Source organism: Uliginosibacterium aquaticum (assembly GCF_012972705.2).
Taxonomy (GTDB): Bacteria; Pseudomonadota; Gammaproteobacteria; order Burkholderiales; family Rhodocyclaceae; genus Uliginosibacterium; species Uliginosibacterium aquaticum.
In genome coordinates, this window is record NZ_JABCSC020000001.1 from 907,443 (window position 1) to 1,019,428 (window position 111,986).

101 protein-coding genes, 1 tRNA gene and 1 pseudogene (1 of these 103 only partly in view) are annotated in these 111,986 nt (G+C 62.7%); 57 read left to right on the plus strand and 46 right to left on the minus strand.

Annotated features, from left to right (window positions below; genetic code table 11):
* On the minus strand, positions 1-232 hold the 5' portion of the coding sequence (locus HJ583_RS04130; protein WP_328824822.1) for a serine/threonine protein kinase. It extends 1,262 nt beyond the left edge of the window; 232 of the gene's 1,494 nt are visible here — the first part of the coding sequence; it begins with the start codon at positions 230-232; the stop codon falls past the left edge of the window.
* A gap of 154 nt (positions 233-386) precedes the next feature.
* Here HJ583_RS04130 and yaaA point away from each other — a divergent pair, with 154 nt between their 5' ends.
* From yaaA to HJ583_RS04145, 3 genes are all read left to right on the plus strand, one after another.
* Entirely contained in the window at positions 387-1,163 is a 777-nt protein-coding gene (gene yaaA, locus HJ583_RS04135) for a peroxide stress protein YaaA (protein ID WP_170020725.1), read from the plus strand.
* Positions 1,164-1,218: 55 nt separating this feature from the next.
* Positions 1,219-2,343, plus strand: coding sequence for a M14 family metallopeptidase (locus HJ583_RS04140; protein ID WP_170020727.1), 1,125 nt, complete (start codon positions 1,219-1,221; stop codon positions 2,341-2,343).
* 142 nt (positions 2,344-2,485) lie between these two features.
* Positions 2,486-3,235 (plus strand): carbonic anhydrase, encoded by a 750-nt coding sequence (locus tag HJ583_RS04145; RefSeq protein WP_235943696.1) that lies wholly within the window; start codon positions 2,486-2,488, stop codon positions 3,233-3,235.
* Positions 3,236-3,298: 63 nt separating this feature from the next.
* Here HJ583_RS04145 and HJ583_RS04150 read toward each other — a convergent pair whose 3' ends face one another.
* The 5 genes from HJ583_RS04150 to radC all read right to left on the minus strand — a co-directional run bounded on the left by HJ583_RS04150 (position 3,299) and on the right by radC (position 6,958).
* The gene (locus tag HJ583_RS04150) at positions 3,299-4,537 is read right to left on the minus strand and encodes a DUF1015 domain-containing protein (RefSeq protein ID WP_170020729.1); all 1,239 of its coding nucleotides are present in this window, start codon (positions 4,535-4,537) and stop codon (positions 3,299-3,301) included.
* Between the two features lie 30 nt (positions 4,538-4,567).
* The gene (locus HJ583_RS04155; protein WP_101941386.1) at positions 4,568-5,641 is read right to left on the minus strand and encodes a 3-deoxy-7-phosphoheptulonate synthase; all 1,074 of its coding nucleotides are present in this window, start codon (positions 5,639-5,641) and stop codon (positions 4,568-4,570) included.
* Between the two features lie 108 nt (positions 5,642-5,749).
* Positions 5,750-5,917 (minus strand): 50S ribosomal protein L33, encoded by a 168-nt coding sequence (gene rpmG / locus HJ583_RS04160; protein ID WP_101941385.1) that lies wholly within the window; start codon positions 5,915-5,917, stop codon positions 5,750-5,752.
* Between the two features lie 37 nt (positions 5,918-5,954).
* Complete coding sequence (rpmB, locus tag HJ583_RS04165) at positions 5,955-6,191, minus strand: 50S ribosomal protein L28 (RefSeq protein ID WP_101941384.1); 237 nt, start codon at positions 6,189-6,191, stop codon at positions 5,955-5,957.
* Positions 6,192-6,280: 89 nt separating this feature from the next.
* Positions 6,281-6,958, minus strand: coding sequence for a RadC family protein (radC, locus tag HJ583_RS04170; protein WP_170020731.1), 678 nt, complete (start codon positions 6,956-6,958; stop codon positions 6,281-6,283).
* Positions 6,959-7,015: 57 nt separating this feature from the next.
* On the opposite strand from radC, the gene coaBC reads away from it, so the two are divergent.
* The 4 genes and pseudogenes from coaBC to HJ583_RS04190 form a co-directional block, all read left to right on the plus strand.
* Positions 7,016-8,203, plus strand: a complete 1,188-nt coding sequence (gene coaBC / locus HJ583_RS04175) for a bifunctional phosphopantothenoylcysteine decarboxylase/phosphopantothenate--cysteine ligase CoaBC (RefSeq protein ID WP_170020733.1) — start codon at positions 7,016-7,018, stop codon at positions 8,201-8,203.
* Position 8,204: 1 nt separating this feature from the next.
* A complete protein-coding gene (locus tag HJ583_RS04180) occupies positions 8,205-8,597 on the plus strand; it encodes a tautomerase family protein (protein ID WP_170020734.1) in 393 nt (130 codons plus the stop codon).
* Between the two features lie 24 nt (positions 8,598-8,621).
* Positions 8,622-9,071 carry a dUTP diphosphatase gene (dut, locus tag HJ583_RS04185; RefSeq protein ID WP_170020735.1) on the plus strand — a complete coding sequence of 150 codons (450 nt, stop codon included), beginning with the start codon at positions 8,622-8,624 and terminating at the stop codon, positions 9,069-9,071.
* A gap of 46 nt (positions 9,072-9,117) precedes the next feature.
* Positions 9,118-9,870, plus strand: a pseudogene (locus tag HJ583_RS04190) (YoaK family protein); the annotation flags it as partial.
* Positions 9,871-9,959: 89 nt separating this feature from the next.
* Here HJ583_RS04190 and HJ583_RS04195 read toward each other — a convergent pair.
* Positions 9,960-12,173 (minus strand): NADP-dependent isocitrate dehydrogenase, encoded by a 2,214-nt coding sequence (locus tag HJ583_RS04195; RefSeq protein ID WP_170020737.1) that lies wholly within the window; start codon positions 12,171-12,173, stop codon positions 9,960-9,962.
* A 250-nt stretch (positions 12,174-12,423) separates the two neighbouring features.
* On the opposite strand from HJ583_RS04195, the gene sthA reads away from it, so the two are divergent.
* Together sthA and HJ583_RS04205 are read left to right on the plus strand one after the other, a co-directional pair.
* On the plus strand, positions 12,424-13,812 hold the full coding sequence (gene sthA, locus HJ583_RS04200) for a Si-specific NAD(P)(+) transhydrogenase (protein ID WP_170020738.1): 1,389 nt from the start codon (positions 12,424-12,426) through the stop codon (positions 13,810-13,812).
* Between the two features lie 106 nt (positions 13,813-13,918).
* On the plus strand, positions 13,919-14,500 hold the full coding sequence (locus HJ583_RS04205; RefSeq protein ID WP_170020739.1) for a tetratricopeptide repeat protein: 582 nt from the start codon (positions 13,919-13,921) through the stop codon (positions 14,498-14,500).
* A 15-nt stretch (positions 14,501-14,515) separates the two neighbouring features.
* Here the strand turns inward: HJ583_RS04205 and folE2 are convergent, their stop codons facing one another.
* From folE2 to HJ583_RS04225, 4 genes are all read right to left on the minus strand, one after another.
* Complete coding sequence (folE2, locus tag HJ583_RS04210) at positions 14,516-15,328, minus strand: GTP cyclohydrolase FolE2 (RefSeq protein ID WP_170020741.1); 813 nt, start codon at positions 15,326-15,328, stop codon at positions 14,516-14,518.
* Positions 15,329-15,406: 78 nt separating this feature from the next.
* Positions 15,407-17,257, minus strand: a complete 1,851-nt coding sequence (gene dxs / locus HJ583_RS04215; RefSeq protein ID WP_170020743.1) for a 1-deoxy-D-xylulose-5-phosphate synthase — start codon at positions 17,255-17,257, stop codon at positions 15,407-15,409.
* A gap of 33 nt (positions 17,258-17,290) precedes the next feature.
* Positions 17,291-18,184: a polyprenyl synthetase family protein gene (locus HJ583_RS04220; protein ID WP_170020745.1), complete on the minus strand. Its 894-nt coding sequence runs from the start codon at positions 18,182-18,184 to the stop codon at positions 17,291-17,293.
* On the minus strand, positions 18,181-18,417 hold the full coding sequence (locus HJ583_RS04225) for an exodeoxyribonuclease VII small subunit (RefSeq protein ID WP_170020747.1): 237 nt from the start codon (positions 18,415-18,417) through the stop codon (positions 18,181-18,183). The genes HJ583_RS04220 and HJ583_RS04225 overlap by 4 nt, the downstream gene beginning before the upstream one ends.
* A 94-nt stretch (positions 18,418-18,511) precedes the next feature.
* Here HJ583_RS04225 and HJ583_RS04230 point away from each other — a divergent pair, with 94 nt between their 5' ends.
* Positions 18,512-19,621 carry an aromatic ring-hydroxylating oxygenase subunit alpha gene (locus HJ583_RS04230; protein WP_170020749.1) on the plus strand — a complete coding sequence of 370 codons (1,110 nt, stop codon included), beginning with the start codon at positions 18,512-18,514 and terminating at the stop codon, positions 19,619-19,621.
* A gap of 11 nt (positions 19,622-19,632) precedes the next feature.
* On the opposite strand, the gene HJ583_RS04235 is transcribed toward HJ583_RS04230, so the two are convergent.
* Positions 19,633-20,082, minus strand: a complete 450-nt coding sequence (locus HJ583_RS04235) for a hypothetical protein (RefSeq protein ID WP_170020751.1) — start codon at positions 20,080-20,082, stop codon at positions 19,633-19,635.
* Between the two features lie 226 nt (positions 20,083-20,308).
* Between HJ583_RS04235 and HJ583_RS04240 the strand changes: the two genes are divergently transcribed.
* From HJ583_RS04240 to HJ583_RS04255, 4 genes are all read left to right on the plus strand, one after another.
* Positions 20,309-21,313, plus strand: coding sequence for a sulfate ABC transporter substrate-binding protein (locus HJ583_RS04240; protein WP_170020753.1), 1,005 nt, complete (start codon positions 20,309-20,311; stop codon positions 21,311-21,313).
* Positions 21,314-21,461: 148 nt separating this feature from the next.
* Positions 21,462-22,319 carry a sulfate ABC transporter permease subunit CysT gene (cysT, locus tag HJ583_RS04245; RefSeq protein WP_170020755.1) on the plus strand — a complete coding sequence of 286 codons (858 nt, stop codon included), beginning with the start codon at positions 21,462-21,464 and terminating at the stop codon, positions 22,317-22,319.
* Positions 22,316-23,194, plus strand: coding sequence for a sulfate ABC transporter permease subunit CysW (cysW, locus tag HJ583_RS04250; protein WP_101941368.1), 879 nt, complete (start codon positions 22,316-22,318; stop codon positions 23,192-23,194). Before cysT ends, cysW begins: the two co-directional genes overlap by 4 nt.
* A 43-nt stretch (positions 23,195-23,237) precedes the next feature.
* Entirely contained in the window at positions 23,238-24,311 is a 1,074-nt protein-coding gene (locus HJ583_RS04255; RefSeq protein ID WP_170020757.1) for a sulfate/molybdate ABC transporter ATP-binding protein, read from the plus strand.
* Positions 24,312-24,495: 184 nt separating this feature from the next.
* On the opposite strand, the gene HJ583_RS04260 is transcribed toward HJ583_RS04255, so the two are convergent.
* The 8 genes from HJ583_RS04260 to eat form a co-directional block, all read right to left on the minus strand.
* Positions 24,496-25,080: a hypothetical protein gene (locus tag HJ583_RS04260; RefSeq protein ID WP_170020759.1), complete on the minus strand. Its 585-nt coding sequence runs from the start codon at positions 25,078-25,080 to the stop codon at positions 24,496-24,498.
* Between the two features lie 23 nt (positions 25,081-25,103).
* Entirely contained in the window at positions 25,104-25,580 is a 477-nt protein-coding gene (cueR, locus tag HJ583_RS04265) for a Cu(I)-responsive transcriptional regulator (RefSeq protein WP_170020761.1), read from the minus strand.
* Between the two features lie 91 nt (positions 25,581-25,671).
* Positions 25,672-27,669 carry a methyl-accepting chemotaxis protein gene (locus HJ583_RS04270; RefSeq protein ID WP_170020763.1) on the minus strand — a complete coding sequence of 666 codons (1,998 nt, stop codon included), beginning with the start codon at positions 27,667-27,669 and terminating at the stop codon, positions 25,672-25,674.
* 105 nt (positions 27,670-27,774) lie between these two features.
* Positions 27,775-30,138: a heavy metal translocating P-type ATPase gene (locus tag HJ583_RS04275; RefSeq protein WP_170020765.1), complete on the minus strand. Its 2,364-nt coding sequence runs from the start codon at positions 30,136-30,138 to the stop codon at positions 27,775-27,777.
* A gap of 121 nt (positions 30,139-30,259) precedes the next feature.
* A complete protein-coding gene (locus tag HJ583_RS04280; protein WP_170020767.1) occupies positions 30,260-31,135 on the minus strand; it encodes a TorF family putative porin in 876 nt (291 codons plus the stop codon).
* A 57-nt stretch (positions 31,136-31,192) separates the two neighbouring features.
* Positions 31,193-31,984, minus strand: coding sequence for an ethanolamine ammonia-lyase subunit EutC (eutC, locus tag HJ583_RS04285; RefSeq protein ID WP_170020769.1), 792 nt, complete (start codon positions 31,982-31,984; stop codon positions 31,193-31,195).
* Positions 31,981-33,375: an ethanolamine ammonia-lyase subunit EutB gene (locus HJ583_RS04290; RefSeq protein ID WP_170020771.1), complete on the minus strand. Its 1,395-nt coding sequence runs from the start codon at positions 33,373-33,375 to the stop codon at positions 31,981-31,983. Before HJ583_RS04290 ends, eutC begins: the two co-directional genes overlap by 4 nt.
* A gap of 16 nt (positions 33,376-33,391) precedes the next feature.
* Positions 33,392-34,780 carry an ethanolamine permease gene (gene eat, locus HJ583_RS04295; RefSeq protein ID WP_170020773.1) on the minus strand — a complete coding sequence of 463 codons (1,389 nt, stop codon included), beginning with the start codon at positions 34,778-34,780 and terminating at the stop codon, positions 33,392-33,394.
* 283 nt (positions 34,781-35,063) lie between these two features.
* Here eat and HJ583_RS04300 point away from each other — a divergent pair, with 283 nt between their 5' ends.
* The 3 genes from HJ583_RS04300 to HJ583_RS04310 all read left to right on the plus strand — a co-directional run bounded on the left by HJ583_RS04300 (position 35,064) and on the right by HJ583_RS04310 (position 37,649).
* On the plus strand, positions 35,064-36,041 hold the full coding sequence (locus HJ583_RS04300) for a helix-turn-helix domain-containing protein (RefSeq protein WP_170020775.1): 978 nt from the start codon (positions 35,064-35,066) through the stop codon (positions 36,039-36,041).
* 65 nt (positions 36,042-36,106) lie between these two features.
* Positions 36,107-36,301, plus strand: a complete 195-nt coding sequence (locus HJ583_RS04305) for a heavy-metal-associated domain-containing protein (RefSeq protein WP_170020777.1) — start codon at positions 36,107-36,109, stop codon at positions 36,299-36,301.
* Positions 36,302-36,377: 76 nt separating this feature from the next.
* A complete protein-coding gene (locus HJ583_RS04310; protein ID WP_170020779.1) occupies positions 36,378-37,649 on the plus strand; it encodes an MORN repeat-containing protein in 1,272 nt (423 codons plus the stop codon).
* Here HJ583_RS04310 and HJ583_RS04315 read toward each other — a convergent pair.
* From HJ583_RS04315 to HJ583_RS04330, 4 genes are all read right to left on the minus strand, one after another.
* Entirely contained in the window at positions 37,646-38,260 is a 615-nt protein-coding gene (locus HJ583_RS04315) for an RBBP9/YdeN family alpha/beta hydrolase (RefSeq protein ID WP_170020781.1), read from the minus strand. The two genes, HJ583_RS04310 and HJ583_RS04315, sit on opposite strands and share 4 nt — an antisense overlap.
* 133 nt (positions 38,261-38,393) lie before the next feature.
* Positions 38,394-38,870, minus strand: coding sequence for a copper chaperone PCu(A)C (locus HJ583_RS04320; RefSeq protein ID WP_170020783.1), 477 nt, complete (start codon positions 38,868-38,870; stop codon positions 38,394-38,396).
* Positions 38,871-38,920: 50 nt separating this feature from the next.
* A complete protein-coding gene (locus tag HJ583_RS04325) occupies positions 38,921-39,445 on the minus strand; it encodes a YcnI family copper-binding membrane protein (protein WP_170020785.1) in 525 nt (174 codons plus the stop codon).
* A gap of 67 nt (positions 39,446-39,512) precedes the next feature.
* Entirely contained in the window at positions 39,513-39,911 is a 399-nt protein-coding gene (locus tag HJ583_RS04330) for a DUF2946 family protein (RefSeq protein WP_170020787.1), read from the minus strand.
* Between the two features lie 87 nt (positions 39,912-39,998).
* Between HJ583_RS04330 and pap the strand changes: the two genes are divergently transcribed.
* Positions 39,999-41,480 carry a polyphosphate:AMP phosphotransferase gene (gene pap, locus HJ583_RS04335; RefSeq protein WP_170020789.1) on the plus strand — a complete coding sequence of 494 codons (1,482 nt, stop codon included), beginning with the start codon at positions 39,999-40,001 and terminating at the stop codon, positions 41,478-41,480.
* Positions 41,481-41,533: 53 nt separating this feature from the next.
* On the opposite strand, the gene HJ583_RS04340 is transcribed toward pap, so the two are convergent.
* The gene (locus tag HJ583_RS04340) at positions 41,534-42,973 is read right to left on the minus strand and encodes a S41 family peptidase (RefSeq protein WP_170020792.1); all 1,440 of its coding nucleotides are present in this window, start codon (positions 42,971-42,973) and stop codon (positions 41,534-41,536) included.
* 204 nt (positions 42,974-43,177) lie between these two features.
* Here HJ583_RS04340 and aroG point away from each other — a divergent pair, with 204 nt between their 5' ends.
* A complete protein-coding gene (gene aroG, locus HJ583_RS04345) occupies positions 43,178-44,260 on the plus strand; it encodes a 3-deoxy-7-phosphoheptulonate synthase AroG (RefSeq protein WP_170020794.1) in 1,083 nt (360 codons plus the stop codon).
* A 58-nt stretch (positions 44,261-44,318) separates the two neighbouring features.
* On the opposite strand, the gene proB is transcribed toward aroG, so the two are convergent.
* From proB to rplU, 4 genes are all read right to left on the minus strand, one after another.
* Positions 44,319-45,434, minus strand: a complete 1,116-nt coding sequence (proB, locus tag HJ583_RS04350) for a glutamate 5-kinase (RefSeq protein ID WP_170020796.1) — start codon at positions 45,432-45,434, stop codon at positions 44,319-44,321.
* Between the two features lie 85 nt (positions 45,435-45,519).
* Entirely contained in the window at positions 45,520-46,665 is a 1,146-nt protein-coding gene (gene cgtA / locus HJ583_RS04355) for an Obg family GTPase CgtA (RefSeq protein ID WP_101941349.1), read from the minus strand.
* A 76-nt stretch (positions 46,666-46,741) separates the two neighbouring features.
* Positions 46,742-47,008 carry a 50S ribosomal protein L27 gene (gene rpmA, locus HJ583_RS04360; protein ID WP_101941348.1) on the minus strand — a complete coding sequence of 89 codons (267 nt, stop codon included), beginning with the start codon at positions 47,006-47,008 and terminating at the stop codon, positions 46,742-46,744.
* 17 nt (positions 47,009-47,025) lie between these two features.
* Entirely contained in the window at positions 47,026-47,337 is a 312-nt protein-coding gene (rplU, locus tag HJ583_RS04365) for a 50S ribosomal protein L21 (protein ID WP_101941347.1), read from the minus strand.
* Between the two features lie 186 nt (positions 47,338-47,523).
* Here rplU and HJ583_RS04370 point away from each other — a divergent pair, with 186 nt between their 5' ends.
* Both HJ583_RS04370 and HJ583_RS04375 read left to right on the plus strand, forming a co-directional pair.
* Positions 47,524-48,453 carry a polyprenyl synthetase family protein gene (locus tag HJ583_RS04370; RefSeq protein ID WP_328824851.1) on the plus strand — a complete coding sequence of 310 codons (930 nt, stop codon included), beginning with the start codon at positions 47,524-47,526 and terminating at the stop codon, positions 48,451-48,453.
* 28 nt (positions 48,454-48,481) lie between these two features.
* Positions 48,482-48,558: transfer RNA gene (locus HJ583_RS04375), tRNA-Pro, on the plus strand.
* A gap of 169 nt (positions 48,559-48,727) precedes the next feature.
* On the opposite strand, the gene HJ583_RS04380 is transcribed toward HJ583_RS04375, so the two are convergent.
* On the minus strand, positions 48,728-49,012 hold the full coding sequence (locus HJ583_RS04380) for a hypothetical protein (RefSeq protein WP_170020799.1): 285 nt from the start codon (positions 49,010-49,012) through the stop codon (positions 48,728-48,730).
* A 211-nt stretch (positions 49,013-49,223) separates the two neighbouring features.
* Here HJ583_RS04380 and HJ583_RS04385 point away from each other — a divergent pair, with 211 nt between their 5' ends.
* From HJ583_RS04385 to HJ583_RS19400, 13 genes are all read left to right on the plus strand, one after another.
* Entirely contained in the window at positions 49,224-50,543 is a 1,320-nt protein-coding gene (locus HJ583_RS04385) for a hemolysin family protein (RefSeq protein WP_170020800.1), read from the plus strand.
* A 408-nt stretch (positions 50,544-50,951) separates the two neighbouring features.
* The gene (locus HJ583_RS04390) at positions 50,952-51,317 is read left to right on the plus strand and encodes a response regulator (RefSeq protein ID WP_101941338.1); all 366 of its coding nucleotides are present in this window, start codon (positions 50,952-50,954) and stop codon (positions 51,315-51,317) included.
* Positions 51,314-52,606, plus strand: coding sequence for a methyl-accepting chemotaxis protein (locus HJ583_RS19300; protein WP_170020801.1), 1,293 nt, complete (start codon positions 51,314-51,316; stop codon positions 52,604-52,606). The genes HJ583_RS04390 and HJ583_RS19300 overlap by 4 nt, the downstream gene beginning before the upstream one ends.
* A 14-nt stretch (positions 52,607-52,620) precedes the next feature.
* Positions 52,621-52,953: an STAS domain-containing protein gene (locus HJ583_RS04400; RefSeq protein ID WP_101941336.1), complete on the plus strand. Its 333-nt coding sequence runs from the start codon at positions 52,621-52,623 to the stop codon at positions 52,951-52,953.
* A gap of 2 nt (positions 52,954-52,955) precedes the next feature.
* The gene (locus HJ583_RS04405) at positions 52,956-55,130 is read left to right on the plus strand and encodes a chemotaxis protein CheA (protein ID WP_170020802.1); all 2,175 of its coding nucleotides are present in this window, start codon (positions 52,956-52,958) and stop codon (positions 55,128-55,130) included.
* A gap of 38 nt (positions 55,131-55,168) precedes the next feature.
* Complete coding sequence (locus tag HJ583_RS04410) at positions 55,169-56,776, plus strand: methyl-accepting chemotaxis protein (protein ID WP_170020803.1); 1,608 nt, start codon at positions 55,169-55,171, stop codon at positions 56,774-56,776.
* Positions 56,777-56,788: 12 nt separating this feature from the next.
* On the plus strand, positions 56,789-57,346 hold the full coding sequence (locus HJ583_RS04415) for a chemotaxis protein CheW (protein WP_170020804.1): 558 nt from the start codon (positions 56,789-56,791) through the stop codon (positions 57,344-57,346).
* Positions 57,347-57,461: 115 nt separating this feature from the next.
* Entirely contained in the window at positions 57,462-58,019 is a 558-nt protein-coding gene (locus tag HJ583_RS04420; RefSeq protein WP_170020805.1) for a chemotaxis protein CheD, read from the plus strand.
* Positions 58,016-59,071, plus strand: a complete 1,056-nt coding sequence (locus HJ583_RS04425; protein ID WP_101941331.1) for a protein-glutamate methylesterase/protein-glutamine glutaminase — start codon at positions 58,016-58,018, stop codon at positions 59,069-59,071. Before HJ583_RS04420 ends, HJ583_RS04425 begins: the two co-directional genes overlap by 4 nt.
* Positions 59,072-59,208: 137 nt before the next feature.
* Positions 59,209-59,661, plus strand: a complete 453-nt coding sequence (locus tag HJ583_RS04430) for a cache domain-containing protein (protein ID WP_170020806.1) — start codon at positions 59,209-59,211, stop codon at positions 59,659-59,661.
* A 62-nt stretch (positions 59,662-59,723) separates the two neighbouring features.
* Complete coding sequence (locus HJ583_RS04435) at positions 59,724-61,340, plus strand: methyl-accepting chemotaxis protein (RefSeq protein WP_170020807.1); 1,617 nt, start codon at positions 59,724-59,726, stop codon at positions 61,338-61,340.
* A gap of 150 nt (positions 61,341-61,490) precedes the next feature.
* Positions 61,491-62,144 (plus strand): DUF2238 domain-containing protein, encoded by a 654-nt coding sequence (locus tag HJ583_RS04440; RefSeq protein WP_170020808.1) that lies wholly within the window; start codon positions 61,491-61,493, stop codon positions 62,142-62,144.
* A gap of 361 nt (positions 62,145-62,505) precedes the next feature.
* Positions 62,506-62,709, plus strand: coding sequence for a GNAT family N-acetyltransferase (locus HJ583_RS19400; RefSeq protein WP_408058178.1), 204 nt, complete (start codon positions 62,506-62,508; stop codon positions 62,707-62,709).
* A gap of 142 nt (positions 62,710-62,851) precedes the next feature.
* Here HJ583_RS19400 and HJ583_RS04450 read toward each other — a convergent pair whose 3' ends face one another.
* On the minus strand, positions 62,852-63,229 hold the full coding sequence (locus tag HJ583_RS04450) for a COG4315 family predicted lipoprotein (protein ID WP_170020809.1): 378 nt from the start codon (positions 63,227-63,229) through the stop codon (positions 62,852-62,854).
* Between the two features lie 278 nt (positions 63,230-63,507).
* Here HJ583_RS04450 and HJ583_RS04455 point away from each other — a divergent pair, with 278 nt between their 5' ends.
* Entirely contained in the window at positions 63,508-64,635 is a 1,128-nt protein-coding gene (locus tag HJ583_RS04455; protein WP_170020810.1) for a pectate lyase, read from the plus strand.
* Positions 64,636-64,748: 113 nt separating this feature from the next.
* On the opposite strand, the gene glnE is transcribed toward HJ583_RS04455, so the two are convergent.
* A complete protein-coding gene (gene glnE, locus HJ583_RS04460; RefSeq protein ID WP_170020811.1) occupies positions 64,749-67,415 on the minus strand; it encodes a bifunctional [glutamate--ammonia ligase]-adenylyl-L-tyrosine phosphorylase/[glutamate--ammonia-ligase] adenylyltransferase in 2,667 nt (888 codons plus the stop codon).
* A 127-nt stretch (positions 67,416-67,542) separates the two neighbouring features.
* Here glnE and HJ583_RS04465 point away from each other — a divergent pair, with 127 nt between their 5' ends.
* From HJ583_RS04465 to tldD, 3 genes are read left to right on the plus strand one after another with little or no spacing between them, the layout of a single operon-like run.
* Positions 67,543-71,517: a YhdP family protein gene (locus HJ583_RS04465; RefSeq protein WP_170020812.1), complete on the plus strand. Its 3,975-nt coding sequence runs from the start codon at positions 67,543-67,545 to the stop codon at positions 71,515-71,517.
* A complete protein-coding gene (locus HJ583_RS04470) occupies positions 71,514-72,362 on the plus strand; it encodes a carbon-nitrogen hydrolase family protein (protein WP_170020813.1) in 849 nt (282 codons plus the stop codon). Before HJ583_RS04465 ends, HJ583_RS04470 begins: the two co-directional genes overlap by 4 nt.
* A complete protein-coding gene (tldD, locus tag HJ583_RS04475; protein ID WP_170020814.1) occupies positions 72,359-73,813 on the plus strand; it encodes a metalloprotease TldD in 1,455 nt (484 codons plus the stop codon). Before HJ583_RS04470 ends, tldD begins: the two co-directional genes overlap by 4 nt.
* A gap of 349 nt (positions 73,814-74,162) precedes the next feature.
* On the opposite strand, the gene HJ583_RS04480 is transcribed toward tldD, so the two are convergent.
* Positions 74,163-75,317, minus strand: a complete 1,155-nt coding sequence (locus HJ583_RS04480) for an NADH-dependent flavin oxidoreductase (RefSeq protein WP_170020815.1) — start codon at positions 75,315-75,317, stop codon at positions 74,163-74,165.
* Positions 75,318-75,538: 221 nt separating this feature from the next.
* Here HJ583_RS04480 and HJ583_RS04485 point away from each other — a divergent pair, with 221 nt between their 5' ends.
* Complete coding sequence (locus tag HJ583_RS04485; protein WP_170020816.1) at positions 75,539-76,462, plus strand: AraC family transcriptional regulator; 924 nt, start codon at positions 75,539-75,541, stop codon at positions 76,460-76,462.
* Positions 76,463-76,547: 85 nt separating this feature from the next.
* Here HJ583_RS04485 and HJ583_RS04490 read toward each other — a convergent pair whose 3' ends face one another.
* Positions 76,548-77,456 (minus strand): LysR family transcriptional regulator, encoded by a 909-nt coding sequence (locus HJ583_RS04490; RefSeq protein WP_328824824.1) that lies wholly within the window; start codon positions 77,454-77,456, stop codon positions 76,548-76,550.
* A gap of 125 nt (positions 77,457-77,581) precedes the next feature.
* On the opposite strand from HJ583_RS04490, the gene HJ583_RS04495 reads away from it, so the two are divergent.
* Both HJ583_RS04495 and HJ583_RS04500 read left to right on the plus strand, forming a co-directional pair.
* Positions 77,582-78,334: an SDR family oxidoreductase gene (locus tag HJ583_RS04495; RefSeq protein WP_170020817.1), complete on the plus strand. Its 753-nt coding sequence runs from the start codon at positions 77,582-77,584 to the stop codon at positions 78,332-78,334.
* 81 nt (positions 78,335-78,415) lie between these two features.
* A complete protein-coding gene (locus tag HJ583_RS04500) occupies positions 78,416-79,147 on the plus strand; it encodes a glutathione S-transferase family protein (RefSeq protein ID WP_217423256.1) in 732 nt (243 codons plus the stop codon).
* 322 nt (positions 79,148-79,469) lie between these two features.
* On the opposite strand, the gene HJ583_RS04505 is transcribed toward HJ583_RS04500, so the two are convergent.
* Both HJ583_RS04505 and HJ583_RS04510 read right to left on the minus strand, forming a co-directional pair.
* The gene (locus HJ583_RS04505) at positions 79,470-81,176 is read right to left on the minus strand and encodes a methyl-accepting chemotaxis protein (protein ID WP_328824852.1); all 1,707 of its coding nucleotides are present in this window, start codon (positions 81,174-81,176) and stop codon (positions 79,470-79,472) included.
* Positions 81,177-81,597: 421 nt separating this feature from the next.
* Positions 81,598-83,385, minus strand: coding sequence for a TolC family outer membrane protein (locus HJ583_RS04510; RefSeq protein WP_170020819.1), 1,788 nt, complete (start codon positions 83,383-83,385; stop codon positions 81,598-81,600).
* A gap of 106 nt (positions 83,386-83,491) precedes the next feature.
* Here HJ583_RS04510 and HJ583_RS04515 point away from each other — a divergent pair, with 106 nt between their 5' ends.
* The 4 genes from HJ583_RS04515 (at position 83,492) to queF (ending at position 88,108) form a co-directional block, all read left to right on the plus strand.
* Positions 83,492-84,193, plus strand: a complete 702-nt coding sequence (locus tag HJ583_RS04515; RefSeq protein ID WP_170020820.1) for a transglutaminase-like cysteine peptidase — start codon at positions 83,492-83,494, stop codon at positions 84,191-84,193.
* A 13-nt stretch (positions 84,194-84,206) separates the two neighbouring features.
* Positions 84,207-86,171, plus strand: coding sequence for an EAL domain-containing protein (locus tag HJ583_RS04520; protein ID WP_170020821.1), 1,965 nt, complete (start codon positions 84,207-84,209; stop codon positions 86,169-86,171).
* Positions 86,172-86,218: 47 nt separating this feature from the next.
* Entirely contained in the window at positions 86,219-87,169 is a 951-nt protein-coding gene (locus tag HJ583_RS04525; RefSeq protein ID WP_235943697.1) for an alpha/beta hydrolase, read from the plus strand.
* A 99-nt stretch (positions 87,170-87,268) separates the two neighbouring features.
* Positions 87,269-88,108 (plus strand): NADPH-dependent 7-cyano-7-deazaguanine reductase QueF, encoded by an 840-nt coding sequence (gene queF, locus HJ583_RS04530; RefSeq protein WP_170020822.1) that lies wholly within the window; start codon positions 87,269-87,271, stop codon positions 88,106-88,108.
* Between the two features lie 57 nt (positions 88,109-88,165).
* Here the strand turns inward: queF and HJ583_RS04535 are convergent, their stop codons facing one another.
* Together HJ583_RS04535 and cobA are read right to left on the minus strand one after the other, a co-directional pair.
* A complete protein-coding gene (locus tag HJ583_RS04535) occupies positions 88,166-90,187 on the minus strand; it encodes a sensor histidine kinase (RefSeq protein WP_170020823.1) in 2,022 nt (673 codons plus the stop codon).
* Positions 90,188-90,316: 129 nt separating this feature from the next.
* Positions 90,317-91,090, minus strand: a complete 774-nt coding sequence (gene cobA, locus HJ583_RS04540) for a uroporphyrinogen-III C-methyltransferase (protein ID WP_101941313.1) — start codon at positions 91,088-91,090, stop codon at positions 90,317-90,319.
* Between the two features lie 174 nt (positions 91,091-91,264).
* Here cobA and HJ583_RS04545 point away from each other — a divergent pair, with 174 nt between their 5' ends.
* The 3 genes from HJ583_RS04545 (at position 91,265) to HJ583_RS04555 (ending at position 95,591) form a co-directional block, all read left to right on the plus strand.
* Positions 91,265-93,163: a potassium transporter Kup gene (locus HJ583_RS04545; RefSeq protein WP_170020824.1), complete on the plus strand. Its 1,899-nt coding sequence runs from the start codon at positions 91,265-91,267 to the stop codon at positions 93,161-93,163.
* A gap of 83 nt (positions 93,164-93,246) precedes the next feature.
* On the plus strand, positions 93,247-94,716 hold the full coding sequence (locus HJ583_RS04550) for an NAD(P)H-hydrate dehydratase (protein WP_170020825.1): 1,470 nt from the start codon (positions 93,247-93,249) through the stop codon (positions 94,714-94,716).
* Positions 94,713-95,591, plus strand: coding sequence for a DMT family transporter (locus HJ583_RS04555; protein WP_170020826.1), 879 nt, complete (start codon positions 94,713-94,715; stop codon positions 95,589-95,591). The genes HJ583_RS04550 and HJ583_RS04555 overlap by 4 nt, the downstream gene beginning before the upstream one ends.
* Here HJ583_RS04555 and HJ583_RS04560 read toward each other — a convergent pair.
* On the minus strand, positions 95,573-97,054 hold the full coding sequence (locus HJ583_RS04560) for an FMN-binding glutamate synthase family protein (protein WP_170020827.1): 1,482 nt from the start codon (positions 97,052-97,054) through the stop codon (positions 95,573-95,575). The two genes, HJ583_RS04555 and HJ583_RS04560, sit on opposite strands and share 19 nt — an antisense overlap.
* Positions 97,055-97,137: 83 nt before the next feature.
* Here HJ583_RS04560 and nadC point away from each other — a divergent pair, with 83 nt between their 5' ends.
* Together nadC and HJ583_RS04570 are read left to right on the plus strand one after the other, a co-directional pair.
* A complete protein-coding gene (gene nadC, locus HJ583_RS04565; RefSeq protein WP_101941309.1) occupies positions 97,138-97,989 on the plus strand; it encodes a carboxylating nicotinate-nucleotide diphosphorylase in 852 nt (283 codons plus the stop codon).
* 36 nt (positions 97,990-98,025) lie between these two features.
* A complete protein-coding gene (locus HJ583_RS04570) occupies positions 98,026-98,163 on the plus strand; it encodes a hypothetical protein (RefSeq protein ID WP_170020828.1) in 138 nt (45 codons plus the stop codon).
* Between the two features lie 64 nt (positions 98,164-98,227).
* Here HJ583_RS04570 and HJ583_RS04575 read toward each other — a convergent pair whose 3' ends face one another.
* Positions 98,228-98,809: a superoxide dismutase gene (locus HJ583_RS04575; protein WP_101941308.1), complete on the minus strand. Its 582-nt coding sequence runs from the start codon at positions 98,807-98,809 to the stop codon at positions 98,228-98,230.
* 118 nt (positions 98,810-98,927) lie between these two features.
* A complete protein-coding gene (gene xseA / locus HJ583_RS04580; protein WP_170020829.1) occupies positions 98,928-100,280 on the minus strand; it encodes an exodeoxyribonuclease VII large subunit in 1,353 nt (450 codons plus the stop codon).
* A 356-nt stretch (positions 100,281-100,636) separates the two neighbouring features.
* Between xseA and HJ583_RS04585 the strand changes: the two genes are divergently transcribed.
* From HJ583_RS04585 to adk, 6 genes are read left to right on the plus strand one after another with little or no spacing between them, the layout of a single operon-like run.
* On the plus strand, positions 100,637-101,269 hold the full coding sequence (locus HJ583_RS04585) for a MotA/TolQ/ExbB proton channel family protein (protein WP_101941306.1): 633 nt from the start codon (positions 100,637-100,639) through the stop codon (positions 101,267-101,269).
* Positions 101,270-101,279: 10 nt separating this feature from the next.
* Positions 101,280-101,702: an ExbD/TolR family protein gene (locus HJ583_RS04590; protein ID WP_101941305.1), complete on the plus strand. Its 423-nt coding sequence runs from the start codon at positions 101,280-101,282 to the stop codon at positions 101,700-101,702.
* 12 nt (positions 101,703-101,714) lie between these two features.
* Positions 101,715-102,728, plus strand: coding sequence for a tetraacyldisaccharide 4'-kinase (gene lpxK / locus HJ583_RS04595; protein ID WP_170020830.1), 1,014 nt, complete (start codon positions 101,715-101,717; stop codon positions 102,726-102,728).
* Complete coding sequence (locus HJ583_RS04600) at positions 102,709-102,894, plus strand: Trm112 family protein (protein ID WP_101941303.1); 186 nt, start codon at positions 102,709-102,711, stop codon at positions 102,892-102,894. Before lpxK ends, HJ583_RS04600 begins: the two co-directional genes overlap by 20 nt.
* Positions 102,894-103,682 (plus strand): 3-deoxy-manno-octulosonate cytidylyltransferase, encoded by a 789-nt coding sequence (gene kdsB / locus HJ583_RS04605; protein WP_170020831.1) that lies wholly within the window; start codon positions 102,894-102,896, stop codon positions 103,680-103,682. The genes HJ583_RS04600 and kdsB overlap by 1 nt, the downstream gene beginning before the upstream one ends.
* Before the next feature lie 16 nt (positions 103,683-103,698).
* Positions 103,699-104,355 carry an adenylate kinase gene (gene adk, locus HJ583_RS04610; RefSeq protein WP_170020832.1) on the plus strand — a complete coding sequence of 219 codons (657 nt, stop codon included), beginning with the start codon at positions 103,699-103,701 and terminating at the stop codon, positions 104,353-104,355.
* 85 nt (positions 104,356-104,440) lie between these two features.
* On the opposite strand, the gene HJ583_RS04615 is transcribed toward adk, so the two are convergent.
* Positions 104,441-105,955 carry a rhamnogalacturonan acetylesterase gene (locus HJ583_RS04615; protein WP_170020833.1) on the minus strand — a complete coding sequence of 505 codons (1,515 nt, stop codon included), beginning with the start codon at positions 105,953-105,955 and terminating at the stop codon, positions 104,441-104,443.
* Positions 105,956-106,064: 109 nt separating this feature from the next.
* Positions 106,065-106,877, minus strand: coding sequence for an AraC family transcriptional regulator (locus tag HJ583_RS04620; protein ID WP_170020834.1), 813 nt, complete (start codon positions 106,875-106,877; stop codon positions 106,065-106,067).
* Between the two features lie 179 nt (positions 106,878-107,056).
* Between HJ583_RS04620 and HJ583_RS04625 the strand changes: the two genes are divergently transcribed.
* Complete coding sequence (locus HJ583_RS04625) at positions 107,057-107,470, plus strand: hypothetical protein (RefSeq protein ID WP_170020835.1); 414 nt, start codon at positions 107,057-107,059, stop codon at positions 107,468-107,470.
* Positions 107,471-107,649: 179 nt separating this feature from the next.
* Here the strand turns inward: HJ583_RS04625 and HJ583_RS04630 are convergent, their stop codons facing one another.
* Genes HJ583_RS04630 through HJ583_RS04640 form a run of 3 tightly spaced genes read right to left on the minus strand, consistent with a single transcriptional unit; the run spans position 107,650 to position 111,337 of the window.
* A complete protein-coding gene (locus HJ583_RS04630) occupies positions 107,650-108,405 on the minus strand; it encodes a spermine/spermidine synthase domain-containing protein (RefSeq protein ID WP_170020836.1) in 756 nt (251 codons plus the stop codon).
* A gap of 56 nt (positions 108,406-108,461) precedes the next feature.
* Positions 108,462-110,483 carry an ATP-binding protein gene (locus tag HJ583_RS04635; protein WP_170020837.1) on the minus strand — a complete coding sequence of 674 codons (2,022 nt, stop codon included), beginning with the start codon at positions 110,481-110,483 and terminating at the stop codon, positions 108,462-108,464.
* 14 nt (positions 110,484-110,497) lie between these two features.
* Positions 110,498-111,337: a phosphate/phosphite/phosphonate ABC transporter substrate-binding protein gene (locus tag HJ583_RS04640; protein WP_170020838.1), complete on the minus strand. Its 840-nt coding sequence runs from the start codon at positions 111,335-111,337 to the stop codon at positions 110,498-110,500.
* Positions 111,338-111,986: the final 649 nt, after the last annotated feature.

Below are 111,986 nucleotides of genomic sequence, written 5' to 3' on the forward strand. Positions count from 1 at the left end.
AAGCCAGCGAGGCTGGCATGTACTCCTTGAGCGCCACCTTGCGTTCCAGCGAGTGATCCTGCGCCAGATAGACGATGCCGAAGCCACCCTCACCGATTAGCCCGATAATTTCGAATTCACCCATGCGGGTGCCGATCGGCAGCGCGTTGTGGGCCGTGTCGCGGTGCTGTGCGCCGGCGTTGACGGTCTGATTGAGGACGATGGTCTCGTTGTCGGGCGGAGTCTCGGCCACGTTTGGTTTTCCGTGCAGGGCGGGTGGGCGGTTTGCCTGCAGTGTATGCCAGCGCAGGGGCGAACACACGACCCGTGGACGGGAGGGCCGGCTTTGCGCCGTCGCCGGATTTGGCCGATCATTGCAGCCTGTACCCCGTTTCCGCCGTGCTCCGATGCTGATCGTCGTCTCCCCTGCCAAGTCCCTTGATTTCCAGAGCCCTCTGCCTGTTGCCGACTTTACCCAGCCAGCCTTTCTCGACCAGAGCGCGCAACTGATTGACCTCCTGCGCGAGAAGAGTCCGGCCGAGATCGCGAAGCTGATGACGCTTTCCGATCCCCTCGCGACCCTGAATTTCACCCGCTACGCCGAATGGACGAGACCCTTCACGGCGCAGAACGCGCGGCAGGCGATGTTCGCCTTCAATGGCGATGTGTATGAGGGGCTGGATGCTTACAGTTTCACGCCCGCGCAGATCGCGTTTGCGCAGAAGCATTTCCGCATGCTCTCCGGTCTGTATGGGCTGCTGCGCCCGCTGGATCTGATGCAGGCCTATCGCCTGGAAATGGGCACCCGGCTCGCCAATCCTGCCGGCAAGGATCTGTATGCGTTCTGGGGAGATACGATCACCACTGCTTTGAATACGGAGCTGGCGCAGCAGGGCGGCAAGCCTGTATTGCTGAACCTGGCTTCCGAGGAGTACTTCAAATCGGTGCGCCCGAAGCAGCTGGCTGCGCGAGTGATCACACCTGTGTTTGAAGAGCGCAAAGGCGCCGGTTACAAAATCGTCAGCTTCTACGCCAAGCGCGCGCGCGGGCTGATGAGCCGCTTTGCCATCGTCAATGCCCTGACGGATCCGGACGCGCTCAAGCAGTTCGATGCCGAAGGCTATGTCTTCACGCCTGCGGCATCAGACGCGGATCGCTGGGTGTTCCGGCGTGAAGCGGCTTGATTTTGGCATCCGTAGCACCTGCTCCCGACTCACCACTTCCGATCTTCCACTTTCCATGATTCACATCAGCAGCCAGTTTGACAGCGGCAACATCGAAGTCCTTGATGCTGCCAATCCCGCCGATATCCGTCTGGCCATTCGCCCCGATGCGGGCGGCCAGTTCCTGCAGTGGTTCCACTTCCGCCTGCACGGTGTGCGTGGAGTGCCGCTGCGATTGGTCATCGAAAATGCCGGTGCATGCAGTTATGCCGATGGCTGGCATGGTTACCAGTGTGCTGCGAGTTATGACCGTGCGGACTGGTTCCGCATTGCCGACACGAGCTATGACGGAGAGCAGCTGGTCATCGAATTCACGCCGCAGCATGACACTGTGTGGCTCGCTTATTTCGAGCCCTATTCACAGGAGCGCCGGCTGGATTTTCTAGGGCGTTGCTCAGCTTCGCCGCTGGTGCTGCTCGAATGTATCGGCACCAGTCTGCAGGGACGCGACCTGGATCTGCTGCACATCGGAACGGGGCCCAGGAGCGTGTGGCTGCAGGCGCGCCAGCATCCAGGCGAGAGCATGGCAGAGTGGTTCATGGAGGGGTTCATCAGCCGCCTGCTTGATCCAGCCGATCCGGTGGCGCGCGAGCTGCGCAGCCGGGCGTGCTTCCATCTGATTCCGAATATCAACCCGGATGGCAGCGCATTAGGGCATTTGCGCAGCAATGCGGCCGGCGTGAACCTGAATCGTGAGTGGCATGCGCCGACGCTTGAGCGCAGCCCGGAGGTATGGCATGCGCAGCGTGCGATGAAGAAGCGTGGAGCGGATCTTTTTCTCGATATTCACGGCGACGAGACCCTGCCTTACGTTTTCATCGATGGCAGTCACATGGTGCCGGGCTATGGGGCACGCAATCTGGAGTTGCAGGCGGCTTTCCTGGCGAATCTAAAGCGCGTGAGCCCGGATTTTCAGACTGAGCATGGTTACTCCGACGACCGCTTTACCGACGAGATGATGACGTTGTGCTCGAAGTGGGCCGCAACCACTTTCGGTTGCGTCGCCCTGACGCTGGAAATGCCATTCAAGGACAATGCCAATGCGCCGGACTCGCGCACCGGCTGGAATGGCGCACGTAGTCAGCGCCTCGGCGCCGCTTTCCTGAACCCGGTGCTGGAGCATCTCCGGGGGCTGGGCTGAACGGCCAATCCGGCAGCCTGAATATCCGCTGCGTTCCGGATTTGATCCTGCGCCTTGATTTTGCGCTGCAGCAAGACCAGCATTCAAGCCCCCGCCGGCAACGGGTGTTGCCGGCACAGGTCGTGTTTTGAAAAGGAAGCTGATGATGAAAAAAGCTTGGATCAAGTCTGCCAGCGCGCTGGCAATGCTGCTGTCTGCCCCGCTCTGCATGGCGGCTGAAGCTGTGCATTGGGCCTATGACGGTGAGGCGGCTCCCGCTCACTGGGGCGAGCTGGCGCCCGAGTTTGCGGCCTGTGGTGCGGGCAAGAACCAGTCGCCGGTGAACGTGAGCGGCGAGCTGAAAGCGGCTTTGCCGAAACTGCGCTTCAGCTATACGACAGCCGTCACCGAGGTGCTCAACAACGGTCATACGATCCAGGCCAATTTTGCGCCGGGCAGCACGCTTCGCCTCGGCGATCACAGCTTCGAGCTCAAGCAGGTACATTTTCATGCCCCCAGCGAAAACACCATTCACGGCAAGCAATTTCCGCTTGAGGGTCACCTCGTCCATCAGGACCAGGACGGCAGGCTTGCCGTAGTAGCCGTGATGTTCAAGCCGGGCAAGGCACAGAGCGGACTGGCGCGGATCTGGCAGCAGATGCCGGAGGCTGCAAATACCAAGCAGGCCTTTGATGGCAAGCTGCTTGCAGGGGAGCTGCTGCCGCGCAAACGCGATTACTACTACTTCAGCGGCTCGCTGACGACGCCACCGTGCAGTGAAGGCGTGTCATGGATCGTGCTGAAGCAGGCGGTGGAAAGCTCGGATGAGCAGGTGAGCCACTTCTCGCATGTCATGCATCACCCAAACAACCGTCCGGTGCAGCCGCTCAACTCACGCATTGTGATCAACTGAGGCGAATGCTGTCCATGAAAAAAGCCGACCTGCGGGTCGGCTTTTTTGCGTCTGTTGCGTGTTTCAGTCGATTGCGTGTGAGGCCATGCCATCGGCCAGCTTCGGTTCGAACCAGGTCGACTTCGGCGGCATCACCTGACCAGCGTCTGCGACTGACATCAGGTCGTTCATGGTGGTGGCACACATCGCGAAGGCTACGGCCATCTCGCCGCTATTGACGCGCTTTTCGAGCTCCGGCAGGCCACGGATGCCGCCGACGAAATCGATGCGCTTGTCACGGCGCAGATCGGCGATACCCAGGATCGGGGTCAGAATGTGGGCGGTGAGCAGGCTCACGTCCAGGCGCTCGACCGGATCGGCAGGGATCAGTTCGGGCTTCACCTTGAGCTGGTACCACTGGCCGGCCAGATACATACCGACTTCCCCGTGTGCTGCCGGCTTCACCGGCGCAGTAGAAGGCGTCACGCTGTAGGCGGCTGCTATCTTCGCCAGCAACTCGTCCTTCGAGAGGCCGTTCAGATCGCAGACGACGCGGTTGTAATCCATGATCTTCAGCGCATGGGCCGGGAAAATCACGGAGAGGAAGTAGTTGTAGGGCTCGTCCCCGGTGTGATGCGGGTTGGCTGAACGACGCGAGGCAGCGACGCGCGAGGCAGCTGCCGAGCGGTGGTGACCATCGGCAATGTAGAGCGCGGGCAGGGCATCGAAGCTCTTGTTCAACTGCGTGATGGTCGCGTCATCACGTACCACCCACAGGGTGTGGCGGATGCCGTCATCGGCGGTGGCGTCAGCATCCGGCGTGCCGGCGATGGTGGCCGTCAGCACGGCGTCAATGGCGGGGGCGTCCGGATAGGCCAGGAAGACCGGGCCAGTCTGGGCGTTGAGGGCCTCGATCTGGCGCACGCGATCGTCTTCCTTGTCCGGACGGGTGAATTCATGGCGCTTGATGCGGCCATTGTCGTACTCGATCACCGAGGCTGCGGCGACGATGCCGGTCTGCACATGGTTGCCCATGATGATGCGATAGACGTAGTAGCAGGCCTTGTCGTCGCGGGTGATGACGCCGGCGTCGAGCATCTTCTGCATGTTTTCGGCAGCCTTGGCATATACCGCGGGCGAGTAGATGTCGGTGCCGGCAGGCAGGTCGATCTCTGGCTTTGAAATGTGCAGGAAGCTCCACGGCTTGCCGGCGGCGCGCTCGATGGCCTCCGACGACGAGAGTACGTCGTAGGGCGGGGCGATGATCTCGGCGGCACGGCCGGCGGCCGGACGAAGGGCCTTGAAGGGGGTGACCAGACTCATGGTTCTGCCTTTTTCAGGAAAGAGAGGGAATCAGGATTGGCGCTGGGCGACCGTGTCACGCAGCGCAGTGCGGGCTTCACGCAGCATCTGTGCGGTGGTATCCCAGGCGACACAGCCATCGGTGACCGAGCAGCCGTAGCGGAGTTCTGCGAGGTTCTTCGGAATCGACTGGTTACCCGCTTCGATGAAACTTTCAATCATCACGCCGACGATGGACTGGTTGCCGGCCCGGATTTGACCAACCACGTCCTTCATCACTAGCGGCTGCAATTCAGGCTTTTTCCATGAGTTGGCGTGCGAACAGTCGATCACGATGTTGGCCGGCAGCTTGGCCTTGGCCATGGCCTGTTCGGCCAGCGACACGGAGACCGTGTCGTAGTTCGGGCGGCCACCGCCACCGCGCAGCACGACGTGGCTGTAGCGGTTGCCGCGGGTGCGTACGATACAGGTTTCGCCCGCATCATTTACGCCGAGGAAGCTGTGCGGCTGCGAGGCCGACAGGCAGCCATTCACGGCGGCGTCGAGCGAGCCATCGGTACCATTCTTGAAGCCTACCGGCGAGGAAAGACCGGAAGCGATCTCGCGGTGCGTCTGCGATTCAGTGGTACGGGCGCCGATGGCGGCCCAGGAGAGCAGGTCGCCGTAGTACTGCGGGGCGATTGGGTCCAGTGTCTCGGAAGCTGCAGGCAGGCCCAGTTCGGCGATGTCGAGCAGGAACTTGCGGCCACGCTCCATGCCTTCCTCTATGTGGAAGGAGTCGTCCATGCGCGGATCGTTGATGAAACCTTTCCAGCCCACGGTGGTGCGCGGCTTTTCGAAATACACCCGCATCACCACGCAGAGCGTGTCGGCCACTTCGTCGGCCAGCGCCTTGAGGCGGCGAGCATAGTCCAGACCGGCGACCGGATCATGGATCGAGCAGGGGCCCACGATTACCATCGGGCGCGGATCTTTGCGATCCAGAATGGCCTTGATGGTGGCACGCCCTGATTCGACCGAAGCCGCTGCGGCATCGGAGAGCGGCACACGGGCCTTGATCTCGCCCGGCGAGGGCATGTGATCGAAGGAGACGACGTTCAGATTTTCAGTAGACGCGTGAGTCATTTCGGAGAGCCTGTATCGAAACGCAAAAGCCCGCAGGAGCGGGCTTTCGGGTACAGCAGGTCGGAACCAGCCAGAGTGCGAGGGTGCGGGCCGCGCCGCACACAGCGCTTACTTGAGCTTGGTTTCCTTGTAAATCACGTGCTTGCGAACCACCGGGTCGTACTTGCTGAATTCCAGCTTGCCCGGGGTGGTGCGCTTGTTCTTGTTGGTGGTGTAGAAGTGGCCGGTACCCGCAGTGGATTCCAGTTTGATCTTTTCGCGACCGCCTTTAGCCATTTTTAATCTCCGCTATTTCTATGAGTCGTGGTGGCGATCAGAACTTCTCGCCGCGAGCACGCAGCTCGGACAGCACGACGTCGATGCCCTTCTTGTCGATGGTGCGCAGACCGGCGTTCGAGACGCGCAGGCTGACCCAGCGATTTTCTGCTTCGACCCAGAAGCGGCGATTCTGCAGGTTCGGCAGGAAACGACGCTTGGTCTTGATGTTGGAGTGGGAAACGTTGTTTCCGACCATCGGGCCCTTGCCCGTAACTTGACAAACTCGAGACATATCTCGCTCCGGTAACTGGTTCCGTAAAGCACGCGAGTATAGCCTGAAAATCAGGCAGAGCTCAAGCCCGCGCGCTGGAAAGACCGCAACTATAACAGGCCACGCTCGGCAAAGGAAAGCGGCGTTGCGTTTCCGGCCACGATGAAGTGGTCCAGTACCCGCACATCTACCAGTGCCAGAGCCTGTTTCAGCGCATTGGTCAGCAACTCGTCGGCACGGCTGGCTTCCATGACACCGGAAGGATGGTTGTGCGCCAGGATGACGGCGGCGGCATTGTGAGCCAGCGCGAGTTTCACGACTTCACGTGGGTATACGGAGGTTTGCGTCAGGGTTCCCCGGAAAAGTTCGCGCGCTTCGATGAGCTGGTTCTGCGCGTCGAGAAGTAGCACCATGAAGACCTCGTGAGGTAGGTGGGCGAGTTTCAAACGCAGCCAGTCACGCACTGCGCCGGGCGAGCCGAGTACATCACGGCTGCGCAAGGTTTCGTCCAGCGCGCGCCGTGCCATTTCCAGAACGGCCTGCAACTGAGCGAATTTTGCTTCACCCATGCCGTGGAAGGCCTTGAACTCGGGCAGCGGGGCATTGAACAGGCGGCTCAGGCTGCCGAAATGGGCAATCAGGTCACGCGCCAGATCCACCGCGCTCTTGCCGCGCACACCTACGCGCAGGAAGATTGCCAGCAGTTCGGCATCGGACAGTACGGCCGCGCCATGGCCCAGCAGGCGTTCGCGCGGGCGTTCTTCTTCGGGCCAGTCAGTGATTGCCATGGTGCTTGCGGGATAGAATTACGGACTGCGGGATTCTTACCTTTTCGGAACTGGGGCATGACTGAACTCTCGGGCAAGACCATCGTGCTGGGCGTTTCCGGCGGTATCGCGGCCTACAAAGCGGCTGAGCTCACGCGCCTGCTGATCAAGGCCGGCGCGCGAGTGCATGTGGTGATGACGGAAAACGGCGCGCGCTTTGTCACGCCGACCACCTTTCAGGCGCTTTCCGGCAATCCGGTGTGGACCGATCCCTGGGACGATCGCCGCGCTAACAACATGAGCCATATTGATCTGACGCGCTCGGCCGATGCCCTGCTGATCGCGCCGGCCACGGCCAATACGCTGGCGAAGATCGCCAACGGGCTGGCGGATGATCTATTGTCGACGCTGGCTCTGGCGCGCGCCTGTCCGCTGCTGGTGGCACCGGCCATGAACAAACAGATGTGGGGCAATCCGGCCACGCAACGCAATGTGAATCAGTTGCGCGCCGATGGCGTTGGCATCATCGGTCCGGATGCCGGCGAGCAGGCTTGCGGTGAGGTGGGTGAAGGGCGCATGACTGAGCCTGAAACCATTGTTGAAGCTCTGATTAGCGCCCTGCAGGCCAAGCCGCTGGCCGGCCATACAGTGCTGATGACGGCCGGGCCGACTTACGAGCCGATCGATCCGGTGCGCGGCATCACCAATATCTCCTCCGGCAAGATGGGCTATGCGCTGGCGCGTGCGCTGGCGCTGGCGGGAGCGAAGGTGCAGTTGATCAGTGGCCCGGTGGCCTTGCCGGTGCCGTATGGGGTGGAGCGCATCGATGTGCAGACCGCGCGTGAAATGCATCAGGCCGTGATGCAGCGCGTCGGGCAGGCGCGGATCTTCATCGGTGTGGCGGCGGTGGCAGATTTTCGCCCCCTGGATGTGGCTGCCGACAAGATTAAGAAGACGGGTGATGGCCTGACCCTCAACCTTACCCGCAATCCGGACATCCTGGCCGAGGTGGCCTCGTTGCCGGCCGCCCCATTCTGTGTCGGCTTTGCGGCTGAGAGCCAGAATCTGGACACCTACGCCAGTGGCAAACTCCAGGCCAAACGCCTGCAACTGGTGGTGGGCAATCTGGTGCAGGATGGCATGGGCGGCGACACCAATCAGGTGGTGCTGTTTGACGCAGCCGGCTCGCACCCCTTGCCGCGTGCCAGCAAGACTGAGGTGGCTACCGGTATCGTGGCGCATCTGGCGAAGATGCTGGAAGTCTGAGATGCCTGTGGTGTTGATAGAGATTCGTCGCGAATGCACTGCGGCTGAAGAAACGGCTCTGATGGATGCGGTACACGCCGCCATCGTTTCGGCGCTGAAAATCCCGGCGGGCGACCGAATCGTGCGTCTGCAGGCACATCCGCCGCATCGCTTTGCCTGCCCGCCCGGCAAAGCCCAGCCCGACTTGTTCACCCTGATCAGCATCGATCTGTTTTCTGGCCGCTCGCTGGAGGCCAAGCGCACTCTGTATGCGACGATAGCCGCCAAGCTGGGCGAGCTGGGCATTTCTGCTGATCACATTCTGGTGCGGCTGCGCGAAATTCCCCGTGAAAACTGGGGAGTGCGCGGCCTGCCGGCTTCTGAAATCGATCTCGGCTTCAAGGTCGAGGTTTAATCCTCTTATTTTCCGGAAATCAACATGCACCAACTCGACATCAAGATTCTCGACGCCCGCCTGCACGACAACATACCGCAGTACGGTACTGCTGGCGCGGCCGGGCTGGATTTGCGTGCCTGCATCAATGAGCCACTGACGATCAATCCCGGTGACACGCATCTGATCCCCACCGGCATGGCCATGCACCTGGAGGATCCGCGGCTGGCTGCGATGATCCTGCCGCGCTCGGGCCTGGGCCACAAGCACGGTATCGTGATGGGCAATCTGGTCGGTTTGATCGATTCGGACTATCAGGGGCAGGTGTTTGTATCGACCTGGAATCGTGGCAAGGAGCCTTTCACGATTCAGCCTATGGACCGCATCGCGCAGCTGGTGGTGGTGCCGGTGGTGCAGGTGAAGCTCAACGTGGTCGAGGCTTTCGAAGCGACCGAACGCGGGGCAGGTGGTTTCGGCAGTACTGGCCGGCAGTAAGTTCGGCGTCGGTGCCTGGCACCGGAGTGGAAGGTGTATCAAGAGCATGCCCATCGATTACGCACGACGTTTGACGGGTCGGGTTCGCAGCGCAGAAAGCAACCGGCATCTGGGATTCACCCTGGCGTTCGTGGCCGGTGCGACCAACGCAGGCGCCTATCTGGCCACCCGTCAATACACCTCGCACATGACCGGCATTGTCTCCTCGATGGCCGACAATTTCGTGCTCGGCAATGTCGGGCTCGCTCTGGCCGGGCTCGGGGCGCTGCTGTCGTTTCTTGGCGGGGCGGCGACAACGGCAATCATGGTCAATTACAGCCGGCGGCGCGCTCGGCACAGCGAGTATGCCTTGCCGCTGCTGCTGGAGGCTGCGCTGCTGCTCTCCTTCGGATTGTTGGGGGCACGCCTGTCGGTGATTGAGGGGCTGTTCGTGCCAGTGACCGTGATGCTGCTGTGTTTCATGATGGGGTTGCAGAACGCCGTCATCTCCAAATCCTCCAATGCCGAGATCCGTACCACCCACATTACGGGTGTGGTGACCGATATCGGCATGGAACTGGGCAAGCTGTTCTACTGGAATCGCTCCAGCGGCCCCCTGCACCCGGATGTGCGGGCAAACCGCGCCCGGCTCAGGGTGCTCGGATCACTGCTTTTGAGTTTTTTTCTGGGAGGGCTGCTAGGGGCCTATGGTTTTAAGTATGTGGGCTATCTGGCGACGTTGCCGCTTGCTTTGCTGCTGGTGCTGATGGCAGTGGTGCCGGTGCTGGACGACCTGCGACTTCACCGGCCCTGGCGTCGGGGCTGAGACGGGCGAAAAAAAGCCCCGCAGTCCGGGGCTTGGGCATCATTCTGGGGGCGTGGTGGATACCACGCCCTTTTTATGCGTGCTTACTTGATACTGGCCAATGCGGCGTTCAGCGTGGCGCTGGGGCGCATGGCTTCCGAGCACTTCTCCGGAGCGGGGTGGTAGTAACCGCCGATGTCCACCGGCTTGCCCTGTGCGCCGATCAGTTCGCCGGCAATCTTGGCTTCGTCGGCGGTCAGTTTTTCGGCGACCGGCTTGAAGATGGCCTGCAGGCCGGCATCCTTGCTTTGAGCCGCCAAAGCCTGCGCCCAGTAAAGGGCGAGGTAGAAGTGGCTGCCACGGTTGTCGATCTGACCAACCTTGCGGGCCGGTGACTTGTTGTTGTCGAGGAACTTGGCATTGGCTTCGTCCAGCGTCTCGGCCAGCACGGCGCCCGCCTTGTTGCCGGTCTTGGCGGCGAGTTCTTCGATCGAAACCTGCAGAGCCAAGAATTCGCCGAGCGAATCCCAGCGCAGGTAGTTCTCTTCGAGGAACTGCTGCACGTGCTTCGGCGCCGAGCCGCCAGCGCCGGTTTCGTACATGCCGCCACCAGCCAGCAGCGGCACGATGGATAGCATCTTGGCGCTGGTGCCGAGTTCCAGGATCGGGAACAGGTCGGTGTTGTAGTCGCGCAGCACGTTGCCGGTGACCGAGATGGTGTCCTGGCCGGCGCGGATACGCTTGAGCGACAGCTTGCAGGCTTCGACCGGGGAGAGCACGTGAATTTCCAGTCCGCTGGTGTCGTGATCCTTGAGGTAGGCGTCAACCTTGGCGATCAGGTTGCGGTCATAGGCGCGGGCGTCATCCAGCCAGAAGATGGCCGGGGTGTTGCTGGCGCGCGAGCGGGTGACGGCGAGCTTCACCCAGTCGCGGATCGCGATGTCCTTGGTCTGGCACATGCGCCAGATGTCGCTGGCTTCGACCTTGTGCTCGGTGAGGATCGTGCCGTCGGCGGCGATCACGCGCACCACGCCGTCGGCCGGGATCTCGAAGGTCTTGTCGTGTGAACCGTACTCTTCTGCCGCCTGGGCCATCAGACCGACGTTGGGCACGGTGCCCATGGTGGTCACGTCGAACTTGCCGAATGCCTTGCAGTCTTCGATCACGGCCTGATACACGCCGGCGTAGCAGCGGTCGGGAATCGCGAACTTGGTGTCCTGCTGCTGGCCGGCTGCGTTCCACATCTGGCCGGAGGCGCGGATGGCGGCGGGCATGGAGGCGTCGACGATCACATCGCTCGGCACATGCAGGTTGGTGATGCCCTTGTCGGAGTCGACCATGGCGACCGGTACGGCCGCTTCGGCGGCGCGCAGGTCGGCTTCGATGGCTTCCTTCTGAGCAGCCGGCAGGGTCTGGATCTTGGCGTAGGCGTCACCGATGCCGTTGCGCGGATTCACGCCCAGCTTGGTGAACACGTCGGCGTACTTGGCGAACACGTCCTTATAGAAGGCCTGTACGGCGTAGCCGAACATGATCGGGTCGGAGACCTTCATCATGGTGGCCTTCAGGTGCAGGGAGAAGAGCACGCCCTTGGCCTTGGCGTCGGCGATCTGCACTTCATAGAACTTGCGCAGACCCTTGGCGCTCATGAAGGTGGCGGCGATCAGCTCGTTCTGTTGAACCTTCACTTCCTTAAGCAGCTTCGTGTTGCCGGCGTAGTCGGAGAATTCGATCTTCACGCTGCCGGCCTCGGCGATCACGGCGGATTGTTCGTTGCCGTAGAAGTCACCGTTCACCATGTTGGCGACATGGGACTTCGACTCAGCCGACCAGGCGCCCATCGAGTGCGGATGTTTCTTGGCGAACTGCTTGACGGCGTTGGCCACGCGGCGATCCGAGTTGCCTTCGCGCAGCACCGGGTTGACGGCGCTGCCGAGCACCTTGGCGTAGCGCGTCTTGATCTTTTGTTCGGTTTCGTTGCCCGGCGCTTCGATGTAATCGGGCACTGCGTAGCCTTGCGCCTGCAGCTCTTTGATGGCGGCCTTGAGCTGGGGCACCGAGGCGCTCACGTTGGGCAGCTTGATGATGTTGGCTTCCGGCGTTTTGGCTAGCTCGCCCAGTTCGGCGAGGGTGTCGGGAACTTTCTGCTCGGGCTTCAGGGCCTCAGGGAAGTTCGCCAGGATGCGCGCAGCGACCGAGATGTCGCGGGTTTCAACGGTGATGCCCGCCGGCTTGGTGAAAGCCTGAACGATGGGCAGGAAAGAGTAGGTGGCCAGCGCCGGGGCTTCGTCGGTCAGGGTGTAGATGATCTTGTTCATAATCTTCTCTCGGGCTCTTGGGGACGGCGGTTGGCACCGCACTTGAATTCGTGAGTATATCAATCCGCCCGAAGGTTCGACTCATTCCTGTCATCTGTCGAGGCGGAAGGGCGTTGCCTGGCGGGGGCGGGAGGAGGCTTCGGGACTCAGGAATACGCCGGGACGGGCTTTCCGCCTTTCGCCGCGGGCCTAAAGCTTGGATAATCCGCCTATAACAGCAAGCCAGCCCCCAGCATATCCGGAGAGACACATGCAGCAATACGACGTGATCGTCATTGGTTCAGGCCCTGGTGGCGAGGGTGCCGCCATGAAGTGCGCCAAGGCCGGCAAGAAAGTCGCCATGGTCGAGGCCTATGGTCAGGTGGGAGGTGGCTGTACCCACTGGGGCACGATCCCGTCTAAGGCTTTGCGGCAGGTCATCTCGGGCTTGCGCGAGATGCGCGACAGCCCGCAGTTTCATGACTCGGCTGATCTGCAGGTGAGCTTCCCGTCACTGCTGCGCACTGCCGAAAGCGTGATCCGCAAACAGGTGGTGATGCGCCAGAACTTTTACGATCGCAACAGTGTGCAGGTGATTCACGGCCGGGCGCGTTTTCGCGATGAGCACACTCTGGAAGTGGCATTGAATAATGGTGGCCATGAGGTCTATAGCGCCAAGCAGTTCGTGCTGGCCACCGGTTCGCGCCCCTATCATCCGGCGGATATCGACTTCAAGCATCCGCGCGTGCATGACAGCGACAGCATTCTGCGCCTGACTGAAACGCCGGAGTCGATCACGATCTATGGTGCCGGCGTGATTGGCTGCGAATACGCTTCGATCTTCCGTAACCTTGGCTGCAAGGTGAATCTGATCAACACGCGGGATCGTCTGCTGTCCTTCCTCGACGATGAAATCGTCGACGCGCTGGCCTATCACCTGCGCGAGCAGGGCGTACTGGTGCGCCACAATGAGGAAGCCGAGCGCGTGGTGGCCGAAGAGGATGGCGTGGTGCTGGAGCTCAAGTCCAACAAGCGCATCAAGACCGATTTCCTGTTGTGGGCCAATGGCCGTCAGGGCAATACCAATGACATGGGCCTGGAGGCCCTCGGTATCACGCCGGATAAGCGTGGCACCGTGGCAGTCAATGAAAACTACCAGACTGCCGTGCCGCATATCTACGCAGTGGGCGATGTGATTGGCTGGCCGAGCCTGGCTTCGGCAGCCTATGACCAGGGGCGCCACGCAGCGGCGCATCTGGTGGACGGTTCATCCGGTGCAGAACTCGCACGTGACATCCCTACCGGCATCTACACCCTGCCGGAGATCAGCTCGCTGGGGCGCACCGAGCGTGAGCTGACCGAGGCCAGGGTGCCCTATGAGGTGGGTCATAGCCTGTTCAGGAGCCTGGCGCGGGCGCAGATCACCGGCCAGACCACCGGCATGCTGAAGATCCTGTTCCACCGTGACACGCTGGAGGTGCTGGGTATCCATTGTTTCGGTGCGCAGGCCTCGGAGATCATCCACATTGGTCAGGCGATCATGCTGCAGCCGGCGCCGCACAACAAGATTACCTATTTCGTGAATACCACCTTCAACTACCCGACCATGGCTGAAGCCTATCGGGTGGCGGCCCTGAACGGTCTGAACCGGCTCTACTGAGCTCCCGCCCGGCACAATTGTTTGCGCTTCAAGGAAAGCCCTCCTCGCGAGGGCTTTTTTTTTGAACCAAGCTGAAGCGTGGATCTGTCTGGGCGGGAGAGCGGACATGAGAGGTGGCTTCATTGCGCTTTGGCTGGAGGCGGTGCTATTCAGGCTGCTGGGCCTGAATGCGCGCGCTGCGGCGATCTTTCGCCATCTGCTGAATCTGCATCAATGCGTCTCCTGTGCCCGGCACTACGCAGCCTTGGCCATGCAGCGCGGGATGCGCGCCGAGGCGGCGCTGGCGCTGGAGCAACTGGTGCAATGGGCGCCACAGGATGTTGATGCCTGGTTTGAACTGGGCTGCGTGCGGGATGATCTGGGGCACAAGCATGATGCGGGCGAAGCCTTTCGTCAGGCTGCACGCCTGCAGCCGGATGAAGAGCGGGGCTGGTATGCGCTGGCGCGCATGCACATGGATCTGGGGGAATTCGCCTATGCCATCACGCCCTTACGGCGGGTGCGCGAACTGATGCCGCTGAGCCCGCTGCCGCTTTACCTGATGGGCTTGTGTCAGCAGCGCTGCGGTAATGAGGCCGCTGTTCGGGAGGCGGTCAGACGCCTGGTGGAAATCGACCCGCTGCGCGCAGCGCAGTTGATCGAGGAGACTGGCAGCGAGCGTTTGCGCTGCCTGTTGCCACCCGCCTGAGCCTGGCGGAGATGCTCAGGCCGGCTGCAGGCGCTTGTCGCGTTCGATCAGCGCGTAGGCCGAGTGGTTGTGGATCGATTCGAAGTTTTCGGATTCAACGATGTAGGCCACGATACGGGAATCAGCATTGAGGCGGCCGGCCACATCACGCACCAGGTCTTCGACGAACTTCGGGTTGTCGTAGGCGCGCTCGGTAACGAATTTTTCGTCGGGTCGTTTGAGCAGGCCATAGACCTCGCAGGAGGCTTCGCTTTCGGCGATGGTGACCAGATCCTCGATCCATACCGGGGTATTGGTGCGGGCGGTGATGGTGACGTGGGAGCGCTGGTTGTGCGCGCCGTAAGCCGAGATCTTCTTGGAGCAGGGGCACAGGCTGGTGACCGGCACCACCACCTGCATGGTCAGCGTGTAACTACCGGTAGTGTCGATTTCACCGGTGAAACACACGTCGTAATCCATCAGGCTTTCCACGCCGGAGACCGGCGCCTTCTTGTTGATGAAGTAGGGAAAGCGCATTTCAATCAGACCGGTATCTGCTTCCAGGCGCTTCACCATTTCGCGCAGCATCGGCTCGAAGGACTCCACCGAGATCTCGCGTTCCTGCGTATTAAGGATCTCGATGAAGCGCGACATGTGGGTGCCCTTGAAATTGTGGGGCAGGCCGACATACATGTTGAAGCTGGCGATGGTGTGTTGTACGCCGCTGGAGGCGCGATCAAGCACGCGCACCGGGTGGCGGATCGACTTGATGCCGACCTTGTTGATGGCCAGCTGACGGCGGTCTTCGAAACCCTGGACGTCAGGGATGGGGGCGTGTTGCGTGCTCATGGGCTGGGGGCTGCGTCTGGCGTCGAGGCCAGACTGTGGTGTGTCATGAAAGCAGTCTAAGAATCCCGACTGAAAAACTCAACTATGGCGGAGATGGTCGAGTCGTTCACGGATGCGCTGCAGGATGGCGGCCTGATCCAGGGCGATCTCGTGCATGAGCTGAGTCTGATCACCGTGGTCGATGAATCTGTCCGGCAGACCCAGGCGCATGATCGGAGTGTTGAGGGCCGCCTCTTCAAGCACGCGGGCGACTTCGCTGCCTGCGCCGCTGATGATGGCGTTCTCTTCCAGGGTGACGAGCAGTTCGTGGCTGGCCGTGAGTTCGCGGACCAGCTGGGCGTCGATCGGCTTGGCAAAACGCATGTTGACCACTGTGGCGCCCAGCTCCTCGCCTACGCGCAATGCGTCGTGCAGCAGGGTGCCGAAGGCGAGCAGGGCCACGCGCTGGCCCTGGCGACGGATTTCGCCCTTGCCGAGCTGAATGGCCTGCATCTCCGTTTGCGGCACGGCGCCACAACCGCTGCCGCGTGGGTAGCGCACGGCGCTCGGGCCTTCATGCTGCCAGGCGGTATAGAGCATCTGGCGGCATTCGTTCTCGTCCGAGGGCGTCATGACCACCATGTTCGGCACGCACAGCAGATAGGAGAGATCGAAGGCGCCGTGGTGGGTGGCACCATCGGCGCCGACCAGCCCGCCGCGATCGATGGCCAGCATCACCGGCAGATTCTGCAGAGCGATGTCGTGGATCAGCTGGTCGTAGGCGCGTTGCAGGAAAGTGGAATAGATCGCCACCACCGGCTTCATGCCTTCACAGGCGAGGCCGGCGGCGAAGGTGAGGGCGTGCTGCTCGGCGATGCCGACGTCGAAATAGCGCTGCGGGAATTCCTGCTCGAAGCGCACCAGGCCCGAGCCCTCACGCATGGCTGGGGTGATCGCCATCAGGCGCTCGTCCTGGGCAGCCATGTCGCACAGCCAGTCCGAGAACACCTGGGTGAAGGTGAGCTTGCCACCGCTCTTGCCGCTCTGGATGCCGGCGGCCTGATCGAACTTGCCGACGCCGTGGTAGAGCGTGGGGTCTGCCTCGGCCAGCTTGTAGCCCTGGCCCTTGCGGGTCACGACGTGGAGAAATTGCGGGCCCTCCATGTTGCGGATGTTCTGCAGGGTGGGGATCAGGGCGTCGAGATCGTGTCCGTCAATCGGGCCGAGGTAATTGAAGCCGAACTCCTCGAACAGGGTGCTGGGCGTGATGAAGCCTTTGACGTGTTCTTCCACCTTGCGCGTGAGGGAGGCTCCGAGCACCTTTTCGCCGGCGCGGCGGGCGGCGGCATAGGTGCGGCCGGAGAGCAGGCGAGCAAGGATCTTGGTGAGCGCGCCGACCGGGGGGGAGATGGACATCTCGTTGTCGTTGAGCACAACGAGCAGGTTGGCGTCCATCACGCCGGCGTTGTTCAGTGCTTCGAAGGCCATGCCGGCACTCATGGCGCCGTCGCCGATCACGGCGATGCCATGGCGGTCCTCACCTTTTTGCTTGGCGGCCACGGCCATGCCCAGGGCGGCCGAGATCGAAGTGGAGGAGTGGGCTGTGCCGAAGGTGTCGTAATCACTCTCGCAGCGGCGCGGGAAGCCCGAAATGCCCTGGTACTGGCGCAGGCTGGCCATGGCCTCACGGCGCCCGGTGAGCACCTTGTGGGCGTAAGTCTGATGGCCGACATCCCACACGATGCGGTCGCCCGGGGTGTCAAACACGTAGTGCAAGGCGATGGTCAGCTCGACGGTGCCGAGGTTGGACGAGAGGTGGCCGCCGGTACGGGAGACTGATTCGACGAGGAAGGCACGCAGCTCGTCGGCCAGTTTAGGCAGTTGCTCGCGCGGCAGGGCACGCAGTTCGGCTGGGGTATTGATGCTGTCCAGCAGCGGATAGGTGTTCATGGCGTGGCCTTGTCTTGTTATGGTGTGCCGGGCTCAGAACTGGCGGCTGGTGATGTAGTGGGCTAGCTCACGCAGGCGGCTGGCTTCGCTGCCAAAGCCGGCGAGGGCCTGTTCGGCTTCGGCGGTGAGTTCAGCGGCAAGGGCGCGGGATTCGGCGAGGCCGAGGATGCTTACATAGGTTGGCTTGTCATTGGCCGCGTCTTTGCCAGCTGTCTTGCCGAGGGTGGCGGTGTCGGCGGTGGCGTCGAGGATGTCGTCGACCACCTGGAACAGCAGGCCAATGCTCTTGGCGTAGCGGTCCAGGTGCTGGAGGGCTTCGTCGCTGACTTCGCCGGCGAGCGCCCCCAGCAGCACGGCGGCACGGATCAGCGCGCCGGTCTTGTGCAGGTGCATCACTTCGAGCTCGGCGCGCGTGAGTTCCTTGCCGACTGAGGCCAGATCGATGGCTTGGCCGCCGGCCATGCCGCGCGAACCGGAGGCGCGCGCCAGCGTATGGAGGGCACGCAGCTGACGTGCTGGGTCAGCAAACAGGTCCGGCGCTGAGAGGATGTCGAAGGCCTGGGTCTGCAGGGCGTCGCCGACCAGCAAGGCGGTGGCTTCGTCGTATTGCACATGCACCGTAGGTTTGCCACGGCGCAAGGCGTCGTCGTCCATGCAGGGCATGTCGTCGTGCACCAGCGAATAGACGTGAATGCATTCCAGCGCGCAGGCTACGGCGTTGAGACTGGCCACCGGGGCGCCGGAGAGTTCGCCGGCTGCAAAAGCCAGCAAGGGGCGGACGCGCTTGCCACCGCCGAGCGTGGTGTAGCGCATGGCTTCGTGCAGCCGCTCGGGCGCGATGCCAGCGGCGGGCAGGGCGGCTTCTAGGGCGTGCTCGGCGCGTTGCTGCTGCTGCGCCATCCAGTCGGTGAATTTCGGGGCGCTCATGGGTTTTCCTCACCAGGCAGGTCGGTCAGCTGGTCGTTCTCGAGAATCCGGATCTTCTGTTCAGCCGCCGCCAGGGTGCCCTGGCAGTGACGCAGGAGCTTTACGCCACGCTGATAGCTGGCGAGCGCGTTTTCGAGGGGCAGGTCGTCGCGCTCCATGGCGGCAACGATGCCTTCGAGCTCAGACAGTGCCTGTTCGAAGCTGGCGGCTTGTTCTGCGGATTTTCGGGCCATTGTGCTCACGCGTGCATGCCGGGCTGCCCCGGGGATAAACCGACGATTATAATTTATTGCTCCCGGTTTCCGGGCTGAAAGGATCAAGCGCACCATGTCTTCTAACGCAACACCCGTCCAGCTGGCCCCGGCAGTCTCGCAGCTGCCTGTTTCAGCTTACTTTGATCAGGCCCTTTTTGAAGTGGAGAAGCGCCTGCTCTTCGACGCCGGGCCGGGTTATGTGGGGCATGAGCTGATGGTGCCGGAACTCTCCGATTACTACACGCTGGGCTGGCAGGACCACGGTCGCATGCTGGTGAGGGGCGAGGACGGCGTGCATGACATGTCCAACATCTGCCGCCATCGCCAGGCCATCATGCTGGAGGGGCGTGGCAAGGCGCGCAATGTGGTGTGCCCGGTGCATCGCTGGACCTATACCAAGGAAGGCGAGCTGATTGGCGCGCCGCATTTTCCGCAGAACCCCTGCCTGAATCTGGATCGGCGCAAGCTGGAGTCCTGGCAGGGCTTGCTGTTCAAGGGGCCGCGCTCGGCCAATGCCGATCTGGCCGGCATGCAGCTGGCGCCCGAGCTGGATTTCACGGGTTATGTGCTGGGCCACGTCGAGCACCACGAGTGCAATTACAACTGGAAGACCTTCATCGAGGTCTATCTGGAGGATTACCACGTTGCGCCTTTCCATCCGGGTTTGGGCAACTTCGTGACCTGTGACGACCTTTCCTGGCAGTTCGGCGACTGGTATTCGGTGCAGCGGGTAGGCGTGACTCCCCTGCAGAAGTCTGGCAGCCCGGCCTATGCGCGCTGGCAGAAGGCGGTCCTGGCCGCCAATGGCGGCGAGTTGCCCAAGCACGGCGCGATCTGGCTGACCTACTTCCCCAATATCATGGTCGAGTGGTATCCGCACGTTCTGGTGGTGAGCCACCTCCAGCCGCTGGCGGTGGACAAGACCCTCAATGTGGTCGAGTTCTATTATCCGGAAGAGATCGCGGCTTTCGAGCCGGAGCTGATCGAAGCGGAGCGTGCAGCCTACATGGAGACGGCGATCGAGGATGACGAGATCGGCGAGCGCATGGATCGCGGCCGCCGCGCCCTGCTGCGCGAAGGGCGCAGCGAGGTAGGCCCCTATCAGTCACCGATGGAAGATGGCATGCAGCACTTCCATGAGTTCTATCGCCGCGTGATGGGTGCGGCGCTCGACGGCCGCTAAGCCTTTGCCGCTCAGTTGACGTGCACCTTGCAGGTAGTCTCGTAACGCAGATCGTCGTTCTTGTCGCGGATCTTGAAGCGGTAGGAAATGTCTCCAGTGCTGTTGATGACGAGAGTCTGAGTGAATTTTCGGCCGGTGCCGTCGGTGCTGCTGGTAGCTGAGACCAGGCCGCTGCCGATCGAGTGACCGTCACCGATGCCCCATTCGGGCTTGAGCGGTTCGACGTCACCGGTGGTGTTGACCGTGATCGTCATCAGGATGGTCTGGTTGCCGCTGGTGCGCGACACCGTTTTCCAGTTCTCGCCATCGCAGGAGTCGGAGTAGCTGTCGAGATTGACGCTCTTGGTGATATCGGCCCAGGTGTCTGCAAGGTCGTTACCGCCACCGCAGGCACTGAGCGCAAGAGCGGCGAAGCTGGTGATCAGGCTGAGGCTGAGGCGGAGCAGGGGGAAGGATTGCATGATCTTCTTTCTGGCTGACGAGAGATGTCTGGGCTTGCTTGCGCGGCAGTCGCCCGTTTTTTCAAGCATAGCGAATGGCTGGGTGGAAGCGGCCCTCGTGCTGGGGGCCAGCAGACGTGCGGCAGATTGTTATTCTCAATAGTTCTTTGTGAATCTATTTTTGTTTTAGAAATGGATAAAGGGGTGCGGCATACTTGCAGCATCCTGCCCCCTACGGAGAAAGAACATGCACCAGATCCTCAAATCCGCCGCTGCTGCGCTGGCCCTGCTGGGCTTCGTTGCGGGCGCCCAGGCCCAGCAGAAGGACATTCTCAACGTGTCCTACGACGTTGCGCGTGATGTGTTCAAGGACTACAACCCGCGCTTCATCGCGGCCTACAAGGCCAAGACCGGCGAAGAACTGGTCGTGAAGCAGTCCCACGGTGGCTCTTCCAAGCAGGTTCGCGCGGTGGCGGACGGCCTCGAGGCCGATGTGGTGAGCATGAACCAGCCGACCGACGTCAGTTTCCTGGCCGAGAAGGGCTTGCTGGCCTCTGACTGGAACAAGAAGTTGCCCAACAATGCTTCGCCCTACACCTCGACCATGGTGTTCATCGTGCGCAAGGGCAATCCCAAGGGCTTCAAGGACTGGAGCGATCTGACCAAGCCCGGTGTGACGATCACCATCCCGCACCCCAAGAACACCGGTAACGGTCGCAATACCTACCTCGCTGCCTGGGGCTGGGCGCTGCGTCAGCCCGGCGGCAATGAGAAGACGGCAGCGGCCTTCGTAGGTAGCCTGCTCAAGAATGCGCCGGCCTTTGCGCCCGGCGGGCGCGATGCCACCACCAACTTCATTCAGCGCGGGCAGGGCGATGTGCTGATCACCTTCGAGAGCGAAGCCGAGCTGATCGCGCGTGAGTTTGGCCGTGGCAACTTTGATGTGGTCTATCCGAGCCAGTCTCTGCTGACCGAATTCCCGGTTGCTGTCGTCGATAAAGTTGTCGACAAGCGCGGCACCCGCAAGCAGGCCCAGGCTTACCTGGAATTCCTGTGGAGCAAGGACGGCCAGGAAAACGCTGCGCAGAACTATTTGCGTCCGCGCGATGCCGAAGTGCTCAAGAAGTACGCTGCGCAGTTCCCGCCGATCAAGACCTTCACCGTGGAAGAAATCTTCGGTAGCTGGGACAAGGCTTTCACCGCCCACTTCAAGGACGGTGGCAGTTTCGATCAGGTCTATCAGGCAAAATAAGAGAGCTGCAGCCAAACGATTCTGGTCGTACTGAGGCGCTGCCCCTGGTGGAACGCCTGGCCAGAAGCGCGGCGTTACACTTCGTTTTGCTACAGTTCTCAAGCCTTCTCGAACAAGGACGGGCCGGCCATGCCGGCCCGTTTTCATCATGACAAGCAAAAAACATCACGTGCTGCCCGGCTTTGGCCTCTCGCTCGGCTATTCGCTGGTCTATCTCTCGCTGCTGGTGCTGATCCCGCTGGCCGGACTGGTGGCTCGCAGCGCCGAGCTCTCGTGGGCTCAGTTCTGGCAGATCGCCACGGCTGAGCGGGCACTGGCGGCCTATCGCGTGACTTTCGGCACCGCCTTCATCGCCGCTTGTGTGAATGGGGTATTCGGCCTGATCGTGGCCTGGGTGCTGGTGCGCTACGAATTCTTCGGCAAGAAGCTGGTGGATGCCTTCGTGGATTTGCCCTTCGCCTTGCCGACCGCGGTGGCCGGCATCACCCTGACCACGCTGTATGCCAATACCGGCTGGGTTGGTCAGATTCTCGAGGGTTGGCTCGGCTTCAAGGTGGCCTTCACGCCGGCCGGCATTGTGGTGGCGTTGATCTTCATCGGCATTCCCTTCGTGGTGCGCACGGTGCAGCCGGTGATCGAGGATATCGAGCCGGAAGTGGAAGAGGCGGCCGCCAGCCTCGGCGCCTCGCGCTGGCAGACTTTCCACCGGGTGCTGTTCCCGGCCTTGTTCCCGGCATTGCTGACGGGTTTCACGCTGTCCTTCTCACGCGCGGTCGGTGAGTATGGTTCGGTGATCTTCATTGCCGGGAATATGCCGATGGTGTCCGAGATCACGCCGCTCCTGATCATCTCCAAGCTGGAGCAATACGATCTGCCGGGCGCCACGGTGCTGGCGGTGGTGATGCTGGTGATTTCCTTCGTGCTGCTCTTGTCGATCAATCTGCTGCAGTGGTGGACTGCCAGTCGCCACACGGGCCGCCATGTGGATGAAGGAGCACAGGCATGAATCAGATTCGCACCGTGAATACCGAGTCGCGCGGCGTGCGCTGGACGCTGATGGCTCTGGCCTTTGCTTTCCTGTTCTTCTTCCTGGGCCTGCCGCTGCTGTCGGTGTTCGCCGAGGCTTTCCGCCAGGGCTTTGGCCCTTACTGGCAGGCGCTGGCCGAACCAGAGACTCTGGCCGCGATCTGGCTGACGGTGTTTGTGGCACTGGCCGTGCTGCCGCTCAACATCCTGTTCGGCGTGGCCACTGCCTGGGCGGTGGCCAAGTTTGAATTCCGTGGCAAGAGCCTGCTGACGACCCTGTTGGACCTGCCATTCGCGGTCAGCCCGGTGGTCGCAGGCCTCCTCTTCATCCTGATTTTCGGACGCCAGGGCTGGTTCGGGCCGTGGCTTGCGGCGCATGACATCAAAATCATCTTCGCCTTGCCCGGCATGATCATCGCCACCATGTTCATCACCGTGCCCTACATCGCGCGCGAGCTGATTCCGCTGATGCAGTCGCAAGGCAAGGACGAGGAAGAAGCCGCCGTGTCGCTGGGTGCTTCGGGCTGGCAGATGTTCTGGCGGGTGAGCCTGCCGAACATCAAGTGGGGCCTGCTCTACGGCGTGATCCTGTCCAATGCTCGGGCGATGGGAGAGTTCGGCGCGGTGAGTGTGGTCAGCGGCCACATCCGCGGCGAGACCAACACCCTGCCGCTGCATGTGGAAATTCTCTACAACGAATACAACTCGGTCGGCGCGTTTGCCGCGGCCTCAGTGCTGGCGCTGCTGGCGCTGGTCACGTTGGTGGCGAAGACCTTTGTGGAATGGCGGATGCAGAAGGAGACGGACATGCTCAATGCCGTGCTGCCGCCGGAGAAGACCACAGCAACGAATTGAACGACGGGTTTGAGGCCCGTTGATCTGCACAAGGATTTGAGTCATGAGCATCGAAGTCAAAAACATCAGCAAGCGTTTCGGCAATTTCGTGGCGCTGGACAATATCTCGCTGGAGATCCCGACCGGCGAGCTGGTCGCACTACTGGGCCCCTCCGGCTGCGGCAAGACCACGCTGCTGCGGATCATCGCCGGCATGGAGTCAGCCGATACCGGCCAGGTGCTGTTCCACGGCGAGGAGGCCACCCATGTGCATACGCGGGAGCGCCAGGTTGGCTTCGTGTTCCAGCACTACGCGCTGTTCCGCCACATGAGTGTGTTCGAGAACGTGGCCTTCGGCCTGCGTGTGAAACCGCGCGCCGAGCGCCCCTCGGAAGGCGAGATCCGCGAGCGCGTGATGAAGCTGCTCAAGCTGGTGCAACTGGACTGGCTGGCCGAGCGTTATCCCTCGCAGCTCTCCGGCGGTCAGCGCCAGCGCATCGCGCTGGCCCGCGCGCTGGCGGTGGAACCCAAGGTGCTGTTGCTCGACGAGCCTTTCGGCGCACTGGATACGCAGGTTCGCAAGGAACTGCGTCGCTGGCTGCGGCATCTTCACGACGAAATGCATATTGCATCGGTGTTCGTGACCCACGATCAGGAAGAGGCGCTGGAAGTGGCTGACCGCGTGGTGGTGATGAACAAGGGCCACATCGAGCAGCTGGGCACGCCGGACGAGGTGTACTCGGCGCCGGCAACGCCCTTCGTGTATCGCTTCCTCGGCAACGTGAATGTGTTCCACAGCCGTGTGCACGGACAGTGGGCCGAGGTGGATCGGGCTGCGCATGTCGCCAAGGATGACGCGCTGGCCTTTGTGCGCCCGCATGACATCGAGATCCAGCGCGAGTCCTCCGCCGGGGCCTTGTCAGCCAGCGTGCTGCATGTGCAGGCCATCGGCCCGCTGGTACGGGTGGAGGTTGAACACCAGGGGGAGATCTTCGAGGTCGAGCTGACTCGCGAGCGTCATAACCAGCTCGCGCTGACCGCCGGCGAAACCGTCTGGCTGCGCCCGCGCAATCTGCGTGTGTTCCAGGGCGAACAGATGGTCAGTTCCCAGACCTTTGATCTGGGTGCTGGCATCTGAATCAAGCAGGCGCGTTGGCCGATCTCGAAACACCGGCGCACGTAGTTTTTTCTGCGCCTCGTTTTGACCTCTGCCCGCTCGTAGCGCTTTCTTTCTGACTCCGGCTCTGGGCGGCTTCTGTTGAAGCGGCCTTGGGCCGCGCCTGCAGGATGTATCGTTTGAGCGGCACTGCCGTGCCGCTGCCTCAGGCCGCTGCGCGTGGCTTGAATACCTGGCGCCGCATTTCCTCGCGTGAGGGCAGGGAGGAGGCCGGCCAGCGCAGCACGCGCAGGCGATGGCTGCGCAAGAGAGTCTGGGCGCGCTCGATCATCGGATCTCCCGGGCTGCGTTCGATGAAGATCACCACGGCCGGGCTGAAGTCCTTCTTGCAGATCACGAAGTCCGCGCTGACGCGTGGCGGCGGAGTGCCGTGGGCGTCCAGCAGGGTGGCAATATCCACGCTGGCCAGCAGCGGGAAGCCGGCGGCGACGTCGGCATGCAGCAGGAGGAACGCGTCCTGAGCCGGGCCATCAAGCAGGGGGCGGCGCGTGCGCGGCGTGGTATCTACCACGGCAGCGGCTGGCGTGACGGGCAGGGGTTTGATTTCAAAAGTTTCGTGATTAGGCAACGGGTTGCCTGCTTCGGCTTCCTTGACCAGTTGCTGAAGCTGGTAGGCATCGAAATCGTTGTCGCGCTGGCCGAAACGCTGCTGCCAGACCCGCCAGGCCCGGTACAGGAAGAACGCCATTACGCCGAAGAAAACCGTGAGGATCAGACCGTACACGAGCATGCCTCCAAAATCGTCGGCGAATTCTAGCGGGATTGGCCGGGCCTTGCGCCGCCTTCGATCATGTCGCTGTGGCCGGCCAGATCAGCCAGGATCGGGCAGTCCGGGCGGGTGTCACCTGCGCAGCAGTGGTTGAGCTGGCTGAGGGTGTCGACCATGCCTTGTAACTCAGCGATGCGGGTCTGCAGATCGGTGATATGGCGGGTGGCGATGGCTTTGACGGCAGCGCTGGAGCGTGCCCGATCCTGCCACAGGGCGAGCAGTTCGCGGATTTCGTCCATCGAGAAGCCGAGTTTGCGGCTGCGGGCGATGAAGCGCAGGGTGTGGATATGACTTGCGCCGTAGATGCGGTAGTTGGCTGCGGTGCGGGGGACGCTGCCGAGCAGGCCGAGGCTTTCGTAGTGACGCACCATCTTGATGGACACACCACTGGCTGCGGCGGCGGCACCGATATCCACGAAGCCGGCCTGAAGGGCGTCGGCGTGTTCGAAGCTGGCGGACATGAGGATTTCCGGCAAGGAAAAACCCCAGTTTACGCTGCCCTAGGGGCTGTTGATATTCATTCATCGATTCGCCGAATGAATGTCAAAGACCCTAGAAGCGCGTGTATTCGCCTGACGCTGCATTGAAGCCGGCGCGGGCGCGGGGAGTAGTCCTGGGCGGGAGCTGTGCCAGGCTGTTGCTGCGGCCGGAGGCTTCTTCTCCGAGCTTGAAAAATGCCATCAACGCCTGCAGCTGACCGGCCTGGTTGTTCATCTCTTCAGCGGTGGCGGCGAGCTCTTCGGCGGAGGCCGCATTCTGCTGGGTGAGCTGGGCGAGCTGGCTGAGGGTGGCGTTGATCTGGGTGACGCCGTCGGACTGCTCATTCGAGGCGCTGGCGATGGCTTGCACCAGTTCTGCGGTTTGCTGGATCGCCGGCACAATCTGCTGCAGCAGGCTGCCAGCGTTTTCGGCCACATGCACGCTGTTGCTGGCGAGGCTGCCGATCTCCTGTGCCGCGACCTGGCTGCGCTCGGCGAGCTTGCGCACTTCAGCGGCGACCACGGCAAAGCCGCGTCCGGCAGCGCCGGCCCGGGCGGCTTCGATGGCAGCATTCAGGGCGAGCAGATTGGTCTGGTAGGCGATGTCGTCGATGATGCCGATGCGCTCAGCGATCTGCTGCATGGCTTGAACGGTCTGGGCCACGGCCGCGCCGCCTTCATTCGCTTCACCGGCGGCTTTGAGCGCTACCTCATCGGTGCTGTGGGCGCTATCCGCATTGCGGGTCACCGAGCTGCTCATCTGCTCCATGGCGGCGGAGGTCTGCTCCACGCTGGCCGCCTGCTCGCTGGAGGACTGTGCCAGCGACTGCGAGGTGCCGGTGATCTGGCTGGCGGCGCCACCCAGGCTCTCCGAGCTCGCGCGCACTTCTTCGATGACGCGGGAGAGCTGCTGCGTCATGCCCTGCATGGCGGCCAGCAACTGGCCGACCTCGTCGCGATTGTGCACTTCGATGCGGGTGCCCAGATCGCCTCCGGCTATTTGCTCGAAGAGGCCTACTGCGCCAGCCAGCGGACGTCCGATCCAGCGCCGGCCGCAGAGCATGATGCCTCCGGCGATCAGCACGGCCATGATCATGGCTGCGATCAGCAGGTCGCGCAGAATGCCGCGTGCGAAGCGGGTGAATTCGGCGAGCGGGCCGGTGGAGACGATCAGCCAGTTCCAGTGCTCGAAGCTGTTGAACACGCCGAGCTGTTCGGTGCCGGCCTTGCTGTCCTTGGCCGAGCTGAAGTGCAGTGCACCGTTCTTCCCCTCGATCATTGTGCGCAGCCAGGGGTGGCTGTCGCCCAGCAGGTTTTGGCCCTCGGCTTCCGGATGGACCACGGCCTTGCCGGCGTCCGTGCCGCTGCGCTCAAAGATCAAAACATGGCCGCTGTCGCCCACGGTGATGGCGCGCACCTTCTGTTTGAGCGTGGCAAGGCCCTCGGTAAAGTCGATACCGATGAAGCCGATGCCGATCACCCGGCCATTTTCGATCAGCGGGATGTAGCGCGTGATGTAGTCGCGGCCGAAGAGCTTGGCGCGGCCGGTGTAGGCCTGCCCGGCCAGGGCCGGTGCATAGGCCGGGTGGGCGTGATCGAGGCGGGTGCCGACGGCGCGCTTGCCGGCGGCATCCTTGACCGAAGTGGCGAGGCGGGTGAAATCATCGCCGTCCTTCACGAAGAGGGTGGCGACCGCGCCGGAGGCGGCGCTGAAGCTGTCGATCAGGGCGGTGGCTTTCGCTTCACTGGCGGCGATGTCTTTGGCGCGGGTGGTTTCCGGCACACCGGCCTGCAGGCGCGAGACGAATTCGCCGCCGAGCATGGCGGCGGATTGCTCCAGATTGGCGGCGTACACCTCGATCATGTCCACGATGCGCTGGTTCGCCGTTTGCAGCGCGCCGGTGGCGTTGGCTTCGAGCTGGGTGGAGAGCGAGCGCGCCAGATACAGCCCGGCCACACTGAAAACGGTGGTGAGCAGGGCCAGGGTGAGCAGGCTCAGCTTGGCGGCGATCGGCAGATCCGCCATGCGCTGGCGCAGGGACGGGCTGCGGGTCTGGATATCTTCTTGCATGCGGCGCTCCTTCGAGGCGAGGGCCTCTCCTGAGCATTAGTGCCCTGAAGTGAACGCCGCACCGCGGCCTGCCCGATGGGTGGGGCCGCTCTGCCCGTCAGTGCCTTAGGGTCTGCGCGCCAGCAACAGGGCGTTACTGACTACGCTGACGCTGGAAAAGGCCATCGCCGCGCCGGCGATCACCGGGTTGAGCAGGCCCGCCGCGGCGAGCGGAATGCCGATCAGGTTGTAGATAAAGGCCCAGAACAGGTTCTGGCGAATCTTCGCCGAGGTGCGACGCGAGATCTCCAGCGCGTTAGCCACCCGGCGTGGGTCGGCCCCCATCAGGGTGATGCCGGCCGCAGCCATGGCGACATCGGTGCCGCTGCCCAGGGCGATGCCCACATCGGCGGCGGCCAGCGCGGGCGCATCGTTGATGCCATCCCCGACCATCGCCACGGTTCCGAATTGCGCGCGCAGCTCGGTGACGATGCGCGCCTTGTCAGCCGGCAGCACTTCGGCGCGCACGTCTTCGATACCGAGTTGCGCGGCAATGGCGGCGGCGCTCAGCGCATGATCGCCGGTCAGCAGCAGCGGGCGGATGCCGGCAGCCTTGAGGGCGGCAATGGCCTCGGCGGCTTCGGGGCGCGGTAGATCACCGAAGGCGAGCAGGGCCAGCAGCTTCGGTACTTCAGCGATCTCGGCCAGCCAGGACACGGTATGCCCCTGCGCCTGATGTGCGGCGGCCTGTGCGCTGAGCGTGGCGGTGTCGAAGCCCAGTTCGCCCATCCAGCGCAGGCTACCCAGCGCGTAGTCGTGGCCATTGATGCCGCCGCGAATGCCGCGCCCGGCCTCGGCTTTTACGCCGCTTGCCGTCGGCAGGCTGAGGTCTTTGGCGGCGACTGCTACCGCGTGTGCCAGCGGATGTTCGCTGCCTGCCTGCAGCGCGGCGGCGATGGCGAGCGCATCGTCACGGTCGGACTCGATGGCAGCCAGCGTCGGTTTGCCCTGAGTCAGCGTACCGGTCTTGTCGAAGGCCACCACCTGTACGCGATGGGCGATCTCCAGTGCTTCCGCGTCGCGGATCAGGATGCCGAGTTTTGCCGCCGCTCCGGTGCCGGCCATGATCGCGGTGGGTGTGGCCAGCCCCAGCGCGCAGGGGCAGGCGATCACCAGTACCGCCACTGCGTTGAGGATGGCGGCCTGCCAGTTGCCACCCATGAAGCCCCAGCCGAGCAGGGTAGCCAGCGCGATCACCAGCACGACCGGCACGAATACCGCCGCCACCTGGTCGACCAGATGCTGGATTGGCGCTTTTTTCGCTTGGGCGTTTTCGACCAGTTCGATGATGCGGGCCAGCGCCGTCTGCGCGCCGATCGCCGTGGTACGCAGCGCGATCAGGCCTTCGCCATTCACGCTGCCGCCGATCAGCACTGCGCCGGGCGACTTGGCCACCGGAAGGCTTTCGCCAGTGATCAGCGCCTCGTCGATGTGCGATGTGCCTTCGATCAGCACGCCGTCGGCCGAGATGCGTTCGCCGGGGCGCACGATTACGATGTCATTGACGCGAAGCTGGCCGATGGGGATTTCCTTGTCGCCGTCGTCGCTTCTGATCCGGGCGGTTTCCGGGCGCAGCGCCTGCAACGCGCGGATCGCTTCGGTGGTCTGGCGTTTGGCACGCGCTTCGAGCCACTTACCGAGCTGGACCAGGGTGATCACCACAGCGGCTGCCTCGAAATACAGATGCGCGCTGTGCCCGCGGAGCAGCAGCCACAGGGAAAGGAAGTAGGCCGCGCTGGTGCCCAGTGCCACGAGCAGATCCATGTTGCCGCTGCCGGCCCGGGCGGCCTTCCAGCCGGCGCGGTAGAAGCGTGCGCCGAACACGAACTGTACCGGCGTGGCGAGCGCGAGTTGCAGCCAGCCAGGCAGCATCCAATGCAGGCCGAAGGGTTCGACGAGCATCGGCAGCAGCAGCGGCAGGCTCAGCAGGGCGCTGGCGATCAGCGCCAGGCGCTGCCGGGAGTGGCTGCCGAATGCGCTGGCCGCCGGTGTGGCGGCCACATGTAATTGACCCGAGAAGCCGGCTTTTTCGAGCGCTGCGAGCAGGCTGGCGGGGGCGGCATCGAGGCGGGTTTCGATACGGGCGGATTCGCTGGCCAGACTCACCTCGGCCTTTTCTACGCCGGGCTCTTTGAGCAGAGCTTTCTCGACCCGGGCCACGCAACTGGCGCAGCTCATGCCGGCCACATCCAGCCGTACGCTGCGCAGCGGCACTTCAAAGCCTGCGCGGCGGATGGTGGCAAGCACGGCTTCGAAGGTGACGCTGCCGGCCACACTGGCGCGCTCGCTGGCGAGGTTCACACTCGCCTCAGTCACACCGGGCGTGGCGCGCAGCATCTTCTCCAGTCGCGTGGAGCAGGCGGCGCAGGTCATGCCCTCGATGGGGAGGGAAAAGTGTGTCGGGGGGGCTGCAGGGGTGGGCGCGCTCATGGCTGGGCTCCGGGTCAGGACACACTGACTCTAGGGCTTCCCATCATGGCAGGGTCAAGCGGAAGGAGGAGACGCTGCGAAGCCCCCGTGCCGGCAGGGGGCTCCGCTGTGCAAGTGCGACTCAGAAAGCCTTGCTGAGGGTGACGACTGTTTTGTCCTTGGCGATGTTGGAGGCGGATGTGGTGTCGGCAAGACTCAGGAAGCCCTTGTAGGCATCTGGTTCGTTTGAGCCGTAGTAGGCCAGGCTGGCGGACCAGCCGTCGGCGAAGCTGTGGGTGACACCGAGCTTGTAGTAGGTGATGTCCAGCCCGGTGGCATTGGCGATGATCTGGCGGCCGAGCTGCCCGTTGAGGTTCCAGCCTTCGGCCACGTCGACGCTGCCATTGAGTTCGTAGAAGTAAGAGCCGCGCGTGCTGCCGGTAACGCCGGCCGTGCTGTCGCCAGCAAAACCACCGCCAACCGGAGAGTTGTTGGTGCTCCAGCCGAAGTATTCAGTGAGGGCCCGGCCGGTCTTGAAGCTGAGCCCCTTGTAGCTCAGCGAAATGAAAGCTTCGGCAGTGTTGAGCTCGTTCGGATCGTTGTAGCCGGTGAAGCTGGAGTTCTTCCAGTTGCCGCCGGGGTAGGCGTAGTAGATCACGCCGAGGTCATAGCCGACGGTGTCGGCGATCGTGTTGCGGTAGCCCGTGAACAGATCGGTTTCAACGGAAGCGCCCGGCAGCCAGTGGTCCGACACGTTGGAGGCGAAGAAGCCGGCATAGAAGCCGGAGCTGTGATCGGCCTCAATGCCGTATTGCAGGGCGGGCTTGCCCCAGGTCTGAGATTGGCCGCGGAAGATGTAGTCGCTGGTCAGGCTCAGGCTGCTGGGAAAGCTCCAGTCCGGAGTGGCGGCGGGTGTGGCAGCCGGTGTGGCGGCTTCCTGGGCATGAGCGGGCAGCGCCAGGGCCAGGCCGAGGGCAGCGAGGGCGGCGGGGATAGTGCGTTGTGCGAGGGTGAGCATGGTTCTCTCCTGTCAGGCAATGGTTGGGGTGGAACGGGAAGCGTGAAAAGCTGAGGTTCAGTCGCTGCCGGATAGCTCCGGCATAGGGGTTCGGGATTCCAGCGCCGGTGTGTCGCTGTCGTCCTTGAGATCGACGCCGGTGCGGCCGAGCTGGCGTGCGCCGGCAATCAGGAAGGCCAGCTTGCGGGCCGCTTCGGCGTAGTCGAGGCCTTCCGGGCGGACATTGGAAATGCAGTTGCGCCAGGCATCGGTGAGGCCGACACGCGGCCCGCCGGTGAGGTAGATGCCGAGGCTGTCCGGTGAGGAGAGGCCGGGGCGCTCGCCGATCAGCACGGCGACCAGCGCTGCGTTCAGGCTCTGGCCAATCTCGTCGCCCAGCGCAACGCGAGCCTGACTGGCGATCACCACCGGTGCTTCGCGCAGGGTCGGGAAATACGGAAGCAGGGCTTGCAGCAGGGGCAGGGTGTGGCGGCTGATGGCGAGGGACGAGAGACCATCGGCGACCACGATGAGCAGCGGCAGAGGCGAAGCCGGGGCGGCCTGCTTCAGCAGCGCCGCGCTGCTTGGAGCGAGGCGGCGCCCGAGGTCCGGCCGGCGCAGGTAGGTGGCGCGGTCCGTTGCCTGGCTGGCCACGCGCAGGCTGGCAAAGCCGGCCTGGCTGAAGGCCTGGGTCAGGGCGTCCAGATCCAGGGCTTCATGTACCGCATCGCGCGCCTGGGCATGGGCGAGTCCGAAGCGCAGCACTTCGGCGGTGGGCAGGCTGACGCCGCTGCGCCCGAGCGCCAGGCGTGCCGGAGTGAGGCTGCGCAGGCGTGTCCACGGGTCCGGTGTGATCGGCAGCTTGCTCATGTCTGCCCCCAGGCGGAGCCGGCCATGGCGAGCAGCGGCTGTTGCTCGGTTTGCGGCAGGAGTTCGCCGCGGTAGTCGGCGATGCCCATGCGCTCCAGCCACTCTTCGAATTCGGGTGCGCGGCGGCGGTTCAGCACGCGGCGCAGGTAGAGCGCATCGTGGAAAGAGGTGCTCTGGTAGTTGAGCATGATGTCGTCGGCGCCGGGCACACCGATGATGAAATTGATGCCGGCCACCCCGAGCAGGGTGAGCAGGGTGTCCATGTCGTCCTGATCGGCCTCGGCATGGTTGGTGTAGCAGATGTCGCAGCCCATCGGCAGGCCCAGCAGCTTGCCGCAGAAGTGGTCTTCGAGGCCGGCGCGGATGATCTGTTTGCCGTCGTAGAGGTACTCAGGGCCGATGAAACCGACCACCGTATTGACCAGCAGCGGCTGGTAGCGCCGGGCGAGGCCATAGGCGCGGGCCTCGAGGGTCTGCTGGTCGGCGCCGTGATGACCATTGGCCGAGAGCGCGCTGCCCTGGCCGGTCTCAAAATACATCACGTTGTTGCCCAGCGTGCCGCGATTGAGGCTGCGTGCGGCGTGCATCGATTCTTCAAGGATCGCTGCGGTGACGCCAAAACTGCTGTTGACCGCCTCGGTGCCACCGATGGACTGGAAGACCAGATCCACCGGCGCGCCTTTTTCGATGGCGCGGATGGTATTGGTGACATGGGTGAGCACGCAGCTCTGGGTAGGCACCGCGTATTGCTCGCGGAAATTGTCCATCAGGTGTAGCAGGGTGGTGATGGCGGGCAGGCTGTCGCTCGCCGGATTGATGCCGATCACCGCGTCACCGGCACCGTAGAGCAGGCCATCGAGCATCGAGGCGGCAATGCCACGGGCATCATCGGTCGGGTGGTTGGGTTGCAGGCGCACCGCGAGGCGGCCACGAAGGCCCAGGGTGTTGCGGAAACGGGTGATGACTTCGCATTTCGCCGCGACCAGGATCAGATCCTGATTGCGCATCAGCTTGCTGACGGCGGCGACCATTTCGGGGGTCAGGCCGGGGGCCAGCGCGGCGAGCTCCGTACTGCCTGCTGCGTCTGATAGCAGCCAGTCGCGGAACTCGCCGACACTTAGCCCGGCGACCGGGTCGAAGGCCACTGGGTCGTGATCGTCCAGAATCACGCGGCTCACTTCGTCCACTTCATAAGGAATGATCATCTCTTCCAGAAAGCGCGCCAGCGGAACTTCCGCCAGCGCGATCCGGGCTGCCATGCGTTCCTCGCTGGTGGCCGCCGCCACTCCGGCGAGCAGATCGCCGGAGCGGAGCGGGCTGGCCTTGGCGAGCAGGGTCTTGAGGTCAGCGAACACATAACGCCTCACCCCTACGCTGGCGGAATACGACATGGCTTCAGCCTCCCGCTTACTCGGTCTCGACCGCCAGGGCGGCCATCGGCGCAGCCGCACGCTGGGCGTGGGTGGCGCGGAAGTAGCCGTAGCCCACCGCCAGGATGCCGGCGAAGACGGCGGCCAGGAGCGGGTTGAACCAGGTCACGGTGATCAGGCAGATCACTGCACCGCCCAGCGCGATGGCGGGGAAGACCGGGAAGAACGGCGCCTTGTAGGAGCGCGGCAGATCCGGCTGGCTGCGACGCAACTTGAACAGCGAAGCCATGCTGAGGATGTACATCAGCAGCGCACCGAAGACCGACATGGTCACGATGTTGGCGGTCAGCGTCTGGCCACCGAAGGACAGCAGCTCATCGCTGAAGATCGCCAGGATGCCGATCACGCCGCCGGCGATGATGGCGCGGTGCGGGGTCTTGAACTTCGGATGCACGGCGCCGAGCCAGCCCGGCAGGTAGCCGGCGCGGGCCTGGGCAAAGATCTGGCGCGAATAGCCGAGGATGATGCCGTGGAAGGAGGCGACCAGCCCGAACAGGCCCAGCCACACCAGCATATGCAGCCAGCCGGAGGATTCGCCGACGATCATCTTCATGGCCTGCGGCAGCGGGTCATTGATGTTGGCGAGCTTGGTCCAGTCGCCTGCGCCGCCGGCCATCACCATCACGCCAACCGCCAGCACCACCAGGGTGATGATGCCGCCGGTGTAGGCAATCGGAATCGAGCGTTTCGGGCTGCGCACTTCTTCGGCGGCCATGGCCACGCCTTCAATCGCAAGGAAGAACCAGATTGCAAACGGGATCGCCGCGAAGATGCCGGCGATCGAGGCCAGCGAGAATTCATCGGCACCGGCCCAGCCGCCCTTGGCAAAGTTGGCGAAGGAGAAGCCCGGCGCCACCACACCCATGAATACCAGCAGTTCGAAGATTGCCAGCAGGGTCACGCACAGCTCGAAAGTGGCGGCGATGGTCACGCCCACGATGTTCAGGCTCATGAAGACCAGATAGGCACCGACGGCCGCGATTTTCGGATCCAGCGCGGGGAACTGCACATTCAGGTAAGCGCCGATGGCCAGCGCGATGGCCGGCGGGGCGAACACGAATTCAATCAGGGTGGCCATGCCGGCGAGATAGCCGCCAGTGGGGCCGAAGGCGTGATAGCTGTAGGCGAAAGGGCCGCCCGCGTGCGGGATGCTGGTCGTCAGCTCGGTGAAGCTGAAGATGAAGGTGCCGTACATCAGCGCAACGGCGAGGGTGGTGATCAGGAAGCCGAGCGTGCCGGCCGAGGCCCAGCCGAAGCTCCAGCCGAAATATTCGCCCGAGATCACCAGGCCGACAGCGATGCCCCACAGTTGCCAGGTGCCTAGGCTTGCCGCCAGCCCGTGCGGCGCTTGCGTTGATCCACTCATGATTGACTCCAGTCGAGTTGGTTTGGTGAGCGCATCGTGAATCAAAGCCTGCCGGGAGGCGTATCAAGTTTTGGCACGTCGATAGCAGGATTTGGCACCGCTTCACCGGCACCGTGCCGAAGCCCTCCTGCACCAGTCGGGGGCGCTTCTTTGGCGTGCCAGGCGCTACTTCGGTCGGCATCCCGCCTGCCAGCGCGCTTGCGTCAACAGACAATGCAATGATCGGGCCCGGTACGCCGCTTGCTTAGAGCTAAAGTATTAGGGGCTGCAGGAAGTGACTTCCATGGATCAGTTTGTGAGGGACCGGGGCGACGCCCGGAAAGACTCGGCGCCGCGTGCCTTGCGCCGGGTGAGCCGGGCGCGCGATGCGGATGAGCATGCACTCAACCTTTCGCAATGGGATCAGCGTTACGACCAGCTCTCGGCGGGCGCATTCGAGGGCGAGGTGATGGAACTCTGGCTGCCCAAGAGCCAGATCTTCGTCGAGCGCGCCAATCGCCAGCTGCGCCAGAGTTGTGCCGCCTGGAAGGACTCTGTGTGGTTCGGCATCCCGGCCGCCGAAGACGGCATGATGTGGATGGGCAGCAAGCCCTTGGCGGCGGACGCGGTATGCGTGCGCGACGGCGGCGTGGAGTTCGATCTGCTGACTGCGCCTGACTTCGATCTTTACGGCATCGTGGTGGATCGCCCGGCCTTTGCGAGCCATCTCGAAGAAACAACCCGCCTGGACCTCGATCGCGTGCTCCAGCAGCGCGACGTGATTTCCCTCGTGCCGGCGCGCAAGCATCGCCTGTGCGCGGCCTTGAGCAACATCCTGCTGGACGCAGAGGCGGCGGGCGACGATCCGGCGCTTCTGCAGGCGCGGGTCTTTGATGTGCTGGTGGAGGTGCTGCAGCAAGGCAAGTCCTCGGCACCGGTCGCCCGGCGTTGCGTCTCTGCGCGTCAGCAGATCGTCAGCCGCATTCGTAGTCAGGTGCTGGCCAGTCCGGGCGATGCGCCGTCGATTCCAGATCTGTGCAGGGATCTGCATGTGAGCCGCCGCACCCTGCAGAACAGTGTTGAAGAGGTCACCGGCCAGTCGCCGCTGAGTTTCATCCGCAGCCTGCGTCTCAACGAGGTGCGGCGCGCCCTCAAGCAGGATCACCGCAGCGCCATTTCCGCCGTTGCCTATTCCTGGGGCTTTACCCATCTGAGCCAGTTCGCCAAGGACTACCGCCAGCTTTTCGGCGAGCTGCCTTCCGAAGCCCGGCAGGAGCATTGAGCCGGGCTTGACCTTGCCCTCATGGCAGGGATGAATATGGTGCTTTTCCAGTCAGGAGTTGCACCATGTACGAATTCATCGTTCCGGACATCAGCTGTGGCGGCTGTGCCAAAACCATCACCCGCATCCTCGGCGAACTCGATGCGGCGGCCAAAGTGGAAATCGACGTGGCGACCAAGCAGGTGAAGGTGGAAACCGCGCTTGCCCGCGAAGCCATCGTCAGCCGCCTGACCGAGGCCGGTTTCGAGCCACAGGCCTGAGCGGCGCATCTCGCTTGACCGCGCGGGCGGCCAGCACATATCGTCAAGGCATCTTCTCCCTTTGCAGGATGCCCCCATGGCTGTGCGCCGCCTGATCCTTACGCTGCTCTTCGTGCTGCCTGGCCTGTGTGCGGCTCAGGGCGCGGTGCCGCTGCCGCCCGAGCAAAGCGTGCGGGCAAGTGACGCGCTGTTCACCGGACGCTTCGTGATCGATCCGCAGACCCAGCTGATCACTGGTGAGCTGACGATCAAATGGGATAACGGCAATCGCTACAGCGGCCAGATGCGCGCCGGCAAACGCCATGGCCAGGGGCGCTTCGACTGGGCCAACGGTCAGTCCTACGACGGTGATTGGCAAGACGATCAGGCCACCGGCAAGGCCCGCATCGTGTATGCCAATGGAGATCGTTATGAGGGCGCCTGTGTGGCAGGCCTACGCCAGGGCGGCGGCCGCATGCAGTGGACTAATGGCCAATCCTATGAGGGGGATTGGGCCGGCGATCAACCCGAGGGGCGCGGCGTGCTGCTATTTGCCAATGGCGACCGCTACAGCGGCGAAGTCCGCCAGGGCTTGCCGCAAGGCCAGGGCAGCAAGCTCTTTGCGGCGACGGGTGACCGCTACGAAGGCCAGTTCGACAAAGGGCTCGCGCAGGGCGAGGGCCGCTATACCTGGCCCACTGGCGACCAGTATGTCGGCCAGTGGCAGCAGGGGCGCAAGCATGGCAAGGGGCGTTACACCTGGGTCAATGGCGATTACTGGGAAGGCCTTTTCCGCGAGGATCTGCAGGCGGAGGGGCGTCTCTATTTCGTGCCCACGATCAAGCTGGATCAGGAGAGCGTGAACAAACTGATGCAGCAGGCGCGTGCCGCCAGCGACAGTTTTGCCGTGCGCCCCGGCAGCACCGAACCAGAGCGCGCGCTGGATATCGAGCGCCTAGCTGCGATTGCGCAGGTGGCGGCCGAACTGGAAGTCTGCCGCCAGCCCGCAGCCAAACCCGACTGCCGCGCCACCACCCTCGCAGCCATCGCGGCCGGCCGCCACTTCGAGCACGACTGGCAGAACATGTTTGCCGAGAAGGGCGTGAGCTATGACGTTGATCGTCGCAGCAGCAGCGAGGCCGGCGTGGTCTTCTCCTGGTTCCGCTTTGCCGATTTCAATGCCAACCTGCTGCGCCATACCGGCATCAAGTACGATTGCCGCAGCCAGGCGCTCGAAATCCAGCTCATCTACAACTGCAATGGCAAGGCCTGCAGCCTCGACAAGAATTTCGACCGCTACGTCGGCAAGACCATTCCGGCCGCCACCATCAAGGGCTGGTTCAAAGGCGGTTGCGAGCGTCGGCGTTAGGCCGTTACCGCCGCCTGCAGCCGGCGCAGCAGCGCCAGGCCCTGCGGCCAGGGGCCGTGGCCACTGTCAGTATTCACATGGCCCACCGCGCCGAGGTTCAGGAAGCTCAGGCCGAGCTGGCGTGCGAGGCCGCGCGCCTTGTCCAGCGTCATCCACGGATCATTGCTGCTGGCGACCAGAATGGCGGGGATATCCAGCATTTGCGTCGGTAAGTGCTCACGGACGCCGAACTTGTCCGGGTCGGCGGGAGCCACCAGCAGCAGGCCGGCGATGCGTTCTTCACGGCCGACGCTGGCGTGCAGGCTGGCCAGGCTGCCAAAGCTGTGGGCAACGATCCATACCGGTTCGTGGGCGGCGTCGATGGCCGCTCCAAGGCGATCGCTCCAGGCGGCGAGATCCGGGGTGGAGTTGTCGGCCTGCTCAACGCGCTGGCTGCCGGGCAGCTGTGCATGCAGCCAGCTTTGCCAGTGGGCCTCTCCGCTGCCGCGCAAGCCCGGCACGATCAGCACGTTTGCATTGTCAGGCTCGGCACGGGCAATGGCGCGGGCCGCCAGCGCATGCAATGCGTGGAATGAGGTGGTGTGAGCGAGCGAGTGGGCGAGGGCGTTCATGGTGTGCTCCGCGTGAATCAATGTCCGCACTCTAGCGCCACTCAAAGTGCATTTTGTGTATAAGTTGTAATTCCTATAGTTCAATTGGAAATAAAAGGCGCCCGCAGGCGCCTGATGAAATGCCGGTCAGGGCTCAGTGCTGATGATGGGATTGAGCAGGCATCGCAGCGCCCAGCCCTTCGATCTTCACGTCCACGGTGATTTCGCCGGCTTTCTCGAACTTCAGGCGCAGCGGGAAGCTCTCGCCTTCCTTCAAGGGGGCCTTGAGGTCGAGGAACATGACATGCAGGCCACCCGGCTTGAGTTCGACGCTCTGTCCGGCAGGCAGCTCGATGCCGTTCTCCAGTTTCGCCATGCGCATGATGTTGCCGTCCATGCGCATGGTGTGCAGCTCGACGAGCTTGGAGACGCCTGTGCTGGCGGAGACCAGACGGTCCGCCGGCCCCTTGTTGTCGATCTTCAGGAAGCCGCCGCCGGCCGCTGCGCCCGGTGCCGTGGCACGTGCCCAAGGCTGGCTGATGCGCAGATTGCCGCTGGTGTAGTCGGCTGCCTGAGTGGCGCCAGCGCAGGCCAGCAGGGCAAGAAGAGTGAAGTGCTTGATGAATGACATGAGTGATTCCTTTGCAGGGGGGCGGCGCCTTCTGGCGCCGCGTGTGAGGATCAATGCTGGTGAGAGGGCTTGGCAGCGGCCGGGGTGAGGGTCAGAACGGCGGCCGGGAAGGCCGGCTTGTCATGCCCGGTCGGGATGGCGGCCCAGTCGTTCTCGCCCTTTTCGCAGTTCTGCAGCACGCGGAAGTAGTGCTGACCCGCTTCAGCAGGCAGGCTGCCGCGCAGGACGAACTCGTCATACTCGGCATCCAGCAGGCGCCCGCCGCTCCAGGTGATCACCGCCGCCCGCTCGGTGATGGGCTGGCCGTGTGAGTCATAGGGCTGCAGCAAGGGCTCGTTCTGGATGCTGAGGGTCCAGCCCGGTTTGGGCATGGGTTTGGCGCCCACAAAGCCCGGCGGCAGGAAGACCGTGATGCGGGTGGTAGGCGAGCCCGCGCAGCCGTGGCCGACGCGGAAGACGGCCTTGTAAGTACTGCCAGCGATGGCACTGGCTTGCTCGAGGGTGACATGGGCCTGGGCGGCAGGCAGGATGCCGGCGGCAAGCGCCAGCATCGCCAGTAGATTGCGATAGTGCATGGAATTCTCCGTGTTGGCCGAAGGAGTGGCCATTGCCTTGCATCCCGCAGGATGCGCGTGAACGGGGTCAGGCGGAGAAGGCCGGCGGTGCCCGCGAATGGTAAGCGGCAGTGGCCGAACCTGGCAGGTGCAGCTGTGCGGCAGCCAGCGGCCGGGGCTGAAACAGATCGCCACGCAGTGCCAGCGTGAAATATGCCGGAGGATTGAGCGCCAGGTGGGCGCCCGCCATGCACAGCGGGCAGCGCAGCATCTGCGCCTGCTCTTTTTCCTGGGCGGGTTGGGTCTGCTCATCCAGCGCCACCCACATGGTTTGCTGCGGACTGCCTACCGCGCACAGGCTGGTGTAGAAGCCGCGCGCAGGTGTCTGCAGCAGGCCGTGCACAAAGGGCAGGGCGGCATGCAGGAGGATGGCCAGCAAGGCCAGCCAGACGATATTGCGCTGGGGGATGAAGGGGCGACGGCTCATGGCGTGCTCTGGTTTCTGGCCGGATTATGCCTCAAGCAGGTTCTGCCTCCTGCCGCTAAGCTTCGGAATCCTTACCGGAGTACCTCTATGTTTGAATCCGCTGAAGTGGGCCATCGCATCGACAAGAACAATTTCCGCCAGCAGGAGGCGCGGTTGCGCAATGAGTTGCTGCTGGCGCAGAGCGCACTCGGCAAGCTCGGGAAATTTCCGGTCGTGCTGCTGATCTCCGGCGTGGATGGCGCAGGCAAGGGTGAAACCATTGCCCAGCTCTATGAATGGCTGGACCCGCGCTTTCTCAGCACCCTGGCGTTTGCCGAGCCGTCTGATGAGGAACGCGAGCGCCCCGTGATGTGGCGTTACTGGCGCGCGTTGCCACCCAAGGGGCGGATCGGCATTTTCTCCGGCTCCTGGTACTCGGCACCGATTGCCGAACGTATCGCGCGCAAGCTCCCGCGCAGCGGGCTGGACAATCGCCTGGATGAAATCAACCGTTTCGAGACCATGCTGGTGAACGAAGGTGCGCTGGTGCTCAAGTTCTGGTTTCATCTCAGCAAGGTCGGGCAGAAGCGCCGTCTAGAGAGGCTCGAGAAAGATCCACGCACCGCCTGGCGGGTAACGAAGCTCTCGTGGGCGCGTATGAAAACGTACGACGAGTTACAGGAGGTGGCCGGCCATGTCCTGCGTGTGACCAATACGGCCGCTGCGCCGTGGATCATTGTCGATGGTACGGATGACAATTACCGCAACCTGCGCGTAGGCCGGGCCTTGCTGGACGCACTCAAGGCACGCCTCGCCGCGGGTGTCCAGCAGTCTCCCCTGGCGGTCGCAGCACCGCTCGCCGCACGCATCGATGAGCGCAATGTGCTGAGCGCGCTGGATCTAGGGCAGCGTCTGGGAGAGAAGAAGTACGCCCGCGAACTGGCGAAATGGCAGGGGCGCCTGTCAGAACTCTCTCGTCACAAGAAGTTTGCTGGTCGCTCCCTGGTACTGGCTTTTGAAGGCATGGACGCGGCGGGCAAGGGCAGCGCCATCCGCCGCATCACCGCTGCGCTGGACCCGCGCCAGTTCCAGATCGTGCCGGTGGCGGCTCCTACCGATGAAGAGCGTGCCCAGCCCTACCTGTGGCGCTTCTGGCGGCATATGCCGCGCCAGGGGCGGATTAGCATCTTCGACCGTTCCTGGTATGGACGGGTGCTGGTCGAGCGCATTGAAGGTTTCTGCGCAGAGGCTGACTGGTTGCGCGCCTACGCCGAGATCAACGACTTCGAGCATGAGCTGATCGAGGCCGGCTCCATCGTGTTGAAGTTCTGGCTCCAGATCGACAAGGCAGAGCAACTGCGCCGTTTTCGGGAGCGCGAGAAAATCGAGCACAAGCGCTTCAAGATCACCGAGGAAGACTGGCGCAATCGCAAGAAGTGGAAAGCTTACCAGCAGGCAGCGGTCGACATGATTGACCGCACCAGTACCGGCAAGGCGCCGTGGATCGTGGTGGAAGCCAATGACAAGAGCTTTGCCCGCGTGAAAATTCTCAAGGCAATCTGTCAGCAGCTTGAGCGCGTACTGGCTTGAGCAGGGCTGCGCGCTTCGGAGATCCGGCCAGACCGGATCTCCGAAGGCGGGGTTCAGCGCATGATGGAGCTGCCGAGCCCACGCAGTGGCACGTCATCCTGCACGATCGCATCACTGACGCTTCCCGAGCTTTGCAGGGCGAAGGCCACCGAAGTAGTCGGGCATGAACCGGTGCTGCGATGGGTCAGGGCTGCAGCCAGCATCGCCTCCGAGCTGTTGCCCAGTTCGTGGCTGAAGTCGTCTGCCACCGTGCAGTTGGCGGCCAGGCCTGCTTCGTAGTCACCAAATCCCTTGGCATTGAGGCCCTTGAAGGCGAGTGCGAAGTAGGCATTGCCGCAGTTGTCGGTCTCATACATGCCATACGGCTTGCCGCAGGTCTTGCCGCCGATCGTGATCACTTCCACATCGATGCCGCGCAGGCCATTGATCACGGCCTCACTGGCCGAGCAGGTGGAGGAGGAGGTGAGCACATACACCCGCTTCAGGTTCAGGGATGGCAGGGCCACATTCAGACCGGTGTCGTAGGAGCCGAGCAGCTTGTAAGGAGTGAAGTGAAAGTCGTAATTCCGGCTTGTTCGCTTGTCGTTGTGGACCAGGTACTGGAAAGTTTTGTAACCATCGGCCGCGTTAGCATCCCGGCTCAGGCTGCCTGCGATCATGTAGCCCAGTTCGCCGGCAATCGCCAGATAGCCGCCGCCGTTGTAGCGCATGTCCACTACCAAATCGCTGACTCCCGCTTTGGCGAGGTCGCTGATGGCGCTTGCGAGCTTGTTTTCGGAAGGTTTTGTAAATTCGTGGAAGGCCATATATCCAATTTGAGCGCTTCCTGCAGGGAGTATTGAGGCCAGTGGTAGTGGGTCGGAACTGAAGCTGGCGGCTGTCAGGGTGACGGAAATGCTGGCGCCGTCGGACTGGCGTACATAGGCCAGGCTGACCTTGTCTCCCACCTTGCCGTAGTAGAGCGCGTTGATCTGTGCGCTGCTGAGGTTACTGCTCACACTGCTGCCATTGATGGCGGTGATCCGGTCGCCACGCTTGAGGCCGCCCAAGGCTGCCGGGCTGCCCGGCTGCACCAGCGCTACGCGCAGGCTCTGAGCGCTGTCACGGCGGGTGTCGATGCCCACTCCGGTGGCGCTGCCGGACTGAAACATGGCGGCAGCTTCTGCTGCGGTGATCACGAAACTGAAGCGATCCTTGGCGGGCTGGGCGCGGCTGGTGAGATCAAGGAAGAAATCGGCAGGCTGGCCTGCGTAGGAGGCGGCCGTTGTTTGCGGTGCGTCCTTGTAGAACAGGTAGTCGTTGTCGACATGATTGCGCACGAAGTTCAGTTGCTCCGTGTTGCTGCAAGTACTCGCGGTACTGCTGGATGAGCTGCTGGTGGCGGTTGCTGTAGTGGTGGTGCTGCTACCTCCGCCGCCGCCGCCACCTCCACCGCATGCAGTGAGTACAAGTGTTGCCAGGATGAGTGGCAGATAACGGATACAGGCGTGCATGACAACTTCCCCCCGGATTTTGTTTTTGGATGATATTTATTGAGGCCGATTATACGGACTGCTGCCCATCTGTCATTTGTTCCAGTGGGTCGCTTTGATATCGGGCAAGTTGCGATTTATCGCACCGATAGCCTTGTGCAGGCGGGCTCAAGCGAGGTTCCGGGCTAGAATGAGGCCCTGATCCTGTTGTCCGAACGAAACATCATGAGTGCTTCCAACCAGCTTCACATCGACGATGTCCGCATCCGCGAAATCAAGGAGCTCGCTCCGCCTGCTCACGTGCTACGCGAGTTTCCGGCGACCGAACGCTCCGCCCAGACCGCTTTCGAGGCGCGCAGTGCGATCCACCGCATCCTGCATGGCGCAGACGATCGCCTTCTGGTGGTGATCGGGCCGTGTTCGATCCATGACACGAATGCTGCTGTCGAGTATGCCAAGCGCCTCAAGGAGCGGGCTGAATACTTCAAGGACGACTTGTTGATCGTGATGCGCGTCTATTTCGAGAAGCCGCGTACCACGGTGGGCTGGAAGGGCCTGATCAATGATCCGGGGATGGATAGCAGCTACCGCATCAACGACGGCCTGCGCCTTGCGCGCAAGGTGTTGTGGGAAGTGAATGAGTTGGGCCTACCGGCGGCGACCGAATTCCTCGACATGATCACCCCGCAGTACATCGCTGACCTGATCTCGTGGGGCGCGATCGGCGCACGTACCACCGAGAGCCAGGTGCACCGTGAGTTGGCGTCGGGGCTGTCCTGTCCGGTCGGTTTCAAGAACGGCACCGACGGCAACGTGAAAATTGCGGTGGACGCGATCAAGGCTGCTGCGGCGCCGCATCATTTCCTGTCGGTGACCAAGGCGGGCCACTCGGCCATCGTGTCGACTAGCGGCAACGAGGATTGCCACCTGATTCTGCGTGGCGGCAAGGAGCCTAATTACGACGCCGTCAGCGTCGACAAGGCCTGCAAGGAGCTTGCCGCCAGCGGCGTGGCTTCCAAAGTGATGGTGGACTTCTCGCACGCCAACAGCAGCAAGAAGTACGAGCGCCAGATTGAAGTGGGCAGGGATGTTGCGGCGCAGATGGCGGCTGGCGATGAGCGTATCTTCGGCATCATGTGCGAATCCCACCTCGTGGCCGGGCGCCAGGATCTGGTGCCGGGCAAGGCCCTTGAGTACGGCAAGAGCATCACCGATGCTTGCATCGGCTGGGAGGACTCGGTTGCTCTGCTCGAGACGCTGGCTGAAGGTGTGCGGCAGCGCCGCATCGCCCGCTCCGCTCAGGAATAAGCTGATCCGCAGAAAAAAGGGCCGGGTAGAAACCGGCCCTTTTTTTCTGGGGCGGCGTTCAGCGCAGAACCAGATTGTCGCGATGGATCAGCTCGGGCTCTTCGATGTAGCCCAGAAGCTGTTCGAATTCGTTGCTGGCGTGGCGTGCAATGCGCCGGGCTTCTGAGCTGGCGTAATTGCTGAGACCGCGCGCGAGTTCATGCCCGCTCTGATCCAGGCAGGCTACGGCAGCGCCGCGGCCGAATTCACCGCGCACTTCCGTCACGCCGATCGACAGCAGGCTGGCCCCCCCCTTGAGCGCCCTGGCGGCCCCCTCATCCAGCACGAAGCTGCCGGCCAGCTGCAGGTGATCAGCCAGCCATTGCTTGCGTGCGGCGAGCGGCGTGCTGCTGGCGTAGAGCAGGGTGCCCAGTGATTCGCCCGCAGCCAGTCGAATCAGCGGATCGGTTTCCCGGCCGGATGCGATCAGGGTGTGCGCGCCGGAAGAGGCTGCGCGTTGTGCCGCACGGATCTTGGTGATCATGCCGCCGCGCGAGATACCGCTGCCGGCACCACCCGCCATGGCTTCATAGCTGCGGTCTTCGGCCTGGCCTTCGCTGATCAGGGTGGCGGCCGGATCCTTGCGCGGGTCTGCGGTGTACAGGCCTTTCTGGTCGGTCAGGATGATCAGCGCATCCGCTTCGATCAGATTGGCGACCAGTGCGCCCAGCGTGTCGTTGTCACCGAACTTGATTTCGTCGGTCACGACAGTGTCATTCTCGTTGATGATTGGCACCACGCCCAGTTCCAGCAGGGTGGACAGCGTGGAGCGCGAATTCAGGTAGCGCAGGCGATCGGCCAGATCGGCATGGGTCAGCAGGAGCTGGGCGGTTTTCAGGCCGTACTGGTTGAATGCGCCCTCATACGCCTGTGCCAGGCCCATCTGGCCGACGGCTGCGGCTGCCTGCAGGGCATGCGTCTCGGCCGGCCGCTCACTCCAGCCCAAGCGCTGCATGCCGGCCGCAATCGCGCCGCTGGAGACCAGTACGATCTCGCGGCCTTCGGTTCTCAGTGCGGCAATCTGGCGCGCCCAGTCGCCGATGGCAGCCAGGTCAAGACCCGCACCGTTGTTGGTGACGAGGGCGGAGCCTACTTTGACGACGAGACGGCGAGCGTTGCGGATGGCATTGCGCATGGTGTGTAGGGTGCGCCATGCGCACCTTCGTGCAAGGGGTTGAGAGCAAGATGCTGCGCTACGCGCAGCCTACGATTTCGAGTGCTTAGCGAGCGTAGATGATCTCGCCGTCGTAATCATCGTCCTCATCTTCATCCTCGTCTTCCTCGTCGTCCGAGCCGATCGGGTAAGCGTTCGGGCCAGCGGCGACTGCCGCCAGCTCTTCCTCTTCGCTCCAGCGCGGCAGGGCGTCGATGAAGTCCTGCAGGGCGAAGATCAGTGGCTGGCAGCCGTTGCCGCTGATGCCGGAGATGGCAAACCAGCGTTCCGGCTCACCGTAGGCATCGAGGAAGGCGCGGATGCGATCTTCGCGCTCTTCTTCCGGGATCAGGTCGAGCTTGTTGAGCACCAGCCAGCGGGTCTTTTCAGCCAGCGACTCATCGTACTTGCGCAGCTCTTCAACGATTGCACGGGCTTCGCGCACCGGATCGACTTCCGGGTCAAAGGGCGCCAGATCCACGAGGTGCAACAGCACGCGGGTACGCTGCAGGTGGCGCAGGAAACGATGGCCCAGACCGGCCCCTTCCGAGGCGCCTTCGATCAGGCCGGGGATGTCGGCAATTACGAAGCTGCGGCCTTCACTGGTGCGTACAACGCCGAGGTTGGGGGCGAGGGTGGTGAAGGGATAGCCGGCAACCTTGGGCTTGGCGGCGGAAACAGCGCGGATGAAGGTGGACTTGCCGGCATTGGGCATGCCCAGCAGGCCGACGTCGGCCAGAACCTTGAGTTCCAGCGCAAGCTTGAAGTGCTCACCCGGCTCACCATTGGTTTTCTGGCGTGGCGCACGGTTGGTGCTGCTCTTGAAATGCAGGTTACCTAGGCCACCCTTGCCGCCTTGGGCAATCAGTACCTGCTTGCCGTCCTGATTCAGGTCGGCGATCAGCTCACCAGTTTCCTGATTCTTGATCACGGTGCCGACCGGCATCTTCAGGAACAGGTCTTCACCACCCTTGCCGTAACAGTCTGTGCTGCCGCCCTTTTCGCCATGCTCGGCGCGGAAGGCACGGGTGTAGCGGAAGTCGACCAAGGTGTTCAGGTTGCGGTCGCCTACGGCGTAGATGTTGCCGCCACGGCCACCGTCACCGCCGTCAGGGCCGCCACGGGGGATGTATTTTTCGCGACGGAACGACGCGTTGCCGTTGCCACCGTCGCCGGCATAGACATCAATGCGCGCTTCGTCGAAGAATTTCATGGTCTTTCCTGAGTCTCAAAAATGAAAAAGCCCCATCGCTGCGCGAAGGGGCTTTCTGCTATCGCGCGGAAGCTGATCAGGCCTGAGCTTCCGGAACGATGGTCACGGTGCGACGCTGCTGCGGGCCCTTAACCACGAACTTCACGTGGCCGTCCTTCAGTGCGAACAGGGTGTGATCCTTGCCGATGCCGACGTTCTCGCCCGGGTGATATTCAGTGCCGCGCTGACGAACAATGATGTTGCCAGCCAGAACGAATTGACCACCGTAGCGCTTGACGCCGAGTCGTTTTGCTTCTGATTCGCGGCCGTTACGTGAACTGCCGCCTGCTTTTTTGTGTGCCATGGCGTATTAGCTCCTGCTTAGGCCGAAATCGCTTCGATGCGGATTTCGGTGAAATTCTGACGGTGGCCCTGATGCTTCTGGTAGTGCTTACGGCGACGCATCTTGAAGATCTCGACCTTCTTGTGACGACCCTGAGCCAGGACAGTAGCTTTGACAGATGCACCTTCAACCAGGGGAGCGCCGATCTTAACGGACTCGCCTTCGCCGACCATGAGGATCTGGTCCAGCGTGATTTCAGTGCCAACGTCTGCCGGTATCTGTTCTATTTTGATTTTTTCGCCAGCGGCAACGCGATACTGCTTGCCCCCGGTTTTTATGACCGCGTACATGTGGAACTCCAATTGCAAAGAGCGTGGGAAACGCGAGATTATGTTGATTCGAAAAGGGAAAGTCAAGCCGTATCTTCTGTTCAGCTTGACGCTGCTGCGAGCCGCCGCCTAACATCCCGCCTTTCCCCAAACGCCCCGAGTGAAGCCTTGCAGCTAGAACAACTCTACGCGCCGGTGGCCGCAGACATGGAAGCGGTCAACCAGGTCATCCGCAAGCGCCTGTCTTCCGAAGTCGTCCTGATCAATCAGGTAGCCGAGTACATTATCGGCGCCGGTGGCAAGCGCATGCGTCCGGCGCTGTTGTTGCTGGTGGCTAATGCGCTGGGCTATCGCGGCACACATCATCACGAATTGGCCGCAGTGGTGGAGTTTATCCATACCGCCACCTTGTTGCATGACGATGTGGTGGACGAGTCTGATTTGCGCCGCGGCCGCAGCACGGCGAACGCCATGTTCGGCAACGCTGCGGCTGTTTTGGTGGGTGACTTCCTGTATTCCCGCGCCTTTCAGATGATGGTGGGGGTGAAGGACATGCGCGTGATGAGCGTGCTGGCTGATGCCACCAACGTGATCGCTGAAGGGGAGGTGTTGCAACTCCTCAATGTACACAATGCAGATGTGACGGTAGAGGATTACCTGAGGGTGATTCATTACAAGACCGCCACCCTGTTTGAGGCTGCTACTCGTCTGGGCGCCATTCTCGGCAGCCTGGATGAGGCCGGGCAGGAACGCCTGGCCGCATTCGGCCGCCATATCGGCACAGCCTTCCAGCTGATTGATGATGTGCTGGATTATTCAGGGGATGAAGCGGAAACCGGCAAGCATCTTGGCGATGATCTCGCTGAAGGCAAGCCGACCCTGCCGTTGATCCATGTGATGCAACATGGTGAGCCTGCTGAGGCAGCGCTGGTGCGTCGGGCAATCGAAGAGGGTGGGCGCGAGTTGTTTGCCGAGGTGATGGCCGCTGTGCACGCGACTGGCGCACTCGAAGCAACGCGCGCTCATGCCGCGCGTGAGGCTGAGGCCGCTGCGGCACTTTTGATTGAACTTCCCCCTTCCAATTTCAAGGAAGTGCTGCTACAATTATGTTCTTTCGCAGTTGGCCGGAACCACTAAGGCTTCAGCTGGGAGTGCAGTAACAAAACGGGGTGTAGCTTAGCCTGGTAGAGCGCTACGTTCGGGACGTAGAGGCCGGAGGTTCGAATCCTCTCACCCCGACCAGATACAACGGCCGGATCAACAAAATGTTGATCCGGCCGTTTTCATTTCCGGTGTGGTGTGAAGCCTTATGTCGGGCTGAGAAGGCTCTGGCATCTTTCCGGGAGACGCTGACCTGTGTAAGGCGGCTGAAGTGGCGCTTTGGCTGGCGGCCACGGCTCCAGTATGTGGCTCAGGCGGTTTGATTCCAGCCCAGCGTTTTCAGGGCGTGCGAAACCTGATGGAGCGCTTCAGTGCGACAGCTCTTGCCTGCCAGCGAGAATTGTTCTGGTCCCAGCAGAGGTTGGCGCTCGGGCGCCTGATTGCCCCGGTGGATGAAGAGATAGAGACCATCACCATCTTCGTCGGTGCCGACGATTCCATAACGACTGCTGCCATGCACGCCACGGATCCACCAGGACCAGCGCGGCGCTCGGCCATTTGCGCAGTAACTGGTTGATTCGATGTGAAAAGACATGTTCTGGTAGTGTTCGTGGATAGAGGGAGGCGAATCCTAGGGTAAACCCTTGTGTTCGGGTAGGGGTAATCGTCAATTTTTGCAACCGATTGATTCTGAACAAGCTTCGGAGGTGGTGGCTGCTCAATCTAGGGGGCGTAAGCGGCCGGAGGGTCGGCGTGCTATTCTTCGACGCTTGTGAAAACCTCGCCGGATCAGGCCGGCGATATGTATGAATCTGGTTTTTCTGCTGTTGCTGCTGATCGTGCTGAATGGCATTTTTGCCATGGCAGAGATTGCAGTTGTGTCCTCGCGCAAGGCGAGGCTGCAGAAGCTGGCCGACGAAGGCTCGCTGGGTGCGAAAGTGGCACTGCGCCTGCATGATGATCCCTCCTCCTTCCTATCCACTGTTCAGGTGGGGATCACTTCGATCGGCATTCTCAGCGGCGTGGTGGGTGAAGACGCTCTGGCGGTGCCGATTGCCGATTGGCTGGCGGGCTTTTCCACCCTTGAGCATTACGCTCGTCCACTTTCGGTGGGCTTCGTGGTGGTGTTGATCACCTATCTGTCGGTGGTGATTGGCGAGTTGGTGCCCAAGCGTCTGGCTTTGCTGGCTCCTGAGTCGATTGCGGCGGTGATTGCCGGGCCGATGTCCGGGCTGGCCCGCGCCACGCGTCCGCTGGTGTGGTTGTTTTCGGTGTCTGGTGACGTGATCCTGCGCCCCTTCAACGCGCGCCGCTCCGACGAGCCACCGGTGACCGACGAAGAGATCAAGGTGCTGATGGAGCAGGGCGCCGAGGCCGGAGTGTTCCACGAGAGCGAGCAAGAGATCGTTTCGAACGTGTTGCGGCTCGATGAGCAGCGCATTGGTACGATCATGACGCCCAGGAAGGACGTGCATTTCGTCGATCTTGAAGAGCCGCAGGAATTGCGCAATACGATCGCGGATACCGAGTACGGCCGCCTGGTGGTGTGCCGGGGCGGGCTGGAGAACGTGCTGGGCGTGCTGCATGTGGCTGATCTGCTCAAGCCTGCACTGTCTGGCGAAGTGCTTGATGTCGAGTCGGCGATCCGCCCTGCGCTGTATGTGCCGGAGACCGTGACGACTTCGCAGTTGCTGGAAAATTTCCGCAAGACTCGCGTGCAGTTTGCGCTGGTGGTGGACGAGTACGGTGAGCTCGAAGGCGTGGTGTCACTGACCGATGTGCTTACCTCCATCGTCGGGGAATTGCCCGCCGATGACGAGGAGCCAGATTCTGATGCGATCCGTCGTGAGGATGGCAGCTGGCTGATCGAGGCATCGATGAGCGTGGAGCGCTTCCATGATTTCTTCGAGGTGGATGAGCTACCGGGCAGTGAAAGTGGCGGCTTCCACACCATTGGCGGCTTTGTGATGCACATGCTGGGCCGGGTGCCGCGCGTCGCAGACCACTTCGAATGCATGGGGATGCGGTTTGAAGTCGTAGATATGGATCGGCATCGCGTCGACAAGCTTCTGCTGACCATTCAGGAGCCGGATCTGCGTGCGCTGCTGGCGGCCAGCAAGGACTGAGTGCCGTACCGCAGGACTGAACAAGGGCTGCCCTGCGGGGCGGCCCATTTCTTTTGCGCTTTAAGAAGCTGTTCACGATCTTACGGCGAGGCTCTGATCCGGGCTTATGCGCTGCTCGGAATCCTCATTTATCAACATCAACTCCGGTTCCTGTTCTGCCACGGTTGCTTTGCACAGCAAACCGGCTGCGGCAGCGCAGAGCAGGCTCTGCTAAACCCTGTCTCGCCCCTGCTGACGGCCTCTCGCTACAAATCGTGAACAGCTTCTAACTGTCCTGATGGGCAAGTCTTTCGGCTTCAGACTCAAAAAGTAACAAACCCTCTTCAGTCGCCGGACGCCTTGCCGATAGGTTTCAGGAGACCGGGCGCATCTGTCCGCCCGATCCGGTGAAGCTCAACGGGGGACATCATGAAGTCGATCCTGCTGGTGGACGATTCGGCAACCGTGCTGCTGAGTACGTCCAGCATCCTGGCCAAGGCGGGTTATGAAGTCAGCAAGGCTGCTTCAGGCGACGAAGCATTGGGCAAGCTCAACTCGGGTCTGAAGCCCAATCTGGTCATCACCGATCTGAACATGCCGGGTATGAACGGACTTGAGTTCATCCGTGCCGTGCGCCAGTTGCCCCTCTTCAAGTTCGTACCGATCCTGTTTCTGACCACCGAGTCGCAGCAGTCCAAGCGTGCCGAGGCCAAGGCCGCCGGCGCTTCGGGCTGGCTGGTGAAGCCCGTGACGGCTGACGAACTGCTCGGCACCATCAAGCTGGTCATGAAATGAACACCCCGCAGCCACTCAACTGCCATCGCTGTTTCATCCTGCGCGTGTCCCTGGTGTCGCTGGGCACGGCAGCGGTGATCGGCTTTCTGGCCTGGCTGGGCTTTGACTGGTTCAACCCGCGCCTGCAGGACTGGTTCGGGCTAAGTCCGCGTGGGGCTGCGTTGCTGGCGGTGGAGGGCGCCGTGCTGTGTGCGTTTGCGGTGCAGTTTATTGCTTCGCTCCTGCTTTTTCGCGACCCGGCCTTTGGCCTAGCGGCTCAGGGAGAGCAGGTCGAGGGGGACTTTCATAGTGTCTGGCAGCGCCGGGTGCACCCGGTGCGTGAAGAGCTGCTGGGGTTTCCTGCTTTCCAGGGGGTGGTGCACAAGCAACTGGGGGCGGTAACGGTGGCAACCGAGGCGGCCGCGCTGCGCATCATGGAGCGCCTGCAGAAGGTGGACGAACACCTGACTGAAATGAACGATTACATCGGCGCCTTCAACCAGCAATCCGAAATGATGATGGAGAACTCGCGTGCCGGGCTCGAGAAGAACACCCGGCGGGTCGAGGAAATGCAGCGCTATATCGCTGATCGGGTGACAGATAGCGAGGACGAGCATCGCCGCATCTCGGAAATTGTCGCCGATGCGCGCTCGCTGGAATCTCTCGTGGATCTGATCAAGCATGTGGCTGGCCAAACCAATCTGCTTGCCTTGAATGCGGCGATTGAAGCCGCGCGGGCCGGCGAGGCGGGGCGTGGCTTCGCGGTGGTCGCCGATGAGGTACGCAAGCTCTCGGTGCAGACCGAGCACGCGGTCGTGCAGATTCGCGAGGGCATCCTGAAAGTGGCCTCCCGTGTCGAAGAGCAATTCGCCCAGCGCATGGCACATGACGTGCAGAAGGAAGAAGTCGAGACGCTGGAGGAGTTCTCTGGTCAGCTCATCGAGATGGGCGCGCGCTACGGCTATTTCGTGATGCGCGAAGGGGAGACGGTGGAGCAACTGCGCACCACCAGCGAGGCGCTGACCCGCACCTTCATGGATGTGATGGCCGATATCCAGTTTCAGGACGTGACGCGTCAGCAGGTCGAACACGTGCTGGCGGCGATCGGCAAGTTGGGCGCACACCTGGAACAGATGGCCGGCGTGCTCGATCCGGCCTGTGCCGAGGCACCTACGCTGGTGCCACTGGCCGACACCCTGGACGACATGTTTTCGAACTACGTGATGGATGAGCAGCGCGATGCCCATGCTTCGGCTCTGGGCAATTCGCCCGCTGCTGGTGGTGGTGGCCCCAAGGTCGAGCTGTTCTGAGCGAGGAGAGTGGCATGCCTGGAAGTGGAACGCAGCAGATGACGCCGGTGGGCGGCATCACGATCTACAACGCGGGTGAGCTTAAGGCCCAGCTCCTGCAGCGGCTGGAAGAAACCGAGTTGCTGGAGCTTGATCTTTCGCGTGTGGATGAACTCGATAGTGCTGGTTTACAGGTGCTGGTGCTGGCCAAGCGCGAAGCGCAGCGTCGCCAGCGCCATCTGGCCATCGTGGCTCACAGCGCCGAGGTGCAGGAAGTGTTCGATCTGCTTGGCCTCGCCCGCTGGTTTGGCGACCCGATGCTGATGCACGCTGATTCACACAGGGCCGCAGCGGCCCGGGAGGCCTGAACATGGATCCGGTCCGCGAGGCCTTCATGGCCGAATGCACGGAATTGCTGGCGCTGCTCGACGAGAGCCTGCTTGCGCTCGAGAACGATCCGCTCAACGCGGATCTGATCAATGCCATCTTTCGCGCGGTGCACACCATCAAGGGCGGCGCCGGCATCATCGAATGTGGCTTCATCGAGCGTTTTTCGCATGTGCTTGAAAACGCGCTCGACGATGTGCGCGAGGGGCGTCTGGCGATCTCGCCCGAGCTGCTCGATACGCTCTTTGGCAGCGTGGATCACTTGCGCGCCCTGTTGCCCTTGATCCCGGACCACACCGCCAATCCTTCGGCAGACATGGACGCCATCGGTGCCGAACTGCTGGCCCGCATGCGCCAGATCAGCGGTCAGTCGGAGGCCGCCGCGGCCAATGCTGCCGTGCAACTGCCGCTGCAGCAGGGTACGGGCAGTCTGATCGGCCACGATTGCTGGCACATCTCGATCCGTTTCGGTGAGAACGTGCTGCGTGAAGGCATGGATCCGCTGTCATTCATCCGCTACCTCGCCAGCTTCGGCGAGATCGTGCATATCACTACGCTGGTGGATGCGATTCCGGCCGCGGCCAGCATGGATCCCGAATCCTGTTATCTGGGCTGCGAGATTGATTTTCGTGCCGACACCAGCAAGGAAAAGATCGAGCGCGTATTCGAGTTCGTGCGTGACAGCTGCTTGCTCCACATCCTGCCGCCGGACAGCAAACTGGCCGACTACATCGAGCTGGTCATGAGTCTGCCAGAAGACAATCTGCGGATCGGCGAGATCCTGGTGGCGGCCGGGGCCATCACTCGTCAGGAGCTGCTCGACAGCCTGCAGATCCAGAGCCGCGAAGAGAGTGCCGGTGAGCCGCGGGAAACAGCGCCGCAACCGCTGGGAGAAATTCTCGTCAGCCAGCAGGTGGTGCAGAAAGAGATCGTCGAGGCTGCCGCTGTGAAGCAGGTTAAGGCGCAAGAGAAGCGTGCTGCTGAAGCCCAGCTGATCCGTGTGCCAGCAGACAAGCTTGATCATCTCATCAACCTTGTTGGCGAACTCGTGATTGCCGGATCGGCCGCTGCGATGGTGGCCCAGCGCACCCGCAACAGCGCCCTGTTCGAAGCCACCGCCACCATCTCCAGTCTGGTCGAGGAAGTGCGTGAGAGCGCCTTGCGTCTGCGCATGGTGCAGATCGGCGAGGTATTCACCCGCTTCCAGCGTGTGGTGCGTGATGTGGCCAAGGAGCTGGACAAGAACATCGAGTTGCGCATCTCGGGTGAGGAAACCGAGCTCGATAAGAGCGTGGTCGACAAGATCGGCGACCCGCTGATGCACCTCGTGCGCAACGCGATCGATCATGGCATCGAAGCCCCGGATGTGCGGCGTGCGCGTGGCAAGCCCGAGCGTGGCACGGTGGGGCTGAACGCCTATCACGAGTCAGGCAGCATCGTGATCGAGATCTCGGACGATGGCGGCGGCCTCAACCGGGAGCGGATCTGCGCCAAGGCGATCGAGCGTGGCCTGATCGCAGCCGGCGCCGAGCTTCCCGACCAGGACATCTATCGCCTCATTTTCGAGCCTGGTTTTTCCACCGCAGATCAGGTGAGCAAGCTCTCTGGTCGCGGGGTCGGCATGGACGTGGTCAAACGTGGCATCGAATCCCTGCGTGGCACGGTGGAGGTTGAGAGCAGTGAAGGTGTCGGCAGCCTGTTCCGCATCCGTTTGCCGCTCACCCTGGCCATCATCGATGGCTTCCTGATGGGCGTCTCCGGCGCAGCCTACGTGGTGCCGCTGGACATGGTCGAGGAGTGCATCGAACTGTCGGCCGACAAGGCCGGCAGCCGCTACATCAACCTGCGCGGTGAAGTGCTGCCGTGCATCCGCTTGCGCGAATTCCTAGAGCTTGGCGGGCTTGCCGGGCGCCGCGAAAACGTAGTGGTGGTGCGCTACGGTGCGCAGAAAGCCGGCCTGGTGGTGGATGAGCTGATGGGCGAGTTCCAGACCGTCATCAAGCCGCTCGGGCGCATCTTCCGTCACCTGCGCGGGGTGGCCGGCTCGACGATTCTCGGGGGCGGCGAAGTCGCCCTCATCCTGGATGTACCGGCCCTGATCGCGCTTGCCGCCGATCAGGAGCGCGCCCAGCGCACGGCCAGCCCGGCCAGTGCCTGACGTCGCAGTCAATCGCTTTAATGTGAAGGAGCTGGATCATGTTCAAAAATCTGAAACTCGGAGTAAAGCTGGCCATCGGCTTCGGTCTGGTCGTAGCCATGATGGGTATCATCTCCATCCTGGCCTACACCCGCGTCAGTGCGCTCGACGAGATGGTCAATGTGATGGTGAATGACCGCTTCCCGAAGACGGAGTGGTCCAACAATGTCATCAATGACCTCAATACTGTGGCCCGGCGATTGCGCAATGCAGTCCTGGCTGACAAGCCGGATGCGGTGAAAGCCGAACTGGACCAGATTCCCCTGCTGCGCAAGAGCATTAGCGACAGCCTCGAAAAGCTCGAGAAAAACATTACCTCCGAAAAGGGCGTCGAGCTGCTCAAGGTAGTGAATGTAGCGCGGGCTGGTTATGTCGCGCAGCAGGATGTGGTGATCAAGGCGGTCAACGAAAACCGGCGTGCCGACGCGGTAGCCACCATTTTCGGCGAGCTGCGCAAGACCCAGAGCGCTTACATGGATGCCGTGAATGACCTGATCAAATTCCAGGTCAAGCTGATGGAAGAGGATGGACATAGCGCCGAAAAGCTGGCTGAGCAAACCAAACTACTGGTGCTGGTGGTGTTCTTCGGTGCCTTGCTGATTGCGGGTCTGGCGGCCTGGATTGTGACCCGCAGCATCACCCGGCCGATCAATCAGGCGCTTGATGTGGCCAACAGGATTGCGCAGGGGGATCTCACTGCCACGGTCAAGGCAGACAGCACCGACGAGGTTGGCATGCTGTTGGGCTCGCTGGATGAAATGAGCACCAAGCTCGCCCAGATCATTACCGAGGTGCGTACTGCAGCCGATAGCCTCACCGGCGCCTCCGGCCAGATCAGTGCTACTTCGCAGTCACTCTCGCAAGCTTCCAGCGAACAGGCTGCCAGCGTCGAGGAAACCTCAGCTTCGATGGAAGAGATGAGCAGTTCGGTGACGCAGAACGCAGATAACGCCAAGGTCACCGACGGTATGGCCATCAAGGCCGCACGTGAAGCCGGCGAGGGCGGTGAAGCGGTCGAAAAAACCGTTCTCGCCATGAAGCAGATTGCAGACAAGATCGGCATCATCGACGACATTGCCTACCAGACCAATTTGCTGGCGCTCAACGCCGCGATCGAAGCGGCGCGTGCCGGAGAGCACGGCAAGGGCTTTGCCGTGGTGGCGGCTGAAGTGCGCAAGCTGGCCGAGCGCAGCCAGGTGGCCGCGCAGGAAATCGGCGAGCTGGCCGGCGGCTCGGTGCAGCTGGCAGAGAAGGCTGGCAAGCTGCTCGATGAAATGGTGCCCTCGATCCAGAAGACCTCCGAACTGGTGCAGGAGATCGCTGCCGCATCCACCGAGCAATCGGGCGGCGTCGGGCAGATCAATGCCGCCCTTTCCCAGCTCTCCCAGCTCACCCAGCAAAACGCCTCGGCCTCTGAAGAGCTGGCGGCCACGGCCGAAGAAATGAGTGGTCAGGCCGAGCAGTTGCAGCAGCTGATGGCTTTCTTCAAGCTGGCGGGCGGAGCGGCGAGTGCCGGGGTGGTCGACAAGGCCATGCGCTCCACGCGCCACACCGTACGCATCGGCTCTGGTGGCGAGCCGGGCGACAAGGAATTCGTGCGCTTCTAAAGGGAGGGCATCATGGCCAACATCATTCCAGCAGGCTCGCTCGCCGCCACTCTGGCCGACGAGCAGAGCCATCAGTACCTCACCTTCCTGCTTGGTGGCGAGCTCTACGCCATCGGCATTTTGTCGATCAAGGAAATCATTGAGTACGGCAAGCTCACCACCATTCCGATGATGCCCGAGCACATTCGTGGCGTGATTAATCTGCGCGGCGCGGTGGTGCCGGTGGTGGATCTCTCGGCGCGCTTTGGCCGCGGAGGCTGCCAGATCACCCGGCGCACCTGCATCGTGATCATCGAGATTGGCGGGGGCGAAGGCGAGCGCCACGATATCGGCGTGATCGTGGACGCCGTGTGCGAGGTGCAGGATATTCCGGCCAACCGCATCGAAGCCCCGCCAGCCTTCGGCGCTAACATCCGTACGGACTTCATCTCCGGCATGGGCAAGGTTGGCGAGCAGTTCGTGATCATCCTCAGCGTCAATCACGTGCTCTCGCTCGATGAACTCGCTGCACTCGGCGCACTGCACGGCAGCCTGCAGGACAACCGGGAGGGGGAAACGCTCGCCGCCTGAACCTTCTGCACGGGTGGCCCGTGTGCGGCGCCGGGCATCGGCCAGCCGCCCGCAGGTGTCTGGCCAGAGTGTCTGGCTTCCGTCTTGAAATCTGTTTGAATACCTTCGTTTCACCATGGCAGCCCAATCCTTCACTCCGCCCGGATTCCTCAATGAGCGCCCGGATTGCATCCAGGAGGTGTTCCTCAATCCGGGGGGCTTCCATTTCGGTGGTGCGGATACGCGTATCGTCACTCTGCTGGGCTCCTGTGTTTCGATCACCCTGTGGCATCCCAGGCTGCGGGTGGGGGGGATGTGCCATTTCATGCTGCCCTCGCGCGGGGTGATCCCTGAGGGTGGAAGTTACGACGGGCGCTATGGCGACGAGGCCATGAAGTTGTTCATGGGCCACATCATGCGGGTCGCCGCTGAGCCCGAGGAGTTCCAGGCCAAGCTCTTTGGCGGCGCCAACATGTTTGCTGACATTGCGCAGCGTCGCGAAGCTAATGTGGGCGAGCGCAACATCGAGATGGGGCTGGCCCAGCTGGAGCGTTACGGCATTCCATTGATCGCCAAGCATCTGGGCGGTGAAAGTCACCGCAAGCTGATGCTGGATGTCTGGAGCGGCGATGTGTGGCTCAAGCAGCAGGGCGTCAGCCCGAGCGAGATGGCGCGGGCGCGAGGCCGGAAATGAGGCGGATCCGGGTAGCTGTGATCGATGATTCGGCCATCGTGCGCCAAGTGGTGAGCGAGCTGATCAGCCATGCCGCGGATATGGAAATTGCCTGCACGGCAGCGGACCCGTTGTTTGCCCTGCCCAAGATGAGTGATGCCTGGCCCGATGTGATCGTGCTGGATATCGAAATGCCGCGCATGGATGGCATCACCTTCCTGCGCAAGATCATGGCCGAGCGACCGACCCCCGTGGTGATCTGCTCCTCGCACACCGAGCGCGGCGCGCAGGTCACCATGCAGGCCATGGCGGCAGGGGCCATCAGCATCATCACCAAGCCCCGGCTGGGTGTGCGCCAGTTCTTGCACGATGTGACCAGCGATCTGCTTGCCGCGATCCGCACTGCGGCACATGCCAACCTGCGTGGCCTGCAGGCGGCGTCCGGCGCTTCATCGGCGCTGCCTGAAGCGCGAAGTGCGGAGCCCGTTGTTGCGCGTGCCCCCCGTGCGGGCGCCCGCATGGTGGCTATCGGTACTTCCACGGGCGGCACCGTGGCGCTGGAGAACGTGCTGCGCCAGATGCCGGCCGATTGCCCGCCGCTGGTGATCGTGCAGCACATGCCGGAGAAATTCACCGCTGCCTTTGCCGAACGCCTCGACAGCTTCTGTATACCCGAGATCCGTGAGGCACAGGATGGCGATCGGGTGCTGCCGGGGCGCGCCCTGATTGCGCCGGGTGGCAGCCACATGCAATTGGTGCGTGTGGCCAGCGGTTGGGCCGTGGAGGTGGCTGACGGCCCGCTCGTGAATCGCCACAAACCCTCGGTGGACGTGCTCTTTCGTTCGGTGGCAAAGCTCGCGGGGAGCAGTGCGCTGGGCGTGATCATGACCGGTATGGGTGATGATGGCGCGCGCGGCCTCAAGGAAATGCACGACGCCGGCGCACTGACGCTGGGGCAGGATGAAGCCAGCTGCGTGGTCTACGGCATGCCCAAGGAGGCCATGCGCCTGGGCGGCGTGCAGGAGCAACTGGCGCTGCCCGATATTGCCCGGCGCATCCTGGAGTTGGCCTGAGCCTCTTCAGGCGCTTCCCGCCCTGGGGGCATGAAGCTGCAGGGGCTGCCTCTTTGTGCGCCTCAAAGCTGTGCCGCTGGCGACGTTATTAATTCAGAGAGCGGCCAAGTGGAGCCTGCTTGATTCCCGGAGGCAAGATGAAAACAGTTCCCTTCCTGTGCGTGGCCTGGCTGGCCGCGTTCGGTAGTGCTCACGCAGCGGATGAGTTTGCTTCTGCCAAAGAGGCTGAAAGCATGGTGGTCAAGGCCGTTGCGGCGCTCAAGTCCAACCGCGCGGCGACGCTGAGCGAGATCACGGCCAAAGCCCCGAAATGGATTGATCGTGATCTTTATCCGGTGGTGTATGACACCACCGGCAAGGTGCTGGCTCATGGCCAGAACGACAAGATGGTCGGCAAGGATCTGATCGATTTCAAGGATCCGGACGGCAAGCTGTTTGTGCGTGAGCGTGTTGATCTTGCCAAAAGCAAAGGCAAGTTTTGGCAGGACTACAAATTCACCGATCCGGTCAGCAAAAAGGTTTTGCCCAAGCAAGCGTATTGCGAGCGCTCCGGCGAGGACATTGTCTGTGCCGGCGTGTACAAGCGTTGAGCCTGCGTGAAGGGGCCGGCTTCTGCCGGGCCCGCTAGCCTGATACCCACCGGGAGCGCTTCATGCGGATCATTCACCGGATGCTCGCTGCACCGCTCTTGTGCGCGCTGCTCATGCTGCTCCTTGGGGCCAGCAGTGTCATTTCGATCAACGCAATGGGCGCTGCCCTGCGCGAGCTGTTCGAACAACGCTTCAACTATGTGCTCCTCCTCAAGGGGCTGGAAAACGGCCTCCTGCAGTCTCATGCCGAGGCCTACAGCCTGTTCACGGCGCTGGATGGTCTGGCTTCCGAAAAGGTGGCGGCGCGCACAGCAGCCATCGATGCGGCCATCGTCCGGACCGACTCCCAGGTCCAGGCCATCCGCACTGCAAACGATATCGGGGAAGCCGAACGTGCCGTGCTGGGCGAGGTGGCCAGCGGTCTGGCGCGTTATCGCAAGGCCGTCAGTACGGCGCTGGATATGGCGACCGTGGACCCCAACATGGGCCGCTCGGGCATGCAGACCGCTGACGATGTGTTCCGCGAGATCGTCCGGGCGATGAGTCAGGCCATCGAGAGCCAGACCGATGCGGCTCGCGAGCGTTATGAGTCCGCCGAAGCGGATGCCCGCCAGGCACTCCTGATGACGGCGGCGATTCTGGTCGCGTCCCTGTTGCTTTCCATCGTCACCAGCTTCTTCATGGCACGCCGGATAGCCATCCCGATGGCTGATGCCGTGCGCGTAGCCGGCCGGGTGGCCGACGGTGATCTGACCGAGCGGATCGCACCGCAGTCCGCCGACGAGGTGGGCCAGTTGCTGATGGCGCTGGCGCGCATGCAGGAGGGCTTGCGCATCGTGATTGGTGAGGTGCAGGCCAGTGTGCGTAATGTAGAGGAAGCTGCCCACACCATGAGCGGTGTGGCCAGTGGTGTGGCTGAAACAGTCAGCCAGCAGAGCACTTCCCTGGCAGGTATTTCGCAGATGGTGAGTGGCCTTACTGAAAGTGTGTGGAGCGCTGCCGAGCGCACCGAGGCGGTGGTGCAGGTTGCACACGAAACCTCGCAGACGGCCACCTGTGGACGCGACCTTGTGCTTCACGCCGCAGAAGAAGTGCGCCACATCGTGAGCACCGTGGATGGCACCGCCAACTCGATGACGGCTCTCGTCAGCAGCGCCGAAGAGATCAGCGGTTTTGCCAACGTGATCCACGAGATTGCGGACCAGACCAATCTGCTGGCGCTTAATGCTGCAATTGAAGCTGCGCGTGCCGGCGAGGGTGGGCGTGGTTTTGCCGTGGTCGCTGATGAGGTGCGCAAGCTGGCCGAAAAAACCGCGACGGCCACCTCACAGATCCAGCGAATGATCGAGCAGGTACAACGCCAGGCGCGGGAAGCGGCAGGTGAAATGGGCGTGGCGCGGCAGCAGGTGGAAAGCGGCGTGAGCGAAGTTGAAAGCCTGCGCGATCCGCTACGCCAGCTTGATGAAGGTGCCCATCGCTCGCTGGAGAATTTGCGTGAGCTGAGTGAAGTGGCGCGCCAGCAAACCAGCGCTTCGACCGAGATTGCCCAGCGTGTGGAGCAGATCAGCCAGAGTAGCGCGATTAGTTCCTCTGCCGTAGAACGTGGGCGCGAGGCTGCAGGCGAACTGGAGCATCTCGCTCGCGGCCTGACCGAGACGGTCGCACGCTTCCGCTGCTGAAATCCGCGCGCTGCCGCGCAGACAAAGGCCCTCTTGGGCTTGGCTCCAGGGTGCCTTGAATCCGATCCGGGCAGATCCAGCCGGCATGCCTGCGCCATAGCCGGGCGGGCGCTGCGCTACACTGGCGCCTTGCCCAAGCCGGAGTTCTCCATGTCCGCCACCTCGTCCGAAGCCCTGCCGCGCAGCCTTGCTATCCTGGTCGTCCTGGCCCTGATCGTGTCCGGTATCGCCCCCTTCGATCGCATTACCTGGGTCATGGAAGTCGTGCCTGCGGTGCTTGCAGTAGCTGTGCTGGTGGCCAGCCGCCAGCGCTATCCGCTCACGGATTTGCTCTACATCCTCATTGCCTTGCATTGCCTCGTCCTGATCTATGGCGGGGCCTATACCTATGCCCGGGTGCCGCTTGGCTTCTGGCTGCAGGACTGGCTGGGCTTTGCGCGCAACCCCTATGATCGTCTCGGCCACTTCATGCAGGGCTTTGTGCCGGCCATGGTGGCGCGTGAAATCCTGCTACGCGGCGCCTGGGTGCGCGGCCGGCGAATGGCTGCCTTCCTGTGCATCTGCGTAGCGCTGGCCGTGAGTGCCTGTTACGAGCTGGTCGAATGGTGGGCGGCACTGCTGCTCGGGCAGGGGGCTGACGAGTTTCTCGGCACCCAGGGCGACCAGTGGGATACGCAGTGGGATATGTGCATGGCGCTGATCGGAGCCTGCACTGCGATGCTCTTGTTCGCGGGCTGGCACGATCGCCAGATCGCGAAAATGAACCAAGGCAAACCCACAGGCGGAGCGCCTTCTTCTGCGTAGGTGCATCTTGATCTGTTCGGTCTTAAGTATTCGCCTTGCAGGAGCGCTCGGGAAGCATGGTGCCGGGCGCCCTGCCTGGATTTGGGCGTCACCGTGATTTCTTACCGCGAAGCCTCCGTCACGGACCTGAGTTCAATCTGCGCGCTGGGCAATGAGGCGCACCAGATCCACCGTGCTGCCTGGCACAGATATTCGCGCCCTGTGGTGGCCTCGAGCGCGATCATGACGCCTGGGCGAAGAGCCTTGCTTCTCCGGATTCCGCCATGTTTGTTGCGGAGGAGAATGCGTGGATCATCGGGTTCATCGCCGTCGGCCTGGTCAGTGAAACAGGCCCGCTCATGCAGCCATCACCTACGGTCGGATTGGCTCTGTCGGAGTCGCCGCAGAGCACAGAGGCAAGGGTGTTGGCCGGGCTCTGGTTGCTCTGGCCGAAGCGTGGGCGGCGAGACGTGGAGCCGCGGACATGCGTCTGCAGGTCTGGTCCTTCAACGAGAGAGCGATGGCCCTCTATGAAGAACTTGGCTATTCGGTTCGCTCCCATGTCCTGGGCAAGCGATTGCCATAGCCGAGGGTAAGGATTGACGTTCGATTCAAGGCTTGCCTCAGCAGTCACTCGTGAATCCTGGCGGTGCCGGGAGCGCGAGAGTATTCGGGGCTGAAAGGCCGGCGCCAGACCCGCGTGTGTCTGGCGCATCCTTCTGCGGTCTTCAGGGCTTGGCGAGGTGCCAGGTGTTGTTCACGCCGTCTCCCGTGCGGTCGCCCGGTTTCTGATCCTTGATCCAGTAGTACAGCGGCTTGCCCTTGAAGGCCCACTGCTTCTTGCCGTCGTCGCGCGTGACGATGCTGTAGTCCCCACTCGGGGCTTCGCCCTCGGCCACGTAGAGCGGCGGCCAGTTTGTTGCGCAGGGGCCGTTACAGACGCTCTTGCCGTTGCCTGCCGTGTCGCGGTCGAAGGTGTAGAGCGTCATGCCGCCGTTGCCGGTAAGGACGCCGTCAGTGAGCTTGGCCGGGGCTGGCGGCTGCATCGCACAGGCGGCGAGCAGGGCTGAGAGGAGCAGCGGGTAGGTGAGATGCCTGATTTTCATGGTGTTCTCCTTATTGGGGTGGGGATGCGCACTTTGGGTCTGGCGCCCCTGCTGCAGACTATTCCGGGCCTGAGCGGGCTGCCCGGAAACCTCCCACTCGTACGCAATGGGGCCTTGCGCTGCTTGCGGGTGGCCTGAGCCTGCTGCTCTGCGACTTGACTTGGACAGGGCGCCGGAACATATTTCACGCCACTGAACTTATTACTTCAGTGCTAGAGACCCATTGCCGGGAGCCAGGACCGGCGATGGCCACTACATAGCCTGGCAGGAGACAAGACATGAAATTCCGTTTCATTACCGGCGCCTTGCTGGCGCTGGCGGCCGTCAGCACCCAGGCCGCTTCGGATGCACCGACCGGCTACACCAAGTGTGCGCAGAACACCGGGGCGACCTGCACGATGACGGGCAGCCGCTCGGTGGCACTCGGCAAGTCCGGTAGCTTTGTTTACGCCACCAAGACGGACAGCTTTGCCTGCATCGGCTCGGCGTTCCCGAGCAATAGCTACACCACCTCGGCCTGGTGCTCGTATGCTGGCAGTACGTCGGCGGCCTCCAGCGCAGCTGCTTCATCCGCTGCTGCCAGCGCGGCAGCATCTTCCAAGGCCGCTTCCAGTGCGGCGGCTTCGTCCAAGGCCGCTTCCAGCGTCGCCGCTTCGTCAAAAGCCGCCTCTTCGACTGCCGGTATCCCGGCGGCCACTGGCACTGTGATCAATCCCACGACGGTCACCATTCCGGCCAATACCACCAAGGACTACGGCTTCCAGCGCATCGGCATTAGCGCCCAGGCCGCCAGCTGTGATGACGAAGGGCAGAAGCCGGTCTTCCTGCTCGAAGATGGCGCGGTGCTCAAGAACGTGATCATCCATGGTGGCCTCAATGGTTCCGATGGCGTGCATTGCAAGGGCAATTGCACGCTCGAGAACGTGCATTGGGAAGACGTGTGTGAAGACGCGGCCACCATGCTCGGTGGCTCGGGCAAAGTCATGAGTGTGGTGGGGGGCTCGGCCAGCCATGCGTCGGACAAAGTGTTCCAGCACAACGGCAAGGGCAGCACGGTCAAGGTGCGGGATTTCAACACCTATGGCGATATTGGGCGTTTCTGGATGTCCTGCGGCAATTGCTCGGACAACGGTGGCCCGCGCAAACTGGATATCGACCGTGTGAATATCACCGGCCGCATCTGGGATTCAGCCAAGAACGTCCAGGCCTATGCCATCCGCTTGAACTACAACTACGGCGACAAGGCTACGGTGCGTAACCTGAAGATCAAGAACTACGTCAAGGGCAGCCCCAAGGTGTGCGTGCAGGCCGTGGGCGTGCAGCCGGGCGAGGCACAGACCAATAACGGCGAGTTCTTCAACACCGCCTATTGCGATCTGAGTCCGGCAGATGTGACGGCTTACTGATCCCGCTCCGAGTACTTGCAAGCTGAGCCGCCCCGCGTGTTGCGCCGGGCGGCTTTTTCATGCGGTGGGTTTTGGCATCAGCGTCCAAGCCGGGCGATGCAGGAGCCTCGCTGCTATTCGCCAAACACGCTCTGCCACAAGGCCTGTACTGGCGTGCGCCAATGGTCCAGGCTATCGTCGGGCACGCGGCTCTTGTACTGGTTCAGACGCAGGCCGTGCTGGGCGTGGCGCAGGGCGCGATAGCTGTTGGCGCTGGCTTCGGCCAGCGCTGCCGGAATCAGGCCGGCATTGGCCGCGCGGCCCAGGAGGGCGATGTTGCCCTTGTTTTCGGTGAGTTCGGGATGGGCGTGGGAATAGGCCAGCACCAGATACTGGACGATGAATTCCACGTCGATCAGGCCGCCTGCGTCATGCTTGAGCTCGAAGCCCGGTCCCTTGTTGGCGAAGGATTCGCGCATCTTGCGGCGCATGCCCAGCACCTCTTCGCGCAGCTTGGTGATGTCGCGCTGCTGGGCCAGCAGGCCGGTGCGCAGGGTTTCGAACTGGGCGCCTACGGCCGGGTGGCCAGCGCAGAAGCGGGCGCGCGTCAGGGCCTGCAACTCCCATACCCAGGCGTCATTGCGCAGGTATTGGGCGAAGCCTTCCAGGGACACCACCAGCAGACCGGATTCGCCGTTCGGGCGCAGGCGCGTGTCGATCTCGAAGAGGTGGCCAGCGGCGGTGCGACTGTCGAGCCAGGTATTGATGCGCTGGGCGAGGCGGGCGTAGACCGGCTGGCAGTCGGTGTTCGGGTCGTCATGCACATAGACCAGATCGAGGTCTGAGGCATAGCCGAGTTCCTTGCCACCGAGCTTGCCGTAGCCAAGGATGCCGAAGCGGTGTTCATCGGCGTGGCGGCGGGCGCGCTTCCAGTTCAGGCTGAGGGTTTCGGCCAGCACCGTATCTGCGGCGGCCGAGAGGTGGTCGGAGAGACGCTCCACGCTGAGCTGGCCGGCGAGATCCCGGTTGAGCAGGCGGAAGACCTGGGCATGGTGCTGCTCGCGCATCACGTCCATCTGGCGCTCCACATCGTCGCCGAGGCGCTCCATGGCCTCGTGCAGGGCGGTGGCGAAGTGGGACCAGTCCGGCTCCTCGGTGAGGCTGCGGTTATCCAGCAACTCGTCGAGCAGCAGCGGATGGCGCGTCACGTAGGTGGCGGCCCAGCTGGAGGCGGAGACCAGTTCCACCACGCGTGCCATGGCCTGTGGGTATTGCTGCAGCAGGGCGAGGTAGGCCGAGCGGCGGCAGATCGCTTCGAGCAGCTCGATCATGCGGGCGAGGGTCTGATCGGGATCGGGGCGTGCTGCGGCGAGCTCGAGGATGCGCGGCATCAGCGCATCCAGGCGGTGGCGGGCTTCGTCTCCCATGCTGCGCAGGCGGGCGCTGTTGCGGAACTCCTGCAGGCGGGCGGAGGATTCGAGCGGCTTGCGGTAGCCAAGCTCGCCGAGGCAGTCGCCGGTCGGCCCGGCTTCACAGGCGCCTTGCCAGATCGGGTCGAGGCGATGATCTTGCGCCACCGGGTCGCCGAAGACTTCGGTGAAGTGCTTGCCCACGATGTGGCGGTGCACATTGAGTGCTGCGATGAGGCCCTCGTAATCGTCGCAGTTCATGGCCCGGGCCAGGCGCAGGCGGTCTTCGGCATTGCCCGGGATGGTATGGGTCTGGGCGTCTTCGAGATACTGGATGCGGTGTTCGAGGCGGCGCAGGAAATCGTAGGCGGCGGCCAGCAGGGCTTCGGTTTCGGCTTCGAGCTGGCCGCGATGGACCAGCGCGCGCAGCACCTTGAGGGTCGGGCGGATCTGCAGGCCGTGATCACCGCCGCCGCGGATCAGCTGGAAGACCTGGGCCAGGAATTCGATTTCGCGGATGCCGCCGGGGCCGAGCTTTACGTTGTCCGCCATTTCGCGGCGGGCCACTTCGCGGCGGATCTGCGCATGCAGTTCGCGCATGGCGTTGATGGCGCCGAAGTCGAGATACTTGCGGAAGATGAAGGGGCGGGCGATGTTCTTCAGCTCATCGTGGCGTGTGCCGGTCAGCGGGCGCGCCTTGATCCAGGCGTAGCGCTCCCATTCGCGGCCCTGGGTGATGAAGTAGTTCTCCAGCATCTCGAAGCAGGCCACCAGCGGGCCGGAGTCGCCATTCGGGCGCAGGCGCATGTCGACGCGGAACACATAGCCATCGCCGGTGAGCTCAGAGATCGCGCCGATCAGCGCGCGACCCAGGCGGGTAAAGAAATCGAAGTTGCTGATGCTGCGTGCGCCGTCGGTTTCGCCGTCTTCTGGGTAGGCAAAGATCAGATCGATATCGGAGGACACATTCAGCTCGCCGCCACCGAGTTTGCCCATGCCGATCACGATCAGCGCCTGGGCTTCGCCAGAGGGACTGCGCGGTGTGCCAAAGCGGGTCGTGAGCTGGGCCGTGAGCACGCGCTGGGCGGTGACGATGGCGGCCTCAGCGATGTTGGTCATGGCCGCGGTGACTTCCTCCAGCGGCGCCAGCCCGGCCAGATCGCGCACCATGGCGTGCGCCGCCACCCAGCTCTTGAGGGCGCGCAGGCGCGGGGCCAGATTCGTCTCGTCGAGCGGGCTTTCTGCCAGGAAGGCTTCCATGTCGGCGCGCGTGAGTGGCGCAGCAAGACTCGTCCCGAGGCGCTCGGCCAGCCAGGGACGGGCAGCAAGCTGGCGTTCGAGGTGGCGGCTGTGGGCACAGGCGCGGCTGATCAGGGCAGTGGTATCGGTCATGGTGGAAACGCGACGGACGGTTGTCAGACTCTGTGATCTACGGCGGAATAAAGGGCGGCAGCAGGTCCGGCCCTGATAAAATCGCCCTCCCATCATGCCGCCACCGCAGTGGCGACGTCCAGCCTGAATGCTTGAGCCGACCGGCACCCCTCCTGATTCGCTGTGCACGCGTGCCCGCTCCCGTTGGCAGGCCTGGCTGCGTCTGCCCCTGATGTTGCCTAAGCTGTTGCGCACGCTGCTGCTGCTGACCTTCTTCGTGCTCGGCGTGGCCCTGCTCTTGCTGCGCTATCTTGGCGCGCCGCAGATTGCCGCGCACCGCGTGGAGATCGAACAGGCGCTGAGCCAGGCCCTCGGCTTGCCGGTGCGCATCGAGCAGCTCGATGCAAACTGGGATGGCCTGCGCCCGGAGCTCGCCATCCGCAATGTGCAGGTGCTGGACAAGGCCGGTCGCCCGGCGCTGGAATTGCCGGCGGTGAATGCCGCGGTGGCCTGGTCCTCCCTGTGGCATTTTGGCCTGCGTCTGCATCGCCTCGAGATCATCCGCCCGGAGTTGGCCGTGCGTCGCGAGGCCGATGGCCGTCTGTTCGTGGCCGGTTTGGCGGTGAGTACCGGTGGCGAGGGTTCCGGCGCGGCAGATTTCGTGTTGCAGCAGGATCAGATCCTGATCCGCGATGCACGCCTGACCTGGGCCGATGCCCAGCGCTCGGCCCCACCGCTGACCCTGGACAAGGTCAGTCTGCGCCTCGAAAACAGCGGCCGGCGTCACCGTTTCGCACTGCAGGCGAGCCCGCCTGCGGCCTATTCGGCCAATCTGGATCTGCGTGGCGATCTGCGCGGGCGCAGTTTCGCTGAGCTCGAAGACTGGCGCGGCACTGTTTACACCTCGCTCGACGAGGCGGATCTGGCGGTCTGGCAGCAATGGGTGGATTACCCGCTGGGTCTGACCCGTGGACGCGGTGGGTTACGTGCCTGGGCCAGCTTCGATGCCCTCCAGCTCACCGGCCTGACGGCCGATGTGGCGCTGGCCGAGGTGTCGCTGCGCTTCGGCAAGGATATTCCGCAGTTGGACCTGCATGCGCTGCAGGGGCGGGTGCGCCTGAGCCGCCGTGACGGAGGTATCGATCTGGCGGCCGAGCGCCTCAGCCTCGCCGCACAGGACGGCCTGCAGGTGGGCCCAACCACGCTGAGTCTGCGTTATGTGCCGGCCCGGGCCGGGCGCGAAGCGCGCGGCGAATTTGCCACCAGCGCCCAGGATGTGAAGGTGCTGGCCCAGCTCGCAAGCTTCCTCCCACTGCCCGAGGAGCAGCGCCGCCAACTGGTGCTGGCCGACCCTTCCGGGCGCATCGAAGATGTGAAACTCAGCTGGGAGGGGAGTGCGGCCAAACCGGTCGAGCATTTCACCCTGGCCGCCCGTTTTGCTGATCTGCACCTCCATCCAGTGGGGCATATTCCTGGCTTCAAGGGGCTTTCGGGCCAGCTCAGCGGCAGCGAGCGCAGTGGTGAGTTCCGCCTCGGTTTCAAGCAGGGCGGCCTCTATCTGCCGCACATCATGCATGAACCCTTCATGGTGCTGGATCAGGCCGAACTCAAGGGGCGCTGGGGCTATGAGCCGGCGCCGCAGGACAAGGTCCAGCGTCTCACCGTGCGGCTGGACCGGCTGCAGGCCAGCAATCCGGATGTGCAGGCCGAGGCCTCCGGTTACTGGCAGGCGCGGGCCAGCGGGCCGGGCTATCTGGATGTCCGCGCGCGCGCGCCGGCGGCCAGGCTCGATGCGGTGTGGCGCTACATTCCGGCGGTGGCGCCGGTGCAGGCCGTGGATTGGCTGCGCAGCTATCTGCAGGGTGGGCGCGGTGAGAACCTGGCCTTCCAGCTCACGGGTGAGCTGAACCAGTTCCCCTTCAATCACGCGCCCGGCGTGTTCAAGCTCGAAGCCGGCCTGCGCGACGCGCTGATCAGCGAGTTCTACTCCGGCTGGCCCGGTATGAATGCCTTGCAAGGCAGCTTCATGCTTGATCGCCAGCGCATGACCATCCGGGCCGATAGCGGCCGCTACGGCGCAGCCACCGCGCGCGGCGTGAAGGTCGAGATTCCGGACCTGATGGACCAGGGCAAGCAGGTGCTTACCGTTGATGGCAAGGCCAGCGGCCCCAACCCTGATTTCCTGCGCTACGTGAATGGCAGCCACCTGCTGGCCAATCTGGTTGGCAGTTTCACGCGCAATGTGCGTGCCAGCGGTAATGGAGAACTCAATCTGCGCATTGAAATCCCGCTGCATGAATCCATCCACACCCGGGTGCGCGGCGATTACCGTTTCCAGGCGCCGAGCCTGCAACTGATCCCGGCCTTGCCTGAATTCACCGAAGCCAGCGCCACGCTGGGCTTCACCGAGAAGGGTATCAGCCTGCCGGTGGCAGGGGCCATGTTCCTGGGGCGGCGTGTGCGCGCCACCGGCGTGACCGAAGCGGACGGCAACCTGCGCTTCGATGCCCAGGGCAGCATGACTGCGAGTGGGCTGGACCAACTGGTGCGCAACCCGGCCTGGCGTCACCTTGGGGGTGAAACTCCAGTGGCCCTGGTGATCCGGGTGCGCCACGGCCTGCTTGATCTGAGTGCGGACACCAGCCTGATCGGCATCAGCTCCAGCTTGCCGGCGCCCTTTGCCAAACCCGCCAGCGAGGCCTGGCCGCTGAACTTTTCCCTGCGTCAGGAAAAGCGCGAGACCTTGGGCGGGCAAAACCAGATCTGGCGTGTGCGCCTCGACAAGCGTCTCGATGTGGCCTGGAGCGAGCGCTGCGGTGATACGCCTTGCCAGTTCACCTCGGGCGCGCTGGCCGTTGGCGAAACCGCCACGCTGCCGATGCAGGGCTGGCGTTTTTCCGGTGTGGCGCCTCAGGTGGACGTCAATCCCTGGATCCCGGTGGTCGATGAATTCATGACGGGCTTTGCCTCGGGCAGCGGTGGTCAGCCCCAGGTCGCGGCGGCTTTCCGGGTGGGCGAGCTGCGCGTGGGGGGCTATCGCTTCCGAGACCAGCAGGGCAAAGCCTTGCGTCGTGGCAATGACTGGAGCCTGCAGCTCGACGGGCCGGACATGGCCGGCGAGCTGAGCTGGGGCGAGTTGGGTGCCGGCAATCTGCGTGCCCGTCTCAAGCGCCTGAACCTGCAGCACCCGGGCGGCGCTGCCGAGATTGCCAGCGTGGTGGATGTAGCCGAGTCCGCCAGTGGTCGCCAGTTGCCGGCGCTGGATGTGGAGGCCGAGCACTTCAGCACCCGCAACATCGATTTCGGCCAGCTCAAACTGCGTGCGGTGAATGATGGCCAGCTCTGGAAGCTCGAGCAGGTCAGCCTCAAGACGCCGGATCTCGAATTCACCGGCAGCGGTCACTGGCAGCGTGTCGGCCTGAAGCCGGGCACCCATCTGGACTTCAGCCTGCATAGCGAGGATGCCGGCGCGATGCTCGCGCGCCTGGGCTTCGCCGGCATGGTCGATAAGGGCACGGTCGACTTCGAAGGCAAGGCGGAATGGCGTGGCGCGCCTACTGCGATCGACTACCCGAGCCTGGCCGGCAGCCTCAAGCTCGAGGCCCGCAAGGGCCGCTTCCGCCAGATGGACCCCGGCGCCGGCCGCCTGCTCGGGATCATGAGCCTGCAGTCCCTGCCGCGCCGCCTGACCCTCGATTTCAGCGACATCTATGCCCAGGGCTTCGCCTTCGACCGCATCAGCGGCGAGATGAGCGTGGCCGCCGGCGTGCTGCATACCAACGATCTCGAAGTGCGCGGCCCGGCGGCACGCGTCTTCATCACCGGCAATACCGATCTGGGCCGCGAGCAGCACGATCTGCAGGTGATGGTGCAGCCGACCCTGTCGGAAACGGTGGCCGTGGGAGGCGCCCTGGCGGTGGGCGTGTTCAACCCGCTGATTGGCGCGGCCACCTATGTGGCGCAGAAGATCCTGCTGGACCCGGTCGAGAAAATGTTCAGCTACGAATACCAGGTGCGTGGCCCGTGGGCCGAGCCCCGGGTCGACAAGATCAGTACCCTGAAGGCTGCCGTGCAATCCGGTGTCCAGTCCGGAGTTTCATCCGTCGAGGAGGGAGAGAAATGACGCCGTCCGCCATGCGTGTTGCCGCCGTGCAGATGATTTCCGGGCCGGACGTGGCCGCCAACCTGGCTGAGGCTGCCCGCCTGATCGCTGAGGCGGCTGCACAGGGGGCGCAGCTCGTGCTGCTGCCCGAGTATTTCCCGCTGATCCATGCTGATGAACAGGCCAAGATCGGCATCCGCGAAAACTTTGGCGAGGGGCCGATTCAGCGCTTCCTCGCGGCCGAAGCCAGGCGCCATTGCCTGTGGCTGATCGGTGGCACCTTGCCGCTGGCTGCGGCAGACCAGGCCCACGTGCTCAACAGCAGCCTGGTGTTCGACCCGCAGGGCGCGTGCGTGGCGCGTTACGACAAGATCCACCTCTTCGGCTTCACGCGTGGCGCCGAGCATTACGACGAATCCCGCACTATCGAAGCCGGCCGCGAGATCGTGAGCTTCGAAGCACCCTGCGGCCGGGTCGGCCTCTCGGTGTGCTACGACCTGCGCTTCCCTGAACTTTATCGCCGCATGGGCAGTCCGAACCTCATCGTGGTGCCTGCCGCCTTCACCGAAACCACGGGACGGGCACACTGGGAAATCCTGCTCAGGGCAAGAGCCATCGAGAACCAGTGCTATGTGCTGGCCTCGGGGCAGGGTGGTGAGCATCCTTCGGGCCGTCGCACCTTCGGCCACAGCATGCTGATCGATCCTTGGGGCGAGATAGTATCGACCCTCGCGAGCGGCCCCGGCGTGGTCGTGGGGGAGATCGATCCCAAGCGTATCGCCGCCGTGCGCGAGAGCCTGCCGGCCCTGCAGCACCGCATTTTCAAAGAATCCGCCTCAACCGAACCTGGAACGCTTCCCGCATGAGTCACCCCGCAGCAAACCCCGCGCTGGATATCGCCGCCGAACTCCTCCTCACGCCCTATGGCCTCACCACCGCCTCGCTCGATCGTAGCCTCGGCCAGATCCTGAGCCACGATGTGCAGTTCGCTGACCTCTACTTCCAGTACCAGCGTGCTGAGAGCTGGAGTCTCGAAGAGGGCATCGTCAAGGCTGGCAGTTTCAATATCGAGCAAGGAGTTGGAGTACGCGCCATCGCTGGCGACAAGACCGCCTTCGCCTATTCCGACGACATCAGCCTGGCCGCCCTTGGCGAGGCCGCCAAAACCGTGCGCGCCATCGGCGCTCAGGGCCAGAGCCGCAAGACCCGCGTGCGCTCGCCCGGCCTGCCAGCGCCGCTCTATGCCGCTGTCGATCCGCTGCCCTCGCTGCCGGACGCCGCCAAGATCGCGCTGCTCGAGCGCCTCGAACAATATGCCCGTGCCGAAGATCCGCGCGTCGTGCAGGCCATGGCCTACCTCGCCTCGAGCTGGGACGTGGTGCTGGTTGCCCGCAGCGACGGCCACCTGGCGGCTGACGTGCGCCCGCTGGTGCGCCTGTCGCTGACGGTGATCCTCGAGGATGGCGGCCGCCGCGAGCAAGGTTCCTCCGGCGGCGGTGGCCGCAGCGACTACGCGCTCTTCGACGACGCTGTGCTGCGCGATTACGCCCGCCGCGCGGTGCATCAGGCCAGCGTGAATCTCTCCGCCAAGCCCGCCCCGGCCGGCAGCATGACCGTAGTGCTGGGCTCTGGCTGGCCCGGCATCCTGCTTCACGAGGCTATCGGCCACGGTCTTGAGGGCGACTTCAACCGCAAGGGCAGCTCCGCCTTCGCCGGCCGCATCGGCCAGCGTGTCGCCGCCAAGGGCGTCACCGTAGTCGATGACGGCACCCTCACTGGGCGCCGCGGCTCGCTGACGGTGGACGACGAAGGCAATCCCACCCGCTGCACCACCCTGATCGAAGACGGCATCCTCGTCGGCTACATGCAGGACATGCACAACGCAGGCCTGATGGGCGTTGCACCCACCGGCAACGGCCGCCGCGAATCCTTCGCCCACCTGCCGATGCCGCGCATGACCAACACCCTGATGCAGGCCGGCGACAAGGATCCGGCCGAGATCATCGCATCGGTCAAGAAGGGCCTCTACGCGGCCAACTTCGGGGGAGGTCAGGTCGACATCACCAGCGGCAAATTCGTGTTCTCCACTGCCGAAGCCTACCTGATCGAAAACGGCAAGATCACCCAGCCAGTGAAGGGGGCGACGCTGATCGGCAACGGCCCGGACGCGCTGACCCGCGTTTCCATGATCGGCAATGATCTGGCGCTGGACCCCGGCGTGGGCACCTGTGGTAAGGAAGGCCAGAGCGTGCCGGTCGGCGTCGGCCAGCCGACCTTGCGCATCGACGGCCTGACCGTGGGTGGCACCGGCGGCTGAGCGCCGGCGGTACTGCACAAGACAAAGGCGCCGTGAGGCGCCTTTGTCTTTTTGGGCAGCAATTGATCCGGAGCGGGTGGTCGGGGAACTAAAAAGCGGGTGCTCAGGCGTAGGGCGGGTTAGGCGAAGCTGTAACCCGCGCATGACGGCACACCTTCAACCGCCCCACACATAACCGCCCCGCGACACAACAACCATCATTCCAGATCGGACGGTTTGTCCGTGCAGGTCATTTCATTGACCCGCCCTACCTGGTTCAGTCAGCCCAACCCGCTCCGGAGGTCAAACGCAGGAAACCGGAGGCCGTTGGCCCCAGGCTGAATGAGTGCTTGCTTGCATTAAGGAACCATCAAGCGGCAGGCTGTGTTGCCTCAACGAGTGGAAACCAGCCTTTCGCCACCTGAATAACGCCCCACAACTTGTCGGGGATCGTCAGTTGCGGCACGCGCTCGGAATCGAGCGCCGTGGCAATCTCTGTATCCCTGCCTTCGCTTGCGAGTTCGACCCAGGTCGGATTCATCACCAGGCCCTGCCCGATGGCGACCAACTTCAGGCCTGTCGTTAATGCTTTTTCGGCGTCCTCGGGCGTCCGGATAAGACCTGCCGCAATTAAAGGAATACGGTCAGCGACGTGCTCAACGATCAGCTCGGCAGTGGTTCGCTCGCCGGTGTGGTCGGCGGGTCTGGCATTCGGAATGTCAAAGAGCGATGCATGAAGGTAATCGACGCCCGCCTCGATCAGCCGGTCAATCAGCACGTAGCTATCGCTAATACGTAGCGCTCCTTCGCCGGGTTCCTCCGGTGAGATGCGGTAGCCCAGCAGGAAAGGCCGCTTGGCGTGTTCTGCGATGACCCGCTGAGCCTCGCGCACCACGGCCATAGGGAAGCGCATGCGGTTTTCGAGCGAGCCACCCCATTCATCCTCGCGCTGGTTGAACATGGGCGAGAAGAAGTTCTGGATGAGGAAGCCATGAGCGCCATGTAGCTCGATGCCATCGAAACCCGCCTCAATGGCGCGACGTGTCGTTTCGCCGAACGCCTTGATGATCTTTTCGATTTCTTCCCCGCTCAGCGCATGACTGGTCACTTCGGCGCTATTGAACGGGCTGGGCGGCACCTTGAGGGCACTGGCACTGGCAACGCGACCATCCGGCACGAGGTGTGGCAAGGCTTTGTTGCCGGCGTGGAAAATCTGCAAGATGGCCGGCGCACCGCCGCTCTTGGCCGCTTCCGCGAGGCGACGCAGGCTGGGAATATAGCGATCATCATCGCTGGCGAACTCGTCCGTGAAGCCGATACCGTCCGGAGTCACGTGCGTGCAACCTGTCACCACCATGCCGACTCCGTTTACACGAGCGCGATAGTAGGCCACTTCCTGGTCGGAGATGCTGCCGTCCGGGTTCGCCGACCATGTCGTCATCGGTGCCATCACGGCGCGGTTGCGCAAGGTGAGTCCGTTTTTGAAAGTTAATGGCTGGAACAGCCTCGATCTGGTTGGGGTCATTTGAATTGAATCTCCACGGTTGAAACGGGAGCTCCGCAGCGAGTTGCGCTCCCATGGCAAGCAGTGTGTCCCTAAGCACCTGGGGCGCGTTTGCCAAAACCGTCGCACTTCTTGCCTGAAATGATGAGATTCGATCGATGACCGGGTTGGTCTGAGTTTGGCAATGCTAAGCTTCAACCACAAAACCTGAAGGCAAAGCCTTGACTACACGGAGACGTCCAATGGCCATTGAAGCAAGGCCTGACATCGGAGAGCTTGTCAGTCTGGTTGGCGAGACTGCACAAACTGATGGAGATTACGACACGCCGATTCCCGCGCTGAAACTCCGTCGCTGCAGTTCAACCACCGATCCGAAGCCTTGCATCTATGGCTTGGGTCTTGTACTGATCGTGCAAGGCAGCAAGCGGATCACTCAGGGCGACGAGATCTTCGACTACGGGGCCGGACAATCTCTTATAACGACCGTGGATATGCCCGTGGTGGCGTATGTCACGCGTGCCAGCACCGCAGAGCCTTTTCTCGGGATTTGGTTGGAGCTCGATGCTCGCCTTATCGCCCAGACGGCGGCGGAGATGGAGTTTGCGAGCCCGCTCCAGGCTTCGACGACGCGAGGAATATCCCTCGTAGCACTGGATCCAGGCTTGCAGGATGCGCTGACTCGGCTGCTCCGCCTGCTCGCCGAACCGTCGCTGATTCCTCTCCTCGCACCCCTGATCCAGCAGGAGATCGTCGTTCGCCTGCTGCATGGGGGGCATGGCCCCAACTTGCGCCGTCTCGTTGCGATAGGCTCGCCGAGCCAGCAAATTGCCAAGGTGGTCACATGGCTGAAACAGCACTACACAGAGAACGTGCTGATAGATGACCTTGCGGCCAAAGCTCATATGAGCCCTTCAACTTTTAGGCAGCATTTTCGTGCCGTAGTTGGCGTGAGCCCCTTGCAGTACCTGAAGAACCTGCGCCTCCTCGATGCCCGGCAACTGATGCTCAATGAAAATCTGGATGCGGGCAGTGCGGCGACGCGTGTCGGGTACGAGAGCGCATCCCAGTTCAGCCGGGAGTACAGCCGATTATTCGGAGATCCGCCGAATCGAGATATCAAGCGGATGCGGGAATCCACCTGGGCAAGAGATGGAAACAGCCATTAAGAGCGGTCATCTAAGCCTGACCGTCCCTGTGCCTGTCCGAACCTCGGCATCAGGAGATCGGCCAGAGCAGGGGCTAATCATTCCCCTACAGCCTGGCCGATGGAGTGGCCCCGTTGAAAGCCGGGATCCTTGAAAACGCGTCAGCGATGAAGTCCATGAATGCGATGGCCCGGGTCGGCAGAAGCCGGTTGGCAACATAAACGATCTGAACAGGGACGGCCGGCGCGGAATGTCCCGTCAGGATGTACTTCAGGCGGCCGCTCTTCAAGCCTTCGTCGAACAGCCATGCCGGCCCATGCCCAACCCCCAGACCAGCGGTGACCGCTGCACTGACAGCATCTGGCGAGTTCACTCTCAGCCTGCCGGAAACCGGAATTTCGGCGTCGCGGAAGCGCCATGTCGCGCCCGACGCCAGCAAGGTGTAGATCACGCAGTCGTGCTCGCGCAGATCATCTGGTGTCTGCGGAACCCCGCGTTTGGCGAGGTAATCCTCACTGGCCACGAAGACGCGCTCGTACGAGCCGATGCGCCGGGCGCGGAGTGCGCTGTCTTCCAGTTGTCCGATGCGAATGGCGAGTTCTGTCCCCTCATTGACGAGGTCCACGTAGCGATCGTTGATCTGGAGATCCAGTGTCAGTCTGGGATAGCGTTCCAGGAATTCCGGCACGTATGGCAACACGAAGGCATGGGCAAGCGCGGTGGGGCAGGCCACACGCAAGAACCCTGATGGGTCGGCATTGCTTCTGAATGAGGACTCGGACTCCTCCACCGCGTCAAGGATTCGCCGGATGTCGGCGTAGTAGCGTTCGCCCTCCGGCGTCAGAGACAGCTTGCGTGTGGATCGGTGCAGCAGTCGCGTTTGCAAGTGGTCTTCCAGCGCTGCCACGTAGCGACTGACGTTGGGTTGCCCCAGGCCCAGATCGCGTCCTGCCGCAGAAAAACTGCCCGTCTCCACGGCGCGCGCGAAGCAGGTCATCAAGAGAAATCGGTCCACGCAGCCTCCATATTCATGCATTGAACGCATGAAATATATTCAACGACGCTATCTTATCGAGATTAATGCATAAGCGCACAGTTCTCCCTGCCGACCACGGTGGTCGTTACTGAATGGAGAACACAATGTCACGCTTGCAAGGTAAACGTACGCTCATCACCGGTGGCACCAGCGGCATCGGTCTGGAAACCGCAAAACAGTTTCTGGCCGAAGGCGCTCGCGTCGTCGTCACGGGGGTCAATCCCGATTCCATCGCAAATGCCCGGGCCGAACTCGGCTCCGAGGTTCCGGTGCTGCGCGCCGACTCGGCCAGCGTCGCTGCGCAAAGGGAACTGGCGCAGGCCGTCAAGGACCACTACGGCCAGCTCGATGTCGCCTTCCTCAATGCCGGCGTATCCATGTGGCTGCCGATCGAAGAATGGACGGAAGAGATGTTCGACCGCTCCTTCGATGTCAACGTCAAGGGCCCGTATTTCCTGCTGCAGGCACTGCTGCCGGTGTTTGCGAATCCCGCCTCCGTCGTTCTGACAACGTCGGTCAGTGCGCATGCCGGTGCGGATCGCTCATCCGTCTATGCCGCCACCAAGGCCGCATTCCTGAACATGTCGAAGACGCTGTCGACTGAATTGCTCGGACGCGGAATTCGCGTCAATGCGGTCAGTCCTGGCCCGGTCGAAACGCCGCTGTACGACAAGCTCGGCATTCCCGACGCCTACCGCGCGCAAGTGAACAAGGACATCGCCGCTACCATCCCGCTCGGTCGCTTCGGCACCGCCGACGAGGTAGCCAAAGCGGTGCTGTACCTGGCCTCCGACGAGTCCCGCTGGACGCTCGGATCGGAAATCGTTGTCGATGGCGGCCGCCTGCTCAATCGCTGACCACGCAAGGCTGGCGTCCAAGTCGCCGCGTTCGGCGACAAGCCCTCGGCTTCAAGACCGCAGCCAACAAGCAGGAGGGGCGTGGCGAATATCCCCGCGCCCCTTCCTCGATCCCACCCTTCAAAACCCGACCTGACAATGCCTACGCTTACCCTGATCAGCCACCCGCTGTGCCCCTTCGTTCAGCGAGCCGCCATCGTATTGATCGAAAAGCAGCTTCCCTTCCATCGCATCAATGTGGATCTTGGTGACAAACCCGCCTGGTTTCTGGCGATTTCGCCGACCGGCAAAGTCCCCCTGCTTCAGGTGCAAGAAGCTGACGGCGCGGAGGAAATACTGTTCGAGAGTGTGGCGATCTGCGAATACCTGCAGGAAACCCAGCCCGGTCCCAGCCTCTATCCGGATGACCCGCTGACGCGAGCGAAGCACCGCGCGTGGATTGAATTTGGCTCCGCAACCCTGGGAGAGGCCTGGGGGTATCTGAACGCCAGGGATCAACCCAGCGCCGATCTGAAAGCCGCTTCGTTCAAGGACAAGCTGGCTCAGCTCGAAAAGGCTCTCGGGCCTGGCCCGTACTTCGCGGGTGAGGCCTTTGGCATGGTGGATGCGGTTTTTGCGCCCATCTTCCGCTACTTCGCTGTGCTGCAAACCGATAGCACCGAATCGCTGTTCGCCGACTTTCCCAGGGGTAACGCCTGGCGAAAAGCGCTCAGTGCGAGAGCGAGCGTGATCGCAGCTGTTTCCGCAGATTATCCGGCGCTTTTTCAGGCGCACTTACGGCGTCAGCAAGCCTTGCTGATGGAGACGGTTTAGGCCCCCTCAACCCGAGTCCAGCCGTGTCAGCACGCTCAGAAGCGAACGGCGGTCCTCGATCATGGATTTGGTGAATCGCCCCGGTTTTTGTAGAGGTCGGGTCGTCCGTTTTGTACACGACTACGGACGTTCAAACGGGAGGGGTGGAGCGGCTGCATTGGCCGAGTTGCTCGCGTAGGCTTTGTGGCTGGTTTCAAAGTGAATCAACTACGTGCGGTTTTTGTGGGGTTGGCTCGCGGCCATCTCGCCCAAAAAAACATGAACTTGCGCTTGTCTCCGTAAAACGCAAATCATCGCCCCCTCGGGGCGTGAGGTAGCCTCGTTACCCTTCCAACCGATAACGATTCACCATTTCGTTGAGCTGCCCGGCCATGGCGCTGAGCGTGCCGGCAGCCTCACGGGTACGGTCGGAAGAGTCGGAATTGCTCTCAGCCATGTGTGCGAGTTGCTCGATCTGCTGGGCGATGGAGTCGGCTGCAGATGTCTGCTCACCCAACGCGGTAGAAATTTCTTCGGCCATCGAGGCTGCTTGGCGCGCGTGCTGGCTGATCTGGTGCATCAGTTCGCCCGCTTGGGCTGTGCGACTCACGCCCTGTGCCACCGAGCTCACCGTGTCGCGCACGCTGCTCGTGGCGCCGTGGGTGCCGTCAAGGATGTTGTTGATGCTTTCTGTAACGCTCACCGTAGCCCGCGTTGTGTTTTCGGCCAGCTTGCGCACTTCGTCGGCTACCACAGCAAAGCCACGCCCCTGCTCACCAGCGCGTGCCGCCTCAATAGCGGCATTGAGGGCGAGCAGATTGGTCTGGTCGGCCAGCCCCCGGATCACGCCCACCACCTTCTCAATCTCTGCTGCACGTGTTTGTAGCTCACCCATCAGGACTTCGGCTGAGCGTGCCGAATCTGCTGCGTGTCCGATACCCGCCACCGTCTCATTCATCATGCCTACGCCCGATCGCGCCAGCTCGTCGGAGCTGTCTGACTCCTTGCGGCTGTCACGTGCACGGTCGGCCACGTGGTGAATGCTTACAGTCAGTTCTTCGGTGGCTGCGGCGATCGACGACGACACTTCGCTTTGCGTGGAAACTGTTTCGGAAACTTGGCTTGCTGTTTCTTTCAGACCATCGGATGCCGCCCGCAACTCAGCACCCGACTGGCGCAGCACCCTGAAATCATTGGCAAAGCCCTCAATCAGAGTGTTGAGCGCACGTGACGCGCTTGATACCTCATCCTGTCCCGTGGCTGGCAGCCGCAGAGCCAAATTGCGGTCGTCGCGAATGCGTTCAATGGTCTGCGTCATGCGTACCAGTGGGGGAACCGAGGTGCGATAAAGCTCCCAGCCCAAGCCCCCCAGCAGCAAGGTTGCAATCACGATTAGCGCGGTAGTTACTGAGGCAGCACGACTCTGCGCTTCTTCCATCGCGCTCTTGGCGCGATCTTGTGCTCCACCGAGATATTCCACCTGCTCGCGCATGGCTTTAAGGAAATCGGCACCGGCCTGTCGGATGACCACTCGTTTGGCCTCAGTGCCTTCCTTATCACCTGAGCGCTGGATGGGCAGGCTCTCCTGCACTGCAGTGAAATAGGTCTTCCAGTGGCCCACTGTACGCTCGTGCAGTGCTCGTTCCTCCTGGCTGCTGATCGTTTTGGCGTAGGCCGCAAACGCCGCCTCCAATTTGGCGCCGTTTGACTCCATATCTTCAACCACCCGAAGCTTGGCTTCGTCAGGTGTGCCTACCACGCGCTGAAAGCTTGTGAACACGCGGCGATATTCGCCCAGGTATTCGGTGATCTCACGAAAGGCTCGCATTGAGGGCAGCACCACCTCGCTGATGTAGTCCTGCTGCACCTTGATTTGACGATTAACGTAAAGGCTTACACCTAGCATCGTTACCAGTGCGACGAGGGTCAGCACTATGAAAGCTAGCAACTTTCTCGCAATACTCATGATTTTCCTCGGGCAGAGCCCTGTCTGTTGGCCGCACGCGCCTCTCTCAGACGCATGCCACAAGTCCAGACTAGTAACGACCATGGCAGCGCATTGCCTGATACGTACAAACCCGTACGAAAACAGCCGCAGGTCTTGGGCGTTCTGCAAGGTTTTGTTGCCCAAGTCGCCCGGCACGCCAGCTTGCAGCCGATAGACTTACAGGATGAGCAAGCCGCCGAAGCCGAAGTACCGGAGCACCAACGGGGCTTCTGAATCGCCCCGGTTTTGTAGGCGCTGTGCAGTCCGCTATACGCACACCTGCGGTCGTTCACTAGTGAAGGCTTGAGCGGCTGTAATGGCCGAGTTGCGTGCTTCGGCCATCCGGCAGGTATCAAAGTACAGCGGCCATTCAGAGGACTGCTTTACGGCAAGGGGAAGTGGCTGTTCCTGGCCGTAAGCCGTCCCTCCTCAGCACCAAAACGAAGAGCGCCCGCGGGCGCCCTTTGTGCTGTCTGCTGATCGCTCAGTTCGTGCTGGATTTCTTAGGCGCGATTTCCTGGATGATGCGCCAAGCATTGGCTTCCTTCTTCAGCACCAGGCGCTTGTCGACATCGTCGTTGAAGTCGCTGGAGCGATAGCGCTGGCGGAAGTTGGCTTCGCAGGTGTCCGCCGTGAGTTGCTTCACGCTGAGGTTGCGCGGTTCGACCGAGATGTTTTCCTTGTCCAGGCGCTCGGCGCGGAAGCGGCGCCAGTCTTCGCGGTCGGCACGGGTCAGCGGCTCGAAGTTGTTCGAGTAGTAGCCCATGTATTTCTTGAGGTCCTTGGCAGACCAGGCGGCGGCCCAGTCCTGCACGGCGAATTCACACTGGGCCGGGATGGTGGCCGGCACGGGCGCGGGGCTTGGGGCTGGGAGTGGTGCCTTGGCGGGAGTTGGACGGGCGGCCATGGCAGCGGCCAGATCCAGCGGTTCGTAGGCTGGCAGGTCCGTGCCGCAACGGGCGACGGCGTCTTCCGATTCGGCGGCGTCCAGTTCCGGGAAGCTGGCCGCAGACGGTGCGAGGCCCAGGCCTGGCAACAGGCGGTGGGACGCGGTGAGGACCTGGTATTCCGCGAGGCGCAGGTCGTACTGGGCATTGGCGTAGGCGCGGCGGGCCTGGAAGAGTTCGTTCTCGGTGTCGAGCAGATCCAGCAGGGTGCGCTGGCCGATGTCGAACTGCTGGCGGTAGGCGTCGCGAGCCTTCTCGGTGGCGAGCAGATGCTGGTCCAGATAGCGCAATTGTTCGCGCAGCTTGCGTACGTTGTTCCAGCCGATGGTGGTGGTCTGACGCACTTCGCGGCAGGCCTTCTCGCGCATCTCGACGGCGGCCGAGTACTGCTCATTGGCCTGACGCAGGCGGGCGCTGTCGGAACCACCCTTGAACAGGTTGTAGTTCATCACGACCTGGGCGGCGGCATCGTTGTAGTTGCCGGAGAAGCCGTTGCGGTTGCGCTCGACGCCGGTGGAGGCGCGGAATTCAACGGTCGGCGAGTTCTGCGTGGAGCGGCGGACATCGGTCTGGGCACGAGCCGCGCGCAGGTTGGAGACGGCGGCCATGAAGCTGGGGTTGTCGCGCAGTGCGTCGGAAATAACGCTCTTTTCTTCCGGCAGGCTTTTCGTCAGATCCGGCGCTTCGGCTAGTACCGGCGGCGCTTCACCAACGATGCGCTGGAAGCGGGCGCCAACGTCGTGCAGGTTGCTGGTCTCGGTCAGCCAGTTCGACTGGGCCAGGGCGAGGCGGCCGGAGGCCTGCTCCAGATCGACGCGGCGGCCGACGCCGGCCTGCACGCGCGAGGCGATCTGTTCATAAACTTCTTTGTGGGCGCCCCAATTTTCCTGCGCTTGCAGCGAAAGCTGCCGATAACGCTGTACATCAAGGTAGGCGCGTGCCGATTCGAAGCCGATGTCATCGGCGGCGGCAAGCAGTTCGAAGTAACGGGTGGCCTTGGTGTAGCCGAGGCGACGCACTTCGCCACGGGCACTGCCGCCATCGAAGAGCAACTGGCGCAGCTGGATGGCGACGCCAGGGTGGTTGAAGTAGTTGCTGGTGCCGGGAGAAGGATCGTAACGTTCGCGGCCGGCGTAAGCATCCAGATCGAGACGGGGGCGCAGGCTACCTCGCGCGGCCTGTTGCTCTTCACCGGCTGCGTTGTATTCGTGCAGGCGCATCTGGACTTCCGGGTTGCGGGCCAGGGCGCGTTCGGTAATCTCGGCAAGCGTCGCTGCTTGCGCTACGCTGCCGATCAGCATCAGGGATAAAGCTATTATTTTCATGGGGCGTGCCGGTGCGGTAATGGTTTGCAGGGCTTGTTATTGACCCGGATTTTATGCCGTGCCCCTTCTCAGGAGTCGTTTTAGTTGAAGCAATCTGTGTCGGAATATGTCTTATAAAGAACTATTTCACACTTGCTCTGCCCGTTGGCGCCGAGCGGTGCTGCTGGGCGGCTTGTGCGCGCTGCTGAGCCTTGGCGTCTTTGCCTGGGCAGGGGTGGATCTCGATCGCATGCTGGTCAGCATGCGCGAGCGCTATGGCAGTGCCGGAGAGCAGAGCTTGCGCGAGTGGCGCGACATGCTGCAGGGGGCGGGCAACCTCTCGGAGGCCGACAAGCTTCGCCGGGTGAATGATTTCTTCAATCGCCGGATCCGTTTTCTGGATGACGTTGTCGTGTGGCGGGTGGCGGACTACTGGGCTACACCGATCGAGTTTCTGGGGCAGGGCGCCGGAGACTGCGAGGATTACGCGATTGCCAAGCTGCACAGCCTGCTCGAGCTGGGTGTAGCGCCCGAGCGCCTGCGCATGATCTATGTGCGGGCTACGCTGGGCTCGCCGGGCAGCCCGGTGCAGGTAGCGCATATGGTGCTCGGCTACTATGCCGCGCCGGATGCGGAGCCGCTGGTGCTGGATAATCTGATTACCGACATCCGCCCCGCTTCGCGCCGGCCCGATCTGGCGCCGGTATTCAGTTTCAATCGCGAAGGGGTGTTCATGGGTGGTGCCACGCGGCCGACTTCGCCGGTGGATCGCCTTTCGCTGTGGGCTGGTTTGAAATCGAAGATGCGAGCTGAAGGCTATGAGCCTTGAGAAGGGAAACGGGATGTCTTTGCTGAAACGGTTGTGGTTGAGCGTGCTGGGCGCCATGTTGCTGGCGCTTGGAGTGAGCTTTGTGGTGAGCGTGCTGACGGCCCGCAATTATCTTGAGCAGCAGCTTTTCGCACAGGCCAGTGATGGCGCGGCCTCGCTGGCTTTGTCGATGTCGCAGCAGAGCAAGGATGCGGCGATGAGCGAATTGCTGGTCACGGCGCTATTCGATTCGGGCCACTTCGAATCCATCGTGTATCGCGATGTGCAGGGAAAGGTGCTGGCCGAGCGCCGCACCAGTGCGCCAGCGCCGACTGCGCCGGCCTGGTTCGTGGCGCTGGTGCCGCTCGATGCGCGCCCGGGAGAAGCGCTGGTATCGGACGGCTGGCGCCAAGCCGGGAGCGTCGAGGTGCGGGCCAGTGCGCGTTACGCCTATGGCGAGCTGTGGGCCGGCATCCTCAAGCTGGCGCTGACCCAGGGACTCGTCGGCCTGTTGCTGTGCGCCGTCGTGGCCGTATTGATGCGCTGGTTGCAAAAGCCCTTGAAGGGCATCGTTGAGCAGGCCGAGGCTATTGGTCAGCGCCGTTTCGAGATCCAGCCCTTGCCGAACGTGCCGGAGCTGCGCGTCGTGGGCGCCGCGATGAACAAGATGGTGGACAAGGTCAAGGCCATGTTCGCTGAACAAGCTGCGCGCATCGAAGCTCTGCGCCAGGAGGTGAGCCATGATTCGCTGACCGGCATTCCGGGCCGCTCTCTCTTCATGGGGAGTTTGCGTGCCGCGCTGAGCGATGAGCGGGTGCGCCCCAGCGGGCTTTTGATGCTGGTTCGGTTGCGTGACCTAGCGGCCATTAACCGCAGCCTGGGGCGTCGGGAGACGGATGAGTTGCTCCGCAGTTGCGCGCGCGCGTTGCTGGAAATCCTGCCGGCATTGCCACTGGTCGATGTGGCGGAAGGCGGCGCTGAACAGGAGACGCTGGAGGCGCTGGTCGCCCGCCTGAACGGGGCCGAGTTTGGCTTGATGTGCCCCGGGCTGACTGAGGTGCAGGCTCGCCTGGCCTGCGACAGGCTGGTTGAGGCATTTGAGCGTTTGCGCGCCAATCTGCTGCCGGAGCAGGGCGAGCTGGCCAGTATTGGCTGGACGCTCTATCAGCGCGGCGAGCAACTGGCGGACGTGTTGGCGCGGCTCGATAACTATGTGATGCAGGCTGAAACGGGCGCTGAGCCGGTCGCGGGGGGGCTGGGGGATACTCGTCTGCCGCCTTTGTCGAGCGACGGCTGGCTGGCGCGTCTGGAAACGGCGCTCAGGCAGAACAGTTTCCATCTGGCGACTTACCCGGTACGCAGCGCTCAAGGTCGCGAATTGCATCTGGAAGCAATGCTGCGGATGCGGGATGAGAGCGGCTCTGAACTGACTGCTGGCCAGTTCATGCCTGCAGCGGCACGCCTGGGTCTTACTGCGCGCCTGGATGTGCTGACGCTAAAGCTTGCACTGGAAAAACTGCAAGGCGCGACGGGCGAGGTGGCTATCAATGTGTCGCCGCAATCCTTGCGAACCCCCGGGTTTGTTGATCTGGTACAGCGCGAACTGCAGCAGGCCGGCGATACGAGCCGGCGCTTGTGGGTTGAAATCTCAGAGCGTGGCCTGACTGAACTGGGAGGGCTGGAAAGCCTGGTCATGCTGGCAGAGGTCTTGCGGCGTGCCGGCTGCAAGATTGGTATCGAACATTTTGGTCGCCAGATCAATGTCAGTGCCAAGCTCCAGGATCTGAGGCTGGACTACCTCAAGCTCGACGGCGCTTTTGTGGTGGATATTGATCACAACCCGGACCATCAGCGTTTCGTGAAGGCCTTGGTGGATGTGGCGCTGGGGCTGGATATCGTGCTGATCGCCGAGCGGGTGACAACGGCTGCAGAGGCTGAAACCCTCAGGCAGCTGGGCGTGGCCGGGCTGACCGGACCGGCGATCCGTTTGCTGGATTAAGGGCGGGGCCGCGCTAAAATCGCGGCTTCCGCGCTGAAGTTCTGCCCATGCCTCTTGATTCCCGTTCCGCTGCCTGGCTGGCGATGCTGCATCGCATCGATGCGCCGCGCCTGCATGAGTTGCCGGTCGAGGTCGCACGGCGCAGTTTCTACAAGCTGATGTTTGCCTATCGCGGCGAGCCGGAAGCGGTTGCTGCTGTCGAAGAACTGCAGCTCATGCGCCGTGAGCATGCCGGTGGTCCGCTGGTGGCACGTTTGTATCGACCGAGTCTGGAGACCGGTTTGCCGGTGATCCTGTGGCTGCATGGCGGTGGCTGGACGCTGGGCGATGTGGCTGCTTACGATGCCTGGTGTCGCGCCCTGGCCAATGCCACAGGCATGGCTGTGGTGGCGCTGGATTATCGCCTGGCGCCCGAGCACCAGTTTCCCGCGGCGGTGGACGACGCCTGGTTTGCACTGCGCTGGCTGGTGCGTGAAGCGCAGGGGCTCGCTCTGGATGGCGATCACCTGGTGGTGGCTGGGGATTCGGCGGGTGGCAATCTGGCTGCGGTCCTGGCCCTGAAGGCGCGCGATGGCGGTGGGCCGGCGATCCGTCAGCAGGTGCTGATCTATCCTGCCACCGATCTGCTGAGTGAATTCGAGAGTGGCCGGCGCTATGGGGCAGGCCACTTTCTGGAACGCGAAACCATGGCCTGGTTTCATCATCAGTATTTTGCGCGTGGCATTGAAAAGCAGGATTGGCGGGCTTCGCCGGCCCTCGCCGCGAGCCATACCGATCTGCCGCCGGCGCTGGTGATTACCGCTGAGTGTGACCCGCTGGCTGACGACGGCGCGCGCTACGCCGAGCGCCTGCAAGCGGCGGGTGTGCCGGTGCAGTACTCTGAATATGCGGGCATGGTGCATGGTTTCGTGACCATGTTCAGCCTGTTCGAGGAAGCACGGGCGACGCTGGATGAAATTGCCCGTACCTTGAAAGGGCCCGGCAGGCGTGAGGCTTAGGTCGCAATAAGGTTGTGGAGCCTGTCGCCTGGAGTGGTTCGGGCTCCGCTGGTTTTCCCTTGGCGGGCCACCTTTGGCCCGTATTGATCCGGAATTGTCATGAACGAAAAACTTGTGCCAGAAAACTCTCCGCTGGGTCGGGTCACGGCTTACCGTAGCGATTACGCGCCGGAGCTGCTGTTCCCGATTCCGCGCAAGCAGAAGCGCGATGAGCTCGGGCTGGATGAAGCCGCCTTGCCCTTTACAGGCGAGGATCTTTGGAATGCCTACGAGATTTCCTGGCTCAATCCGCGTGGCAAGCCGGTCGTGGCGCTGGGCGAATTTCGGGTGCCGGCGCATTCACCGCGCCTGATCGAATCCAAGTCGCTGAAGCTCTACCTGAACTCCTTCAACCAGACCCGCATGGCAGATGCCGAAGCAGTGTCCGCCACCCTGGCGCGTGATCTGTCGCAGGCCGCCGGCGCTTCGGTGCGGGTCAGCGTGCAGCCGCTCGAGCGTCGTCCGCGCCGCGAGATCGATTATCTGCAGGGCGAGTGCATCGATGCGCTGGACATCGAGGTGGCGCAGTATTCGCCGCAGCCCTCATTGCTGCGCGCTGATCCGGCGCAACTGGTGGAGGGGGAGCTGCTTTGCTCGCATCTGCTCAAGTCCAACTGCCTGGTCACCGGCCAGCCGGACTGGGGCATGGTGGCGCTGCGCTACAGCGGCCCGCGTATCGAGCGTGAGGCCTTGCTGCGCTACATCATCTCCTTCCGCGAGCACAACGAATTCCATGAGCAATGTGTGGAGCGCATCTTTACCGACGTCCTGACCCACTGCGCGCCGCGCGAGCTTGCGGTGTGGGCACGCTACACCCGGCGGGGCGGGCTGGATATCAATCCTTTCCGCAGCAACCGGGCGGACTGGCGCGCCGATAACCTGTTCGAAGTACGGCAGTAAGGGGCGCGCACTCCGAGCCCCGCAGGAGCGGCCTTGAGCTAGCCGCTCAGACATCATTCAAGCCGCCAGCGGCAGGCTCACGAAGAAGGTCGCGCCTTCGCCGAGGCGGCTCAGGCAGCCGACCTGACCACCGCTGGCCTCCACCATATGTTTGACGATGGACAGACCAAGCCCGGTGGAGTGCTCACCGCCGGTGGGGCGGGCGCTGAGGCGGGTGAATTTGCGGAACAGCTTGCCCTGGTCTTCTTCCGAAATGCCCGGCCCTTCGTCGCGCACCTGGATCAGGGCATGGCCGGCTTCCTGCTCCAGGCTGACGTGGATGCTGCGCCCTTGCGGGGAGTACTTGATGGCGTTGGAGACCAGGTTGTCGAGGATCTGGTGCAGCGCGGTCTTGTCGATACGCAGGCGAAGCGCGTCTTCGCCGAGACTCAGGTGCAGGCGCAGATCCTTGGCTTCGCAACGCTCGCGATATTCCGCACAGACGCTGCGCAGGCTCTCCGAGGCGTTCAGCGTGGTCGGGCGCAGGGCGTAGTTGCCGGACTCGATGGCGTCGATATCGAGCAGCTTGCGGATGATGTCGAAAGTCAGCTGGGCCATGCTGCGGATGTTGCCGATGCGCTTGAGCTTTTTCTCTTCATCCCAGCTGTGCCAGCGCTCGCGTAGCAGATCGGCATAACTGATGATGGCGGCGGTGGGGTTCTTGAGGTCGTGGGCGGCGATCTGCAGGAAGGCTCCACGCTCTTCGTGGAGGGCCTTCAGGCTGACATTGCTGCGCTCCAGTTCATTGTGCTGGCGGTATTGCAGCTCCAGCGCTTGTTCGAGCTGGCGAGTGCGTTCCTGCACACGGGTTTCCAGTGCCGCTTCCGATTCGCGCAAGACTTCGATCATCTGCTGCTCGGCGATCAGGCGATCACTGTGGGCCTGCAGATGCTCCTGCTGCAGCGCGCGCAGCTTGCCCGCCAGTGCCAGGGCGATCATCACGGCGCTGAGGCCGGCGCCAAGCTGAAAACCGAACATGGCCAATGGAATCGCCGGGATCAATCCCAGGTTGGCACTCACATAGATCAGACCGCCGCTGACCAGTGGAATCTGCGACAGCAGGTAGTAGCGTGCCGGGCGATAGCCTGCTCCAAGCCGGCTGAAACCCGCCAGAATGCCGGTGCCGGAGAAGAGCAGCGAGACGAGGTCAGTGACCGGGATCGAAACTTCGCTGCCGAACAGCCACCAGGTCGGCAGGATCAGCGCCGGGGCGGCCCACATGCACAGCGTGAGCAGGCGATAGAGGCGTGGATCGTGTTCGGCCAGGTTCAGGAAGTTGCGCGCAAAGCGGCAGAACGCGGCCAGTGCCAGCGCGGGCAGCAGACTGGAGAGGAAGTCTTGCCAGGCCGGATGCCCGAGCATGAAGAATTCGTGCCATACCCCCAGCATCTGGCCTTGCACCAGACCCATGAGCGAGAGGAATAGGGCGTAATCGAAGTAGTTGCTGTCGCGGGTGCCGACCCAGGCCATCAGGCTGTACAGGCACAGGGTGACGAATAGCCCGCAATAAAGCCCCAGCCACATGCGTTCCTTGACACTGTTGCCGAAGAAGTCGCTGCCGCTATAGAGCCTTGGCCAGGCAAACAGCGGGCGCGAGGTTTCGATGTTGAGGAATAGCGTGCTGCCCTGGCCGGCTTCCAGATCAAAGTCGAAGAGCTGGTTGTGATAGCGCCCGAAGGTTTGCGGTGTGTGGGCCTGGCGAAAGCCGCCGTGGCGTACTTCGGGGGGGGCGTTGTCACGCAGGATGTAGAGGGTGATGCGGTCGTGCAGCGGATTGGCGAGCTCCAGCACCTGCTTGCCGAAACGTTCTGGACTGAGGCGGGTCTGCAGCCACAGGCTGTTGCCGCGGAAGCCGCGATTGGTCATGCCGCCAGGTGGCAGGGCTTCCCAATCGGTCGCGGGCAGGCTTTCGACGTGCTCGAAAGACATGGGCCTAGTATTGGTGTGGACTGACCAGACCGGAGTGTCGGTGGGGCCAGCGAGGGCTGGCAAGGATAATGAGCCGAGCAGGGCGCACAGGCCCAGCAGATAACGCAACATGTTTTCCCCCCGCGACGCCCGTCGATGCCGGGAATCTGTTTTGACATGCCGTGCAGGTACTTAAGGTGCTGTCTCTCCGCGCGGCAGCTTGGCGCCCTCTGGGGGCGCCAGGCAAGCTGCGGCAGACCCCTACGACTCTTGGCCGAGTGTGCCCGCTGCGGGGTGTAGCACTGTGTGCAGGCTCACTACCCGGCCGATGATCAGTAGTGCGGGAGGTTTCAAGCCGGCCGCCTGTACCTGGGCTGGCAGGTCGGTGATCGTGCCGGTGATGACCTGCTGATCCGGCAGGGTGGCGCGGCGCACGCAGGCCGCCGGTGTGTCTGCCGCCATGCCGTGGGCGATGAGCTGGCGACTGATCTCGGGTAAGGAGGTCAGGCCCATGTAGATCACCAGCGTCTGGCCCGCACGGGCCAGGGTGGGCCAGTCCAGGTTGCAGCTCTCGTCCTTGAGGTGGCCGGTGACGAGGAAGCAGGACTGGGCGTGATCGCGGTGGGTCAGCGGAATGCCGGTATAGGCGGCGGCTCCGGCGGCGGCCGTCACGCCTGGCACGGCTTCAAAGGGGATGCCTGCGGCGACCAGGGTTTCGGCTTCTTCGCCTCCCCGTCCGAAGATGTAAGGATCCCCGCCCTTCAGACGCACCACCTGCTTGCCTTCACGGGCCAGTTCCACCAGCAGTTGGTTGATCTCTTCCTGTGGCAGGGCGTGCTTGCCGGCTTTCTTGCCGACATAGATGCGCTGCGCCTGGGGCGGGGCATGGGCCAGTACGGCCGGGCTGACCAGATTGTCGTACACGACAACGTCGGCCGCGGCGAGCAGGCGTACTGCTTTCACGGTGAGCAGGTCCGGATCGCCGGGACCGCCGCCGACCAGGAAAACCTTGCCAGGAAGAGGGGATGAGGGCATGTGGGGGATTCAGGAGGTTGCTGCGGCCAGAATCTTAGCGGGAAGCGCAGTTTGTGGGAAATTGCCCACGCTTTGCGCGGCCGTGATTGTCGCAGTGCGGTAGCGGTGGTAGCTTCGCGCCGCTGGCAGTGCTGCACGAGGGCAAGCCAGTCTGTCTATTGGAGATGACCCCGCATGTCCCACGAACCGTCCGCCCCTGGCGGCGCGATTTCCCGCAAGCGTCTGGCGGCCCTGACACTGGCCGCAACAGGCATCGTCTATGGCGATATCGGCACCAGTCCGCTCTACACGATGAAGGAGGTGTTCGGCGGACATGGCATCGCACCGGTCGAGGCGAACGTGCTGGGTATCCTGTCGCTGGTGTTCTGGGCGCTGATGCTGGTCGTGTCGCTCAAGTACGTGGTGTTCATCATGCGTGCGGACAATCGTGGTGAAGGCGGCATCATGGCGCTCACTGCCCTGGCCAACCGCGCAGTAGCCGGTTCCAAGGGCAAGATGTGGCTGTTGACGGTGCTGGGCATGTTCGGCGCCGCTCTGTTCTACGGTGATGGCGTGATTACCCCGGCGATGTCGGTGCTGTCGGCGGTGGAAGGTCTGAACATCGCCGCGCCTGGCCTGGAGCGTTTTGTACTGCCGATATCGCTGTGCGTGCTGCTGGCGCTGTTCTGGATGCAGAGCCGGGGCACGGCCAGCGTCGGCGCCTTGTTCGGTCCGGTGATGGTGATCTGGTTCCTGACCCTGGGCCTGCTGGGCCTGCTGCAGGTGGTGGAGCATCCCTATGTGCTGAAGGCGGTCAACCCGCTCTACGGCGTGAGCTTCTTCATTGAGCACCGCTGGCACGGATTTCTGGCTCTGGGCTCGGTGGTGCTGGCGGTGACCGGCGGCGAGGCCTTGTATGCCGATATGGGCCACTTCGGCCGTCGTCCGATCAAGCTCGCGTGGTTCGGTCTGGTGCTGCCCTGTATTTACATGAATTATCTGGGGCAGGGGGCGTTGCTGCTTTCCGATCCAGAAGCGGTGCGCAACCCCTTCTACCTGCTGGCTCCGTCCTGGGCGCTGTATCCAATGGTGGGGCTGGCCACTGCGGCCGCCATCATTGCTTCGCAAGCGGTGATTTCCGGAGCCTTCTCGCTGACCCGCCAGGCCACCCAGCTTGGTTACTGCCCGCGCATTGCCTACATTCACACCTCGCACAAGGAGATCGGCCAGATCTACGTGCCGGGCGTGAACTGGACTCTCTTGCTGGCCGTGGTGGCGGTTGTACTGGGCTTCCGTTCGTCCTCCAATCTGGCGTCGGCCTATGGCATTGCCGTGACCCTGACCATGCTCATCGATACCTTGCTGGCGTTCGTGGTGGTGCAGCATCTGTGGAACTGGTCGATCGGCAAGGGGCTCGTGTTCCTCGTCGGCTTCCTGATCGTCGATCTGGCCTTCGTGATCGCCTGTGCGGTGAAGATCGTGGATGGAGGCTGGTTCCCGTTGGCCATGGGCCTGGCCGTGTTTTCACTGCTGGCGACCTGGAAGCGTGGCCGCACCCTGCTCAAGGAGCGTACCGATACCGAGACGATGCCGCTCGATATCTTCATCTCTTCACTGTTTCACTCGCCACCACGACGTGTTGAGGGGACCGGAATCTTCATGACTTCCACGCCGAGCGGTGTGCCGCGCCCGCTGCTGCACAATCTGCTGCACAACAAGGTGCTGCATGAGCGCGTTGTGCTGCTCACGGTGATCACCGAAGACGTACCGAGCGTGCCGGACATTGATCGTGTCGAAATCGAGGAGCTCGATTACGGTTTTTACCGGATGTACGTGCGTTACGGCTTCAAGGATGAGCCGGACATTCCGGCCGCCATGCAGGCTGTGACCGAGGACGGGCGCCTGCCCTTCCACATGATGGAAACTACCTTTTTCCTTGGGCGAGAAAAACTGGTCCCGCATATCAAGCCGGGCATGGCGATGTGGCGTGAGCGCCTGTTTTTCTTCATGTTCCGCAACGCGGGCAGTGCCGCGGACTTTTTCAAGATCCCGCCCAACCGGGTGGTGGAGTTCGGCACCCAAGTGGAAATCTGAGCAAGGCCAGATGAAATGGCCGGCTTGCATATAAGACGCAGGCCGGCCAAGCTTGAAACCCGTCTGATATGAGCCGCCCGGCCATGATTTCGTCATTCACCCCGATTCTAGGAAGCGAGGCTTTGCGCGCGCTGGAGCAGCTTCATGCCCAGGCTCAGCCGCCGCTCATGGAGCGGGCCGGGCAGGCCGCTGCCGCCTGGGCGCTGGAGTTGCTTGGCGAGGTGCGCGGCCCGGTGCTGGTCTTGGTCGGCCCCGGAAACAATGGCGGTGATGGCTATGTGCTGGCGCGTGAGCTGGCGGCCCGCGGCCTGCAGGTAGTGCTGGCCACGCCGGCCGGGGTGAGCAGCCTGCCGCCGGATGCGCGGGCGGCGCGTGAGCGCTGGCTGGCCAGTGGTGGCCAGATCGTCAGCGATTTCATCGGCACGCGCTGGGCGTTGGCGGTGGATGCACTTTTCGGCATCGGTTTGAAGCGCCCGCCAGTAGGGATCTATGCGGAATGGATTGTTCGCCTGAATGCGCTGACATGTCCGGTACTGGCCCTGGATACGCCCTCCGGGCTGGATGCGGAAACCGGTGCCTGCGTCGGCCCGACCGTTCGCGCCAGTCATACCGCCAGTTTCATTGCCCACAAACCGGGGCTGCTGACACTGGATGGCCCCGACCATTGCGGCGAGTTGCGCCTATTCGACCTCGATTTACCCGTGCCGGAGGATGCCGGCCGCGTCCTTGCGCCGGAACTCTTTTTTGCCCATCTGCAGCCGCGGCGTCGCAATGTGCACAAGGGGGATTTCGGTGCTGTTGGTGTGATCGGGGGCGCTGCTGGCATGCAGGGCGCTGCGTTGCTGGCGGCTCGGGCTGCGTTGCATCTGGGCCCGGGCAAGGTCTTTCTGGGGCTGCTCGATGCGCAGTCGGCAGGGGTCGATCCGCTGTATCCGGAGCTGATGCTGCGCGCGCCAGGCGAGTTGGCGCTGCTGGTCAAGGCTCTGGCCCTCGGCCCAGGCCTGGGGCGCGGCGAAACTGCACAGGCACAACTGCGGCGTGCGCTGGGTTTTGCCGGTCCCTTGTTACTGGATGCGGATGCGCTGAATCTGCTGGCAGAAGATCCGCCCCTGCAGGACTTGCTGCGTCGTCGTGCTTGGCCTGGCGTGCTGACACCACACCCGGCCGAAGCGGCACGCCTGCTCGGTACCGGTACCGCCGCTGTGCAGGCTGACCGGCTTCGGGCGGCGCAGGAGCTGGCGCGACGCTTCAATGCCGAAGTCATTCTCAAGGGCTGTGGCAGCGTCGTTGCCGGCAGCGAGGGCGCCTGGTTCATCAATGCCTCGGGTAATGCCGGAATGGCTGTCGGGGGGATGGGAGACGTCTTGACTGGCCTCATTGTGGCCTTGCTGGCGCAGCGCTGGCCGGCGCTGGATGCCGCTGCTGCGGCCTGCCACCTGCATGGCTGCGCAGCGGATCAGTTGGCGTGTGAGGGGATCGGCCCGGTGGGGCTTACACCTTCCGAAACCATGCCGGCTGCGCGGCGGATCTTCAATGCCTGGCTGAAACGATGACGACAACTTCCCCGCATCCGTTGCGCGGCGTGCTCCTGATCGCCAGCGCAGTATTTCTCTTTGCTTGTCTGGACAGCACGATCCGCTATCTGGCGGCGCATTTTCCAGTGCCTTTGATGGCCTTCGTACGTTACGTGGTGCACCTCGTCCTGATGCTGGGCATTCTATGGCCACGCCAGGGCCTGGGCTTCGTGCGCCCGCGGCGTACTCTGCTGGTGGTCGTGCGCGCCTTGTGCCTGGTTGCTTGCACACTGTTCATGATGCAGGGGCTGGTACGCCTGCCGGTTGCTGAGGCGACAGCGATCGGTTTTGTGGCTCCCCTGCTGGTTGTCTTGCTGTCGCGGCCCTTGCTCGGCGAGCGCATCGGTTGGCTTCGCTGGGGGGCGGTGCTCGCCGGCTTCTGCGGAGTGCTGCTGGTGGCGCGCCCGGGCGCCAGTCTGGATGCCTTCGGGGTTGCCATGGTGCTGTGCGCAGCGCTCTGCGGCGCCGCTTATCAGCTCCTCTCGCGCCTGCTGGCCAGCAGCGAGTCCACCAATACCTTGCTGTTTCACGCCGCGCTGGCCGGCACGCTGTGTTTCGGCCTGAGTCTGCCCTGGCTGCCGACCGTTTCCTGGCCTTCCCTGTTCGAAACCGGACTGCTATTCAGCCTTGGCGTGACCGGTGGGTTGGGACATTACTTGTTCACGCGCGCCTATCGCCATGCGCCTGCGTCGCTGCTGGCGCCCTTTACCTATTTGCAACTGCTGTGGGCAGGTTTGCTCGGCTGGCTGGTTTTTGATCGCGTACCGGACGGCATCACCCTGCTTGGGATGGCCGTGATTGCACTGGCCGGTGTTGTTGTGGCCCTGTCTCTGGGTCAGCCGCGCAAGGGGTAGGGATACAGGCTGGACAAGGCTTCAGAGCGGCCGGAGGGTTGCACGATGCGCACATGTTCGCGGCGAAATTCGCGGGCATGTACGAGACCGCAGGAGTGCGCCAGCATATCCACCTCGGTGTTTACTGCGCGGCAGTAATTGGCCACGCGCAGGTATTTTTCTTCCACCACCAGTCCGCGCTGCAGGCGCGGGTCGTGGGTAGTCACTCCAGTGGGGCAACTGTTGGTGTGGCAGCGCAGCGCCTGCACGCAGCCCAGCGAGAACATGAAGCCGCGCGCCGAATTGATGAAATCCGCACCACAGGCCAGTGCCCAGGCCACCCGTGCGGAGGTCACCAGCTTGCCCGAAGCGATCAGGCGTACCCGCTCTTTCAAGCCGCTGGCATAGAGTGCGTCGGCTACGCGGGGCAGTGCTTCATCGATGGATAGGCCCATATGATCGGCCAGTGCCTGCGGCGCAGCGCCAGTGCCGCCCTCGCCGCCATCGATGACGAGAAAGTCCGGTGCGCTGGTGAGGCCACGGCGCAACACGGCTTCACAGAGTTCGTTGGAGAAGTGCCAGCCACCGATGGCGGTCTTGATACCAACCGGTTTGCCGGAAAGATCGCGTACCCGTTCAACGAAATCTAGCAGCTCGTCGATATTGCCGATGTCGTAATGGCGGTTCGGGCTGAGAGAGTCTTGTCCTACCGGGATGTTGCGGACGGCCGCGATTTCAGCGGTGACCTTGGCGCCCAGCAGCACGCCACCCTTGCCGGGTTTGGCGCCCTGGGAGAGCTTTACTTCGAAGGCTCGGACCGTGTCGTGGGCTGCCAGGGCGCGCAGCTTCTCCGGAGAGAGGTTGCCCTTGGCGTCGCGCAGGCCGTACTTGGCCGTACCGATCTGCATGATCAGATCGCAAGCGCCTTCAAGGTGGTAGGGCGAGAGGCCGCCTTCGCCGGTATCCAGCCAGCAGCCGGCCTCGGCAGCACCCCGGGAAAGAGCCTGCACGGCCGGTTTTGAAATGGCACCGAAACTCATGCCGGAGATGTTGAAGATCGAGCGGGCAATGTAGGGCGTGGCGCAGAAGCCTTCGCCGATGACCAGTGGTGGGGTGGGCTGACGTTCTTCTTCCAGGACCGGGAAGGGGGCATTCACGAAGATCAGGGCCCCTGGTTCCTGCAGTTTGTAGGTGGAGCCGAAACCGATGGCGCCCCCTTCTTTTTTTGCCAGGCGATAGATCCATGCCCGGGTGGCACGATTGAAGGGCATCTCCTCGCGGTCATTGAGGAAGAAGTACTGGCGGAAGTATTCGCCGAGGTTTTCGAAGAAGTAGCGCAGGTGGCCGACGATCGGGTAGTTGCGCAGGATGGCGTGTTTCTTCTGAGTAATGTCCCGGATATAGAAATACACCAGCGTAGCGAGCAGGGCTGCCGCAATCAGTGCTCCAAGGCTGATGCTGAGAATGCTCAGTATTCCGGACATCTGCTCCTCCCCCGGCGTGTACAATTCCTGACTTCGGTCTGCCCTGCATGCTTTGTGCTGCAAGGCTTCAACAGAGGAACATGATGAACCAAAAATCAGAACAGCTGCGTGTCGAGATTTACCGCAGCGTGGCTCAGGCATTGGCCGAGGATGTGGGTACCGGTGACCTTACGGCCCAGTTGATTTCCGAAGACAGTAGCGCGCGTGGCCGTGTGGTCACACGTGAAGATGCCGTGTTGTGCGGCACGGCCTGGTTCGATACCACATTCCGCATGGTTGATCCGGATTCGTCCGTTGTCTGGCATGTGCGGGATGGTGAGCAGGTGCGTGCCGGGCAGGTTCTGTGTGATGTGTTTGCCAGTGCGCGGGCGCTTCTCACGGCTGAGCGTACGGCCCTGAACTTTCTTCAGTTGCTGTCTGGCACTGCGACGGCTGTGGCGCAGTACGTGTCGGCAGTGGCAGGTACTTCGGCATGCATTGTGGATACTCGAAAGACCCTGCCTGGCCTGCGTCTGGCGCAGAAGTATGCGGTTTCGGTGGCGGGGGGCGTCAATCACCGTATCGGACTGTATGACGGAATCCTGATCAAGGAAAACCACATCATTGCTGCCGGAGGCGTGGCGCAGGCGATGAAGCGCGCCAAGGCGCTGGCGCCTTCCAATGTATTCATCGAGGTTGAGGTTGAGGGGTTGAGCGAGCTCGACGAGGCGCTCAAGTGCGGTGCGGAGATGATTTTGCTCGACAACATGTCGCTCGACGAAATGCGTGAAGCCGTGAAGATCAGCGCCGGGCGTGCCAAGCTCGAAGCTTCCGGTGGAGTCAGCCTGGAGCGCGTACGCGAGATTGCCGAAACCGGAGTGGACCGCATTTCCATCGGTGCGCTGACGAAAGATGTCGTCGCCGTGGATCTGTCGCTGCGTCACGTCGAAGAGTAAGCTTGTTGCCCAAGTGTTCCTGAGCGGAGAGGTGAGATGCTGTTTGCCCTGTACTACATCCTGGCCATCGTGGTGTTGATCCTGCATTTCACCGGTTTTCTGGTCCGCCGCAATCTTGAATGGCTGGTCTATGTGCTGGCAGTGACGGTATTCCCGGCGGTGATCTTCCTTTAAGGGCGACAGCTACAAACAAAAAGGGCGAGCCTACAGGCTCGCCCTTTTTGTTTGTACGGATCGCTCAGGCGAAATTCGCTGCAGCGAAATCCCAGTTTGCAAGGCTGGTCAGGAAGGTCTCGACGAACTTCGGACGCAGGTTGCGGTAGTCGATGTAGTAGGCATGTTCCCACAGATCAATGGCGATCAGCGGGATGTCGCCGGTCGTCAGCGGGTTGCCGGCGGCACCGGTGTTGAGGATGTCGACCGAGCCGTCAGCTTTCTTCACCAGCCAGGTCCAGGATGAACCGAAGTTGCCCACTGCACTCTTGGTGAAGGCTTCCTTGAAGGCATCAAAGCTGCCGAACTTGGCGTCGATGGCGGCTGCCAGGGCGCCGGTCGGTGCTCCACCGCCAGCCGGCTTCAGGCTGTTCCAGAAGAAGGTGTGGTTCCACACCTGAGCGGCGTTGTTGTAGATGCCGCCGCTCGCCTTTTTGATGATCTCTTCCAGGCTGGCGTTTTCGAACTCGGTGCCCGGGATCAGGTTGTTCAGGTTGGTCACGTAGGCCTGATGGTGCTTGGCGTAGTGGTAGTCGAAAGTTTCTTCCGAGATGTGCGGAACGAGGGCGTTCTTCGCATAAGGCAGGGGGGGCAGGGTGTGCGCCATTTCTTCTCTCTCCGTGCAAGTTTTGAAAATGCCCGAGCAGAATACTCGGGAATGGGGCTAAACCGCGATTGTACTTGCAAATCGTGGCAATAGTGACCGAACGCCTTTCAGGGCCGGATCAGCTTTTCTCGACTCGGGCGCGCAGCAGGCTGTTGGCAAGCTGGATGTTGATCGCTTCACCGTTGTGGGCAACGTCGGCGTCGCGGAGTACCTCGCCACGCTCATTTCGCACGACGGCATAGCCGCGTGCCAGAACGGCATCCGGGTTGAGGGCGGCGAGCTTGCCGGCCAGATTATCGAGTTGCTGGCGGGTATTGGTGATACGCCATTGGCCATTGCGCACAAGATTGTGTGCCGCACGTTCCAGACGTGCATGCAGTAAGGCCGTGCCGGGCAAGCAGGCATGCAGGCGGGCGGCCTGAGTTTCGAGCCGCGCACCCCTATGTAACAGGCTGTTGCGGCTGGCTTGCTGCAGGCGCAGACGCAAATTTGTCAGGCGCTCATGGCTGCGTGCGAGACGCGCGCGCGGGTGGAGCAGACGGCGCTGCAACTCGTCGAGGCGCTGCGCGGCTTGCTGTAGCCGGCGTTCCCTGCTCCTCGCGAGCGCTGTCTGGAGTTGGGGCAGGCGCTGGCGCAGGCCATATAAACCCGCTGATATGAGTTCGGCTGCCGCAGTGGGGGTCGGCGCGCGCAGGTCGGCAGCGAAGTCGGCCAGGGTGGTGTCGGTTTCATGGCCGACGCCACTGATGACCGGGATCGGGCAGGCGGCAATGGCTCGCGCCACGGCTTCGTGGTTGAAGGCCCACAGGTCTTCGATGCTGCCACCGCCGCGGCAAACGATCAGGGCTTCGCAGCCATCTCTGGCCGCCCGGCGACTTGCCTGCTCGATTGCCACGGCAATCTGAGCCCCAGCCGCGTCACCCTGTACCAGCGTGGGGTAAATCGTAATGAGTAGTCCTGGGGCTCGCCGGCGCAGCGTGCTGAGGACGTCGTGCAAGGCTGCGCCAGCGGGTGAGGTAACGATGCCGATCCCGTGCGGAAGGGGAGGCAGGGCGCGTTTGCGGGTTGCCTCGAAGAGGCCCTCGGCTTCCAGGCGGGCCTTCAGGCGCAGGAAGGCCTCGAAGAGATTGCCCAACCCGGCCTTGCGGACACTCTCTATGGAGAGCTGCAGGTCGCCGCGTGCTTCGTAGATAGTGGCCTGGGCCCGTACTTCGACCTGCATGCCTTCATTGAGCTGGAAGGGCAGCAGAGCGGCCTTGTTGCGCCACATTGCACAGCGCAACTGGGCGCGCTCATCCTTGAGCGTGAAGTAGAGGTGTCCGGAAGTGGCCCGTACCAGATTGGAGACTTCGCCACCGATCCAGCCAAGCGGGCAGTTGGCTTCAATCAGGCTGCGGAGTTGTAAGACGAAATCCGACACACTGGAAACCCGCGTGCCTACTCGCTCTGCATGAATCGGTGCTCTGGACATGGCGTCGATTCTAGCTCAATCCACATCCCTGCTCGCAAAGGCGCACCACGACTGCCTTCGCAGGATGTGTGTGCTTGTTGACAACTCTCTTGTTTTGCAAGTTGTTGATTTTAAAGAAACTGTAATTTCAGCTTCATTTTTGACCGAATTGAAAAAATCCTTTGCAGGAGGCCGACTTAGGTTAGTCCGGAGCAAACTGCTCACAAACTTATCCACAGATTTTGTGGATTACACCGAACTGGTGCATACCGCCGGTCTTCCGCTCGATGGCTGCTCCGGCATGCAGCAGCGTGCTTGCCCTCTGCAGGGCGGGGCGATACAGTTCAAGGCTTGTCGAAATTCGAGGAGTCGCTCCCGTGTGGGACATCATCCGTGCTGCTGGTTGGCCGATCATTCCGCTGTTGTTTGCTTCCGTCATCGCGCTGGCGCTGATCATTGAGCGCAGTATTTCCCTGCGTCGCTCGATCATCGTTCCGGCCGGTCTCCTCAATAAGGTGCTGGGCGACCTGCGTCAGAGTGGTCCGACAGATGAACTCATCGGCCGTGTGCATGCTCATTCGCCACTGGGCCAGGTGCTGGCGGCCGGGCTGCGCAATGTGCGCAGCAGCCGCGAAGTCATGAAAGAGTCGATCGAAGAGGCTGGCAGCGTGGTGGCGCACGAACTTGAACGCTTCCTGACTACGCTTGGCACGATTGCCACGGTAGCGCCCCTGATGGGCTTGTTCGGGACGGTGGTCGGCATGATCGAGCTGTTCGGCGCCCAAGGCGGCGCTGGCGGCGTGGGCGCTGATCCGCAGCAACTCGCGCACGGTATTTCGGTCGCGCTGTATAACACTGGCTTTGGTCTGCTGATCGCGATTCCGGCGCTGATTGCACATCGTCACTTCCGCGCGCTGGTCGACAGCATCGTGGTCGAGATGGAGCAGCAGGCGGTGAAACTGGTCGAAGTGCTGCACGGCGAACGCCGTCCTGCGCCGGCTGCCAAGTAAGGAGCCGGGCATGGATTTCCGGCGCGGGCGTGGCAAGGAAGAACTCGAGATCAATCTGATCCCGCTGATCGACGTGCTGCTGGTGATCATCATTTTCTTGATGCTGACCACCACCTATTCGAAGTTCTCGGGGCTGGAAATCAACCTGCCCAGCACCGATGCGCCGCCAGCCCAGGAGCAGCCCAATGAGATTGATGTGGTCATCAATGCCCAGGGCGAGGTCCTGATCAATCGCACGCCGGTGGCGGGGCGCGACATCGAGAGCATCGTCGCCGCGCTGCGCCGGGTGGCGCCTGAAAGCAGCGAGAAGTCCCCGCTGGTGGTCATCAATGGTGACGCCAAGGCTAACTTCCAGAGCGTTTTCGATGTGATGCAGGCTGCACAGAAGGCCGGCCTGCCGAACGTCTCTTTTGCAGCGCAAACGAAAAAGTAAGTCGGGTCAGCCATGGCCCTCAAACGCCCCGCCTGGTGGTCACGCCGCAGCCCTGCTGCGATCCTGTGGCTGCCGCTCGCGGGGCTTTTTCTTGCTGTTTCTGCGCTGCGCCGGCTGGCCTATCGCTCTGGCTGGCTGAGGTACGAGCGCTTGCCGGCTCCGTTGATCGTGGTCGGCAATATCGCCGCGGGCGGCAGCGGCAAGACCCCGGTTGTGATCTGGCTTGCAGCGGCGCTGAAGACGCGTGGCTTCACGCCAGGCATCCTGTCGCGCGGCTATGGTGGTACGACCCGGGTGCCGACGGCCGTGTTGGCGGATAGTGACCCGGAAATTGTGGGTGATGAGCCGGTGCTGCTGGCGCGCCGTACGGGATGCCCAATGTGGGTCGGGCGCGATCGGGTGGCTGCGGGCCGGGCCTTGCTTGGCGCTCACCCCGAAGTGGATGTGCTGATTACCGATGATGGACTGCAGCACTATCGCCTCGCGCGCAGTGCCGAAATCGTGGTGCTGGACGAAACTATTCTGGGCAATCGCTGGCCATTGCCGGCAGGGCCTTTGCGCGAGCCACTGGGGCGCCTCAAGGAAGCTCATTTGCTGATCTGCAACGGACTGCTAAGTCCGGCTCTCCAAGCTTTACTGCCACCGCAGCCACGCGTGGACATGGTGCTCACACCAGGCCGGTTTTGGCGCCTAGGCGAGCCGAGCGAAACCTGCTCGGCTGCTGATCTGGCCGGGCGCCGTCTGCATGCCGCGGCGGGGATTGGCAACCCGGAGCGTTTCTTTGCCACGCTTGCGGCTATGGGGCTGGAACTCTCCAGCACCCGGTCTTTCGGAGACCATCATGCCTACACGCGGGAAGATCTTGCCGTGCCTGCAGGCGAGCTTCTGCTGCTGACGGAGAAGGATGCAGTAAAATGCGCCACCTTCGCGCCCGCCGAAAGCTGGGTGCTGCCGGTGGAGGCTTGTATAGCTGATGCCGCGCTGGATCATCTTCTGGAGCGTCTGCATGGATCCGAAACTGCTTGAAATCCTGGTGTGCCCGGTTTGCAAAGGCCCGCTTGAACATCGCCGTGCTGCCGCTGAACTGGTGTGCCGTCCCTGCCGCCTGGCCTACGCGGTCAAGGATGGCATCCCGGTGATGCTGGCCGATGAGGCGCGTCAGCTGTCTGCCGAAGAAGCAGGAGCCGCCTGATGGCCAGCGTGCGTTTCAAGGCCATCGTGCCGGCACGCTATGCCTCGACACGCCTGCCCGGCAAGCCGTTGGCCGATATCTGCGGCAAGCCGATGGTAGTACGGGTGATGGAACGGGCGCTGGAGTCCGGTGCTGAAGAGGTGTGGGTCGCAACCGATCACGAAGGTGTGCGCGAGGCCGTCGAGGCGGCTGGCGGCAAGGTGTTGATGACCAAGCCAGACCATCCGACCGGCACCGATCGCTTGGCCGAAGTTGTGACCCAGTTGGGCTGGGCTCCTGGCGATATCGTGGTGAACGTGCAGGGTGACGAGCCCTTGATTGATCCCGCCATGGTGCGTCTGGTGGCTGAATCCTTGGCGCGCGATGTGAATGCGGAAATTGCGACTGCGGCCCATCCGATCGTGACGGTGGAGGATTTCCTCAATCCGGGTGTGGTGAAAGTCGTGTGCCAGAAGAACGGTCATGCGCACTATTTCTCGCGTGCGCCGATTCCCTTTCCGCGCGATGCAGTGCTCGCAGGGGCCTTGCAGCCTGGAAATCCCCTGCCCGCAGGGCTGGGCTTGCTGCGTCACGTCGGCCTGTATGCTTACCGCGTCGGTTTTCTGAAGGCTTTTGCCAGCCTGGCTCCGGCGCCGACCGAGCAGATCGAGCTGCTCGAGCAATTGCGTGCCCTCTGGCACGGTTACCAGATTCGCGTTGAAACCCTGAGCGAAGCACCGCCTGCCGGGGTCGATACTCCCGAGGATCTCGCCCGTGTGCGAGCCTTGTTTGCCGCCAACAATCAATAAACTGGAGATAGCGCACATGCGTCTGATTCTTTTGGGACCGCCGGGAGCCGGCAAGGGCACGCAGGCCAAATTCATTGCCGAGAAATACGGCATCCCGCAGATTTCCACTGGCGACATGCTGCGCGCAGCCGTCAAGGCCGGCACCCCGTTGGGTGTGCAGGCCAAGGCCGTGATGGATGCAGGGCAATTGGTGTCTGATGACATCATCATCGGCCTGGTGAAGGAACGCCTGGCCCAACCGGACTGTGCCAAGGGCTACATGTTCGACGGCTTCCCGCGCACCCTGCCGCAGGCTGATGCACTGAAGGATTCCGGCGTGGCACTGGATGTGGTGCTGGAGATCGATGTACCGGACTCCGAGATCATCGAGCGCATGAGTGGCCGCCGTGTGCACCTGGCTTCGGGTCGCACCTATCACATCAAGTTCAACCCGCCGAAGGTGGCAGGCAAGGACGATGAAAGTGGCGAGGACCTGATTCAGCGTGATGACGACAAGGAAGAAGTCGTCAAGAAGCGCCTGGATGTGTATCACTCGCAGACCAAGCCGCTGGTTGAGTACTACGGCAAGTGGGCGGCGACGGGTGACAAGCAGGCGCCGCGTTACGCGAAGATCCTGGGGCTTGGGCCGGTGGAAGAGATCACCGCCAAGGCCTTTGCCGCGCTTCAGGGCTGAGCTGTAACAGTAGCTGCACTGCCAGATAACGACAAAAAGCCCGGACTCTTGCGAGCCCGGGCTTTTTGTTTGCTTGTCCGTGGGCTTACTTCAGCTGGCTGGCGATCGGCAACTTGGCTTCCTTGAGGCCCTGGGCGACCAAGCCACCAATGGCTTCAGCACCCTTTTCCTGGAAGTGGGTGTTGTCAGGCTTGGTGCGCGAGCCGGTCTGGGTCGCGTAGTACGGATACTTGGCTGGATCGACGGCGAGGTAATAGTTCAGCGACTCGGCTTCACCGAGCTTGTTGAAGAAGTCCATGCTCTTCTGATCCAGATCGACCAGCGCCACCTTGTTGGCTTTGGCTGTGTCGCGGATGGTCTGCGAGTAATCGCCCGGCACCTTGCCCTTGCCCCAGGTATGGGTCGTTCCGCCGATCTTGCCGTCCTTGAACTGACGACGGGTCACCGGCGTGATCAGCACCGGGGTGGCGCCAGCTTCCTTGGCGATCGCAATGTACTTCTCCAGGGTCTTCTGGAAGCCCATTTCGGCCGGCACACCAGCAGCGGTGCCGGGGTAGGTGCACAGGTTGGCGATGTCGATCACGTCACGAGCCGGAGCGGGGCGCGGCGGCTCTTCACCGCACTTCTCGTCGTTGTGGCCGAACTGCACCAGCAGGTAGTCACCCTTGCGGATGTCGGCCTTGATCATGTCGAACCAGCCTTCGGTGATGAAGCTGCGCGAACTGCGGCCCGATTGCGCCACGTTCACGACCTGAACCTGCTTGGCATCCTTGAGCTGGCGCTCGAAGATCTGGCCCCAACCATTGCGTGGGGTGACGTCCACGTCGTAGTTGCTGGCCGTGGAGTCGCCGGCAATGAAGATGCGGGTCACGCCCGGTGCCGCGATGGCCTGGGCTTCGGCCCGGGCGTGCGCCATGGAGAGCGGGCTGAGCTTGGTGATCTCGTGGTAGTTGCTGTCAAACAGCGAGGTTTCGCCGAGTACGCCCTGGGACGAGAGATAGCCACGGTTGTGACGGATGTACTTGAGCACTTCACCGGCGTTGCCGCTGACCGGATCGAAGCTGGCGGCATCGGCGACGCCGGCTTCCTTGAGGGCTGCGCCGAGCAGGGGCTGCAGGCTGGCAGCCCGGCTCTTGAGGGCTTCGGCCTTGACGGCAGGCGCCTTACCGGACTGAACCATGCCGACCGGCCCCTGGAACTTGGCGTCCTTGGCGGCGCCGGAGGCGATGAAGTCGGTCAGGGCATTGATATTGGCCGTGACCTTGCCGGCGGGTTCGGCAATCAGGCTCACGAACTGGGTGCGGCCGGCTTCGGCAACCAGCATCAGCGGGGCGACCAGACCGTCGGCGGAGAGGCTGTAGGCTCCCTTGTCGTCGCTGGCGACGGACTTGCGGTTGCCTTGGGCGTCATACACGGTGACCGTGAATTTCTGCTGACCTGCACCAGCGATGCCGCTCAGGGTGACGCCTGCAAGCGGCTTCACGGCCGGCTGGGCAGCCGCTGGGCTGGCGGCCGGGGCCTGAGTTGGGGCATTGCTGGCACAGCCGATCAGCGAGGCGCCGATCATGGCGACGATGGACAGACGCAGATTCAGGTTCATGGTTTCTCCTGTGTGACGCGGAATGGCAGGCCGCGCTGCGGCTGCCGGACGGAAATGGATCGCGCGAGCATGGCGCAAGGCTGGCGGGCTGTCTTGATAGGGATTGCGCTTATCTCTCTACCGGCACATAGAGATCGAACTGGCGCTCGAAGTCGGCCGGCAGATAGCTGGCGTTATGGAAACAGCGCAGCATCGGCGCATCAGATTGCATCCGCCAGCCGGTACTGGTTTCGATATGACGTGCCAGCTCAGCCGCCCCCGGGATGGCGAAGCCGCCGCCGATGCGCAGCACGGCATAGTGGCCCTCTGGCAGGTGGCCTTGCTGCAGCCCCGGAACCTGCTGGCCGAGGCGTTCCGAGAGCAGAGCGGCCTGCAGTTCGATTTCACCGCTAGGATTGTTCATGTCACCGGCCAGTTGTACGCACCAGCCCTTGCGGCGCTCGCGCGGGATGCCCGCGAGAAGAGCGTGGGCACGCAGCTCATCGAAAGGTGGAATGCCTTCGCCGAGGCGGCCGCGAAAATGCACGTACTGGATGCGCTGGCCGGTGAGTAGCTCGATGCGCACCGGGCGAGCCTCGGCGGCGCGCGGGCGCACGGCCGAAGGTGCCAGGCCATGCGCCGCCCGGAAGGCACGCGAGAAGGCTTCAGCAGAGCCGTAACCGCTGTCGAAGGCCAACTCCAGGAGTGAGCCGACGCGCCCAGCCTCGATGCGGCGGCGCGCCAGGGCAAGGCGCAGGCGGCGTACGCGAGCAACCGGCGTTTCACCAGAGTATTCGTTGAATACGCGTTCGAAGTGAAAGCGTGAGAGATGTGCGATGTCGGCCAGTGCGTCGAGGCTCAGTGACTCGCCCAGGTGCGCGTCGACATGGCTAGCCACACGGCGCAGGCGGGAGAGTTTGCGGGCATAGGTGGCGACGTTCATGATCTCGGCGGGTGCTGCGGAGGCGCACAGTCTGCCACCGTCGTTCCGGTTTGGGAACGGGAACACGTGCACCGTGTGGCGGGCGTGCGACGGACTCGATCGCTAGCGGGATCTAGCGCTGCTTCTGCAGAGCAGGCTTGCCGCTATGATGGCGGCTTGTTCGGGTTCCGGAGTGGGTCATGCGCCTTGTCTTGCGATTGAGTCTTTACAGTCTGTGTCTGGTTTGCCTGCCGCTTCAGGCCGCAACGCCCCAGGACGAGGTGTTGCAGCGCCAGCGAGCGGAGGTTGAGCAGCAGAGGCGGCTGGCCGAACAGGATCGTGAGCGCATTCGCCGCGAAGCCGATGCGGATCAGCAGCGTCGTCGCCAGCAGCAGGAGCAGGATGAGCAGGTGCGGCGCCAGCGCGAGCAGGCACGCCAGGAGGCCGAGCGCGCGCGCCAGCAGACGGAGAATGCGCGCCAGCAGGCGGAGGTCATGCGCGAGCGTCAGAGGGTGGATGCCGAGCGCTTGCGCATCGAGGCAGATCGAGAACGTATCCGGCTGGAGGCTGAGGCTGATCAGGCGCGGCGACGCGCCGAAAACGTACAACGCTGATCAGGGTCCCCTTCACGGCGCCCGCCCCCGGAAGATCTTTCAGGGGCGATCCGGATGCAGGGACGGGCGCCAGGGGATGTATTCATTGTGGCAGCCCGGCAGCAAAGCTCAAGCTGGATTTGTGCGCAGCAGCATCTGTATCTGCATGAATTTCAGGGATAAATCTGCGTGCGAAGGCTTCAGAGCTGCAGCCCGGCACCCGCCGGCATGCGCTTGAGCAAAGGGCGAAGATCCAGGCCGGTGCTGGCCTTGAGCTGAACGGCACGCGCTTTCAGTTCCTCGCCAGACAGTGCGACCGGCGTACCACGAGTGGCCAGGGCCACCACATTGCCACTGGCGCACGGTGGCAACGCCAGGCTGCGGCCCTCAAAGGCTTCGCCAAGACGCTTGAGTGGCGCTGCGTATTTCTGTGCGCGGCCAAAGAGATTGGTGGCGAGGATCCCTCCGTCATTGAGGCGTGCCCAGCAGGCCTGGTAAAAGGGCAGGCTGTCGAGCAGGCCGACCTTGGCGTCCTCATCGTAGCCATCAACCAGGATGTAGTCATATTTCGGACTGGGTCGCTGCATGTACTCCACGCCATCGCCGATCACGATCGAGAGCCGCAGATCCTCGGGCGGCAGCTTGAAGAGCGCACTCGCGGCGGTCCACACTTCCTCGCTGATCTCCACCGTGGTCACGCGCGCCTGTGGCAGCTTCCAGTAGCAGAACTTGGTCAGCGAGCCAGCGCCGAGTCCGATCAGGAGAATGCGCTTGGGCCATTGGGCTTCCGCGCTAAAGCCTTCACGCAGGAGCAATCCGGCCATCATGTCGCGCGTGTATTCGAGTTCCAGATCCACCGGGCGGCGCAGGCGCATGGCGCCCTGTACCCATTCCGAGCCGAAATGCAGGTAGCGCACGCCATCTTCTTCGCTGATGTCAATGCAGGGGTCGGACATGGCAGAGCTTTCTGATGGCAGGGCCGCGATTCTAGCGGTTTCAGAGCCTGCCGCGGTCAGACACCGACAGTGCGGCGCTCCTGCGCGGCCTGCAGGGCTTCAGCCAGGGCGCGGCGGCTGATTGGTTTGGTGAGATAGTCGTTCATGCCGGCGGCCAGCCCGTTGGCCTGCTCGTCCGCCATGGCGGCTGCGGTGAGCGCGTAGATCGGTACCGGGGGGCGGCCCAAGGCTGCTTCGGTCGCACGGATCTGAAGGGTGGCGTCAATTCCGCCCATGCCGGGCATATGCATATCCATGAAAATGACATCGAAGTTGCCGCCGCGCCATAGTTCCACTGCCTCGTGGCCATCGCGAGCGAGTTGGCTGCTGCAGCCGAGTCCGTCGAGCAGTTTGAGTACCAGTTTCTGGTTGGTGGGGTTGTCTTCGGCGACCAGAACGCTGAGCGGGAAGCGCTCGGTTGCAGGGGAGGGCTGCGGTGGCGCAGGCATCGCTGCGTTGCTGAGGCGGATCAGCGGTATGCTCAGTTCAAAGCAGCTACCCTGAACAGGAGCACTTTGAAGTGTGATGCGGCCACCCATCAGGTCGGCTAGCCGGCTGCAGATGGAAAGCCCCAGACCTGTACCACCAAAGCGTCGGGTGGTGGTCTCGTCTTCCTGGCTGAAGGCGTCGAAGATCAAGGCTTGCTTGTCCTGAGCGATGCCGATGCCGGTATCGCGGACGGCGATGGCAAGCTGTTCCGTGCCAGCAAGGTTCAACTGGCGCGCCTCGATGGTGATGCTGCCTTGCTCGGTGAACTTGACGGCGTTGCCCAACAGGTTGGAGATGATCTGGCGCAGCCGTACTGGATCTCCCTGAAGCACCGGCGGGAGGGCCTCGCTGATTGTCAGTTGGCAGCGAATGGGGCGTTCGCCTATCGCTGCACGGGTGCTGCGCTCAAGATCACTGAGCAGTGGGGCGAGTTCGACCGGCAGGGCTTCGAGACTCAACTTGCCCGCCTCGATTTTCGACAGATCCAGGATGTCATTGATGATGGTGAGCAGGCTGTCGGCTGACCCCTTGGCGACGCCCAGATAGTCGCGCTGCTCGTCGTTGAGCGGGGTGTCCATCGTCAGGTCAATCATGCCCATGATGCCGTTCATGGGGGTGCGGATTTCGTGACTCATGTTAGCCAGGAAGTCGCTCTTTGCACGGTTGGCCGCGTCGGCTGCTTCTTTGGCTTCCTGCATCTGGCGAGCAGCCTCCTCGCGTTCGCTTACGAGCCGGGCGATGGTGGCGATGAGCTCTTCGATGTCGCCTTCGGCGGAGGTGTCGGAGGCTGCTTCTGGCAGTAGCTCGGCCACCAGCCGGTGCAGTGAGGAGAGCGCCTGCTCTCGCCCTGCAAGCTCGGAGCGTAGCCGATCGGCTGTGTGTTGCAGAGTCTCCAGAGTGTGGCGGAATTCTAGTGGAGCATCGTCGATCAACTGCTGACTCAGTTGCACAGGGCCAGCTTCTGTGGCTCCGGCTGCGCGACGACCCTGTTGCAGATTACCTAGCCAGCGTCGCAGCGGGTACCAGATCATCAGCATGCCGCCAAGCATGCTGGCGACAGCCAGCGCAAGGGCTGCGCGGACGACCCCCCAGAGACTGCTGGCGACGGCTTCTGCATCAAACTGCAGGCGCAATACACCGTAATCCCGCCCGCCAATATTGATGATGCGATTGGCATCCAGGAGCTGACTGGCCAGGCGTTCGCGCAACCAGTCGGGTGACGACTGCTGACGGATTCCCGGATTCGGGCTGGTGATTCTTGCGCCGCTGCGATCGATGAAGAGCGCTGCCGAGAAGGGGGATTGACGCATGCTCAGATCCAGCGTTCGCTGGATAGTGTCGTAGTCGCCGATCACGGCGCTCTCGCCGATGGTCTGCGTCATGATTTCGACCAGCATGGATGCAGTCTGCTGTACATCCTCCACATGCTGGACGAATTGCGAGCGATAGAACATCAGCAGTCCACTGCTGCAGAAGAGCAACCAGGTCACGGAGTACAGCGCGTAGATCCGGCTGACCAGAGAGCGCGGCAGCAGACGACCGAGTTTCATCTCAGAGGCTCGGCTTAGTGCAGGGTCTTTGGGGCTTTCTGGTAGAAACGCTTGTAAGACGCGTAGTCCGCTTGGGTGGCGGGCACAAAGGAGGGGGCCTCCGGGAGGCCCACTTCTTGGCCAGAGCGGGTCAGGATGTCCTTGCCACGCGGATCCTTATGCATGTTGAAAAAGGCGTTGGCGACGGCCTTGAGGTCCTTCTCCGCCACCTTGCCTGAAGCCATCAGGGCCAGATCGTGATAACCCTCGGACGTCCACAGCACGCGGAACTTCTTGTTTTCGCGTGTCGCATAGCCCTCAACCAGCGCCGAATTACTGCCCACGGCTTTGGCCTTGCCGGCAAAGAGTTGAGCGAATGCCGCGTTCTGGTTGCCGCCGAAGACGGGCTTGACCTCGATGTTGCGCGAGAGCAGGTAGGCATAAGGGACTTTGTAGCCGATGAAGGCTTCGGGGCCGGCAAAGGCCATATCCTGCCCGGCAAGCTCTTCCAGGCGGGTGATTGGGGAGTCCTCCGGTACCGCGATCTGACCATGGATTTCCGGTGCCTGCCGACGACCGAAAACCTTCCAGCCCAAGGTTTCTCGCTCAGGGCTGAAGAGGTGATTGCTGAATACGAATTCAACTTCCTGAGCCAGCACATAGCTGGTTGTGTCCGCCGAGGTGCGTCCGATTTTCAGTTCAAGCTTTACTCCGCTCTTTTCACTGATGTACTGGACGATGGGGTTCCAGTAAGCGGCGGTCTTGGTGATGTCCCACTGATTGACCGGTGAGAAGCGGTAAGTGGGCTGCTGAGCGGCAGACAGCGTGGGCAGCAGGCAGCAGAGGGCCAGTGCGGGTGCGAGCAGGGCTTTCATGCGGAGTCTCCTGAGGCAGACAGATTCCAGTCGATATGGCTCTCTTGGGATTACGGCAGGTGTTGTGGGTGACTTGATACACAGTTTGCGTGGATAGGCCTGTGGATGAGTGCCGGATAAGCAGGACAAGTGCCTGATCGGCCTCGGAATTTGCTCGCCGGGCAAAAAAGGAGCAGGTTCGCCAGAAGGGGGCGGGCGGCATGTACGGGCCCAAAGGTCAAGACACAAAACCGCTTATTTCCCCATTTTTGCTGCCCGCAGAGCCCCTTGCAGCAAGGGAATCCACACGAAGCGGGGAGAAGCCTGTGGATGACTGCAGGATAAGCAGGGCAAGTGCCTGATCGGCCTCGGAATTTGAGCAGCGGGCAGAAAATGAGCAGTTGTACCAATGGGCGTCGGCCTGCATGAGCGCCCATAAAGGTCAAGCTGCAAAGTGCTGTTTTTGGACGGTTTTGTTGCCCGTCGCAGACTTGGCGGCAAGGGAATCCACACGAAATGGGGAGAAGCCTGTGGATGAGTGCAGGATAAGCGAGGCAAGTGCTTGAAGCCCTTCACTAATCCGGTTCTGAGCAAGAATTGCACGATACCCGGATTGCATTCGATGGCGGATGCCCAGCTTGCCAGGCATCGGTTTTGTCAAGTAGCTCGG

Coding starts and splice junctions, on each gene's coding strand:
- lpxK (WP_170020830.1), top strand. CDS start 101,715: ATGGCCCTCAAACGCCCCGCCTGGTGGTCACGCCGCAGCCCTGCTGCG.
- eutC (WP_170020769.1), bottom strand. CDS start 31,984: ATGAGCAAGCTGCCGATCACACCGGACCCGTGGACACGCCTGCGCAGC.
- HJ583_RS04435 (WP_170020807.1), top strand. CDS start 59,724: ATGCGGATCATTCACCGGATGCTCGCTGCACCGCTCTTGTGCGCGCTG.
- HJ583_RS04415 (WP_170020804.1), top strand. CDS start 56,789: ATGGCCAACATCATTCCAGCAGGCTCGCTCGCCGCCACTCTGGCCGAC.
- HJ583_RS04465 (WP_170020812.1), top strand. CDS start 67,543: ATGCTTGAGCCGACCGGCACCCCTCCTGATTCGCTGTGCACGCGTGCC.
- sthA (WP_170020738.1), top strand. CDS start 12,424: ATGCAGCAATACGACGTGATCGTCATTGGTTCAGGCCCTGGTGGCGAG.
- rpmA (WP_101941348.1), bottom strand. CDS start 47,008: ATGGCACACAAAAAAGCAGGCGGCAGTTCACGTAACGGCCGCGAATCA.
- glnE (WP_170020811.1), bottom strand. CDS start 67,415: ATGACCGATACCACTGCCCTGATCAGCCGCGCCTGTGCCCACAGCCGC.
- HJ583_RS04255 (WP_170020757.1), top strand. CDS start 23,238: ATGAGCATCGAAGTCAAAAACATCAGCAAGCGTTTCGGCAATTTCGTG.
- radC (WP_170020731.1), bottom strand. CDS start 6,958: ATGGCAATCACTGACTGGCCCGAAGAAGAACGCCCGCGCGAACGCCTG.
- HJ583_RS04280 (WP_170020767.1), bottom strand. CDS start 31,135: ATGCTCACCCTCGCACAACGCACTATCCCCGCCGCCCTCGCTGCCCTC.
- HJ583_RS04195 (WP_170020737.1), bottom strand. CDS start 12,173: ATGAACAAGATCATCTACACCCTGACCGACGAAGCCCCGGCGCTGGCC.
- HJ583_RS04400 (WP_101941336.1), top strand. CDS start 52,621: ATGCCTGGAAGTGGAACGCAGCAGATGACGCCGGTGGGCGGCATCACG.
- adk (WP_170020832.1), top strand. CDS start 103,699: ATGCGTCTGATTCTTTTGGGACCGCCGGGAGCCGGCAAGGGCACGCAG.
- cysW (WP_101941368.1), top strand. CDS start 22,316: ATGAATCAGATTCGCACCGTGAATACCGAGTCGCGCGGCGTGCGCTGG.
- HJ583_RS04380 (WP_170020799.1), bottom strand. CDS start 49,012: ATGTCTTTTCACATCGAATCAACCAGTTACTGCGCAAATGGCCGAGCG.
- HJ583_RS04635 (WP_170020837.1), bottom strand. CDS start 110,483: ATGAAACTCGGTCGTCTGCTGCCGCGCTCTCTGGTCAGCCGGATCTAC.
- HJ583_RS04155 (WP_101941386.1), bottom strand. CDS start 5,641: ATGACTCACGCGTCTACTGAAAATCTGAACGTCGTCTCCTTCGATCAC.
- yaaA (WP_170020725.1), top strand. CDS start 387: ATGCTGATCGTCGTCTCCCCTGCCAAGTCCCTTGATTTCCAGAGCCCT.
- HJ583_RS04520 (WP_170020821.1), top strand. CDS start 84,207: ATGTCTTTGCTGAAACGGTTGTGGTTGAGCGTGCTGGGCGCCATGTTG.
- pap (WP_170020789.1), top strand. CDS start 39,999: ATGTTTGAATCCGCTGAAGTGGGCCATCGCATCGACAAGAACAATTTC.
- HJ583_RS04590 (WP_101941305.1), top strand. CDS start 101,280: ATGGATTTCCGGCGCGGGCGTGGCAAGGAAGAACTCGAGATCAATCTG.
- HJ583_RS04455 (WP_170020810.1), top strand. CDS start 63,508: ATGAAATTCCGTTTCATTACCGGCGCCTTGCTGGCGCTGGCGGCCGTC.
- cueR (WP_170020761.1), bottom strand. CDS start 25,580: ATGTCCGCCAGCTTCGAACACGCCGACGCCCTTCAGGCCGGCTTCGTG.
- rpmB (WP_101941384.1), bottom strand. CDS start 6,191: ATGTCTCGAGTTTGTCAAGTTACGGGCAAGGGCCCGATGGTCGGAAAC.
- HJ583_RS04425 (WP_101941331.1), top strand. CDS start 58,016: ATGAGGCGGATCCGGGTAGCTGTGATCGATGATTCGGCCATCGTGCGC.
- HJ583_RS04370 (WP_328824851.1), top strand. CDS start 47,524: ATGGAAGCGGTCAACCAGGTCATCCGCAAGCGCCTGTCTTCCGAAGTC.
- HJ583_RS04305 (WP_170020777.1), top strand. CDS start 36,107: ATGTACGAATTCATCGTTCCGGACATCAGCTGTGGCGGCTGTGCCAAA.
- cgtA (WP_101941349.1), bottom strand. CDS start 46,665: ATGAAATTCTTCGACGAAGCGCGCATTGATGTCTATGCCGGCGACGGT.
- HJ583_RS04220 (WP_170020745.1), bottom strand. CDS start 18,184: ATGAGCGCCCCGAAATTCACCGACTGGATGGCGCAGCAGCAGCAACGC.
- HJ583_RS04620 (WP_170020834.1), bottom strand. CDS start 106,877: ATGAACGTCGCCACCTATGCCCGCAAACTCTCCCGCCTGCGCCGTGTG.
- aroG (WP_170020794.1), top strand. CDS start 43,178: ATGAGTGCTTCCAACCAGCTTCACATCGACGATGTCCGCATCCGCGAA.
- HJ583_RS04470 (WP_170020813.1), top strand. CDS start 71,514: ATGACGCCGTCCGCCATGCGTGTTGCCGCCGTGCAGATGATTTCCGGG.
- HJ583_RS04385 (WP_170020800.1), top strand. CDS start 49,224: ATGAATCTGGTTTTTCTGCTGTTGCTGCTGATCGTGCTGAATGGCATT.
- HJ583_RS04630 (WP_170020836.1), bottom strand. CDS start 108,405: ATGTCCGACCCCTGCATTGACATCAGCGAAGAAGATGGCGTGCGCTAC.
- HJ583_RS04390 (WP_101941338.1), top strand. CDS start 50,952: ATGAAGTCGATCCTGCTGGTGGACGATTCGGCAACCGTGCTGCTGAGT.
- HJ583_RS04615 (WP_170020833.1), bottom strand. CDS start 105,955: ATGAACCTGAATCTGCGTCTGTCCATCGTCGCCATGATCGGCGCCTCG.
- kdsB (WP_170020831.1), top strand. CDS start 102,894: ATGGCCAGCGTGCGTTTCAAGGCCATCGTGCCGGCACGCTATGCCTCG.
- HJ583_RS04640 (WP_170020838.1), bottom strand. CDS start 111,337: ATGAAAGCCCTGCTCGCACCCGCACTGGCCCTCTGCTGCCTGCTGCCC.
- HJ583_RS04340 (WP_170020792.1), bottom strand. CDS start 42,973: ATGCACGCCTGTATCCGTTATCTGCCACTCATCCTGGCAACACTTGTA.
- queF (WP_170020822.1), top strand. CDS start 87,269: ATGAACGAAAAACTTGTGCCAGAAAACTCTCCGCTGGGTCGGGTCACG.
- HJ583_RS04150 (WP_170020729.1), bottom strand. CDS start 4,537: ATGAGTCTGGTCACCCCCTTCAAGGCCCTTCGTCCGGCCGCCGGCCGT.
- HJ583_RS04510 (WP_170020819.1), bottom strand. CDS start 83,385: ATGAAAATAATAGCTTTATCCCTGATGCTGATCGGCAGCGTAGCGCAA.
- HJ583_RS04410 (WP_170020803.1), top strand. CDS start 55,169: ATGTTCAAAAATCTGAAACTCGGAGTAAAGCTGGCCATCGGCTTCGGT.
- HJ583_RS04450 (WP_170020809.1), bottom strand. CDS start 63,229: ATGAAAATCAGGCATCTCACCTACCCGCTGCTCCTCTCAGCCCTGCTC.
- HJ583_RS04315 (WP_170020781.1), bottom strand. CDS start 38,260: ATGAACGCCCTCGCCCACTCGCTCGCTCACACCACCTCATTCCACGCA.
- HJ583_RS19300 (WP_170020801.1), top strand. CDS start 51,314: ATGAACACCCCGCAGCCACTCAACTGCCATCGCTGTTTCATCCTGCGC.
- HJ583_RS04480 (WP_170020815.1), bottom strand. CDS start 75,317: ATGACCCCAACCAGATCGAGGCTGTTCCAGCCATTAACTTTCAAAAAC.
- HJ583_RS04330 (WP_170020787.1), bottom strand. CDS start 39,911: ATGAGCCGTCGCCCCTTCATCCCCCAGCGCAATATCGTCTGGCTGGCC.
- coaBC (WP_170020733.1), top strand. CDS start 7,016: ATGACTGAACTCTCGGGCAAGACCATCGTGCTGGGCGTTTCCGGCGGT.
- nadC (WP_101941309.1), top strand. CDS start 97,138: ATGAACCAAAAATCAGAACAGCTGCGTGTCGAGATTTACCGCAGCGTG.
- HJ583_RS04145 (WP_235943696.1), top strand. CDS start 2,486: ATGATGAAAAAAGCTTGGATCAAGTCTGCCAGCGCGCTGGCAATGCTG.
- HJ583_RS04205 (WP_170020739.1), top strand. CDS start 13,919: ATGAGAGGTGGCTTCATTGCGCTTTGGCTGGAGGCGGTGCTATTCAGG.
- cysT (WP_170020755.1), top strand. CDS start 21,462: ATGACAAGCAAAAAACATCACGTGCTGCCCGGCTTTGGCCTCTCGCTC.
- HJ583_RS04600 (WP_101941303.1), top strand. CDS start 102,709: ATGGATCCGAAACTGCTTGAAATCCTGGTGTGCCCGGTTTGCAAAGGC.
- HJ583_RS04270 (WP_170020763.1), bottom strand. CDS start 27,669: ATGCAAGAAGATATCCAGACCCGCAGCCCGTCCCTGCGCCAGCGCATG.
- HJ583_RS04225 (WP_170020747.1), bottom strand. CDS start 18,417: ATGGCCCGAAAATCCGCAGAACAAGCCGCCAGCTTCGAACAGGCACTG.
- HJ583_RS04405 (WP_170020802.1), top strand. CDS start 52,956: ATGGATCCGGTCCGCGAGGCCTTCATGGCCGAATGCACGGAATTGCTG.
- HJ583_RS04240 (WP_170020753.1), top strand. CDS start 20,309: ATGCACCAGATCCTCAAATCCGCCGCTGCTGCGCTGGCCCTGCTGGGC.
- HJ583_RS04230 (WP_170020749.1), top strand. CDS start 18,512: ATGTCTTCTAACGCAACACCCGTCCAGCTGGCCCCGGCAGTCTCGCAG.
- HJ583_RS04430 (WP_170020806.1), top strand. CDS start 59,209: ATGAAAACAGTTCCCTTCCTGTGCGTGGCCTGGCTGGCCGCGTTCGGT.
- HJ583_RS04275 (WP_170020765.1), bottom strand. CDS start 30,138: ATGAGCGCGCCCACCCCTGCAGCCCCCCCGACACACTTTTCCCTCCCC.
- dxs (WP_170020743.1), bottom strand. CDS start 17,257: ATGAACACCTATCCGCTGCTGGACAGCATCAATACCCCAGCCGAACTG.
- HJ583_RS04625 (WP_170020835.1), top strand. CDS start 107,057: ATGCGCCTTGTCTTGCGATTGAGTCTTTACAGTCTGTGTCTGGTTTGC.
- proB (WP_170020796.1), bottom strand. CDS start 45,434: ATGCGCAATGCCATCCGCAACGCTCGCCGTCTCGTCGTCAAAGTAGGC.
- HJ583_RS04525 (WP_235943697.1), top strand. CDS start 86,219: ATGCCTCTTGATTCCCGTTCCGCTGCCTGGCTGGCGATGCTGCATCGC.
- HJ583_RS04235 (WP_170020751.1), bottom strand. CDS start 20,082: ATGCAATCCTTCCCCCTGCTCCGCCTCAGCCTCAGCCTGATCACCAGC.
- xseA (WP_170020829.1), bottom strand. CDS start 100,280: ATGTCCAGAGCACCGATTCATGCAGAGCGAGTAGGCACGCGGGTTTCC.
- HJ583_RS04420 (WP_170020805.1), top strand. CDS start 57,462: ATGGCAGCCCAATCCTTCACTCCGCCCGGATTCCTCAATGAGCGCCCG.
- HJ583_RS04515 (WP_170020820.1), top strand. CDS start 83,492: ATGTCTTATAAAGAACTATTTCACACTTGCTCTGCCCGTTGGCGCCGA.
- tldD (WP_170020814.1), top strand. CDS start 72,359: ATGAGTCACCCCGCAGCAAACCCCGCGCTGGATATCGCCGCCGAACTC.
- eat (WP_170020773.1), bottom strand. CDS start 34,780: ATGAGTGGATCAACGCAAGCGCCGCACGGGCTGGCGGCAAGCCTAGGC.
- HJ583_RS04260 (WP_170020759.1), bottom strand. CDS start 25,080: ATGCTCGTGTACGGTCTGATCCTCACGGTTTTCTTCGGCGTAATGGCG.
- HJ583_RS04300 (WP_170020775.1), top strand. CDS start 35,064: ATGGATCAGTTTGTGAGGGACCGGGGCGACGCCCGGAAAGACTCGGCG.
- HJ583_RS04535 (WP_170020823.1), bottom strand. CDS start 90,187: ATGTTGCGTTATCTGCTGGGCCTGTGCGCCCTGCTCGGCTCATTATCC.
- HJ583_RS04560 (WP_170020827.1), bottom strand. CDS start 97,054: ATGTCCGGAATACTGAGCATTCTCAGCATCAGCCTTGGAGCACTGATT.
- HJ583_RS04320 (WP_170020783.1), bottom strand. CDS start 38,870: ATGTCATTCATCAAGCACTTCACTCTTCTTGCCCTGCTGGCCTGCGCT.
- HJ583_RS04310 (WP_170020779.1), top strand. CDS start 36,378: ATGGCTGTGCGCCGCCTGATCCTTACGCTGCTCTTCGTGCTGCCTGGC.
- HJ583_RS04505 (WP_328824852.1), bottom strand. CDS start 81,176: ATGGTCGTTACTAGTCTGGACTTGTGGCATGCGTCTGAGAGAGGCGCG.
- HJ583_RS04575 (WP_101941308.1), bottom strand. CDS start 98,809: ATGGCGCACACCCTGCCCCCCCTGCCTTATGCGAAGAACGCCCTCGTT.
- HJ583_RS04550 (WP_170020825.1), top strand. CDS start 93,247: ATGATTTCGTCATTCACCCCGATTCTAGGAAGCGAGGCTTTGCGCGCG.
- HJ583_RS04495 (WP_170020817.1), top strand. CDS start 77,582: ATGTCACGCTTGCAAGGTAAACGTACGCTCATCACCGGTGGCACCAGC.
- HJ583_RS04555 (WP_170020826.1), top strand. CDS start 94,713: ATGACGACAACTTCCCCGCATCCGTTGCGCGGCGTGCTCCTGATCGCC.
- folE2 (WP_170020741.1), bottom strand. CDS start 15,328: ATGAGCACGCAACACGCCCCCATCCCTGACGTCCAGGGTTTCGAAGAC.
- HJ583_RS04290 (WP_170020771.1), bottom strand. CDS start 33,375: ATGTCGTATTCCGCCAGCGTAGGGGTGAGGCGTTATGTGTTCGCTGAC.
- dut (WP_170020735.1), top strand. CDS start 8,622: ATGCACCAACTCGACATCAAGATTCTCGACGCCCGCCTGCACGACAAC.
- cobA (WP_101941313.1), bottom strand. CDS start 91,090: ATGCCCTCATCCCCTCTTCCTGGCAAGGTTTTCCTGGTCGGCGGCGGT.
- HJ583_RS04545 (WP_170020824.1), top strand. CDS start 91,265: ATGTCCCACGAACCGTCCGCCCCTGGCGGCGCGATTTCCCGCAAGCGT.
- HJ583_RS04140 (WP_170020727.1), top strand. CDS start 1,219: ATGATTCACATCAGCAGCCAGTTTGACAGCGGCAACATCGAAGTCCTT.
- HJ583_RS04440 (WP_170020808.1), top strand. CDS start 61,491: ATGTCCGCCACCTCGTCCGAAGCCCTGCCGCGCAGCCTTGCTATCCTG.
- HJ583_RS04180 (WP_170020734.1), top strand. CDS start 8,205: ATGCCTGTGGTGTTGATAGAGATTCGTCGCGAATGCACTGCGGCTGAA.
- HJ583_RS04325 (WP_170020785.1), bottom strand. CDS start 39,445: ATGCACTATCGCAATCTACTGGCGATGCTGGCGCTTGCCGCCGGCATC.
- HJ583_RS04570 (WP_170020828.1), top strand. CDS start 98,026: ATGCTGTTTGCCCTGTACTACATCCTGGCCATCGTGGTGTTGATCCTG.
- rplU (WP_101941347.1), bottom strand. CDS start 47,337: ATGTACGCGGTCATAAAAACCGGGGGCAAGCAGTATCGCGTTGCCGCT.
- rpmG (WP_101941385.1), bottom strand. CDS start 5,917: ATGGCTAAAGGCGGTCGCGAAAAGATCAAACTGGAATCCACTGCGGGT.
- HJ583_RS04485 (WP_170020816.1), top strand. CDS start 75,539: ATGGCCATTGAAGCAAGGCCTGACATCGGAGAGCTTGTCAGTCTGGTT.